The following is a 115,343-nucleotide window of genomic DNA, read 5'->3' as shown; positions in this document are numbered from 1 at the left end:
GTTTTTCCAGCTTCGCGATATCTTTTTCTAACGCTTTTTTGCGTTGTTCAAGCTGTTTTTCTTCGGCGCTATTATCATGGCGGCTGGCAAACTCTAAATCGCGCTTTTCACGCTCTAAATCCCGCAACTTTCGGCCCACATCACGCTCTTGCTCTGCAATTTCGCGCACTTGTTCTGCGCCTTCACGCATTAGTTCCATCGCTTGTTGATAAGCTTCTCGTGATGATTCAACAACATCTTCGGTAATAAACTCTACTTGATCACTGATAATTTCAATATCCATATTAGCAAAATCAATTTCAGGCAGTGGTGGTAACGGCGCATTAGGTGCGTTACTAAAAATAGTCTGCCAGCGGCTAGAGCCTCTTACGTCCAGCTCAAATACCACTCCCTGCTTAACAAAATAGTTGGCTTGAATCGCACGGATCCTTTTATTGGTATCTTGCTTTAACGCGCTGCTTAAAATGTTTTCCATTATTGCTGCTTCACGCTGTATTGATGCCAACTCCGCTGGGGCTTGCGCAGATACATTAGCACTTAAACACCCAAGTATGGCCATTATGGCGCTGCTGATAAGTTTTTTATTCATGCTCTATACTCCTAATTTCTCGCAATCGCGGCTGTTGGCTGCTCTTGTACTTGTTCGGCTAAATCATTTAATTGCATCCGTAGATACGCTTGATCTTGAGCTCGCTGGGTTTTGATGTAAGTAATTAAACTGGCAATATCTTCTTGGCGTTCAACTCGTCCTGTTGCAATGGCCTCTTTTGCTAATTGATACATCTGCTGTTGCTGCAATTGATTTTGCGCAGTAATAATTTTTTGCATTTGGTCAATTTGCTTTTGTTGAGACTGCAATAAATGTGTTTGTTTCGTTACTTGTGCAAGTAACCCCTGCGCATCTGATTGCGGTAAAACTAAAAAGATTAACGAACAAACCAATACTGATGCTGCAACAGCCCACGTTCCAGCGACGCTAAACACACGCACAGCAGAGAACTGCGATATTGTTGATTGGCGATCCCAGATTGGTACAGGTACAGCCTTATAGTCACGGCTATGCTGTTGCCATACTTGCGCTTGGCTCATCAACGCTGCATATTCGGGATCATTTTCGAGCTGCTGCAATTGTTTATCGCTCAAAACTTTACCATCTAACCATTGCTCAAAAAGCGACTCTAAACTAGCCATCTACGGCCTCCAAATGAACTTTTAATTTTCCTAATGCACTGTATAACCGCGACTTAGCAGTATTAGTTGAAATATCTAATTGCTCAGCAATCTCTTCAAAGGTGCAATGCTGGAAAAATTTCAACTCCACCACTAAACGCTGCTCCCACGGTAACTTATTCAACATACTTTTTAATTGCTGATGCTGGGCCTGAGCTACACTATTGCCTTCTAATTCACTGTGTTCACAGGCTTGTTCTGGCACATCATCTAAGCTCTGATAATGCTTGCGACGGCGGTAGTATTCAACGCTACGCCGATGCACAATTTGAAATACCCAAGTATTAAAACTCGACTCACCACGAAAGTTCGGCAGACTTTTATACACCGAAATAAACACCTCTTGCATTAAGTCCATGGCATCATCTGGGTTACTTAGCATCCGCAAACAATAGTTATAAACTTGGCTTTCATGCTGCTTAACCAGCTTAAGCCAGGCGCGCTTATTTCCTTGTTGTGCTTTGGCGATTAATGTTTCTATTGATTGAAAAAACACGATTCTCGATGCTTAGTTATTTTACTTATGAGGTTAGTCGATAGAGTGAAGCAGATATTTTGGAAAAGATAAAAATAAATGAAAATAAATAAAAAAGCTCACCTAAATGAGCTATTCATCTGCCATTAAACGGCATTGCTGCTTTAAAAAGCTTTCTAGCATTTGGCTAAATAAACGAAAATCTCGAATACGACCGGTTGTTTTGCGCCACAGAATGCCAATATCGCGGTAAGCGTCACTTTGTGAGGGAGTGGCAAGCATGTTTTTGTTCGCTAAAATACCCGCGTTAATCGCCATTTGCGGCAAGAAAGTCACACCGAACTGGTGCTCAACCATGCTAAGTAAGGTGTGTAAGCTCGCCGCTTCAAACGGATTGATACAGCTTGAACGATTTAAATGACAAGCACTTAATGCGTGCCCTGTCATACAATGTTCTCGCTCTAATAAGAACACGCTGGCTTCCGGTAACAAGTTAAAATCTTCTATATTCTTAGCAGGTAAATAGTCTTTATGATGTACTAAGCAAAAGTGATCTTGCGCGAGTACTTGAGTATGAAATTTATCAGTATCGTAAGGTAGTGCCAACAGCGCCATATCGATATGGCCATGCTCGAGTTTATCTAACAAGCTATCACTGGTGTCTTCAACCAGTACCAACTCTAAATCGGCAAACTGTTGCTGACAAAGGTGGTAGAGAGGTGCCGCAATAAAACTAGCAATCGTTGGAATAACTCCAAGTGTGAGCGTACCGCTTAGCGGTGTTAAATGGCTTTTAGTCAGCTCTCTAACACTTAGCGTATCGTCAATAATTTTGCGTGCCCGCTCTACTACCTCTTCGCCGATAGCTGTGAACATCAAACTACGATTTTCACGCTCTATGAGTTGGCAACCGAGTGTTTCTTCAAGGGTTTGAATTGCACTGCTGAGTGTTGATTGACCAATAAAACACGCACTTGCGGCGCGGCCAAAATGTTGATGCTGATGAACTGCCAATAAATACTGCAGCTGTTTAATACTTGGTAAGTTCGTCATACTTTTTGTACCCACAAATAAAAAGACCCCAACACCAAGGGCGTTGAGATCTTTTCAAGCTAAAAGTCTGTAATACTTAAAGACTGCTGGATTTAAACTCCAAAGGCAGTTCTCAGTATGTAGAAAATAACAATAGCAAGGGCAGCGCCAACTGGCAATGTAATTACCCAAGAAACTACAATGTTTCTGATCACACCCATATTAAGTGCAGCAATTCCACGTGCCATACCTACCCCTAATACCGCGCCAACTAAGGTTTGTGTAGTAGAAATTGGTAAGCCTGTTCCCGATGCAATTACAACTGTAGAAGCAGCAGCTAATTCAGCAGCAAAACCACGACTTGGTGTTAAATGCGTAATGCCTTCACCAATCGTTTTAATTACTTTTTTGCCTAAAATTGCAAGGCCTGCAACAATACCGAAACCACCCAGTGGTAAAATCCACCATGCGATTGTCGCTTGCTTAGCTATCTCACCGTTATTTTCAACAATGTTTACAACTGCAGCCAACGGACCAATAGCGTTAGCCACGTCATTAGAACCATGAGCAAATGCCATACAACATGCGGTTAATACCATTAAGATAGCAAACACTTTCTCAACGTTATTAAATTGCATTTTCTTATCGGCTTTTGGATCAATCTTTAACCGAGAAATAACGATTTTACCAATAATACCAACAATAACAGCAATACCGATTGCTAATGCATAACCTTCAACAGCACCTAAATTAATACCAATGTGCTTTAAACCTTTCTTGATGGTTACTAAAGACATGATAAAACCGGCTAAACCCATGTAAATAGGCACATAGCGTTTGGCATTATTAAGTGGTGCCTCGGTGTCAAAAATTAACTTTTGCGCACTCATAAATATTAAGTAGGCAATAAACCCTGAAATCGCCGGGGTAACAATCCAACTCCCCACAATACCTGCAACTTTGTCCCATTGAATCGCTTCGCTGCCAACTGCAACTAAAGCAAATCCGATGATAGCACCAATAATTGAATGCGTGGTTGATACCGGCCAACCTAAGAATGAAGCTATTAGCAACCAACTACCCGCTGCAAATAATGCCGAGATCATCCCTAATACCATAAGTTCTGGCAGGTCTAAAAACGGCGTAGAATCGATAATGCCTTTACGAATTGTCGATGTTACTTCGCCGCCAGCTAAGTAGGCGCCTGCAAATTCAAAAATCATCGCTATAAAAATAGCTTGTTTAATAGTTAATGCTTTTGAACCTACCGATGTGCCCATCGCATTAGCAACGTCATTCGCGCCAATACCATAAGCCATAAAAAAACCGACTGCTGCGGCAATTAAAATTAATACCGTGCCATAAGATGCAATGATATCCATTGTGTAACCCTAATCTTTCGTTATTGAACTGAGTGTAAATTACCGAGCTAACATCAGCTCAAGACGCGAACCAACGCGTTCTGCGATATCCGCAAGCTCGCCGACCCATTCGATGATTTTATATAAAAACATTACATCTACAGGATTGAGTTCATCTTCGACGTCACGTAATTGGCGACGTATTATGATTTGCATATCATCCGTGTCTTGTTCAATTGCATCCAATTCAACGAGCATTTTTTCTACTAAGGTCACTTCACGACCTTTAAAACCAGTTTCTAGTAACTCATCTAACTCATTGATTGCGTTTGATGCTTGTTTAGTTGCATCAACACAGCGAGTTACATAGGCTAAAAAGTTAACTTGAATTTCTTTTGGAATGGTCATCTCACGACCAATTACACGACCAGCAATGTCTTTTGCTTTATTAGCAATTTTATCTTGCTGGGTGACGAGTTCAAGCAGATCTGTACGCTCTACCGGCATAAATAAACCGCGCGGTAACTGTAAACGTATATTTCTTTTCATGTCGTCGGCTTCACGTTCTAAAGTACGAATGTTCAAGCGAATCTCTTCTGCTTGTTGCCACTCTTCTTTAAATACATGATTGAAAAAAGGGATCAAAGCTTTACTTGCTTGATGTACCTTCTTGATGTGATCTTCCATTGGCTTTATAGGAGATTTTGCGAATACCCCTAAAAATGCGTTTGTAGGCATAACTGACCCTTAAATCAAATTAGTATGCTTTGCGGCGTGAATTTTACAGCATTCACCGCGATTGTGAATGCTTTTATTACATCACAGCTGCCGCTACAGCATTATAATTATAACGAAAACATGAAAAGCGACCATTGGCCGCTTTAATAAAACAAGACGGTATCAAAAAATCTATAACGATTTTTCTATATCCTCTTGAGATGTATGACGAATATCTTTGCCATTAACAAAGTAAATAATGTATTCAGAGATATTTTGACAACGGTCGCCAATACGTTCCAATGAACGTACCGACCAAACTAAATCCATAATTTTTGGAATTGAACGTGGATCTTCCATCATATAGGTCATAATTTGACGAGTAATTGCTTCATACTCACGGTCAACCTTGGCATCTTCTTTATGTACTTCAAATGCTTTTTGTACATCCATACGTGCAAAAGCATCGAGTACATCATGCAGCATTTTTGAAACTTGGCGACCCATATTTTCGATGTTAACTAATAAATCTTGCTGATCTTTAGTAAATGAATCTAGCGCAACTTTAGCAATACGCTCAGCTTCATCGCCAATACGCTCTAAATCGGCAATGGTTTTAGCAATCGCGACTACTAAGCGTAAATCACTTGCAGCTGGCTGACGACGAGCAATGATACGGGTACATTCCTCATCAATATTTACTTCCATGGCGTTTACTTTATAGTCGTTTTCACGCACTTTACGCGCTAACTCAGCATCGCCATTACTTACCGCATCAAGCGCGCTATTAAGTTGCTGCTCAACTAAGCCACCCATGCTTAATACATGGTTGCGAACGTTTTCTAGCTCTTGGTTAAAGCGGCCAGAAATATGCTTATTAATATTGTGTTCCATTGTTTACCTTCTTATCAAAATCGCTAACGTCACCCAAAAACAGTTTGACTCAGCCTAGCCGTAACGACCGGTGATATAATCTTCCGTTTTCTTTTTCGTTGGGGTAGTAAATAACGTATTGGTATCTGAGTACTCTATTAATTCACCCATGTACATAAAGGCCGTTTGATCAGAAACCCGCGCTGCTTGTTGCATGTTGTGGGTTACGATAACAACGGTAAACTTATTTTTTAAATCGTTGATAAGCTCTTCAATTACCAGTGTTGAAATAGGATCCAATGCTGATGTTGGCTCATCGAGTAATAATACTTCAGGCTCAATGGCGATAGAGCGTGCAATCACTAAACGTTGCTGCTGACCACCTGACAAACCAAATGCACTATCGTGAAGCCGATCTTTTACTTCATCCCACAGTGCCGCGCCTCGCAGTGACTGTTCAACCACCTCGTCTAATTTACGTTTTTCTTTGATACCTTGTAAGCGTAGGCCATAAACCACATTTTCGTAGATTGATTTAGGAAACGGGTTCGGACGCTGGAATACCATACCAACATTACGACGCAGCGCTGCAACATCTACCTTTTTGTCATAGATGTTTTGTCCGTGTAGTAAAATTTCACCTTCAATACGGCAAATATCAACCAGATCATTCATACGGTTAATACAGCGCAACAACGTAGATTTACCACACCCTGATGGTCCGATAAATGCGGTTACTTGGCCTTTTGGAATATTCATATTCACTGAGCTAAGCGCTTGTTTTTCACCATAGTAAAGATCTAAGTTTTTGATCTCGAGTGCCGTTTGCTCGGTGCTTAAATTGTCTAAGTCCAATTTCAAACTCGTGCTTGATTGGTTTACTTGTGGAGCGACTGTAATCATGTTTGTTACCTATAGAATCTTTACTAATTATTGATCAAGCGATCTAAATTTTTCACGTAAATGGTTACGTATGCCTATCGCGGTGATATTCAGTGTAATAATTACTGATACCAATAAGAATGCGGTGGCATACACTAGCGGACGTGCCGCTTCTACATTTGGGCTTTGGAAGCCAACGTCGTATATATGAAAACCTAAATGCATGAACTTTCGATCTAGATGAAAATACGGGAAGTTACCATCGAGCGGTAATGTCGGTGCCATTTTCACCACACCCACTAGCATCAATGGTGCAACTTCGCCAGCAGCACGCGCCACCGCTAATATTAAACCGGTCATAATCGCAGGACTGGCCATTGGCACGATAATACGCCATAACGTTTCAGCTTGCGTTGCGCCCAGTGCTAAAGAGCCATGACGAACCGTACTTGGGATACGTGATAAGCCTTCTTCTGTTGATACAATCACCACAGGCAGCGTTAAAATAGCAAGCGTTAAAGCAGACCAAAGTACCCCTGGAGTACCAAATACTGGACTAGGTGAGGCTTCTGGATAAAACAATTGATCCAAACTGCCACCTAATACATAAACAAAGAATCCTAAACCGAATACACCGTAAACAATTGAAGGAACACCAGCCAAGTTAATGACCGCGATACGGATCATCTTGGTAACCGCATTTTTAGCCGCATATTCATGTAAGTATATAGCTGCTACAACCCCAAACGGCGTTACAATTACAGCCATCAACATTACCATAAAAACAGTACCAAAGATTGCCGGGAATACACCACCTTCAGTATTAGCTTCACGCGGATCATCTGAAACAAATTTACCTAGTTGTACAAAGTAGTGACCTAGCTTTGCAACAAAGCTCATGTCATTAGGAAACCAAAAATCCAAAACCTGATATAAAGGCAAAGTAACAATTTCACCGCGCATATCTTTTACGGTTACCTGATCACGCTTAGCTTGTTTGCGCAGTGCAAACAATTGCTTTTCAAGTACGCCATACTCGGCTCTTAGATCTGCACGCTGTTGCGCAAGCTCAGCCACTCGTTCATCGGTCAGTGCATCATCGAGTAAATACGACTTCTCTTGTAAACGTAAACGCTCTAATTGATAGTTAATATGACCAATGTCACCGTTTTGCAAATCAAGCGCTTGCTCATTAAGCTCAACGGCACGTTCAACTAATTCTTCTAATACTTCAGTTTTATTATCGGTGATCACTTGGCCGTCTTTTATTACTTGTTCGACGTAGCCATAAAAATTACCGTTTTTACTGCGTTCAAACACCGCTATAGCCGCAGGCATGGTATTTGATTTTATGTCAGTTTCTATTACCCAACGAAAATCTAAATCAACGTATTCACGGTTACCGGTTTTAATTAAATAACGCTCTAGTTGCTCTTTATCATAACCAGATAAATCAACACCGGTTGCCTCAAGGCGCGATTTAGGCACCATTTCACGGTCGTATATTTCACCAATTACAGTTTGCTGCGCAACCGAGCCCTGTAGCTCTAATTGCACTACTTGTGATGGCCAGAAAAAGCTTAACCCTTTCCAAGCAATCATTGCTAATAACCCTAAGACAGAAATCAAACTGATACTTACTGCACCACCTGTCATCCATATCCAAGGAGAACCTGACTTAAACCACTGCTTTAACATGTCGTGTCTCCCACTTACATCGAGCTGTATTTATCACGCAACTGCTGACGCACAAACTCAGCAATTGTGTTGAAAATAAAGGTGAATATGAACAATACAAAAGCGGCTAAGAATAAGATCCGATAGTGTGAACTACCCACTTCCGATTCTGGCATTTCTACTGCGATATTAGCGGCTAAGGTACGCATACCTTGGAAAATGCTCCAATCCATTATTGGCGTATTACCTGTTGCCATTAGTACAATCATCGTTTCACCTACGGCGCGGCCTAAGCCCATCATCACAGCAGAGAAAATACCAGGGCTGGCGGTTAATAACACCACACTAACCAAGGTTTGCCATTGTGTTGCGCCTAGCGCCAATGAACCGTTTGATAAATGCTTAGGCACACTAAATACAGCATCTTCTGCGATAGAGAAAATAGTCGGAATAACCGCAAAACCCATCGCAATACCGACTACCAGTGAATTACGTTGATCGAAAGTCAGACCCAATTCGTTAGTCAAATACTGGCGAACATTACCGTCAAACATCCACAACTCAACCACCCCGCTCATCGCAAAGGCTAACCAACCAATCAGTAACAATACTGGTATTAGTAAGATTGAGTGGGCCCCTTCAGGAACTCGGTGACGAAAGCTTTCTGGTAATTTAGTCCACGCAAATGCGGTCGCTAAAATCCCCAGCGGCAGCATAAACAGCAAGCCAACAATCGCAGGTAAATGCTCTTCTATCAACGGCGCAAGCCATAAGCCTGCTAAAAATCCTAAAATTACGGTTGGTAATGCTTCCATAATTTCAACTGTTGGTTTGACTACTTTACGTAATGGACCTGACATAAAATAAGCGGTGTAGATTGCTGCAGAGAGCGCAATCGGCACTGCAAATAGCATCGCATATAAAGCAGCTTTTATAGTACCAAATGAAATTGGCACTAAAGAAAACTTAGCTTCAAAGTCATCACCGGCAGACGTTGATTGCCAAATATAACCCGGCTCTGGATAACCCTCATACCACACTTCTTGCCACAAGGCTGACCATGTCACCTCAGGGTGTTCATTGTGAATTTCAATCACAGTTAATTTGTCATCAGCTAGAATAAGTGCCGCATTTGAGCGTGGTGCAATAGCAAAGTTTTCAATCGGACCTTCACTGATTTTACCTTGCCATAGTTTTGCTTCACTGGTGGTGTAATACACGCCTAACTCACCATTAGAACTGGTGGTAAAGAACGTACGACGATAAAACTCAGTGAATATATCTAGCTTAGGCTGCTTTGAGGTTTCAAACGCACGTATTTTTTGATATTCACGGCCATCGTCAGTATTAATTTCAAACCACTGCGAAACTTCACCATTATCATTCGCTAGCATCAGCGAGTTAGCACCGGCTAATAATTGCGCCGAAACCAAGTTGGCATTTTCTTCATTCGCCGCAAGCATTTGGATCAGCTCAACCTCGCTTGGATTGCGAGTATCGTAAACATAAATTTGATTTGCTGAGCGCACAAAAGTACGGGTGGTATCTGGCGACATTAGTAGTTGGTCTACGCGCCCTTCAACATCAAGTTCAGTGCGTTCAACAACCCATTCAACTTCACCGCTGAACATGTTTTCTTCAGCAACAAAACTGCTAAAAATTACACGCTTATCAGCCGTTTGTGCCACAACAGCGGTTTTATCTTCATAATGGCTAAATGCAAATTGTTTAATGGCAGCACCATTGTCGTCAACCAGCAATGTTTTTTCACCAAGTGGATAACCCAAACGCGGGGTTAATTTACGTTCGTTATTAGGAAAGGTAACTAAGAATTTAGGTGACACTATCATCACCGAACCATTTTCTAGTCCGTATGCGTAATGTCCTTGAAATGGCGCGCTGGATGCAAAACTACTCACTTCGCTGTCAAGTGGCACAACTAAGCTAGCAAGCTTTTTACCAAAGCCCTTTTTCTCAACACTGTAATAATCAACCTTACCTTGTTTGCTCAGTAAAAAAGCAATTTCAGTTTGCTCTTCAATACCTAGGCCAACAATTTGTTCAGCATTACTAAGCGCAAAGCTATCGCGCGTTTCTACTTTCGCTGATTCAAAAATAGGTTGCACAACATACAATAAATAGAAGAATATCAATAGCAAAGCTATCAATACCATAATACCGCCAGCGGTAATGCTAAATTTGGCAAACCGATCTTTAAATAGACGGCTTCTATCCGTATTAAAAGACGGTTTATTCGGATTGGAAGTCATCAAAACACCTATAAATCTTAACGTTGGGTAGATTATATTTCACCAAGATGACAGTATTGTTACAAACGTCATAATTGCTAAGACTTTGTTGTGGTATTCATCATAACAAAACAAACAATGTTTATATTCAATAACTTGAAAAACTTTCAACTTAGTGCTTTATTATTGATAAACAAAAGTTTAGATAATTCAGACTGTAAACTCACACTATTTTACTGTTTTTAAATTGAACTATTGGCAAAAAAATTGGACAAATTTGGGGACTGAGTCAATACTCAATTTGGTTCTTTTTAATCATTCAATAATTTCATGCCTGGGCATTTATTATTTAATTACGGCACTCTTTAGGAATTATCTATATGAAGCAATTGGTTATAACTATTTTGGGACAAGATCGTCCGGGACTTGTAGAAGACATCTCATCTGCAATTTTAAATCATAATGGTAACTGGTTAACCAGTAACTTAAGCCATTTAGCCGGTCACTTTGCTGGCATCATTGAAGTAGCAGTGCCAGCAGAGCATCTGCAAGAATTACAAGATGCATTGCATGGCTTACCACAATTAGAAGTACGGATTGAAACAGGCGCGCATGAATTACCAGACACACCTGCTGAACAGCTTAATTTTGTAATAACTGGCAATGATCGACCAGGTATTATCCAGGAACTAGCCGGAGTATTGCGTCACAAGGGAGCAAATATTACCCACCTAAACTCTAAGCAGCAGAGCGCACCAAACTGGGGGGTACCAATTTTCAGCGCCGTTGCAACAGTTGCTTTGCCAACGGGCATGAATAAAGACGAAGTTGTTGCTGCACTCGAAGCAATTACATCCGACTTAATTGTTGATATTGAAGACGCTTAAGTCACACCTCACAGCCATCTTCTATAGCAAGACAAACATGTCACAAAAGTGACATTTTTGTCATTTTTATGTCATCTAAGTGTTCTATATTTTGTTCAGTTGCTATCCAAGGAATAGAATATGAACGCCTGCGCTGATGTGTCTCAAACGATTAATTATTTTGCCCCAGAGTTAAGTTGGCTGTCTTTTAACGATCGTGTTTTACAAGAAGCTAAAGATAAAAATAACCCGATTATTGAACGTATTCGTTTTTTGGGGATCTTCTCAAACAATTTAGATGAATTCTTCAGAGTTCGGGTTGCCGATGTAAAACGACGCATTCTATTAAATAAACTACCAGATACTAATTTTGATGAAGATGAAATTTTACTGACCCAAATTCAGCAAAAGGTTTTGCAGCTTGGTAAAAAATTTAACGTTATTCATCAGCAAATTCTCCATGATTTAAATACCCACAACATTCATGTTGACCGTCCCGAGCAGCTTAGTGAATTTCATATTAACTGGCTAAAAATATTTTTTCACGACAATGTATTACAGCATATATCGCCAATAATGCTGGATGAAAATAAAGACTTCTCAGATCATATTAACGATACAATGACGTACTTGTTTGTCGAAATGTTTAACGACAAAAGTCATTATGCGATGTTAGAAGTCCCTACCGATCGCGTACCACGCTTTGTAATTTTACCACCCGAAAAAACCCGTCGTCATAAAACTATTGTGATGTTAGATGACATTATTTTGTTTTTTTTAAGTGACGTATTTAGCAGTTTTTTTAGTTTTACTGAGATCCAAGGCTACGCAATCAAGCTGACCCGTGATGCAGAATACAACCTAGATGACGAACTAGAAGAAGGCATTTTAGATAAGATGTCTAAGGGCCTAAAACAGCGTATTTATGCCGAGCCGGTGCGCTTAGTATACGACCAAGCGATGCCCGAGCCAATGCTCAAAGTAATGAAAAAACGCTTAGGTGTTACTCATCACGATGCGTTGATCCCCGGTGGTCGCTATCGTAACTTTAGAGACTTTATTGGTTTTCCCAATGTTGGTCGGCAATATTTAGAAAACAAATCATTACCGGCTTTGCAAAGCACAGCATTTAATAATCATGCCAGTGTGTTTGCTGCAATTAGTCAGCAAGATATTCTACTTTATTATCCATATCATACATTTAATCATCTACTGGAATATGTTCGCCAAGCAGCATTTGACCCTCGAGTAACACAAATTAAAGTAAACATTTATCGTGTTGCGAGTAAATCTCGATTAATTTCATCACTGATCAACGCGGCAAAAAATGGCAAAAAAGTCACCGTTATGGTGGAGCTAAAAGCACGCTTTGATGAACAAAATAATATTGAGTGGGCAAAAGTACTCAGTGGCGCAGGTATTAAAGTTATTTTTGGTATACCAGCTCTCAAAGTACACAGTAAGTTATGTATTATTCATCGTCGTGAAAAAGGTCAAATAGTAAAGTACGCGCACATTGGCACTGGTAATTTTCACGAAAAAACCGCCAAAATCTATACAGACTTTAGTTTATTTACTAAACATCAAGGTATTTGTGACGAAAGTGATAGCGTATTTAAGTTTATTGAAAGCAGTTATAAACCGTTTATGTTCGAACATTTGATGATTTCGCCAGTGAACGCTCGACAGCTGTTGCTTGGTTTAATTCACCAAGAAATAACCCATGTTGAAAATGGTCACACCGGTAAAATAACATTAAAAATAAATAACTTAGTAGATAAAGAACTGGTTGATTGTTTGTACTTGGCCGCTCGTAGCGGTGTTAAAATTCGCATTATTGTCCGTGGTATGTGTTCCTTAGTGCCAGGACTCAATAATTTTAGCGACAACATTCGGGTAATTAGTATCGTCGATCGCTTTTTAGAGCACCCGCGAGTTATGATCTTTGGTAATAATGGGGATGAAAAAGTCTATATTTCATCTGCAGATTGGATGACACGTAATCTTGATCATCGAGTTGAAGTTGGCGTGCCTATTTATGATGAAAAACTAAAACAACTCATTGTTGACGTACTTGAACTGCAATTTAAAGATCGTACCAAAGCGAGAATCATTGATAGCGAACAGAAAAATCATTATGTTAGACGCGGAAATCGTAAAAAAATACGTTCGCAAATAGCTATTTATGATCACTTAAAAAAATGGGAAGGCAATTACAATAATGAATGATTATCCCTCAATTGCTGCGGTTGACTTAGGGTCAAACAGCTTTCATTTAGTGGTCGCAAGAGAAGTGGATGGCTCTTTGCAAATTCTCCACAAAGAAAAACAACGCGTTTACTTAGCCGATGGCTTAGACGACAAAAATCAATTAAGTCAAACTGCCATAGATAGAGCATTAACGATATTAAAGCAGTTTGCTACTACGCTACAAGACTTCCCTGCGAGCAATGTAAAAATTGCTGCAACTTATACATTACGACGAGCTAAAAATATTAATTCATTTTTAACTCAGGCAAATAGAGTTTTTCCTTATCATATTGATGTGATCTCAGGTCAAGAAGAAGCGCGCTTAATCTATCAAGGTGTAGCTCATTATGTTCATCACGATGAAAACCGTTTAGTTATTGATATTGGCGGCGGTAGTACCGAGCTAATTATTGGCAAGCATTTTAAACATAAGCTGCTCTCAAGTCGCAATATGGGCTGCGTAAGCTATACCAAGCAATTTTTTGCCGATGGTATTATTAATGATAAACGCTTTAGCAAAGCACAAATAAAAGCAGAGCAAGAACTTGAGGTTATTTTTGCCAATTACATTAGTGCAGGCTGGCAATCGGTAGTGGGGACGTCAGGCACCATTAAATCAATATTAGCCATGATCAACGCTAATGACCCTGAACAAAAAAATATCACACTGGAGCGATTGCTCGAACTTAAAACTCAGTTTATAGCCGCTAAAACTATCGATAACTTACTTATTGAAGGTTTAAGCCCGGAGCGTCAAGTAAGTATTTGCGGTGGCTTAACTATTTTACTCGCGATTTTTCAGCTGTTTAATATTACCGAAATGGATTACAGCGACTTTTCACTACGTGAAGGTTTACTGCATGAAATGCAGCAAAAGTTAGCGCTTAAAGATATACGCACCAATACCATAGCTAATTTAAGCGAAAGAAACACAATAGATAAAGTACATGCACAACGTGTTGCAAATACTGCCGATTGGTTATTCCTACAAGTACAAAAAGAATGGCAGCTCGACTCATTAGATAATCATCAATTATTAGTGTGGGCAGCGCAATTACACGAAGTGGGTTTAGGTATTAACTCATCAGGCTTACACAAACATAGTGCTTATGTTGTTGAAAATAGTCAGCTGCCAGGATTTACTCAACAACAGCAAACATTATTAAGCTGTATGATACGGTTTTACCGTAAAAAAATTCGTTTAGAAGAATTTCCAACTTTACTCTCGGTGCCGCACTTTCAAATATTACAATTAATTGTATTACTCAGACTAGCTATATTATTAAATCAAAAACGCCTTAACGATCAACATCAAGAGTTAGCAGTATCAGTAAAAGGCAATAGTATGCTATTGCAGTTCCCAGCGGATTGGCTCAATGAACAAACCTTGCTTCATGCTGATTTACAACAAGAGCAAAAATATTTGAAGAAAGTAGGCTTTTTAATCGACTTTGTGTGATTTACAGACATGGCTGAATTTGGATAGCATGCGCTACCCAAATTAGATCTTCTATTACATATCCATATGGCGATTAGTACTTTGCATCATTTGCTTTAATCCTTGATGTTCAAGCTCCAGCAATTGAGATAGTTTCTCTTTACCTGTTGGCGTTTCTGCACGACTAAGTAAGTATTGATAAAGATTGATCACCTTTTGATGCTGATCTGATATATAACCTTGCATGGCTTGCTCATCAACACGCGTATCACGGTTTAAATCTGTAAAATTAATCAGTTCAGAGTTTTCAGCAAAGTACTCGTAACAATAAGTATCTAAGGTATTGATCTCCGTGATGGCTTTAAAACCAACTAAATCCTCAGCCAACTTTTTTTCGTACTTAACAAAATAGTCTGCCAGCATTTGGTTATGCTCTGCTAAATCGTCTCTGAGACTAAAAAAATTTGCCGCCATTTGGGTATGAAATAGTACAGTCCAGTCGTACACTTCTTGTATTGTTTTAACTTGCATGTGCGTTCCTTAATTAACCCTAGTAACCATACTCCTGCGTAAAACGTGCCAATAAAAAGTTAAATTAAAACAGAGAGATATTAAAAAACCATCACCCAAACTCGTATAAGTTACAAGTCATAGGGTAATTTTTATAGAGTGGTGGTACAAAAACGGTGGCTCATATTTAAATTATGACTAATTGATGTGGCATAAAACACTCGCAAATTCTAACCTTAGTAGCCAAGTAGCGCTTCATCTTAAAGCATAAGTAAATGCAAAACATGACATCCCAAGTTTGCTGATAACTTAGCTGACAATGTGAAATCTCTACAACCCTTAGCTGGGAATCATAAATAAATTTTACATCGCTATGCTGGTGTAATTTCTAATGTTTACTAATATTCATTTGTTGATTGATGAAAACAGTAAATTATTTCAGCTTGAGCATATGCTCTTTTTATTGGTGGTTAACGCTTTATGGATAAGTATTCCCTTCGAAAAAAAATATTAATTATTACTTTTTTTTGCTTTTTTATATTTTTTATAGCGATGCTAATACAGAGCTTAAATGCATTACAAAAAAATATAGATTCCGCATTACGAGAAGAAATAAATTTAGTCTCAGATGTATTTACAAATGGGGTTGGTGATTGGATGTATGACAGGCGTCAGGCTGTTATTAAACTGTCTAAAGTTATTGCTGACCATCCTGAAGTAAAACCTTATATTTTGCTTGACCAAGTAAAAGAAAGTTTAGGTTTTTCGCTTGTTTACTATGGTAATGAACAAGGAGAAATGTACCGTAACGACCCTAACCTTAATCCACCAAATTATGATCCCAGAGTACGGAGTTGGTACAAAGGTGCATTAGAAGAAAATGGTAGTTTTTTAGCTGCTCCTTTTGTTTCTGCAAGCACCCAAGAATATGTGGTTACTCTTTCAGAGCCAGTGAGAAAGGAAGGTGAGATAGTTGGTGCAGTTGGCGCTAATTTAACTTTAGCTCAATTAACTAAATATATAAATGCTCTCGATGTACCTGGCGATGGATATGCCATCATTGTTGACAAAAGCGATCAAGTTGTTGCTCATCCTGATACAAAAAAACAAAGTACTAAAGCATCAGATCTCGATAAAAGCTTTACGGGTCAGTTGTTAGAAAAGCTAGTGACTAAGCATACTTTAGAAGAAATGACCTTAGATAATCGCGAGCGACTTATTTTTGCACAGGCTATTCCTAACTCCAGCTGGTCAATTATTTTAGTAATGGACAAAGATACTTTATTTGCACCTGTACGAAGCCAGCTTATTACTCAAGTGATCATCAGCACTGCAATGTTAATATTTGTACTGTTTATCATCTCATTTTTGTTAAAAATCATGCTCAAAAACTTAAGTTCTATCACTCAAAATTTAGATGCTATTGCTAATGGTAATGGCGATTTGACAGTTAGGTTAGAAGTGAATAGTGGCGATGAAATAGGCCAACTTGCATCGAGCTTTAACCGTTTTGTTGAACAATTACATGGCATTATAAGTCGACTGAGTGACGCATCAACAATATTGCTAAGTGAAGCTGGTGATGTATCTACAGCAACAAATAAGCAAAACGATAGATTACAGCGTCATCAAAGTGAAATTCATATGGTTGCAACTGCGGTAACTGAAATGGCTGCGGCAACAAAAGAAATCGCTGCTAATGCAGAACAAACTGCACAATCATCACAAAACTGCGTAAGCGTTACAGAGCAAGGCCGTTTTGGCGTTGAGCAAAGTCAAAAATCTACAAAAGTCCTAGCTGATGAGGTCGAAAAAGCGAGCGAAATTATTCGTGATTTGAATAAACACGCGCAAGAAATAACATCAATTTTATCTACTATCAGCGGTATTTCAGAGCAAACAAATTTACTGGCATTAAATGCAGCAATTGAAGCAGCAAGAGCTGGGGAGCAAGGGCGTGGCTTTGCTGTAGTTGCCGATGAAGTAAGGGTTTTATCACAACGAACTTATACTTCGACTCAAGAAATCCAAGGCATGATTGAGTCACTACAAAGCGCAGCACTAAAAGCGGTAGATGCGACTGATAAAGGTAAAGGAATGGCCAACCAAAGTGTTGAAGATGCTCAAAAAGCGAATCAAAGTCTCGGTAAAATATTAGAATCGGTTAGTGTGATAAATGACATGGCAGCACAAATTGCCACCGCCGCTGAAGAGCAATCAGCTGTCACCTTAGAAATCAGTCGCAATACTGAGACAATCCGAGGGGTCGGTGATGAAATGTTTGAAGCAAGCCAATTAGCTGCTGAACAAGCTCAAAAATTACACGACTTAGGAAGACAGATTAACAATGAAGTGAGTAAGTTTAGACTGTGAAGTGAACCTTTAGATTATCAGTAAAATAAACTTAATTTTGAATGCTTAAAAATTAAATTTTAATAAGCAACTGAATAAAAACAAATTTAGTAACAAAAATAATTAGAGGTTTATATGAAATCAGAACTTAGTCCACTTTTTGTAGGGGTTATTCTAACGTCTTTTCTTACTATTACTAGTAATGTAAAAGCAGCTGAGCCAAGTATCAAGGATATAGATTTTTATGCTTCTATACGTTTAGGTGTAGATAATATTGACGCAGGTACATCTGATGATGGGGCTAATGGCCGCGACTTTTTGAGTCGTATAGGTGCTAAAGCGAGTATCAAAATAGATGACAATTTAACAGCAGTCACGAGAGTTGAATATGGCCTGAGAGAAGAGAATGCAGTTGATTTAACTCAAAATAATGGCCCGACTCTTCGTCAAGCCTACGTTGGTTTGAAAGGTGATTTTGGTGAAGTTTATTTCGGGTCTCAAACTTTATTATGGAATACCTATGTTAGAAGCGCTTATTTTTCAGATGGTATAGATACTATTCGACAAGGTAATGTACGAGACGATGATTTACTACAGTATTTTTATAAACAAGGTAATTGGAACTTTGGTGCAGGGTTACAATTTAAAGGGCAAGATGGAAGCTCTGTTGATCAAATGCAATTAGGTGGAGAATATAAGTCTGGACCTTATAAAGTGCAAGCGGCTTGGTCTAAAGATAACCAAGGCGATAATAAAGGTAACCTTTATGGGCTGCGTGGTTGGTGGGATGTTAATGATGCTGTGACACTGTCAGCTTTTGTACATAAAGCAACCAACACCTACGATATTTATGGGGGAAGTAGTACTGGAACGGTTCGATTGAAAGATGCTGATGTAGAGGGTAATAAGAATGCAATTAACGCATGTAGCTCTGAAGATAGAACAAGTAGTGGTTTATATGCCAGTTACCTATTCGGTAAAAATAAAATCCATACTCGTTATGCTATAGACAGTTGTGATATATCAGGTGATGTAGATTCCGTTAAAATCGAATATATACGTTATTTGAGTAAAGCTTTAAGGGCTTGGGTAGCATACGAAGACTTAAGTAACGATGAACAACGCAAACCTACTACTAGCTCCGGCAAAGACATGTCTCAATTACAAGCTGGCGTTAGATTTGATTTTTAAACAAGCAAATCTACACATTACCTATCTATTACTTTCAAAAGTATATCAACATTGAATCGTCGCAGTACCCGTTTTACGAGGTTCTGCGACTCTGGTCAAACAAAGTTTGATGGGCTCAAAACCGCAATGGTCAGGTCTTTCTTTTTGCCACTATCCTACTTACTCGAGAATAATGCAGCTGAAAATAATCGCCAACCTCTTTCAACGTGTACCCACCGGATGCATAAGCAGCTCTTATGGCATCATCACGATTATTAAACCGTTGAGCGTATTCTGTTAATGGTACCGCTGCTCTGCGCCTTTGTTTTTGGGGTATTTCCGATAAATCGCCTTCCTGCTCTTTAAGTAATTCTAAATGTTCCTTTACAAACTCAGCAGTACCTAAAAATACCTGATTTGAAATATTTCCCCAAGGATCCACCCCTTTTCCTTGCTACTAACTGCGCAAACTTACGTCTGGCTATTGTTTTATACTTTGCAAATTGCAGTAACATTTTATCTACCGCAAGCCATTGGGGAATCGGCTCTTGACCCATTACATAATTCCAGCTACTCCAAGGCCACTCCGATAGGCTATCGGCCATTTTCGCTCTAATTGGGTTTAAAACAATATACCTGTTTAGCTCTAATAAATATGCATCCTTATCAACCAAAATTGCCTTATATCGTCCTTGGAATAAATGCCCCACACGTCGCTGTTTTCTATTAAACCATTGCGTATATACACCATTTAATTGACGCATCCCTTTGCTTAAATTCGCATCCGGCGTTTCGACTAATAAATGGTAATGATTGGTCATTAAGCAAAAAGAATGGATCACCCAGTTATAGCGCTCACATACATCTCCTAGGATTTTTAAAAAACCTTCAAAATCTGATTCATCTAAATAAATAGGTTTTCTTTCATTGCCCCGCGAAGTTATGTGATATAACGCACCCGCAAACTCTAATCTGAGAGGCCTTGCCATCTTCTCACCTATCAATTTGTATAAATTAATATCTAAAGATTAGCCGCAACCAACAAAAAGGCAAAAAGAAAGACCTGACCCCATTCTTTGCATAATTCCAGCTACTCCAAGGCCACTCCGATAGGCTATCGGCCATTTTCGCTCTAATTGGGTTTAAAACAATATACCTGTTTAGCTCTAATAAATATGCATCCTTATCAACCAAAATTGCCTTATATCGTCCTTGGAATAAATGCCCCACACGTCGCTGTTTTCTATTAAACCATTGCGTATATACACCATTTAATTGCCGCATCCCTTTACTTAAATTGGCATCAGGTGTTTCAACGAGCAAGTGATAATGATTAGTCATCAAGCAATATGAATGGATCACCCAGTTATAGCGTTCACATACATCTCCTAGGATTTTTAAAAAATCCTCAAAATCTGATTCATCTAAATAGATAGGCTTTCTTTCATTGCCCCGCGAAGTTATGTGATATAACGCACCCGCAAACTCTAATCGAAGAGGCCTTGCCATCTTTTCACCTATCAATTTGTATAAATTAATATCTAAAGATTAGCCGCAAGCAACAAAAAGGCAAGAAGAAAGACCTGACCCTATTTTTCGGTGACAAAGGGTATTTAAGTAAGGCTTTAGAAGCGGATTTGCTCGATAAAGGGGTAAAGCTGATCACGACGGTTCGCAAAAATATGAAGGCAAAAGCGATGTCATTATGGGATAGAGCGATGCTTTCAAAGCGTTTTATAATCGAAACAATTAATGACCAACTCAAGAACATATCTTTCATTGAACATTCGAGACATCGGAGTATGAACGGCTTTATGTTGAATTTAGTGGCTGGATTGGTGGCTTATTGTTTGAAAGAAAATAAGCCACACCTTAATTTAACTGACGTAGAGCTTAACGCATTAGTTATCGCTTAAGCAGAACTGAGGTTACTTAGTTTTTTATTGCGTGCAAAACAAAGCCCCGCGAGTGCGAGGCTTTGGATTCAAAAGATCGATATTCTATATGTTGAGTATCTTAAACATCCAACGCACAGTTGCTAGAGTTGCCCAAATTACTAAAGCAACAATTGGTAACATTGATATGAATACTAAAGATGCGCTCGACAGGTCAACGTCTCGTATACGAGTTTGAAGTTCAAAACCGTAGAAGCCGACGACCAGACTTCCCAAGAAGTAAATAGTTAAGCTAGCAATAATCAAGCTGCTATATCCAATCATTGCTCTCAATCTGTTAGCTTTCTTTGATTTGCCCTCTGAAACATCTATTTTCATATTTCTCAACTTTAACAAGAATCATCATTACACTGAGTCTGTTGATGTGCTGCTTCTGCGGCAGCTCCTGTTCCGTATGCCCCGCCAAGTTTGACCTCAGCAACTGCCCGATTACCCGGTGTTGTACTCAACGTCTTTGAATCAGCCAATATACGTTGGGAATTAGCTCCCGTCATATTATTAGAAGCCTGTGTAGCAGAGTTATTAGGCAACCCTCTACCTGCGACAGCAACTTTTGCGGCTGTCTTTGCAACTGCTCCACCAACTGCCCCGATAGCCGCTGCTTCGATAACATCCTCAGTGTTAAACTCACCATCCATCGCTTGGTTTGCAACTTCGCCGAGTCCATTAGCCCCAGCACCAACAGCCATTGTTCCTAAAAGGCCACCACCAAACGTAGTAGCAACACCAACCGCAGCGCCAACTCCTCCGGCTTTCATTACTGAACCAAAAGAAGCATTTTCATTTGTTACTGCTTCTGAAATTGCACCTATGGCAAATCCAATTACACCGGCTCCAACTTGGAGAAATGGGAACTCTCCATTCGGATCAGTATATTTATACGGGTTATTGTTTGCGTAAGTATATCGACCAAAACCATGAACTGGGTTACCACGCCCCATATGACCCAACGCATCCACCGGATCATTAGAATAAAACCGCCCGATAACTGGATCATAGTATCGTGCCTGCATATAACTCAACCCTAAATCGGTGTCGAATTTATGCCCTGTGTACCCTACGTCATCTTTGGGTGCTTCTATCGATTCACCAAATGGACGCGTGTGCTGACGGCTTTCACTCACGGTTTGCGGCGTTACATCACCGTACTTGGCAATCAGTTTTTTACCTAAGTAAATATAGTTAGTACCGTTGCCTGTTATGGTGCTTCCTTTTTCTCTATATAGCAGCATACCATCTTGGCTATACATTGAATAACTGGTGCCATTGCCATCAGTTTGTTTTACGCGGCGGTTATGGCCATCGTATAAGTAACTATTACCTTTTGCAGTGGTAAGTTGGTTTGCTTCATTAAAATCTAAACTATATGCCCCATTATTGGTGATATTACCACGGCTATCATACCCTATTGACCCATACCGCCCACTAACACCGGTTACTTTTGATAAACGATTTTTAGCGTAGTCATACGTATAGTTAAGTGTTTTACCCTTATTTTTATAATAAGTGATATTACCAAAACCATCATAGCGTAATGTACTTGAGCCTATACCTGTGCCACCCGTTGTACTGGTTAACCGGTCAAGGTCGTCATACCCGAGGTAAGTTAAGCTGTGTGCACTGTTTTGCCCATCAATGATTGAAGTAATATTCGCGTTGTTGTCGTAATCATACGTCAACGCCATAACGGTACTCGGTAGATTACTGCCTGCGGGACCGGTATCTTTTAGCTGCTTAGGTAACAAACTATCTGAATATAATGTGGTTTTATGCGTTACACCATTGCCATAAGTGAATGAGTCAAGCATGCCATTTGCATAGTATTTAGCGTCTTTGGCAAAACTTAGTTCAACTGCACCGTTTTTATAAGTTTGAACCTCAGTTGGCTCGCCAAAGCCATTGGGCTTGAAGTTAACAATCGTGCCATCTGGATACCCTAATTGCTTACGCTGCTGTAACGCATTGTATTTATAACTAAGCATTAACGGTAATTGATTACCAACAAAAAGCTGCTCTTCTTCTAATAAGTTTTGATTATTATATGTGTAGCGATGGGTAACATCCCCTGCTGTTAAGGTAAGCACATTGCCATTGTTATCACGCTCGTAACTAACATCACCTGAGTTATCTGGGTAATTAACATATTTGAGGCCGCCTAAATTATCATAAGTGTAATTAGTAGCCCCGACAGGTTTAGTCGTTGAACACTGGGTGTTATTAACGCTGGCTTTATGCCAACTAAGTTCACCCAACGCATTGTATTTATATATCGTATTACCAACATCTGGGCGCGTTGTTAAACATAGCTTCTTCGTATTGTCATAATAGCGATGCTCGGTAACACTAACGGTATTTCCGTGTTGATTAGCCGCTGTTTGCGTTATTGAGTGTGTTAAACCAAATATATCAACATCCATTTGTGTTGTTACATCTTCGGGAGATTCTATTTTCACCGCTTGTGAGTAACTTGGTGAGCCAAACGCTTGATAAGTCGTGGTCGTTACGTTGTCTTTAGCATCCGTTACTTCTATACGATTACCAGATAAATAGGCGTAATTAACGGTGCCCAATCCACTTGTTGTTACACTTTGCTGTCTACCCAGTGAATCATAGACGGTTGTAGTGCCTTTATTTTCACTTACATTTGCGCTTGCATAAGATTGGAACGTTGGTTGATTCAAGTAGTTATATTCGAAACGCTGATAACGGGTACTATTTGCTGCTGAGCTATTGACTAAGTCTTGGCTTTTTATCTCTGTCAGTCGCAGTAAGCTGTCATAGTACTCTGTGGTTTTAAATACAGCGTTACCTGCACATGCTGTCCTTGAATTATTTAATGTACACGTTGACGCAGTGCGGGTATTGGTATCGTTGTTCCAAGTATATAACGTGTCGTACCAGTTGCCATTAGCCGCATCATTTGTTAAATCTACGGATTTAATACGACCTATGTCATCATAGGTGTAATTAGTTGATATGCCATTATAATCGGTTGTACGCGTTACCCACCCGTTATTATCAACGACTCTACTCGCACTCATATTTCCTGAAGTTGACCTATTGGGAACAGTGATAAGCTGAGGTAAACCACGCTTGTAGTTGGCATATTCAATGAAACGCTTACCAGTACCATATGTTCGATTTAAGTTATAGCTAACCTTTTTCAATAAGCCTGAAGAAAAATACTCCCTAGCATTTATAAATATTACCCCCCTCTTTTTCTGTAAAGTTGGTAACTTGAAGGTATTATTTTTTCCATTTTTATAGTTACTAAAGTTTTTATATTCAATCTCATAGTTTGCGATTGTGCTACCATCAATTAGTTTATCATCTGTAAACTCAGAAACAGGAAGCCCTAGCACCCATGAATCATTATCATGTAAATAAACCTTCTTATTATAAATTTCGTTGTTACTAAAATTATTTCTCTCCCTTATTTCTGTCACAAAACCATATGTATCAAACTTTTCAAAATCTGTTAAATATTCATCCTTATAGTTATTGTTATATATAATTATTTTTTTATTAACGAGATTAACTCTATTTTTAATTTGTGAGATATTAATTACTTCGCAGGGACTTCCCCTTTGTCCACAGTCAACCCATGAACTACCTACAAAATCACCTTTAGAGTAAGTATACTCCTCTCTTTTTATTAACTGATTACTTAAAGAGAGTGTATCTTCAGCAATAACCATATTCTCACTGATAGATTGGCTTTCTCTATCAATATACAAAATATTTATTTTATCTTGCTTAATTATTTTCACCGTCCTGAAATGCAAAGGAGTCCGAGATGCAATCATAGAAGGAAACTTTTCAATGCCAACTGATTTCGAAATATCGACCGGACCTGATACAAAATCATTGAGATCATTCCGCTCGCCATCATCAAAATAAAACGGTGGACGATTACTTAATCCATAATGACCCGAATTTTCAGAGTAAATATAATTCCAGTCTATATCATCTAGTTTACTGCCAGTTATTCTTTTTCTTACTAAGGATAAAGATAAACTACAGTTTAAGTTATACATGTAGCTAAATTCATCTAACCTTTGGTAGTCATAAACCCTTGGAATTACATTTGAACGATTATGTTTTTTTATTTGAAGTGTGTAACGAATTATTGCACCTTCTGGTGTTTTAACTGTTACCTCTTTAGGTTCAGGGTGCACGATAGCGCACGAAGGTATTTTTTGACCCCCATATGACCTTCCTTTGTTACGGTTATAAAATTGAAGCTGATTGGTATAAAAAAAACTGGGATTCTGCCCCCTATACCCTAAAATGTGTATTCCTCCATATTCCCAAGTTGTCCCATTTGGAAGAATCACTTTATTTAAATAACCATCACTAGTGTTATAATGATACTCCCAGACTCTATTGTTTACAGAAGCTGATACAGGCCTTTTTTTATTGTCAACAACCCCATAGTCTATATCAATTCTTCTACCATCAGATGAAACAATGCTAATTAGGTCGCCATCTTCGTAATTATAAATTACATCATTACCATATTTATCCTCGATCTTTGAAACCATTAGTATTTTCGTATAGGTCCTTGGCATATGAAGATTTGGTATAGCTCCATTATAATAGGTTTTTACCTCATTGAAGGTATAGGTAAAACCATTTGGAGCAGAAACAACGATCCCCTCTTCCCCGTCTGCATTGTAGATACAACCCTTAACTTTATAATTAGATTTAGTAATCTGTTTTTCTGCAGAATGACCGTAAGTATTTAAAAATCTCTGTGATGTAACATTAGGTATATGTAGAAATTTACCACTCCAGAAATTACTTGATGGAATACCATCATCCATAGTCACTTCAAATGCAGTTTCTGCTGAAGCTGTACAATTTTCTCCTTTATACCAACCAGAAAGGCCAAAATCCCATTGCCCTTTCCCACCGGATAAAAAGTTACCTTTAATTAACGGAATATCCCATTTCCAGCCATTTGGTCCACCCGTATCTAGGTCATCAGATGGTATCCACCGTATTAACTCAACTGGAATCTGTGAGTTTCCCTTAAGAGAAACATCTGTAACAGCAAACGTAACTTCCCCTGTTACCGGGTTATAGGAGTCATAATCATTATTAGAAGCTGTATATTTTTTTGGAATAATTTGTGCAACTAAGTTAATTTCGACTTTGTCATCAGTACCACCAGATACACCTAAACAATATGAATTCGAGCAATATATAAGAAATAAAAACAAAACCTTTATGTAACTTTTCATATTTATTATCCTTTGGTTTCTACAACTGGACTACCTAACAAATCCGTATGTATAAATATAATTTGTTTTTTCAAAGCCACGCTATTACTCCATAGCCCACTGTTAGCGCAAGATATATAACTACACGCCATAACTCTAATGCTCGAAATACCAACTGGTAGAGGCGAAAATGTGACTGAATTAGAATCAACGTCCCTTAACAAAACCCAATTACCGTTACTATCTAATCCTTCAACACGATATTTACTTGCATGCTGAATATCATTCCAAGTGATAGTAACGCCATTTGAAAGTTTCACTAAATTCACATTACTCGGTTGGTTATATTTTTCACTTGGAATAAACGGAATTATTATAAAATTACCGCCATTACTAATCGGTATCCATGTGGTTTCTGCTTTTAATGTTCCTGTAAAAAGTAACATTAGCATTAATATTATTTTCATAGTCCCTCACGGATGAATTTTGGGTGTTTCATAGTTAATCCTTAAAACGTTATTCGCGTTATTTTTCTGTAGACATTTGGAGTGGCACCCCAAGCATCACAATTATCTACTTCACTGTATGCTATTGATGCTGGTACACCCGCCATTTTTGCAGCTAATAAAGTGCTATACATTCTATTGCGAGACTCTTCTGTGTATGATGCTGGTATTATAAAGTGTTCTTTATTACTACAGGCAGCTACAGGGGCTCCATTGTTACCTTTTAATTTCACTAAAATTTGGTTTTGGTTATACAAAATCAGCGTTTCAATTTCGCCAGTTGAATTAAGCCATGCAGCTTTAACTGTACTTGGAAGTAAAAAAAGAAAACTTACTAGTAATAATTTATTTAGGGCTATCAGTTTTAATACTGAAGGAGGTAATTGGTAAAAAATTTTTGTTACCGCACCAATTACTTAGTGGGTCACCAGGAAAAAAGTTTCCTGTTTTACTACCTGTGGCCATTGAAAACATCGCCATAGATAAAAAATGATCCTGCTTCTTTTCACCCACGGCCGATTTTAGTACTACATACCAATTTCCTGCATCGGTATGAATTGCAAAATCATCACCACAATAAAATATTTGGTCGACAGTTTGCCCTACTGTTGCTATCGCCTGAGTACTAAAAAAGGTGAATGCCATCAAAATCGCGATTATGTTTTTTATCATTTATTTATCTATCTACCTTATTATTAATTAGCCACCTAGCATGAAGTGATAGAGGCCATGGTTTTTATAAAGATTGACCCAATCACCTTTACTACAACTTTTATCTGTATCGATATCAAACCAAAAGGTTACGCTTTGCTGTGTAGTTTGTGCTAAAAGCAAGCTGCTATATAACGCTTTACAAAATTCAGCATCATTTCCACCATCAGCAGGAGAAAGATCACAAAGAAAAGCATTAGATGCTAAATTATTAATTGTTGCATACACTTCTCCACCACGGTTTAACTGCACATTTTTTATGGTGCCTGCACAATAATGATTTGCCCAAACAGGTGTGCTCAAGGTTAAGGCTACAAGTGGTATAATTACTTTAGGTTTTATTTTTAATTTTCTTTACTATCAATTGCTTACCTTTTAATTCACTAGTGATAATTCTATCTTTTATTCAGGTTTATTTATTGCAAAATAGCTAAAAACTCTCATAATTTTGGCAAGGTAGCATTATTTAGCATATATATTTACCTTAGCCATTAGTATTAACACAGAGCTCCCTATTTAACTTAATATAATTCAAATGTTAAATTCAGGGGTAATTATTATAAGTAATAGTTAGACTATTCATATTATAAAAATTTCACATCAATATATGACACGATAGGCTCAACTGGTGATGCACAGTTTTGGCCACATTCAAACCCAACAGCAACACTTTTATTTACAGCCGCAGCAGTTAAAGCCACTGATAACATTGCTTTATAATAATCATTTGTTAAATATATCTTTGAATATCGACTACACCCTTCAAATAAAACATACGCAACGATAGGTCGCACTCGAATGTTTTTTATTTTTGTATTGGAGTTGCTCTCATAAGAAAAAGCGACCTGACTAAATAACAAGGTAAAGAAACCTATTAAAAAAATTTCATTTCACTTCCTATAATTAATTTATTTAATAGTCACTAATTACTAACCACCAACGATCACCCAGTTAAAATTAGCCGCCCACCCCCAGCTTTTCGCTGATGTACAAGGCGTTGCGGGATTAAATGTAATATTAACAGTCTCATTTTGAGCTTTTGCTGCAAGTAACTGACTATAAATTACTTTACATGCTTCGGTTTCTACATTATTACTTTTGCTATGGACGCTACAAAGATAAGTTGCAGGTAAGCCTCCGGGGCCACTCACATATAGGATCCCTCCTTTCCCCATTCCAAGGCCTTCCACTTTGCCAATACAATGTGTGTCTGCAATTGAAGAAAATGATATTCCACCAAGCAGAATTATTAACATTAATTTATACATAATAACTATTCCGGTTATTATTTTTTATGATTTTCATCATACTTTCCTTTTATATAGTTGAGATTAGATGTTCAATATTTTCTAATATTAATGCATTCGATTCACTTTTTTTAGATTTAAGTAGCATTAGAGGAGTTATATATTTTTCATAGTATGAGATATTAGAAAAGGGTAAAAGCCGCTCATCTTTAAATAGAATGTTACCCTCTATTATAACTGCGGTAGGATCACTGTCGTCTGAGAACGATTGAAACTTCAATGTCGTAATTTCAAAATAGTGGATATGATCATTTTGCAATTGAACACTATTATATTTCGACAGGATGGACTTAATTGATGATTCTAATTGTTGGTGAGTTATATTTTTTTTGATTTCTTTTGCAATACCAATATCAATAGCTACCCCAATAGCTAAACCTGAAGGTCCCATTGCAGAAATAAGTGCGATTCCTGCACCAGCTCCTTTACCGGAAAAAGTAACTTCTTGCGATATATTTACCTCAATTGGTGTTGTGTTAAGGGTTTGACACCCTAAAAGCATTAGAAGAGATAAAATTATTATTTTTTTTAAAAAACTCATCTTTATTCGATCCGTGATCTATATTGGAAATCATCCCTATTGAAAGATGAGCCTAACAAAGGGACGGAATTATAAAGAAAGAAATACGATTTGTAAATATTCCAATTTACAATACAGCATTAAGTACTAGTTCCAAGTCCGCTTTTTCGAACATCGTTTTATATTTAACACTTTCCCCAGCATAAAAATAATAAATTAAAGTATTAGAATAAAGGAGTCAGGTAGTTAGCCCACTCCTTTTTATTATCTGCTTTACAGATCCCGCTTACGCCATAACAAATATACGGCTGGCAGTACCAACAATGTTAATACAATGGCGCTGAACATGCCGCCGACCATAGGTGCGGCTATGCGGCTCATTACTTCACTGCCGGTGCCTGTGCCGTAAAGTACAGGGAGCAAACCGATTATAATAGTGGCGACTGTCATCATCACTGGGCGTACTCGCAGGCCTGCGCCTTCGACTATGGTTTGTTTAAGCTCTACAAAACTAAGCGCTTTACCTGCTTGTTGCGCTTGCGCGCACTTTTCATAATAGGCTTGGTTTAAGTACACCAGCATGATCACGCCAATTTCCACCGCAACCCCAGCAAGGGCAATAAAGCCCACTCCCACTGCGACTGAGAAGTTAAAGCCCTCTAAGTACATTAACCAGATGCCTCCGATCATCGCCAGCGGTAAGGTTGCTATTATAATTGCCACTTCTACAAAGCTTCTAAAGTTGAGGTACAACAACACAATTATAATCGCTAAGGTCAGTGGTAATACATAGGCGAGCTTTTCTTTGGCTCGTTCCATGTATTCATATTGCCCTGCCCAGGTTATTGAATAACCTGCTGGTAGCACTAGTTTTTCGTCAAGCACTTTGCGCGCATTGTCGACATAACTACCAATATCAATGCCATCAATATCAATAAAGCTCCAGCCGTTTAAGCGGGCATTTTCGCTTTTTATTCCCGGCGGACCATCTTCAATAAATACGTCAGCCACATCGGCAAGAGCAATGCGTTGCCCTGCAGGGGTGACTATTGGCAATAGCATCAGTTCTTCGGGCGAATCCCGGTAATCCTGCGGATAACGTAAGTTTACCGGGTAACGCTCTTGCCCTTCGACCGTTTGCGTAACATTCATACCGCCAATGGCAGTGGCGACCACTTGCTGCACATCAGCAATATTTAAACTATAACGGGCAGCTTTTTCACGGTTGATATCGACCTTGATATAACGCCCACCAGCTACTCGCTCAGAGTAAACGGAAGCCGTGCCGGGTACATCTTTAAGTAACACTTCAATCTGCTGGCCAATTTTTTGAATCTCGCTTAAATTTGGCCCCGCAACTTTAATGCCCACAGGGGTTTTAATCCCAGTTGCCAGCATATCAATACGAGTTTTGATCGGCATCACCCATGCATTAGTCAGGCCTGGAAACTTCACTAAGCCGTCGAGTTCTTTTTTCAACTTGTCTAAGGTCATGCCTTCACGCCATTGATCTTTTGGCTTAAGCTGAATAAAGGTTTCAATCATGGTCAGTGGCGCAGGATCGGTTGCTGTTTCTGCCCGGCCGACTTTACCAAACACGGTTAACACCTCTGGCACTGTGGCGATGAGCTTATCGGTTTGTTGTAAAATCTCGCGCGCTTTCCCAATAGATAAACCAGGATAAGTCGTCGGCATATACATTAAATCGCCTTCATCCAGCGGTGGAATAAACTCACTGCCAATTTTATTGACCGGATAAAAGCCAATAACAGCGACCACCACAGCCAGTACTAAAGTCATTTTAGGGAACCGCAAAACCGTGTTCAGCAGCGGCTTGTAAGCATTCACTAGCAAGCGGTTTACTGGGTTGTTTTGCTCAGAAATAACTTTGCCGCGTATAAAGTAACCCATTAATACCGGTACTAAAGTGATTGCCAAGCCCGCAGATGCGGCCATGGCATAGGTTTTAGTGTACGCTAACGGAGCAAACATCCGGCCTTCTTGGGCTTCTAAAATAAACACTGGCATAAAGCTCACGGTAATAATCATTAAGCTAAAAAACAGCGCTGGACCGACTTCACTGGCAGCATCGGTGACAACTTGCCAGCGGTTTTCATCGGTTAGTGGCATTTTTTCCATGTGTTTATGCATGTTTTCGATCATTACAATCGCGCCGTCGGTCATCGCGCCAATGGCGATAGCAATACCACCGAGCGACATTATATTGGCGTTTATGCCTTGCCAATACATGATGATAAATGCCGTTAATATTCCCAGCGGTAAAGTGATAATTGCCACCAAGGACGAGCGTACATGGAACAAAAATACGATGCAGATAAGCGCCACTACCACTAGCTCTTCAAATAGTTTGCTGGTGAGGTTATCCACTGCATTTTTGATCAGATTAGAGCGGTCATACACAGGCACAATTTCTACCCCATCGGGTAAGCCTTTGCTGAGTGATTCAAGTTTTGCTTTCACCAGCTCTATGGTTTTTTGTGCGTTTTCGCCATAGCGCATCACCACTACGCCACCAGCTACTTCGCCCTCGCCGTTTAGCTCAGCAATGCCACGGCGCATTTGTGGCCCAAGGCGAATATCGGCTACATCGCGTAATTGCAGCGGTGTGCCGTTGGCATTCACCCCAAGTGGAATTGCCTCTAAATCAGCGACGCTTTTTATATAACCGGTGCTGGTTACCATGTATTCGGCTTCGGCCATTTCCACCACCGAAGCGCCCATTTCTTGGTTACCTTGCTTAATTGCGGTTTGAATTAAACTCAGTGGTATACCATAAGCACGCAGTTTATCTGGCTCTACATTGACTTGATATTGCTTCACCATACCGCCCACTGAGGCCACTTCTGACACCCCTGGTACGGTTTGCAATTCAAACTTTAAAAACCAATCTTGCAAGCTGCGTAACTGGCTAATGTCGTGCTGATTGGTTTTATCCACCAGCGCGTATAAATAAATCCAACCTACACCGGTAGCATCTGGGCCCAGCTCTGCGGTTGCGCTGTCGGGCAAGCGGCTTGCTACTTGACTTAAATACTCTTGCACTCGACTTCTAGCCCAGTAAAGATCGGTGTTTTCATCAAAGATGACATATACGTAGGAATCACCAAAAAATGAAAAACCACGTACTGTTTGCGCCCCGGGTACTGAGAGCATCGCGGTGGTAAGTGGGAAAGTAACCTGATCTTGCACCACCTGTGGCGCTTGCCCTGGGTATGAGGTTTTTACAATCACCTGCACATCGGATAAATCAGGTAAGGCATCAACTGGGGTATTTTTTACCGCAAATAAACCACTGCCAATGAGTATTGCTGTTAGCAATAATACAAAAAAGCGATTGGTAACGGACCAACGAATAACTGCTGCTATCATAAAGCCTCCTAATGTCCGTCATGCGATGACATGGCGCTATTGTCACTAGTTCGCATGCTTGATTCAGTATCGATACGCTGGATCACGAACTCACCATCTTGCACACTAAAAGTAAATGTCAGCTGTTGCTTCGGCTCAAGGCTACTTAAATCAATATGTTCAGCAAACATAAAGTCCATAGTGGCCGGATCTCGGTGCCATTTCTCAATTGCACCACGGCTAATATTGGCAGTGCGCTGGGCTTTATTAATGCTGTTGATAGTACCGGTTACGGTCGCCATATTTTGCGCTTCGCTCATCATATGGGTGGAATCCATAATATGAATGCCGCTAATCATATAACTGCTATCGGCTTTTTTAGTCAACTCAAAATGCAGTGTTTGCCCAGCTTGCAGCGCTTGAAAATCAACGCTATCGGCAACCGTAAAGTCCATTTTCATACTAGGCCAATCGAGCTCTTCAATAGGGTCATGGCTGATATTCACCATACGGCGATCTGCCATTACACTATTAACGACTCCTTTGCCCCACACGCTAGTGGTAGCTTCTGGTGTTTGCATGCGCTTAAAATCAGAGCTTTTGCTGGATTCTGAATCTAACAAGAATTGCGCTGACGTCACCACTTCATCATCGGCTTTAACGCCCGCTAAAATAACGGCGTTATGGCTATCACTGCGGCCCAGTTCGACTGCCACCGATTTAAAGCGTCCTTCGCCTAAAGCGATAACAACACGGTCTTGGGAACCGGTGCGGATCACCGCTTCTTTAGGTACTATAAGTTGTTGCTCAGCAGCTTTAGCATGGATGCTTACTTGCGCAAACATATTCGGTTTTAGTTGGTGATCTTGATTATTAAAGCGTAAACGCACCCGCAAAGTACGGTTTTTGGCATCCAATGTTGGGTAAATATAATCGACCTTACCGCGCCAGCTTTGTCCGGCAATATAATCTAGAGTCATAGTCACCGGTAAACCGACTTCAATAAGCTGCGCTTGCCGCTCGAATACCTCGGCTTCTACCCAAACTTCATCAAGTTGAGCAATACTCATCATTGAGGTGCCTGGCTTGACATAAAAACCTTCGCGCACATTAAGTTCATCAACCACACCACTTTGGCGAGCATAGAAGGTAATATTTTGCATCACCTTTTTATTAACTTGTAGGCGCTCGACAAAACCATCCGACACATTCAGTGCTTTTAAGCGCGCTTTGGCTGCACGAATAAGCACGGTGTTATTACGATCAACAGCCAGTACAAATTCTTCTTGAGCATTTACCAGTTGCGGAGAGTATAAGGTATACAGCGGTTCCCCTTGTTTTACCTGATCGCCAGCGGCTTTAACGTACAGCGTTTCTATCCAGCCTTCTACACGCGGGTGAATATGCACTAACTGATCTTGATTGTATTGTACGTAGCCCACCGTTTTTACTTCACTTTGCAGTGCCTTGAGCTGTACTTTAGCCGTTCTAACCCCTAAATTATTAATAACAGCAGGGGAAATTGTCACAGCACTGGGACCATCTTGATTGTTGTCAGCTCCTTCACTATACACAGGTACTAAGTCCATCCCCATTGGTGAAAGCCCTGGTGCATCACGGCGATAATTACTATCCATAGGCGCAACCCAATATAATGGTTTTTTCTCTGCGCTGATCACCTCAGGCTCTGTACTATTACCGAAAAAATACAAGCCACTAGCAGATATTCCTGCACCTATAAGTACTGCGATAAGCAATTTTAAATTAGTGTTCACGGTGCTCTCCTGCTAATTGCTCAACCATCACAGCAGCATCTTTGCTACTAGCGTAATAATTCAGGCGAGCAATAATAATTTGTTGATCAATCTCTATGTTTAACGCATCAATTTTGGCATTCAGTTCGCTAATTCGGGCGCGCATTACTTCTGAAAAGTCACCATCATCACGGGTATAAGCATTTAATGTAGCTTGTGCTTGCTCTGCCATTTGTGGCAATAATTTAGTTTGATAAAGTGCATCACGCTTTGCTAATTGGGGCAACTGACTAAACTCTTTAAAATACATCCCTTTTAGCTTTTGTAATGCAATTAGTTTTTGAGTTTTCACCGCCTCAGCCATAGCTATCGCCGCATTAACTTGTTGGTCTTGGCGGTTATCAGTAAATAGTGGTAAATCAACACTCACACCAACTGAAAACAGATCCGCTCGGGAATCCCCCATTTGCGTATCATCGCGATAACCATAGCCCATATTTACCCCAAACTGCGGTTTATAGCCTTGTTTTGCCACCTCAACTTCTGTTTGTTTAGCCGCTACTGTTTTATCAAGCGCGACAATCGCTGGATGCGCCATTAATAATGGCATCAACTGTGCAAATTCAAGTTGTGAAAAATCAACTAAAGGCGCTATATCATGACGTTTTGCGCTGACAGGCTGAGTTAACATGTTGATTGGTAACCATTGCGATAAACGCTTTTTCGCGCTTTCGAACTGCAGCTCTAACATCATTAATTTATCTTCAAGGCGGGTTAACTCTAGCTGCGCTCGAATAATATCTTGTTGGCGGGTGTTACCTACTGAGCTGGCATAACTCGATTCAGTAATATCAATAAGTTGCGAGAACAATGCTTTATCTTGCTCAATTAACGCAATACTTTGCTGGGCACGATACGCATTGAGCCAAGATTCAATAACAATGGTTTTTACTTGAGCGAGTCTGTCGGCTCGTAGCCAAGGATATTGCTGCGCTGACTGCGCTAACGCATGCTGCTTAAGCGCTAAGCTATCGCCACGGCTAAACATTTGGCTCACGCCAACTTTTAATTGGGTCATGCCTTCTTGGTCAAAAGCAAAACCGTCGGTAGGTAAATTCATTAAGCCCACCGTTAATACTGGATCCGGCAGTGTGCCTGCCGCTAAACTTTGTGCTTGTATAGCAGCTTGTTGATATTTGCTGGCGGTTAGCCATGGCTCATTATCAAGTGCATAGCTGAGCGCTTCATCAAGGCTTAATTCATTACTGTGTGCTGGAATTGCAGTTGTTAGCATAAGCGCTAAAAAACTGACTTTAAATACTGCGAAGTGATTCATCACTTACTCCACTAAAATTAAAAGACAACTAAATTTAGGGGCAGAAAAGGTGATTTAGGTAAATTTTAGACGCACCTATCCTGCAATTAAGCAGGCATAGGAGGGCGATACAGTGAACTGGCTATACGATGTTGATTTTGCGGGATATAAAGTTGTACTTTTTCAGACGTCGTCAGTATAACGGTAACTAACACACTCATGTTTAACATTGAGTGAGTACTGCAGGCGCTCATTGGACAACCACACTCTTGATTAGCGGTTGCGTCATCGTCACAACAATCCATGTTCATCATACCCGCAGACATGTCGTGATGCATATCACTACTATCAGCCATAGTTGCTTGCGGTTGACTCATGTGTGGCATATCACAACTCATAGTTACAGACGCAACCGCTTGACCCACTAAAGTGAGCAATAAAACGACTGTGAATAAACTAATATAAATGCGTTGCAAAAAAGTGCCTTTTATAAATTAGGTTCTAGGTTCTAGGTTCTAGGTTCTAGGTTCTAGGTTCTAGGTTCTAGGTTCTAGGTTCTAGGTTCTAGGTTCTAGGTTCTAGCGAAGTTTATGATAACTATTTAGTTAACACAAACGTTTAACTATTTTTTGGCGTAACTTTAATTAAGCTGCTGGCGGCGATGGCAAATAAGCAATAACCGGTAAAGTACCAAAAACCTGCACCAAATTCAGCATGCATGTTGATCAATTCCCCCATCTGGCCATCGGCGTTACCAGCAAGGTAAGCCACAATCAAAGCAATGACAAAAACATCTACCATGCTCCATTTACTCAAGCCTTGTATAACTTGACCGAGTATATGCTTTAATTTGTTCATCGGTATTAAACAATAAACTAATTGCATCAACAGTTTTAAAGCTGGCACCACAATTGAAAACAATGCTACCAATGCTGCGACTAGGTAATTTTTATTATTGGCAAGTTCGTTAACCGTGCCCCAAATGCTCCGTGTTTTTTTATAAGCACTAATTTCACCTTCGAGTTTATCAAGGCCCAACATGCTCGACGCCATCATTAACATATTGCGGGTATGACGGTCACCTTCATCAGCAATCATAGCAATGCCTGTTTTGGCGAGCTTTGATTTATCAATTTTCCCCTCAAGGGTTAGCACAGGCTGAGTAACGCCAGGTAATAACAACGCCAGAGCAATTAAAATAGTCGTGATCGGCAGTAATAAACGCATAGTCGTCTTTTAAAGTATATTGATAATGGCGCATCATACTCAAGGTATTAAGTATCTTCAATAATTGAGGCTAAAACCTCATCGCCGTATTGCCGTGCTACGAGCATGGCATTATAAATAACATCGATGGGAGAAGCTGGCCGAATGGTTTCTAACAATTTAACTGCTAATGGCCAATTATCTTCCTCTACCGCGCGAGCTAACTGCAAAGTAGCACCTAACATACCGTTAAAGTTAAGCAGTGCACTCGATAAATCATCGCCTAAACAAAACTCTTTTGCGATAACATCCAGTTCCATATTTAAAATAGCATCGAGCACTGACATCAAGCCAACTAAGTAACCACGCTGAGACATTTCCTTACCGCCAGGCTCTAGCATTAACTGCATGAAATGCGCACGAGTTAACCCCAACTTAGTTAGTTCACTAGGTTTATCAACCCCTAGTTCACTAAGGGCCAACACTCTTACAAATTGACGAATTGCATCTTCACCTAAATAAATAACCGCTTGTGAAATAGAGGTGATCACTAAATTTTGGTTACCAGAGCGTGCATTCACTAATTTAAGAATACGAGCAGTTAAACCGACGTCTTTAGCTACCCGCTGGTGGACTTCATCAAAATCGAGATCTGGGCGCGACGTACAGCGCAGCAAATCAAAAACAGCAAATTTAGATGGCTCAACATTATGGTAGCTGAGCATTTCTGGACGCGCGAAAAAGAAGCCTTGAAAGTAATCGCAGCCGGCACTTTTTAGCAGCATAAATTGTTCGTGCGTTTCAATTCGTTCAACTATGATTTTTACATCAGGAAAACGGCGTTTAAGCTTTTTTAACAGCATATTGGTTTTAATGATGGGCTCTTCAACTTCAAGCTTTATATAATCAACTAAATGTAATAATGGCTCCCATTTTTCATCTCCATCATAATCATCGAGAGCAAAAGTATAACCCTCTTTTTTTAGAGCCGTAACTCGATTGGTCACTTTATCAATGTTGTCGGCTCGTTCAACAATTTCTATTACTGCGCTATCGGGTTGCAATAATTTAGGGAAATCATCTAGTAGGGCATCTGAAGAAAGGTTTATAAAAGCGCGTTGGTTCGCAGTAAGTTTATTTATACCAATAAGCATTAAAGCGTTAAAAAACAGCCGCCCAGTAGCCTGACCATCTGTTGTGCCAATAGGGAATGCGTTATTTATCGAATCTCGATACAGTAATTCGTATGCATAAATGCCTGTTTCAGCATCAAAAATAGGCTGCCTGGCAATGTATTGTGTAACAAGTTTTGGCACCTCGGCGGTTATCTGCGTATTAAGCATATTATTTCCTGCTAATAACTATAGTGACTCTTGCCAGCTAAATTGTTGTTATTTTATGTACTCAGTATAGTAAGGTTTTTGCGCCTTGCCTAAACTTGTAAGTAATAATGCTCCTTTTATTGAATGTCTGCAAACCATCTGTAAAGTCAAAGTTTTCACTATACCCACACTAAAATAATGGATAAGTTCTAATTTGACTGATGATTGAGTATAATAAGGGCTTACTTTTCTGTTAACCCCCAAAAGAGCCTTGATATGAGCATTGAACAAGCCTTAGTTGAACGCAGTAATAACCAATGTGAGCTATGTACTGCAACTGAAAACCTTTCTGTATACGAAGTGCCACCTGTCACTGAAGCTCATTCAGATAAATGTATTTATACTTGCCAAACGTGTAAAGACCAAGTTGAAGGCACCACTGATATTACCCCTACTCATTGGCATTGTTTAAACGATAGCATGTGGAGCCAAACACCTGCGGTACAAGTGGTGGCGTACCGTATGCTAACCCGTTTAGCTGCTGATAATGGCTGGGCACAAGATGCGCTAGACATGATCTATCTTGAAGAAGATACGTTAGCATGGGCTAAAAAAGTACTTGCTGAAAATGATGATATTAAACATGTTGATAGCAACGGCGTGGTACTGCAAGCCGGCGATACAGTCACACTTATTAAAGATTTAGATGTTAAGGGCAGTAGCTTAACGGCTAAACGTGGTACTGCTGTGCGTAATATCGGCTTAACCAGCAACCCTGAACATATTGAAGGACGTGTGGACGGTCAGCGCATTGTTATTTTGACCAAGTTTGTGAAGAAGTAAATATCTCTGTGCCTACAAAAAGGTGCATTTATGCGCCTTTTTTGTTATTAAATAACAACTTAGAATAATTAAGCTATGATTAAGTAATCGCGCTGTAAACTACCCATAGATTAAAAATCAACCGATTCATTTATTTCAAGGAATAAACCATGCTATCGAACAAACCTTATACAGTTTTAAAATCGATTGCCAGCATTAGTTTATTGGCCAGCAGTGCAATGGTACTTAACGGGTGCAAGAGCCTACCTGATCCACAAACGAAACAAACCACTGAAGATGCAGCCATGGCCACTTTAACAACTCAAGTTAGCTACCTTGATCGCAGCATGTTAGGTCCGGGATCACAACTCACAGTGACTTTAGCTGATGTGTCAAAGATGGATACTGAAGCAGAAATAATTAGTCAACAAACTATTGATATCAATGGCGCACCACCTTATACGGTAGAGCTTAGCTACGACGCGAGCAAAATGGATCAACGTCATCGCTATAGCGTAATTGCACGTATCACTAATCAAGATCAGTTATTGTACGTTAGTACTACACATAACAATCCATTTGAGCAATCACAACAAGCACCTTATGAAGTAGTCGTGTCTAAAGTTGCGCCGCAAAAGCCCAATGTCGATTTAGTAAATACGTATTTTAAAGCTGTTACTATAAATGGCGTGCAAGTCACTGTTGAAACAAAAGAACCCTTTATTCAATTTAGTAAAGATAACAAAAGCCATGGCTTTTTAGGCTGCAATAATTTTGCTGGTAGTTATCAAGTAGATCAACAAGCACTGACATTCAGCCCGCAAGCTAGTACTAGAAAAATGTGCTCTCAAGGTATGGAACAAGAAACTGCAATGTCTGGCGTACTAGAAAATACTGCGACGTGGAATATTAATGGTGAATCACTCACCTTAAAAGATAAGCAAGGTAAAGTACTGGCAACCTTTAAAGCCGTGTATTTTAATTAACTCTAATCACTCTCTGTAATTAAACGCCCAGTGAACTGGGCGTTTCAATGTTTATTCGGCAACTAATTGCTCGCTGCGATAAAAGCCTGATGAATCGCTTAATAAGGTAACTAGTTCAGGTAATACCTTATCCATAGTTTGTTTTAACTTCCACGGTGGATTAATTACTATCATCCCCGATGCAGTCATGCCATGCACGTCAGTATCGGCTTCAGTCGCTAATTCAAATAACTGAATATTACGCATACCTGAAGCAATCAACCCCTCTTCCATACGCTCAATTCTTTCTCTGTCGACCACCGGATACCAAATCATGTAAGTACCAGTAGCAAAGCGTTGATAAGCCTTCGTTAATGTTTTTACCACAGTGTCGTAATCGTCTTTAATTTCATAAGGTGGATCAATGAGTACACATGCTCTGCGCGAAGCGGGGGGTAATAACCCCACTAGACCCGTAAAGCCATCCTCGCCGCGGACACGAATTGAGCGCTTACCGCTCATGTTTTCTTGTAGTAATGCCAAATCTCGCGGATGTAGCTCAAAAAACCAACCTTTGTCTTGGCGACGCAAGAAATGCTCAGCAATTTTCGGCGAGCCCGGATAAAAAGCTAATTGTTCTGTGTCATTAAATGATTTAATTAAATCAATATAATCATTTAGTTCCTGATGCTCACTGCGATGTTGATAAAGCTTAGCAATGCCATTTAGGTATTCTTGCGTTTTTTGTGCATCAGCACTGGCTAATTCAAAAAAGCCAGCTCCTGAGTGAGTATCGATATAGTCCAATGGCTTATCTTTGAGCGTCTGGTAACTTAATACCTGAGCTAATACCAAATGTTTAACGACATCGGCTGGGTTTCCAGCATGAAATGAGTGTCTGTAACTGAGCATAATATAATTTCGCTTAAATAAACTCATTGAAGTTAGTTATATTCTACAACATAAAACGCCAAGGGTCATAAATTGCTGGCCATTAAGTGAACCACTTATGAACAAATTAGTCGCTAGCCTGAACAGCTTATTAACATTAAATAAAAATCAGCCAAAACACACGTAAATGCTGGCATATAAAGCAACTTTGCTTTACATTTGCATGACAATAATCACAGTTTTATGAGCGCCTTTATGAATAACGATACCCTTTCTCAACTAGAACAATTGATCGACCAATTAATTAGCCAAAATTCACAGCTACAAACTCAGGTTAGCGAGCTTAAAGATAAAAATAGTAAGCTAATCGATGAAAATGAAATTCTTCAACTTGAAGTACTTGAAAGTGAAGAAAAACAAAAAGACACCAGCACAACTTTAACGGGTTTACTTGAGAAGCTACAAAGCGCCCAACAGGCTAACTAATGTCTGAGCTGCAAAACCAGCGAGTCACAGTTGAGTTGCTTGGTAAAGAGCAGCAATTTGCTTGCCCAGCTGGGCAAGAGGATGCACTCATTGCATCAGCCAAATACTTAAATGATTTGGTTGATCAAATGAAGCAGCGCTCAACAGTGCGCAATGATCAAAAAGCCTTATTAATGGCAGCCTTGAATATTAGCCATGAGTTACTCGAAGCAAAAACACAGCAAAGCGTTACCCAACAGCAGCAGGATCAACTCATCGATAAGCTCAGTGCTTACTTAGGGCAATCGTCAGCCGAATAAAAAAAGCGCACTCGCGCTTTTTTTATTATCTCGTGGATTCCAGTATCAATTAAAAACAAAATCAGCTAACTTGCCTATTTTATTTTCTCTATTTTGGCAATACTGTTATGACTCACCCTTTTTATATCCCCACTCAGTTAACTGCACTTTTATTGCTAAGCTTTAGTCTTGTTGCACCCCGCTCTGCTGTTGCAGCAACACAGTGGCAAACAATCTCCCCTAACGTACAATTTTTAGAGCAGCAACGAGCCCTACGCTTTTATGACTCAAACCAAGTGCTCATTGAAGGTGATAAATGCGCGCTAATGTTTGATGCTAGTGGCGACTTTGCCGCTGTTGAAGCAACCGTTAAGCAACTAAAAAGCACCTTAAAAACCCCCTTGTGTTACTTAGTTGCTAGTCACTTCCACGACGACCATTTACTGGGCATGGCTATTTTGCAGCATCATTTCCCCGATGCTCAATTAATTGTCCATCAACAGCTTGCTACTGAATTTAGTCAACTCCAACAAACCTATACTAATAAACTTGATAGTTATGAAAAAAGTATCGAATTGAGTTTACAGCGTTTAGCCCAGCAGCCCGAAGCGCAACAACAGCACTGGCAAAACAAACTCAACTTAGCTAAGCAGCGATTATTACGATGGCGCCAATATCAACTACAACCACCACAAACTTACGTTGTTGATAGCTTAACCATTGAACTTGGCAACTACCCAGTCACGATTAACGCACACCAAGCCCATACTAATGGTGATTTAACTCTCAGCGCCGAAAATCATCGCATTTTAGTCGGTGCTGATGTGGTTGATTGGCTACCTTATCCCGGCCATGGTAATTTTAATAACTGGTTGCAAATACTCACACAACTTCACTCAGATCAGCGCATCAAGATAATCCTGCCTGGCCACGGAAGCGTACTAAAACGAGACGATTTACAGCAACCATTAAACTTTTTGCACGCGATACAACAGCATGTAACAAACTATCCAGAGCAAGATTTAGTGCAATTACAGCAAAGCTTTAATCAGCAGTTTGCGAAAGACTACCAAGTTGATGAGATAGCACGAAAAGCTTACCCGCTGTTTCTAGAGGCTGGACTTAAACGAGTTAAACAGTCAAAATAGCGCTCGCACGTGGATGTGCTAGACTTTTAAAAGGATATTAATTTAGTGATGTTTATGCGCAGTTACCTCTTAGCCCTGTTTGTGACTTTAATTTTACTATCCGGTTGCCAAACAACTGAGCCATATTCAGCGCCAAGTGATACTGTGCAAGCTCCGGTTATTTTTAATCACGTTAAACCGTCATCAAATAGCTCAGCACAGCCCACAGATACCAAGCATAAAAAACAAAAAATAACATTAACAGCTCCAGCGCAACAAGCCGCTACATCACCTCAAGCGCACACTCGCAATAAAGATTTATGGCGACATATAGCCGACAACTTAACCATTCAAATTTACCTAAACAAAGCACTAAATAAACGGATTACCTGGTATACCAAGCAACCAAAATACTTACAGGTTGTCAGTGCCCGGGCTGCGCCTTATCTTTATCATATTGTTAGTAAAATAGAGCAACGTAAGTTACCCATGGAATTAGCTTTATTGCCTTTTGTAGAAAGTGACTTTCGCCCGACTATTAGCTCCTCAGAACAAGCTGTTGGGGTATGGCAATTAGTCGGTGCGACGGCTCATCACTTCGGCATAAAATCAGATCAATGGTATGACGGGCGCAAAGATGTTCTCGCTTCAACAGATGCCGCTTTGGCCTATTTAGAGTATTTACATAAGCGCTTTGATGGCGACTGGCTACATGCATTAGCGGCTTATAATAGTGGCGAAGGACGTGTAAAGCGCGCCATCGCAGAAAATAAAAAGCGCGGCAAAAGCACTGATTACTGGTCGTTGAAATTACCCAAAGAAACCTCTGAATACGTGCCAAAGCTAATGGCATTAAGCTACTTAATACAAAACCCTCAGCGCGGATTATACCGCCCTAAACTTGCCAACAAAGCCCTTACAACTGAGCTTAACGTTGGCCAGCAATTTGATTTTTCGGTGATCGCCAATTTATCTGGTATTGGTCGCAGCCAACTACACAAACTCAACCCTGGCTATTTAAAAAACCAAAGCTCACCTAATGGTCCTCATACTTTATTACTACCACTGCAACAGCAAAGCTTATTAAGCAGCCAGTTCTTTAAAAATAATTTCACTGGCGAATATACAGTGAAAAAAAATGATACTTTGTACTCGATTGCTCGTCGTTTTGGATTATCAGTTAACAAACTAAAAGCGATGAATAACAAAACCTCTAATTTAATTGGTATTGGTGAAGCACTGATGGTTGGCCAACCTCGCACCATGCCAGACTCGTTAACTATCAATTATAAAATCAGTCCTTACCTTGAACAAACTGAAATAGCGATCCCCACTATCGCAATCCAATACCAGGTAAAGCCTGGTGATACTATCTGGGGAATCAGCCAACTTTATGATGTGCCGCATAGTGATTTAGCCCGGTGGAATAAACTTAGTGCCTCGAGTATTTTAACGCCTGGCACGCAGCTGGTGCTACATTTGCCGCAAGCAACAAAGGCCGTGTCACAATTGCATGACGAAGGTTTACTTTCAGAGCTTGCAAGAACCTTAAAGCAACCACACTAACCGAACCAGTAGTTTATAATCCGGCTTATTTAGCGTAAAATTAGCTTTTCATTACAGTTAAATTAAAGAGATCGGCATGCAAATTAGCAAAAACTCGGCAGTTGAATTTCACTACACATTAAGTGAAGCGGGCGAGCAACTAGAAACAAGTACTGGCAGTGAGCCGCTAACCTATATTCATGGTTTGGAAGGTATGCTTCCTGGTCTTGAAACAGCTCTTGAAGGCAAGGCTGCTGGCGATAGCTTCAGCGTGACACTTACACCGAGTGAATCTTACGGTGAACGTGTTGATGATCTTATTCAACGCATTCCTCTTAAACACCTTCAAGGTGACACTAAAGTATGGAAGCCAGGTATGACAGCAATGGTTAGCTCTAATCAAGGCCGTCATCAAGTGACGATCGTGAAAGTAGGTCGTTTCAATGCTGATTGTGATTTAAACCACCCATTTGCAGGCAAAACTCTAACGTTTGACGTGCAAGTACTTAGCGTACGTGAAGCAACCAGCGAAGAAGTATCACACGGCCATGTCCATAGCGAAGGCGGTTGTGGTCACAACCACTAAGGAAATTCCATGTCAAAGGTTGCTATCGTTACAGGCGGCAGTAAAGGTATAGGTCTTGCTGTTGTTAAGCGTTTTCTAAATAATGGTTACCAAGTACATAACCTTGATCTAGAACCTGCAGATTTAGGCACTTGGCACCACTGCGATGTGAGTGATGTTAGCGCAGTAAAAACGGTTATTGCAAAGATTGCCAGTAATGGCAAATGTATAGATGTGTTGGTATCGAATGCCGGCCGTCATCTAAGCGCGACAATTGAAGACACTGACGAAGCAACCTTCGATAGCTTGTTTGCACTTAATGTAAAAGGTGCCTACGCGGCAATTCAAAGCGTGTTACCAAGCATGAAAGCGCAACAAAATGGGGTGATTATTTTAATTGCCTCAGATCAAGCCATCATAGCTAAAAACAACTCGTTTGCGTATAACCTGACCAAACATGCGTTAGCCTCAATGGCAAAAACCACCGCATTGGATTATGCCCAGTTTAATATTCGCACCAATGCAGTGTGCCCAGGCACCATAGAAACACCGCTTTTTCATAATGCTATCGACACATATTGTGCTCGTAGTGGCGCCGACAAAGCCACTATAGTTGCCGAAGAAGGCGCATTACAGCCACTCGGACGATTAGGCCAAGCTGATGAAGTCGCAGCATTGGTTACGTTTTTAGCCAGTGATGATGCCAGCTTTATTACCGGCAGTTTACAAACCATTGACGGTGGTTATACCGCGCAATGAGTGAACGCATTATTGACCCTCACGTACACTTTTTTAATTTAGTCCAAGGGCAATATGATTGGCTACAAGGTAAGAATCCTGTGCCTTGGCCAAATTTAGATACGATTAAAGCGCCCATAAGTGTTAACCAATTACAGCATATAAGTCAGTTTGAAATTGCTGGCCTAGTACACATTGAAGCAGGCTTTGATAACCAGCACCCCATCAATGAACTGCACTGGCTAGCTGAGCACTTAAGTGGCCACAATTATAAAGCTATCAGCTTTGCCAATATTAATAGTCATCCCGACGATTTTAATAATGCAATTACCGCTTTATCACACCCAAGCTTAGTGGGCATTAGAGATATCACCGAAGGCGCTGATGCCATGCGCTTAAGCCATGCTACATGCCATGATAACTTAGCGCTATTAGCCAGTAAGCAGCTGATATTTGAAGCTCAATTTGAAGTTGAAAAGCTTACGATTACCCAACAGCTAATCAACTACTGCCAACAACTTCCGCATTTACAATTAATAATAAACCATGCGGGTTTACCCAATAATCTGTCAATTTGGCAGCAGGGGATCAGCCAATTAGCGCAACTACCTAACTGCTGGATTAAATTTTCAGGCTTTGAGCTACTCACCGCGCAGCTGCAAACTCAACAACAGCAGTGTTTTAACTTTATCCTGCAACACTTTGGTCAGCACCGCGTTATGTTTGCTAGTAATTTCCCTGTGTGTCAAATCAACGCGAGTTATCAACAGCGTTGGTCAAACCATTTTGAGCTGTGTAATACTCATAGTGTATGGCAACAACTTAGCTACAAAAATGCGCAGCACTGCTACCAAGTTTAATTAAAAACCGCTATATTGAGTTTATATTGTATAAAAAATAGATCATCACTATGGCTGTTTCCTCTATTCAAAAGCTCACTATTGGGCTTTTCAATGTTTCTTTTCTAGCGCTTCTTTCTGGCTGTGGTGGCGGTAGTACAATGACCGACAACAACAATAACAGCAATGGTGATGGCGACACTGGTAACAGAATCAATTGGACACAAGGTGTATTTCAACCCTCAAGTAATTTTTATCAACAATGCCAAGCATTAAACGAAAAGCACTGGCTGCGCTCATGGAGCAATGAAACCTACCTTTGGTATGACGAAATTATCGATCGTGATCCAGCGCTGACCCCTGCTGTAAATGAATATTTTAAATTACTAAAAACCGAGCAAATTACCGAGTCAGGCGCAAACAAAGACAACTTTCACTCTAGCCTGCCAACTGCACAATGGGAAGCCCAAAGCCAATCAGGAGTGACTTTTGGTTATGGTTTTAAAGTTAAATTAATCAGCTCTACAGCACCACGTCAAGGTGTGATCAGCTATACAGAGCCCAACTCACCTGCAAGTGCGCAAAATATTGCCCGCGGCTTTGAGATTTTAGAAATCGATGGTGTTGATTTTATCAATGCCAGCACGCAAGCAGAGGTCGATATCCTCAACGCGGGTTTATATCCAACTCAAACCGGTAAAAGCACTACCTTCGTATTCAAAGATATTAATACCGATGAAACCCGCGAAGTTATTTTAAACTCACAAACGATTACTTCTAGGCCAGTCACAAACGTGAAGACTTTAGCTGATGGCACTGTTGGTTACTTTCAATTTAATAGCCACAATGCAATTGCTGAAAAACCGCTTTATGATGCCTTTAATAATCTCAAAGCAAGTAATGTCACTGATCTGATTATTGATATTCGTTATAATGGCGGTGGTTTTTTACAAATGGCCAGTCAAGTTGCTTATATGATCGCAGGCCCCGCGAACACCAACGGTAAAGTTTTCGAAAAAACCATTTTTAACGATCAACACCCAACCTTTAACCCTGTTACTGGGCAACGTTTGGAGCCTGTGATGTTCACCGATGAATTTGTTGGCTTTGCCGAGAACCCGGCATTAATACCAGGTACACCATTACCAAGCCTTAACTTAAAACGCGTTTATTTATTAACCACTAGTAGCACTTGCTCTGCCAGCGAAGCGATAATAAATGGCTTACGCGGCGCTGATATTGAAGTTATTCAAATTGGCGCTGGTACTTGCGGCAAACCTTATGGATTTTACGCCACAGATAACTGCGATACGACTTACTTTAGCATTCAATTTACTGGCGAAAACAATAAAGGTTTTGGTGAATATTCAGATGGTTTTGCGCCGCAAAACACCACTGACAATGCCCGCTTACCAGTACGCATAGCCGGTTGCGCCGTTGCTGATGACTTTAGCCACCAGTTAGGCGATCCTGAAGAAGCGGTACTAAAAGCCGCGTTGGGTTATCGTGATAATGGTAGTTGTCCAGCAGCCAGTTCAATAGCCAGTAAGCAAGGTTTTGCACCTGCACGCTTTGGCGATACCCCTGCAGTATTAGATACACGGGCTGGATCTCTTGCTGAGCAAAATAAAATACTGCCTTCGCATTAAGCGTTAGCATTAAACTCAAGGCAGAATTGTTATGCTAAAAGAATGTTCATTATCAATACTAACCGCGCTCTTGATCAGCGGCTGCTCTGTGCAAAGCAGTGAACCAACACCAAAATTACAGCATGCATTACTAACAGAGCCTCAAGGGGAACTGATTGCTCAAGGAATTGCTCGCCTAATGCGCTCAGAGAAGATTGCAGTAGCTAATGATGTGTTTATGAAGCGCAGCTTGATGGTCGTTGATAACGTCACTAAAACCGACGAGCTTGGCAACCCTATTATGGGTAAACAGCTAAACATGCCAGACCGTTTTGAATTACTGATAAAAAACAACCTATGCTTTGTACGTCATCTCGATAGCAAAGCCACCGAGCCGCTACCGGATGTACAATGCAAGGTGAATGATATCTAGGTGCTAGGTGCTAGGTGCTAGGTGCTAGGTGCTAGGTGCTAGGTGCTAGGTGCTAGGAAAATTTTAACGTTTTGAATTAGTAAGAAATAGTTTTAAATTTGCAAAAGCCAAAGTAGATAAACTTAATGAATAGCGAGCTGAAATTAGCTCGCTATTCATAGCTCGTAGCCTATGATTTTATTTGATCTCAACACGCTGAGAGCGCATCACGATTTCGTCGTTAAGTTCAATACCAATACCCGGCTCTTCAGACACTTCAAAGAAACCATTTTTAGGCTGTGGATCTTGCAAGCATAACTCACGGTTCCACTTTTTAATTGCATAAGTGTGATGCTCATGAATTAAGAAATTTGGAATAGCCGTTTCTAAATGTAATGATGCTGCGGTTGCAACGGGGCCGCCACAGACGTGAGCCTGAATACGCACATCAAAAATATCAGCGTAATCACACACTTTTTTAGTTTCAGTAAAACCACCACATAAACCGATATCTGGCTGTAATACATTAATACTTTGATCTTCTAAGTAAGGGCGCACACCCCAACGATTATATAAACGCTCGCCACCGGCAATTGGCACTGATACTTTATCTGCCACTTTGGCATGTAACGAATGATTTAAGTAGTTAACTGGTTCTTCATAAAACATACAGTCAAATTCTTTAGCGATTTCACCGATTTGAATAGCAGAGGTAACACCCGGTAAACTGTGGCATTCAAAAATGATATCCACTTCATCACCAACAGCTTCACGAATTGCCTGCATACGGGCGCGATATAGCTTCATTTCAGCACGTGAAATAATGTTAGTGCGGTCGTAATAAGTATTGCCGTCTTTATCATATTGGATCGGATCAACTTTAACGGCATCGTAGCCTTCAGCCACTGCTTTTAACGCCGCTTCTGCGTATTCTTGTGGATGTACCAGAGCTTTAAACTCAGTGTCCCAATCAAACTGTAATTGCGAAGCATAAGTACGCAGCTTGTCGTTAACTTTACCGCCTAACAACTGATACACAGGTAAACCTAATGCTTTACCCTTAATGTCCCATAAAGCGGTGTCTATCGCGCTCATTGCTGCATAGACTACTGGGCCCCCACCTAAACCCCAAAAGCTTTCACGCAGCATACGCGACCATAACTTTTCGGTTTGAAATGGGTCATGACCAATTAAGAAAGCATCAGCCATTTCTTTGATCATAGCAGCGGCAGCACTGTGTCCTAAATCATAAGCAAGGCCAGCTTCGCCAACCCCGCTAATACCTTCGTCAGTATGAATACGGACAAATACAGGAGTCCAAGCAGGTCTGTCTGGACAATGGATATCAAAAACTTCAACGCGATTAACTTTCATGACAATTCCTTATTAACCAAGGCTTAGGTTATTTTGCAAAACTAGGATCAAGACGATGGGCCTTACGTAACATCGCAGGCCAAGCTAATTGCCCACCGGTACTACCGCTGTGCACTACATTCGCTTGATTATAAATATTATCGATTATGGCTTGAGGTACTGGTGTAACAGCTTGGCCACTGGCTTGTAAAGCCAGCTGTATTTCACAAGCACGCTGTAAATCATAAAAACGCATAAATGCATCACCCACCGTTGGCCCCACAGTTAAACCACCATGGTTTACTAACAACATATGATTAGTATTAGCGAGATCATCTTGTAAACGTTTTTTCTCATCGCTATTAACTGCTAAGCCTTCATAGCCGTGATAAGACAATGACGGCAGTGAAAACATTGAATACTGACTAAGTGGCAGCAGACCATTTTGCTGCGTGGCAACGGCAATCGTTTCTTTAGTATGTAAGTGAATAACACAATGAGCGTCATCACGCACTTCGTGAATCGCGCTGTGAATCGTAAAACCAGCAGGGTTGATTGCAAATGGCGTGTCATCCAAAATATTTCCGGCCAAGTCCACTTTGACTAGGTTAGAAGCTGTTACTTCATCAAATGTGAGGCCAAACGCATTCACTAAATAATGGTCAGTCCCCGGCAAACGCGCCGATAAATGTGTGTAAATCAAATCACCCCAACGAAAATGCTCAACCAACCGATAACAGGCGGCTAAATCAACTCGTAACTGCCATTCTTGTGCAGAGACTTTATTTTTTAAATCAAGTTGTGGTAATTCAAACATTATGGGGCCTTATTTAAACGCGTTAAAAACAAAACACGAAATAGATGGATAGAAGTCTAAAGTAGTGTGCGTGGATGATCAATATTTAAAACAAAACAGCCACACCAAATTGGTGTGGCTGTTTTCGGTGAGCCCATTGATAACTCACACTCAGCAAAAATTATTTTACGTTTGCTAAGTAATCGGCAATAGCGACCATTTCTTCTTCAGTAACAGTCGCAACCATCGCTTTCATCGCTGCAGTCATGCCATTATTGCGCGCACCTGATTTAATGTCTTTCATTTGCGCCACTAAGTAGTCTTTATTCTGACCATTTAGTTTAGGATACATTGCCATGATCGGTGCCTTACCTTCAGGGCCATGACATGTTTGGCACATTTTTGCTGTATAAAGCGCAGCACCATCGGCAGCCATGCTGTTAAATGACATACTAGCAACCATAGAGAGGCTTGCACCTAAGAGTAATTTTGTTATCTTGCTCATTGTATTTTCTCTTCTTTTTGACGGTTTATAAAAATTGTTAGCTTAATTGTAGACCATAATAACGGATCTTTGTACATTACATATGTACGTAATTTATACACCAAGTAGATCACCAAACACACTGTTCAAGTCATCTCTTAGGCTACCATACTAAATCATCTGGTACTTCAAAATCAGCGTATGGGTCATCAGCATCTTTGCCTTTGTCTTCTGGCTCTACATGAAACACGATGTACTTTTCATCAACTTCTGCCACTTTACGGGCTGGCTCATCTTCAAGTACAAAAAACTGCCCTTCCAACACACAAATTGCCAGTCGGCCACCTGATAAGGCTTTTTGCGTTTGTTCATTTACGTCGAGCTCTTTGACTTTATTTTCGTAAGTAAAATTGAAAGTCCGCTCACCACGTATCGAATCTTGATTATGATGTTCTAATATCTGCTTTACGCGGGCAACTTGCTCACGTTGCTTTAACTCACCTTGGCGAGCTTGATTTAATTCTTCTGCTTTTTTCTGCTGTTCTAACTTTGTTTGCTGAATATGCTTTTGCAGATCACTAGGGTTACTGGTCGCCCCTTTTTTTGGTTTTTTTTGTTGCTTACGCTTTTCACTTTTAGCAACTTTAGCTTTATGTGATGTGGTTAATCCTGCTTGTAGCAATTGGTCTTGTAATGAACCCATAGCTTTGTTCCATTAAAAACTGATATTAGCTTTATTTTATACCCAAACCACCCCAAGATGCGAGTTTCAGTTGGAATTAAAAGCGATTTAGGCAAGGCATTGATTGCAAGTAATAGTGGGTCTATTGCTAAAATCAATAACGTAGTATAAATCGCTTTTAAACCAACCCGTTGGGCGTTTCACAGGAACTTACTCTCAGCGTTGTTACTTCTTAAAAGGGACTGCCATTCTTGCAAAGTAACGCCTTGATATTAAGCCCCTGTGAAACGCTGAATTCTGCATCTTGAGGTGGCTTGGGTATAATCACATTAAAACAAATCATAGTGCTGTAACCATTAATCTAGCAAAGTGTTGTGATTGAAAACCTGATTTAGCGCAATAAATACTTATTTCTAGAATAAAAGTAACCACTTAAAGAACGCGTTGAGGTTGAATTTAATATCAATCAGGTTAAGCTGTGGTTTTTGTAGTAGGGCCAATAAAATGCGTTTCGGTCATTTATTAGTTTGCTCGCTGTTTATCTTTTTCGTGCTCTATGCACCGCAGCCATTATTAAGCTTATTTGCAGAGCAATTTTCAGTTAGTCCTGCAACCGCAGGTAGCTTGATGACGGCAACTATGCTCCCTTTGGCGATTGCTCCTTTGGTATACGGCTTATTACTAGCTAAACGTAACCCTTTAACAATTCTTCGCTACGCGATGCTAGTACTAGCTGTTACCTGTGTTGCTTTTGCCTATGCCCCCAGTTTTGAGTTATTACTGTTACTACGATTTTTACAAGGTTTAACCTTGCCTGCCGCACTCACCGCAATGACCACTTACATAGGAAGCACTTATCAAGCTGATAGTTTGCAAAAGAATATGACCTTCTATATTGGCAGTACAATTGCTGGGGGTTACTTTGGCCGAGTGTTAGCGGCTATTTTTGCTGATTTATGGACTTGGCAAAGCTTCTATTTTGTTATTGCCGCAGGTTTAATTAGCTTTGCACTGAGTATTCCACGTAATCAAACAGCCATTGTTAACAGCACTCTTTCCCCATTAAATTATTTAAAACAGCTCGCGAATGCTGCGGTATTAAAATTATATGGTGCGGTGTTTTGTATGTTTTTTTGCTTTGCTGCGTTATTAAATTATTTACCGTTCATTTTACAAGACACTTTTTTAATTACTAATACCCGTGATATTGGCTTAGTTTATAGCGGTTACTTGATTGGCGCCCTCGCCTCTATTGCGACTCCTTGGTTATTAAAAAAGAGTATTTCACCGTGGCATTTATTGTCTGCTATATTTGCTTTTTACAGCACTACACTAGTATTTTTGATGAGCTCACAATTAGTGATTTTTTTACTGGCATTCACTGGTTTTTGCGGCGCGATGTTTATTATTCATTCAACCGCAGCGCCGCTGGTTAATAAAATAAGCAGTGCACCACCGAGTGTCACTAATGGTGCTTATGTGTCGTTTTATTATAGTGGCGGGGCTTTAGGCTCTTTTGTACCTGGCTTGGTATATCAACAACTTGGCCATATCGCATTTATGGCCTCGTTATTATTAGTCTGTATATGCGGATTAATTTTAGTAAGTTCGGCTTATCTAGCGGGTAAAAAAACCACTTTAGGTTGATGCCCTGTGGTGGCAAAAAAAGCGTCTAAATCGGCTTTTTTTAATAACCATGTTTGGGTGTTCTCAAATGGATGACAATGAAATAGATCACCAAACCATATGTCTTGGTCAAGCCATAAAGTGACATCATTTTGCTTATCATTCATCAAAGCAAGCATAGATACACATCCAGGTGCGACTTTTAAAAAGCGTGCTAAGCGCTCATCGGAGGCAAACCCTAAGCGTGACAAGCCTTGATATTTAGCCAGTGATTTTAAGTCTAACTGCTTGTCATGTGCGGTGATCACCAAAAAATGCTTTTTACCTTCGTTATCACGCAAAAATAAGTTTTTTAATCGCGTTCCGGGCCGTTCCACCATTAATTCATCTGCAGCAAGACTACTATGTAATGCAGGGTGTTCGATAACGTCATAATTGATATTTAAATGCGCTAACAGCGCCGCTAATTTACTTTTATCCGCTAACATTTATAAACAACGCCCCATCAAGCGTACACTTAAATCTCGCCACAATACTTCATTTATCTCATATTTATCGTTGCGACAATATTTTTTGTCATGCAGCTCTTGTTTTAATAAGTGCACGGCTTGATCTTCTAATTCTAATTTTAAGCTATTTGATTCTTCAAAATATTCTTGCTCTGCAAAGTTTTTAAATTGCTGGCGTGTCAGTGGTCGATCTAAGTTTAAATTTGCGCGACTATTGGCTTTAACCGATACCACATAAGCAAAAATCTTATTACCTTGCTCATCTAATTTAGTGTGTAACTGTTTATTATTAATTTCAAAAGGCGGCTCATCACTTTGGCTAGCACAACCACAGAGTAAAACGAGTAACATCAACGCGTATTTTTTCATTATTAGTATCATTCCTGTTATCCAGTGACCGTTAGTCTACCAAAAATTCATTGTTTGCGTAAAAATTCAAAAAATATATAAATAATACTTGACCAAATTTAGAAATCTCATTAAAGTTCGTCCCGCTTGAAACGGAACCTCAAGTAGGTTACGAAATTCGTAACTTTAGGAATGTGGGGCTATAGCTCAGCTGGGAGAGCGCCTGCCTTGCACGCAGGAGGTCAGCAGTTCGATCCTGCTTAGCTCCACCACTTTCCTACTCTTCAATTTTTATCACTATGGCTCTCATGCCAAATTCAATTTTTAAATCTTTCTCATTTTAATCAAAAAACTGTTTATTTTATGTTAGTTATTTTTTAGCTATCAGTTGTGCGCTGCATGGTATTTACGATCAAAAATGCCGAGCATAAACTCGGCATTTTAATTTGGTTATTCGACTACCAATTATTCGCGAATTTGACCTACACCATTGACGAGGTATTTCTCCGTCGTTAATGATTCTAAGCCCATTGGGCCGTAAGCGTGTAGTTTTGACGTTGCGATACCAATCTCTGCACCTAAACCTAACTGTGAGCCATCAGAGAAGCGTGATGAGGTATTAACCATCACTACTGAGGCATCAACACTGCGCTGGAACAATTCAGCCGCGGCTTGGTTTTTAGTGCAAATAACTTCCGTATGGTTTGAACCAAATTGCGCAATATGCTCAATTGCACCAGCAAAATCTGGTACTACACGAATCGCGATTTCTAAATCTAAATATTCTTCGCCAAATTCCTCTGGCGCAAGCACTGTTGCATCATCAAAATATTGTGCGGCTTGGCTATCTGCATTTATTTTTACACCTTCTTGGCGTAATACAACAGCACATAAATTTAAAAACTCATCGGCAACATCCTGATGAACGACAAGGCCTTCTAATGCATTACATACGCCAGTACGCTGAGTTTTACCGTTCAGTAGCAAGTTAATCGCCACTTCTAAGTCAGCGTCTTTATCTACGTATAAATGACACACACCTTTAAAATGCTGGATCACAGGAATTGTACTGTTATCTGTTACAAAGTTAATTAGCCCTTCGCCGCCGCGTGGAATAATTAAGTCAATGCTGTCACGTTGCTGCATCAATTCCATTAATAATCCGCGGTCTGGATCTGGAATAACGGAGATTAACGCTGCCGGTAAATTATGCTGCTCTAATACTTGATGCATGACACTCGCAATTGCTTGCGAGCTTTTAAGCGCCTCTTTACCACCACGTAAAATAACCCCATTACCTGATTTGAAGCATAACGCTCCAGCATCAGCGGTTACATTTGGACGCGCTTCATAAATCATACATACCACACCAAGTGGTACGCGCATTTTACGAATTTTAATCCCGTTAGGACGTTCAGTAATATCGCGTAATTGACCCACCGGATCATCAAGGCTTACAATCACTTCAATGCCTTCAGCCATCGCTTCAATACGTTCGTCATTGAGCGTTAAACGGTCAATCATAGCGGCTGCTAGATTGTTATCGCGGGCTGCGGCTAAATCACTTTCGTTCTCTTTAATAATAAATGCTTTTTGTTGGCGTAATGCTGCAGCCATATCCAGTAGCACCTGATTTTTGGTCTCGGTATCGAGTAAGGCTAACTGATGTGCCGCTTTTGCTGCCTGACGTGAAATATCTGTAATTAAACTCATGACTTCTCCAATAATGCGATATCTTTCTCTGAAATAACGGGACCAATCGAATCTTGCATCTTGTCGCTAAATTCGCTTTGTTCGTTATCTGCTATAAAATTCAATAAACAACTACTGTAATTTGCAGTTGCTTTGGCTAATCGAGTGCCGTCGCTGCTACGTACCAAAATGGTATCGCCAATTGCAAACTCACCATGCACTGCGACAATTTCATCGCCACGGATACAGCCAGTTTCACCTTCTAAAGACTCATCGTATGAACCTGCGACAACGACTTCACCTTGCTCACTTGCAGTATGAGTCATCCAGTGAACAGCTTCTTGCATCGGTTTTTCGTACGGTAAGAAAATAGTACCTGGGTTCTCACCTTCCAGCAGTTTTGTAAATGTCTGCTCTTTAAAACCATTAATTATATAAGTAGTAATACCATGTGAAGTCGCTTTTTCAGCTGCTTCAATTTTAGTTTTCATACCACCTGTACCAACCGCACTGGTAGCAGATCCTGCCATAGCATAGATTGATTCATCAATTGATTTAATTTCAGGCAGTAATATTGCATCGTCGTGCAAATTAGGGTTTTTATCATAAAGCCCATCCACATCTGAAAAAATCATCAATGCATCAGCATCTGCTGCTGCAGCGACCATTGCCGATAAGTTATCATTATCACCGACTTTTAAATCATCAGTTGTCACCGTATCATTTTCATTCATGATTGGCAGCACACCATGATCCAACAAAGTGAAAACAGTTTCTCTAATACTCTCATAACGCTCACGGTCACGTAAGTCACCATGAGTTAATAAAATCTGCGCCGATGGGAAATCAAAAAAGCGGTCCCACATAGCCATCATTTCGGTTTGCCCTGCTGCTGCCATGGCCTTTTTCATTGCCACAGTGCGCTCTTGTGTCTTCGGAAATAAATGCGCGCCAGCGGCAACTGAGCCTGACGAAACTAAAATAACTTCAATTCCTTGACTACGACAACGAACAATAAACTGAGCGATGGTTAATAAATAGCGTGAGCGACAACCATCTTGATCAGGTGCAATCAATGCGCTACCTACTTTTAATACGATACGTCGCCAATTTAACTTTTGCATAAATGTTCAACTTTCCATTTTAACTGTGACTTACCCTAGTTTGGATAAATCTGAAAACAACCACCTAGTGTTTACCTAGGTTACGAGTTAACAATTTGCACTTGCTTTTGCTCACTTTCTTTAGCCATCACTTTTTAATACTCAGCCGGAAACGCTCACTTAGTTAATTAACAAAGTGCGTTAGATATAGCATAACTTTGGCTCAATCATTAAGACTGAACAGTTATAAAGTAAATAAAAAGTGTTGTTTATGCATCGCTGTAAAAAGCTGTGTGAAGCTTTTTTATTAACAACATACATAGAGCCTCTAAAGTCTGATACACCAACAGATAGGGTGATGACTCAAGGACCGAGATTTGCTCACCACGATGGGTGTCAAATATTGAGTAAGTAACAGTTCAACTCAAACAATATGAATCACAATAAAATGTAATTTATGTTCAAATTAACTAATTACTAAAAATGAGTAAAATTGTACAAACTGCATTCAAAACAATTAACAAATTGATTTTTAAGCATATAAATATAGTAACCTCAATCTAAATTGTTGTAATTTAAAGCAACTTAAAAATAACTATATGTATTCGCTTAGACCTAACAAGTAACTAATTAGATGACTAATTGTTTGAACACTAACTATATTACGCTACTTTTAGCCTAAAGATCAAGACTATATTTTATTCACTCGGCTTACTATTGCAGCTAATAAATTTTAAAGTCATTAAGATTCAGTCAGTTAAATAGAGTTTAATTTGTTTCAAATATTTTAAAACCAATAAATTATCATTTCTTCTACAAATAAGTTCGTAAACAGCTAAAATTCTATTAGGAAAAATTAACATACACGTGTATACCCCTGTATTATAAGTATCGAAAGGTTTACTCCTAACTGTTGTAATAAATAAGGAATACTTCATCTATGTCAGCTATTTATATCGCAGGGATCGCTCTATGTTCGGTTCTCGCCCAATGGATAGCATGGGGTTTTCGTGTCCCAGCTATTTTATTTTTGTTACTTACCGGCCTGTTACTTGGCCCTGCTACGGGTTTACTTGATCCAGATGCACTGCTTGGTGATCTACTCTTTCCTGTGGTCTCACTCAGTGTTGCGGTGATCTTATTTGAAGGTTCTTTAACTCTGCACTTTAGAGAACTCAAAGGTATTGGCAAGGTAGTCCGTAACTTGTGCTCTATTGGCATGATTACGACTTGTATAGTGATAAGCCTCAGTGCCTATTGGATTTTAGAACTCAACTGGCGTGTAGCAGCGGTGCTCGGTGCAGTATTGGTTGTGACTGGCCCAACAGTTATTGCACCGCTATTAAACTCAATGCGACCAACCCAAGATATTGACCGCATACTACGCTGGGAGGGCATTGTTATTGACCCAATTGGTGCTTTATTTGCGGTTTTAGTATTTGAAGCGGTAATGCTAGTTGGTCAAGGTGAAGTGTTTATTCATACCGTAATCGCCTTGTTTAAAACCTTAGGAGTCGGTTTATCTATTGGCGTGGTCGCAGGTTGGCTTACAACGTTACTGATCCGCCGCGAATGGCTACCATTTGAATTACATAAATTCGGCATCTTAGCTCTGGTACTTATTAGCTTTACAGTCTCAAATCATTTGAGCCATGAGTCAGGTCTATTAGCGGTTACTGTATTTGGTATTTGGTTAGCGAACCAAGACGATTTAGAAATTGATTCTGTTTTAGAGTTTAAAGAAGATCTGTCTATGATCTTAATTTCAACCTTATTCATTTTGCTTGCTGCGCGTTTAGAATTAGCTGATTTAATGATGCTTGATGCCGATGTGTTCATCTTTTTGGCTATCGTATTATTTATCGCTCGCCCATTGTGTATTGCGATCTCCACTTTCGGCACTGAGCTACCAATTAAATCTCGCTTAGTACTCGCGTGGATTGCTCCGCGCGGTATTGTCGCAGCAGCGGTAGGCTCTGTATTTGCTATTAGTATGATGGAAGCTGGTGTTGCTGACGCCGAGAAAATGGTGCCACTGATTTTTACCGTTATCATTATCACAGTAGTTCTGCAAAGCTTAACTGCGATCCCGATTGCGAAGCTATTAGGGGTTCGTCAGCCTTCACCTAATACTATTTTGATCATTGGTGCAAACCATGTCGCTCGTGCCATTGCTTGTGGGCTAAAAGAGCAAAATATTCAAGTACACTTATCAGATCCAGCTTGGGAAAACTGCCGCATGGCACGTATGGATGGGCTGCCTTGTTATTATGGTAACCCGCAATCAGAACATGCTGAACGTTACTTACCCCTGACAACTCTACGCAGCGTAATGGCGCTTTCGCCAAACCGCCATCATAACGCGCTAGGCGTGCAGTATTTTTCACATTTATTGAATGAAAAGAACGTCTTTTCATTGCGTTCTTCGACCTCTCACGCCAAAGCAAACAAAGACAGCGCGACGTTTCTATCTCGGCAAATTTTGTTTGGTGACAGCGGCTCTTATGCACGTTTAAGTAGCTTAATTGCCAAAGGCGGCAAGGTCAGTGTAACGCGAATTTCTGAAGAGTTTAACTGGGGCAAATACCAAGAGATGAACAGCGATGCAATTCCGTTATTCATCCTCAATGGTGACAAAGATAGTGATGATGATAGCCCTATTAAACTGCGTCCGTTTACTATTAATATGGAAAAACCGCCGCAAGAAGGTGAACGTGTCGTCGCGATGCTGCCACCAAAAATGTCGGTATTGAAAGATCCTAATAATGGTAAAAACAAAGAACCGAAAGAAATAAAAGAGTAAAACGAAAAGGGCTAGGTATCGCACCTAGCCCTTTTACTTTCAACTCGCTAGTTTTCTAACTCGCTAACTAATCTACTCAAACCTACAATGGCAATCGTGCACGCGCTACTACACTATCGGGCATTTTTTGCGCCAATTGGGCTAGTGAGCGTTCAATCTTTTTATGGGTTGCTTTATCTGCAACCATGCTATGAAATAACCAACGATACGCGTCTTCGTAATCACGTGGACTACCATAGCCTTGATTAAATAAATTAACTAACCGCAATTGTGCTTTTAAATTTCCTTGTGATGAAGCTTCACGTAGATAAGTCACAGCAAGCGCTTTATCCTTTTGCACCAATCGACCCGTGTCATAGTATCGCCCGAGTTGCTCTAATGCCGCCGCTAAGCCTTGCTGTGCTGCTTGACGCATATAATACACACCAAGTTCTACATTACGATCAACACACACCGCATACGCCAGCATATCGCCATATAAAAATTGATAAGAAGGCAGTGCCATTTTATTGGCTCGTGCTTCGATATCTTGTACTAACTGGCAGTCATCTGCCTTTACTCGCGCAAGATGTGTATTACTATTGATCAAAGCGAGCAGCTCAGTTTCTGTATATAGTGGCACGGCAGCTATGGTCTCTTCAGACTTGGCGTGGCTTGCCAGCAAAAACGATAACGGCACTAATGATAAACAAGTTAACAAACGCATTTAGGTCACTTTAAATTAAAAACCATCTTGCTAAAGTTTATACAAAGATCGTTCCATAATGAAATTTATAAATAGCTTATTTATTATAAACACTATCCCCAGACACAAAAAAAGCTGCACAAGGCAGCTTTTTTAGTACTATTAGTAATTATGCAAACGGACTGCGTAACACCATAGTTTCTACACGGTCAGGACCTGTAGAAATAATATCAACAGGTACACCGGTGATTTCTTCAATGCGTTTGATGTAATCAAGTGCCGCTTTTGGTAGCTGCTCAACAGTAGTAGCACCCACTGTATTTTCAGTCCAACCAGGCATCTCTTCATAAACTGGCGTTACTTTATCATAACCTTCAGCAGCAAGTGGCGTCACATTAGTGATAGTGCCATCTTCTAACTGATAACCAGTACAGATTTTTAGTGTTTCTAGACCATCTAACACGTCTAGTTTAGTTAAACAAAAACCTGAGATAGAGTTAATTTGTACTGCACGGCGCATAGCCACAGCATCTAACCAACCAGTACGACGTAAACGACCAGTCGTTGCACCAAACTCATGACCTACGGTACCTAAGTGCTTACCAACTGGGTCTTGTTTTTCTAAACCGTCGTAAAGCTCGGTAGGGAAAGGACCAGAACCAACACGCGTGGTGTAAGCTTTGATAATACCTAGTACATAATCAAGATTTAACGGACCAAAACCAGCACCTGTAGCAACGCCACCGGCAGTGGTATTTGAAGACGTTACATATGGATAAGTACCGTGATCGATATCAAGTAATGTACCTTGCGCGCCTTCAAACAAGATGTTGTCGCCCGCTAAACGCGTTTGATCAAGTAACTCAGTTACATCAACAACCATTGCTTTAAGGATATCTGCAACAGCCATTGCATCATCAAACGTCTGTTGGAAATCTACCGCATCTACTTTGTAATAATTTACTAAAGTGAAGTTATGGTATTCCAATACTTCTTTAAGCTTCGCAGCGAATAATTCAGGGTTGAATAAGTCACCGATACGCAAACCACGACGGGCTACTTTATCTTCATAAGCAGGACCTATGCCGCGACCTGTTGTACCAATCGCTTTATTACCACGTGCTTTTTCACGAGCTACATCTAATGCGATGTGGAAAGGCAAAATAAGCGGACATGCTTCACTGATCAATAAACGTTCACGTACTGGTACGCCGCGCTCTTCAAGCATGCCAATCTCTTTCATTAGCGCTTCTGGTGAAACAACAACACCATTACCAATCACACACTTAACATTGTCACGTAATACACCCGATGGAATAAGGTGTAAAACTGTCTTTTCACCTTCGATTACCAGTGTATGACCAGCGTTATGGCCACCTTGGTAACGAACTACTAAAGATGCTTTGTCTGTAAGGAGGTCAACTACCTTACCCTTACCTTCGTCACCCCATTGGGTGCCTAATACAACAACGTTTTTACCCATTGTAAATTCACTTAGAAAAAATTAGGACGAGATTTTACCAGATAATGAGGGGAAAGATCACCCCCGTTTAGGTTATTTTTTCTGCGCAGTCGTACAACGACCTTTGCAATAAAAATTAACTGGTTGAATAACATTAAGTTACTCATGAAAATTCATCTTACTAAAAGAAAAACCCTGCATACACAGGGTTTGGATTTGTGCTAGATTTAGAAAAAGATTACTGCGCTGCAGCACCTTTCATATATCTAAAGAAGTCACTGTCTGGTGATAATACCATTACGTCTTGCTTATCTTTAAAGGTCTTTTTATAGGCCTCTAATGAACGTACAAAACCAAAGAATTCAGCATCTTTATTGTACGCATTGGCATAAATAGCCGCAGCTTTTGCATCGCCTTCACCGCGAACGGTACGGGCATTACGCTCAGCATCAGCCAGCATTACTGTGACACGACGGTCAATGTCAGCGCGAATCGTTTCGGCTTTTTCTTGACCTTCAGAGCGATGCTCTTTAGCAACAGCAGTACGCTCTGCACGCATACGTTGGTAAATCGAATTACTCACTTCTGACGGTAAATTGATTTGCTTAACACGTACATCAAGTACTTCAATACCTAGCTCTTGAGCACTTTCAGAAGCTTGAACTAATGCTTCTTCCATTAACTCGCTACGTTCACCGGAAACAATCTCACGGATAGTACGTGAACCAAAGTTAGTACGTAGACCATTATTTACTTTTTGCTTAAGTAGTGCTTCAGCGTATTGCTTATCACCACGGGCACGTAAGTAAAAAGCACTAAAATCACTAACACGCCATTTTACAAACGAATCAACTATTAAGTCTTTTTTCTCGCTAGTAACAAAACGATCCGGTGCACCATCTAATGTCTGAATACGCGCATCAATACGGCGTACTTGACTAAAGAAAGGTACTTTGAATTGTAAGCCAGGACCATAAACAATTGCTTTATCATCACTGTCTTTTTGCACTTTGCTGAATAGCATAACAATTGCTTTTTGCCCTTCAGGTACTACGAACACTGACGAAAAAGACAACACAACGGCCGCTAGTAATATAACTAAACTAAAGTTTTTCATTGCGCTTATCTCCCGTCGTTAAAGCGATCAGCACCAAAGCGGTCTGAACTTGAGTTCACAGTGCTATTGCGCGATGTATTAACTTTATTGCGTAAGTCGTTAATATCACTTGAGCTAGGTAATGCAACACGGGTTGCGTTCCCTTGCTTATCCATGATTTTATCAAGCGGTAAATACATCATATTATTGCCGCCCTTAACATCAACTAGGACTTTTGAACTGTTGCCTAGCACTTCTTCCATGGCATCAATATATAAACGCTCACGGGTTACACGCTTAGCAGCCTGGTATTCAGGTAATAACTTTTCAAAACGCGCGACTTCACCTTGTGCTTCTAAAATAATGCGCTCGCCGTAACCTTCAGCTTCTTGCGTCATACGAGTAACTTGACCACGAGCACGTGGTTCAATTTCACGCGCGTATGCTTCAGCTTCACGAATAAAACGTTGTTCATCTTCTTGTGCGGCAATGGCATCATCAAACGCGTCTTTAACTTCAGCCGGTGGGCGTGAGTCTTTAAAGTTAACGTCAGTTACGATCAAACCTAAGTTATACGGTTCGACGATTTTATTCAGTTCATCCCAGGTATTTTGACGCACAACCTCACGGCCATTCGTTAATACTTGGTCCATTTTTGAATGACCAACAACATAACGCAGTGCACTCTCTAGCGCTTCTTCTAAGCTAGAATCAGCATTAGTTACACTAAATTTGTATAGGAAAGGATCAATAACACGGTATTGCACCTGAAACTCAACGCTTACCACGTTTTCATCTTCAGTGAGCATAAAACCAGATGTCGATAATGAGCGAACGGCTTCAATATCAACCGGAATTACCGTTTCAATAAACGTCATTTTCCAACGCAGACCTGGATCTGCAATGCGGTCAAATTGACCAAAATGTAAAACGATGCCGCGCTCTGCTTCTTTCACGGTATAAATACCGCTCAATGCCCATACAATTGCAGCAATGATCAGTACAAATGAAAGACCAGCTCCACCAAGTCCGCCGCCGCCATTGCCGGATTTTTTACCGCCAAATAAGCCACCAAACTTGCTGCTGAATTTACGAAACACCTCGTCTAAGTCAGGTGGGCCTTGATCACGTCCGCCTTTTTTGTTCCACGGATCTTTGTCATTGCCATTATTACCCGGTTCATTCCAGGCCATAGCTATACTCCATTGTTATCTAAATAATTTAGGTAATTACGTTAAATCTAACAAAAATACCGCAGTTCTCATACTAAAAATGACATTGTGCGGTAGTTTTTTCGAATTACGAAATAAAAGCGTCGATTTCAGGACCAAACTCTTTTCTTAAACGATTCCATTCTACCATAGGCAGTCGAGTAGCAAGTAACCAATGACCCTGTTCATCAAAGTCTTCTTGATGCACGGCATTTAAATTGAACAACGCAGCACGTAAACGACCATATTGCGGAGCTAATTTAAGCGTATGAACAAACATTTTCTTTGCTAACAGCTCGCTGATAGCTTCAGACAATAGTTCACACCCTGCGCCACTGTGTGCCGACAACCATACTCTAATAGGCATGCCTTCATCGTCACGGTCAATACGTGGTTCAATATCTTCAAGCGCATCAATTTTGTTGTAAACCAACAATTGCGGCACTTCATCAGCTTCTATTTCTTTAAGAACCGATTGTACCTGTTCAATATTCTCTTTACGACGATGATCCGCAACATCGACCACATGAAGTTGTAAATCAGCTTCACGAGTTTCGGTTAGCGTCGCTTTAAATGCGGCAACTAAGTCATGGGGTAAATGACGAATAAAGCCAACGGTATCGGCTAAAATTATCGAACCAACATCTTCTATTTCGAGTTTGCGTAAGGTTGGATCAAGCGTCGCGAACAGTTGGTCAGCAGCATACACATTAGAGTTAGTAATGCGATTAAATAGCGTCGACTTACCCGCATTGGTATACCCTACCAACGACACCGTAGGAATTTCATTGCGGTTACGAGCACGTCTACCTTGCTCACGCTGCACTGCCACTTTCTCTAAACGCGCGCGAATACTTTGAATACGAACTCGCAATAAACGTCGATCTGTTTCTAGCTGAGTTTCACCAGGCCCGCGCAAACCGATCCCGCCTTTTTGGCGTTCAAGATGCGTCCAGCCTCGGATCAAACGCGTCGACATATGACGCAATTGTGCTAGCTCAACCTGCAACTTACCTTCATGGGTACGTGCACGTTGCGCAAAAATATCAAGAATAAGCGTCGTTCTATCAAGCACACGACATTGGCAAACGCGTTCTAAATTGCGTTCCTGTGACGGTCTGAGTTGATGATTAAAAATGACGACATCTGCGTTGTGGATTTTGACAATCTCAGCGATTTCTTCAGCCTTTCCGGTACCGACGAATAGTTTCGGATGTGGTGCTTGACGGCTGCCTTGCACAACCGCCAAACTGCTAACACCAGCAGAAGATACCAACATTTCCAATTCATGAAGATCTTCACGATCCCCTTCTTTTGGAAAGTCGATATGAACTAAGACTGCCTGTTCGCCGGCTTCATAACGGTCAAACAAACATTATGCTCCTAATTTAAAAATTTCCAGCTTCAGGCTCTTCACCGTCTTCGCTTCCTTGAATACCTTGGAAGTTAACAGCACGAGCAGGAACTACGGTAGAAATCGCATGTTTATACACCATTTGATTCACGGTGTTTTCTAGTAAAATAACAAATTGATCAAATGACTGGATCTTACCTTGTAGTTTGATGCCATTAACCAAAAAGATTGATACTGGAATACGCTCACGACGTAGCGCATTCAAAAATGGGTCTTGTAACGATTGGCCTTTTGCCATGTTATTTTCCTTCGTTCTAGGTGTTATTATAATTAAGTGGCTGAACTCATTTAACAAAGCTAAAAAATTTCAACTACTACTAGCTTAGCGAACTTACAACACGTTGCAAGTTTTCTTCATCACCCGTTGTTAACCACGTTACATCGGGCCAACCTCTTAGCCACGTCAATTGACGCTTAGCAAGCTGTCGTGTTGCTGCAATACCGCGAAAGACCATTTCATCGTAATCAATCTCGCCAGCAATGTAATCCCACATTTGTCTATAACCCACGCAACGAATGGAAGGTAAGTTAGGGTGTAAATCCTTACGTTGATATAGGGATGAAACTTCATTTTCAAACCCCTGCTCAAGCATTATTTTAAACCTTTGTTCAATTCGCTGGTGTAAATCGGCGCGATCATCAGGCGCAATAGCAAATTGATGAAAAGTATACGGTAAACTCGGCTGCTTACTTTTTTGTAATTCAGTCATTGTTTTACCCGTTAATCGGTAAACTTCAAGGGCGCGGTTAATACGTTGCGAGTCATTCTCGCTCATTTTTTGTGCCGCTTGCGGATCAATTATCTCAAGCTCTTTATAAAGTGCCGGCCAACCATGTTGCTTGGCTTGTTGCTCAAGCTCTGCTCGTACTACCGGGCATGCTTCAGGTAATGGCGATAAACCATCAATTAACGCTTTAAAGTACATCATTGTACCACCAACTAATACAGGCACTTTACCTTGTTGGTGAAATTGGTCAATCTTTTCAATTGCATCACGACGAAAATCAGCTACTGAGTAACTTTCACTAGGGTCGATTAGATCAATTAAATGATGTGGCGCAAGCGCTAACTCATGTTGATCAGGTTTTGCCGTACCTATGTTCATATCTTTATACACTAAGGCTGAATCGACGCTGATTATTTCAGTTTTTAAATGTTGGCATAAGGCGATTGCTAATGCAGTTTTGCCTGCAGCGGTTGGGCCCATTAAAAAAATGACCGGTAAATTACTCAACTCGATAACCTTAATCTAACTGTGCTAAAAAATAACTTAAATCTATTTTAACTGCTTTTGCAGATAAACGCTGGATTGTTTGCGGATTATTTTGCATTCGCGTAACCGCCAAGGCAAAAGCTTGGCTGGCAAAAAAGCGCTCGGGCACTTGGCTAAGCTGCCAGTTTAGCCATTGCTCCACACTATTAAGCTCAGCCTGAGTGGCTTTTAATAGCGCATCTACGGCTTGGCTCACATCAAGCAGATACAAACTCTGTGGCAACTTTTTAACCATCACAAATTGCTTTTCAATCAATAACTCAAAGCCCAGTAAGGTAAACCATGATTGTTGCTGTGTTAAGCTTTGGCTGTCTTCTTTACTGATATTAACTCGCACAGGCAATAGTAAGGCTTTTCCTTCTAAGCTGCCTTGCTCAGCAATAAGCTCAAGCCAATCATTGACTAATAAATATTTAAAGTGTGAGCAATATAATTGCTGTTGCAGGCTAAATACACAACCGCCATCACTTTGTACCAGCAACGGCTGCGCACTTTGCGTCTGTAACAATGGTGCTACTTCTTGAGTAACGCCAATAGGTTGCTCAAAATGGCTGGCGTGTTGCTCATTGACCCCTTGATAAAACGCACTCACATCTTGATGATTTGTCCGGCTCGCTTGCTTGCTTCGCTCGCTTGAACCTGCATATCCACCACCACTAGGTGCTGGATTAGCACCGTAGCGAGCTTGCTCCGCTGGTTGTAAGTGCGACTTAGGATAATCAAACAAACTGCCTGCTGTATTGCTGGAGTGAGCGGGTGTTACTGTATGCGCTGCTTTAGCATCGCTGTGTTGCGAATCAACATGCTGAGTAACACCAGCAAAATCATCTTGAAGCGGCACCACGACTTGTTTAATTGCCTGCAAAATAAAATCATGCACTAAGCGACCTTGATGAAAACGCACTTCGTGTTTCGCAGGATGCACGTTTACATCCACTTGACGCGGATCAATGTCGATATAAATAACAAAGCCCGGTAGCTCTTCTTGGCCTGCGACTTCTTCGAACGCTTGGCGAATGGCATGAGAAATAAGCTTATCGCGCATCATACGATTATTTACATAGGTATATTGCGTGGTATTACTCGATCCGACCGGTAGCACCCAACCATGTAGCTGCAAGCCTGTATCGCCTGACTCAATATATAACCCCTGCTCAGCAAAGGCTTTACCTGCAACCTGAGCGACCCGAGCAATAGCCTGTGCAGGGTCGGTTTTAGCACGATATTGACGCACAACTTTATCGTTATGGGTGAGGGTAATTGACACATCAAAACGGCTCAGGGCAATACGCTTTATTAACTCATCGATGTGAGTAAACTCGGTTTTTTCGGTGCGTAAAAATTTACGTCTAGCGGGCGTATTAAAAAATAAGTCTTTAACTTCAATGGTGGTGCCGTCAGGGTGAGCAGTGGGTTTAATCTGCACCGCCATATCTCGCCCCTGCGCAAATGCTTGCCAAGCTGCCTCTTGCTGTTTGGTTTTTGAGCTAAGCGTCAAACGCGATACCGAACTAATAGACGCCAATGCTTCGCCGCGAAAGCCCAAAGAACAAATATTTTCTAAATCATCAAGGGACTTTAATTTACTAGTAGCATGGCGAGAAAGCGCCAACGTGAGCTCGTCTTTATCAATGCCTGAGCCGTTATCACGAATGCGAATAAGCTTATGACCGCCGCGTTCAATATCAATTTGAATACGTGTTGCGCCTGCATCTAGGCTATTTTCAACGAGTTCTTTGACCACAGATGCGGGTCTCTCAACCACTTCGCCCGCAGCAATTTGGTTAGCTAATCGCGCGGGTAATATTTCAATGCTCATACTGATCCTAACGATTTTAACTTTGCGGAATGTCTAACTCTTGACCAATAAACAAGGTATTAGATTTTAATTGATTGACTTGCTTAAGCTTACCCACCGATACCCCATAGCGACTAGCTAACAAACTTAACGACTCACCAGGACGAACTTTATGTTTAGTGGGATATTGCGATTTTAACGACGCAAACAGCGAATCATCCGGAGGATTTTTCAGATAATAGCTTTTGATAGAAGTAAATATTGCTTTCGCTAAGCGCTCTTGGTGATTAGCACTTTTTAATAGTTTTTCTTCGCGTGGGTTTGAAATAAACCCAGTTTCGACCAAAATAGATGGAATATCTGGTGACTTTAATACCGCTAGGCTAGCCGCTTGCGGCTCTTTTTTATGTAACTTAGCGACCTTTTTAAGCTCTTGAACCATGCCTTCCGCAACGCTGAAACCGGTTTTCATCGAATGATCCATCGACATATCCAACAGCGCCTGCGCCAAGTACTTTTCACTGGCCGTGTCTTTAATCACTCCAGCAGCACCACCGAGTAACTCTGAATGTTTTTCTTTATCTTCTATCCATTTACCAATTTCTGAATTAGCACGACGAAGTGATAACACCCAAACAGAGGCGCCATTTGGTTGTGGGCTAGTAAATGCATCCGCATGAATTGAAACTAAAAAGTCAGCCTTTTTCTGCCTTGCACGGCTAGTGCGGGTATTAAGTTTGACAAAGTAATCTCCACTTCGCACCATTCGCGAAATCATCCCGCGCTCGGCATCAATCATCCGCTCTAAGCGTTTGGCGATTTGTAGTGTGATATCTTTTTCATAAGTACCAGAAGGACCAATTGACCCAGGGTCTTCGCCGCCATGGCCTGCATCAATAGCAATAATAATATCGCGTTGTTGATTAAGCTCACGCTTTTTAACCGCAGTATTATTCGTTGCAGCTACTGGCTCTGCTTGATTTTTGTCATATAAGTCGACCACTAAACGATTTTTATAAGGTCCCGTTGGCGCCAATGCAAAAATCACCGGTTTAACGGCCCCTGTAAGCTCAAAAACAAATCGTACCCCCTGGCTGCTTTTCGCTTTCGAGTAACGTAGTTTACTGACGATTTGATGCTTACTGGGAATAGTTGGTAGGTCTTTTATTTTATCTGTATTTTCTAAATCGACCACTAAGCGCAGTGGATTTTTTAGCATAAAATAACTGAAGTCGGGCTTATCAGTTAAGTCGAATACTACCCGCGTACTATCTGGCGATGGCCACACCCGTACACTATTGATAGTATTTTGTGCATAGAGATTAGCACTGATTGCTAACAGCAAAAAAGCACCCATCCACTTTATGACAACTCGACTCATCGGTATCTTCACACCCTTGTTATTTGTTGTTATTCACTATGGTTTTTGAGTTTATCCACGATACTGTGACCACGCGGGCTAATACTTTGGATCTCAATTGCTCGTGCATCGCCGACATAACGTAAAGTAATATCTAAGTCTGGTGTTGGGATAAACTCGCCGCCTTTTTCAGGCCATTCCACCACACAAATAGCTGTTGGCGAAAAATAATCTCGAATACCCATGTATTCTAATTCTTCTGGGTCGCCTAAACGATATAAATCAAAATGATAAACATTGGCCGTTGCCAACTCATAAGGCTCCACCAGCGTATAAGTTGGACTCTTAACTTTGCCTTGATGACCAAAGCCTTGGATCACACCACGTGTTAAGGTGGTTTTGCCTGCTCCCAAATCACCGTGTAAGTAAATAACTGCCCCTTGCTCCATTAGCATAGCAAGTTGATTGCCCATTTTAACCGTTGCAGCTTCATCAGCGAGTTGAAAACCAACACAGTGCGTCATTCTAACCTCATGGATAGTATTAAAAACGATAACTTGTTAATCATACCAGATTATTTTGCTAAGGCGAGAATCGACACTTATAGACACAAAAAAACCGGCAAAGTTGCCGGTTTTTTTTGTAATTAGGATTATAGACCTAATTTTTTCTCAAGATAGTGGATGTTAGTACCACCATTTTGGAAGTTTTCATCCGCTAAGATGCGCTTATGTAATGACGTATTAGTTTTAATACCGTCAATCACAAGCTCATTCAATGCATTACGTGCACGGGCAATTGCTACATTACGGTTTTCACCGTAAGTAATTAATTTACCGATCATTGAATCATAGTGTGGTGGCACTGTGTAGTCAGCATAAATATGGCTGTCCCAACGAATACCTAAACCACCTGCTGGGTGGAAACGCGTAATTTTACCCGGTGACGGGATAAACGTTTCAGGGTCTTCAGCATTAATACGACACTCAATTGCATGACCACGAATAACGACATCGTCTTGCGTGAATGATAGTGGTTGGCCCGCTGCAATTTTTAACTGCTCTTTGATCAAATCAACACCGGTAACCATTTCTGTCACTGGATGCTCAACCTGAATACGAGTGTTCATTTCAATGAAATAGAACTCACCATTTTCGTATAAGAACTCAAATGTACCCGCACCACGATAACCGATTTCGATACATGCACGCGTACAACGCTCACCGATAAACTTACGCACTTCAGCAGTAATACCTGGTGCTGGCGCTTCTTCGACTACTTTTTGATGACGACGTTGCATAGAACAATCACGTTCACCTAAGTGAACAGCATTACCTTGCCCGTCAGCCAATACTTGAACTTCGATATGACGTGGGTTTTCAAGGAATTTTTCCATGTAAACCATGCTATTACCAAAGAACTGTTTTGCTTCTTGTTGCGTTAAAGCGATTGAGTCAATTAACTCAGCTTCACTGCGAACAACCCGCATACCACGACCACCACCGCCACCAGCGGCTTTGATTATCACTGGGTAACCGATACGTTTAGCGATTTGCATGTTGCGGTCTTTATCATCCGATACCGGACCATCTGAACCTGGTACACATGGTACGCCAGCTTTACGCATTGCTTCGATTGCAGATACTTTATCGCCCATTAGACGAATCGTGTCGCCGCGCGGACCAATAAACACAAAACCACTTTGTTCAACTTGATCAGCAAAATCAGCGTTTTCTGCAAGGAAACCATAACCCGGGTGGATAGCAACTGCATCGGTTACTTCAGCTGCCGCAATAATGCGCGGAATGTCTAAGTAACTTTCAGTGGCAGAAGGTCTACCAATACATATTGTTTCATCTGCAAGCAATACATGCTTAAGATCGCGATCCGCCGTTGAATGCACAGCAACCGTTTTGATCCCAAGCTCTTTGCAGGCGCGCAATATACGAAGTGCAATTTCACCTCGGTTTGCAATGACTACTTTATCTAACATTAGAGTTGGCCTTTTAGGTTGCGCTATTATTCAATGATGAATAAAGGTTGATCAAATTCTACTGGCTCGCCATTTTCAACTAAAATCGCTTTCACTGTGCCCGCTTTATCTGACTCAATTTGGTTCATCATTTTCATCGCTTCGATGATGCAAAGCGTATCACCTACTTTAACTTGTGAACCCACTTCTACATATGAAGGCGCTTCAGGAGAAGCTGCTTTATAGAAAGAACCTACCATTGGCGATAATACTTGATGGCCAGTAGGACCGGCAGGTGCTGCCGCTTCTACGTTTGCAGCAGGTGCAGCTGTAGGGGCTGGAGCCGGTGCTGGAGCGTACTGTGGTGCATAATGTGGAGCGTAAGCAGGACCTGCACTCATATTATTACGATTGATACGTACTGATTCTTCACCTTCGGTGATTTCTAATTCAGCAATACCTGATTCTTCTACTAGTTCAATTAGTTTTTTGATCTTGCGAATATCCATGAACGACCCGCCTGTTAGTTTGTTAGTTTAAAATTAATTCGAGTTTTGCAACCGATTGACAGCAGCTTCAAGTGCTGCGCGATAACCCATTGCGCCTAATCCACATATCACGCCCTGCGCCACATCAGAAAAATATGAATGATGACGAAACGCTTCCCGCGTGTGCACATTAGTTAAGTGCACTTCAAAAAACGGGATATCAACAGCCAGTAACGCATCACGTAAAGCCACGCTTGTATGCGTAAATGCCGCTGGGTTGATAATAATGTAATCAATGACCTGCCATGCACTATGTATGTGCTCAATTAAAGCTTGCTCACTATTACTTTGAAAATGCGTTAGCTCAACATCTAGACCATGCGCAAACTCAGTTAGTTCGCTCATAATCTCACTCAGTGTTTGTAAACCGTATTTTTCTGGTTCACGCTTACCCAGCATGTTTAAGTTAGGGCCATTTATAACTAAAAGTTTAAATTTTGCAGCCATAATACGCGATAATCCTATAAATAATGAGTTAAGCCATTTTGATTAGAAATCCCCGCAAAATGTAGAGGGGAAAAACTAAAATAGCAAGTATTTCTCACGTTAACCACCTATTATAGCCAGTTCGATGTAAATAGCAGCAAAATACTGGTCTAATCACTAGTAGCCACCACAAAAACAAAAACGCCACTCATATAAAGTGGCGTTTAAAATAGCGGTGCGAAAAATGTTTATTTAGCGCTATTTCTCACTTTTGCTAAATGCTCAGCAAAGTCCTTGGCATTTAAAAAGCCCGTCACACGCTGTGCTGCAAGCTCTTCACCTTGTGTATCAAAAAACAAAATACTGGGTAAACCAAATACCGAAAACTCTTCCATTACAGCAATTGTTTTATCATCACTTTCGGTCAAATCAATTTTTAACAACTCAAAGTTTGCAAACTCACCTTGTACTTTAGCGTCAGGAAAAGTGTATTTCTCGAACTCTTTACACGCAACACACCAATCTGCATATAAATCGACCATCACTAAACGACCATCACTGTTTGCATCATTTATTGCTTGTTTGAGCTCAGCTAAGTCAGCAACTAATTTAAAGCCGCGCTCTTGTTGCTCGCCATTTGCGGCACTAACAACTTGCGCTGTTGGCCATATATAGTTTTTAGTTAAGCTCACACCGCTAACAACTAATAACGTTGCAACAAACCACAATGCAGTTTTTAACTTACCTTGTGTTTGAGCGCTCTGCCAATGATGTAAATACAAGGCCGTTGCTAATGCTAATAAGCCCGCCATAAGTAATATGATGTCTGCATCGACAATACGTTCAAGCAAGATCAATGGCACTACCAGCATGATAAAACCAAACAGGGTTTTAACTTGTTCCATCCAGCCGCCTGCTTTTGGCAATAATTTACCGCCGGAGGTGCCTAATAACAGCAGCGGAATACCCATCCCTAAACTCAGCACATACAAAGTTAAGCCGCCAACTAAATAATCGCCGCTTTGCGCAACAAACAATAGCGCAGCTGATAACGGTGCAGTGGTACAAGGTGACGCAATTAAACCCGATAAAACCCCCATTAAAAACACGCCAATGTAGTTGCCGCCTTTTTGATTATTACTTACTTGTGTGAGCTTATTCATCATGCCGCTAGGGAGCTTTATTTCGTACCAACCAAACATCGACATAGCGAGTAAAACGAATAATAAACTAAAACTAATCAATACATATGGGTGCTGCAAATAACCTTGCACTTGACCACCAAGTGATGCAACCACAAGGCCCAGCGCCGCATACGTAACGGCCATACCCTGCACATAAACAAAAGAAAGCGCAAAAGCTTTTTTAGTGGAAAGATTTTTTTGTCCTGCAATTAGGCTCGACAAAATAGGAAACATCGGAAATACACATGGCGTAAATGCCAAGCCAATACCGACCAAAAAGAAAATCGCTAAGTTCGCTAACAAACCTTGCGAGGCCAGTTTTTCAGTAAAGTTTAATTCTTTTTCTAAGTCATCTTCTTGCGTTACAACATCTTCTGTAGCAGCCGCTGATTCAGCGCTAAGCGCAGCTAATGCATTGCCTGCTGTTGCATTATCAGTTGCAGGGATTTCACCGGCAATCATACTCAATGGAATGGTGATGATTTCTGGCGGGTAACATAGCCCTGCTTCAGCACAGCCTTGATAACGTACTTTAATTACGCCACCTTCAGCTATATTACTTAGCTTGCTGATCACACTCAGTGAATCAAAAAACACTGCTGTTTTGCCAAAGAACTCATCTTCAATGATCACGCCTTTACCAAGATCAGGCACTTCAATATCAGCACCTTTACCAATAATTTCTAGCTTCTTTTTATATAGGTAATAACCTGGCGCAATATCCCAACCAATAAAAAGAGTGCTGCCTTGCTGATCAAAATCAAATGAAAATGCCTGATCAACAGGTAAAAATGTTTGCTCTGCGGGCTGCAGCAAATCACTTAATAAATTATTAGTTGCAGCCTGTGCTGGCATTAACGACAGCGCACAAAGCAATAAAAGAAAACAACGCATTAATTAAGTACCTCATCCATCCAATTAAAATAGGCTAAATTGCCAGTGGCCACATCAATAACCTGTATTTCAGGAATTTCATAACTATGTAATTGCTTGATAGTTTGAATCAATTCATTCATTTTTTCTGACTTTGTTTTAATTAATAATTTACACTCGGTTGCATAAGCAACCTCTCCTTGCCACATATAAACAGATTCCACATTTGGAAGAATGTTCACACACGCAGCTAATTTAAGCTTAACTAATTGCTCAGCCATGGAGCGTGCCTCACTTACATCTGCGCAAGTGGTAAAAATAAGTCGAAAATGAGTCGTCATATTGAACCTTTGATTGATTGCTCTGCCCAATGCCATAGTAGCTGATAGCTAAGGCAAAGTGTAGTTAACCTAAACTGCGGATAATAAATCGCTTAATCAGAGTTCAGGCTATTTAGCCAACACAGCTTTACCACTAGCCTTGAAAAAAGACCTGATAACCCACATTTATATTTCATCAACTCAACTGAGTGATCACTATTTAGAGAGCCTTATGTTTAGATTTTTGTTTTTATTATTTATTCTCGTGCCAATTATTGAAATTGCGTTGTTAATTCAAGTAGCTGATGTAATTGGTGGATTCGCCACTATTGCACTGGTTATTGTAACCGCAATATTCGGCGCAAAATTAGTTAGAACACAAGGTATGGGCGCACTGCAAAATGTGCAAACACAAATGGCGCAAGGGCAAATGCCAGCCAAAGAATTATTTACCGGTTTATGTGTGATTATCGCCGGCATATTATTGCTAACTCCAGGCATTATGACCGACGTATTCGGTTTTTTATTATTGACCCCGGCCATTCGCAATAAACTAGCTGCAGGCCTTGCTAGTCAAGCAACGGTGCGTATGAGTGCAGGCATGCAACAAGGTCCAACAGCATTTAATCAGCACACTCATGCAGAGCCAGAACCTCGCAAAATGAGTGAGCCGACCACTATTGATGGTGAGTACGAGAGAAAAGATTAAAAAATTTTAATTTTTATCACTTGGGTTTTGAAGCAATACCCCCATTACTGAGTACAACTAAATCAATTGCCTTGAACCACAGGGTTTAATGCAAACTGGTACATATAAAGCTTTTTTCTGTCCTGTTCAGAAACTGTTAGGAGAACTAAATAAAATGAACATTCGTCCTTTACATGATCGCGTGATCGTTGAGCGCCTAGAAGAAGAAACCAAATCTGCTGGCGGTATTGTATTAACTGGTTCTGCGGCTGAGAAATCAACCCGCGGTAAAGTTATTGCAGTGGGTAATGGCCGTACTCTAGATAACGGTGATGTGAGAGCATTAGAAGTTAAAGTCGGTGACACTGTGTTATTCGGCTCATATGTTGAAAAAGCTGAAAAGATCGAAGGTCAAGAGTACCTGATCATGCGTGAAGACAATATTTTAGGCATTGTAGGCTAAAGCTACTTTTCGTTTAACAAACATTCAGAATTCAGAGGAAATTAATCATGGCAGCAAAAGAAGTACTTTTTGCAGGTGACGCACGCGCTAAAATGCTAGCTGGCGTAAACATCTTAGCAAACGCAGTTCGTGTAACTTTAGGTCCTAAAGGCCGTAACGTAATCCTAGACAAATCATTTGGCTCTCCAGTGATCACTAAAGATGGTGTATCAGTGGCAAAAGAAATCGAACTTGAAGACAAGTTTGAAAATATGGGCGCACAAATGGTTAAAGAAGTTGCATCTAAAGCAAACGATGCAGCCGGTGACGGTACAACTACTGCAACAGTATTAGCACAGTCAATTGTAAACGAAGGCTTAAAAGCGGTTGCTGCGGGCATGAACCCAATGGACCTTAAGCGCGGTATTGATAAAGCAATCATCGCAGCTGTTGCTGAGCTAAAAGAACTTTCAGTACCATGTGCCGATGCAAAAGCAATCGCTCAAGTGGGTACTATTTCAGCTAACTCTGATAAAGAAATTGGCGACATCATTGCAGAAGCAATGGAAAAAGTAGGCCGTAATTCAGGTGTAATCACTGTTGAAGAAGGTCAATCACTTGAAAACGAACTAGATGTTGTTGAAGGCATGCAGTTTGACCGTGGTTACTTATCTCCATACTTCATCAACAACGCAGAAAAAGGCGCTGTTGAATTAGATAACCCATTTATTCTACTTGTAGATAAAAAAATCTCTAATATTCGTGAGTTGCTACCTACATTAGAAGCCGTTGCTAAAGCAAGCAAACCATTACTTATCATTGCTGAAGACCTTGAAGGCGAAGCACTAGCTACTCTAGTTGTTAACAACATGCGCGGTATCGTTAAAGTATCAGCAGTTAAAGCACCTGGTTTTGGCGACCGTCGTAAAGCAATGCTACAAGATATCGCAGTATTAACTGGTGGTACGGTTATCTCTGAAGAAATCGGCCTGGAACTTGAAAAAGCAACAGTTGAAGATTTAGGTACTGCAAAGCGCGTAGTTATCACTAAAGATGATACAACTATCATCGATGGTGCAGGCGAAGAAGCTGGCATCAACGGTCGCGTTGCGCAAATCAAAGCACAAATCGAAGAAGCAACATCAGACTACGATAAAGAGAAACTACAAGAGCGCATGGCTAAACTTGCCGGCGGTGTTGCGGTAATCAAAGTAGGTGCTGCTACTGAAATCGAAATGAAAGAGAAAAAAGACCGCGTTGAAGATGCACTTCATGCAACTCGCGCTGCGGTTGAAGAAGGCGTAGTGCCTGGTGGTGGTGTTGCACTAGTACGTGCAGCAAGCAAACTTGTTGATTTAGTTGGTGACAACGAAGATCAAAGCCACGGTATCAAAGTAGCACTACGTGCTATGGAAGCACCACTTCGTCAAATCGTTACCAACGCAGGTGACGAAGCGTCTGTTGTTATTAACGCAGTTAAAGGCGGCACGGGTAACTTCGGTTACAACGCAGCAACTGGCGAATACAACGACATGATTGAAATGGGTATCCTAGATCCAACAAAAGTAACGCGCTCTGCACTACAATTTGCAGGCTCGATTGCTGGCCTTATGATCACCACTGAAGCAATGGTAGCTGAAATCCCAAAGGATGAAGCTGGCGGCGCTGATATGGGAGGCATGGGCGGCATGGGTGGTATGGGCGGCATGATGTAACCCAAGAAAAAACCTTACAAACCTTACATATCAATAAGTTAAAAAACGATGTAGACAGGAATGTAGACATTTAAAAGGGCTGCTATTGAGTACAATAGCAGCCCTTTTTAGTTATAAACCGTCAAACGTCCTGAGTTGTGACCATGATAACTTGAGATTTACCACCCTATTACCATATTTGCTACCAGTAAACTCATGCTTCTACTATTAAAAAAATCGGTCTGGCGGTGATACTTTTATGTAAACGCACCTGTGACCATGGTTACCACCTTAATTTAATCCTTTTATATAAATAGTATTAAACACTGTAAGCATCTGCAATATTAGAGGTTGTAACATCATTACGAGATGTTTCTAACTCGCTCTGGAGAATGTCATAGCCATCACCACCAGCTAGATTATTTAAAACCCAAGCCCTACTAGAGTGCTGCCGATTTTCAATTCTCTTCACAAGCTTTTTACTGCGAAAGCCCGCTTCTTCTAGCTTGTGTTTAAAACTTTTACCTTTGTGCAAAACTTGCCAAGTATAATCATCTCCCAGCCCATAATTTAAAATATGTGCATCCCAGCAAAACTCTGTTAACGTAACTCTTCCCTTTTCTCTATAAGCTCCTATAAGCTTATCAAGCTCGTCTTCACACATATCTAAATACTCCCGCTTAGCATCGGTCATAGGGCAGGTGTGCGGGTTCCACTTGCTGATATCATAGGTAGATAACCATAGGTAAACATCAGGCCAATACATTACCCAGCACTGAAGGAACTCTTGAATAAATTCTTGAGTTTCAGATTTATCCTCTTCATGCACAACGTATTCGCACACATAGATTCTTCTGTCGTCTTGCTCAATGTTAAATGCTCGACCTTCTGTATTATCGGCAAACATGAATCGCGAATAAAGTTGCTGGGCGTATGGCCTAACAAACTTAGGGTTTATGACCATTTCTTTTGAAGCTAACATGCTTTTCATCTCAAGATATACGTTCATGCCTTTAGCTTTTGATTCATCTACGAAAACAAGTAAATTATTAGCTACACTTTCAGAATGTGCGTTGCGAATTTCTTTCAGGCTGGTTGTGACAGTCTGCTGGCTTAGTAATTTAGATAAAACTTGCTCTACTAAAACATTTTTACCAATCCCATGTTCGGTACGAAATAATGGATGAACGCTAGGCCTTTCCTCAGGTTTTTGTATCATATGAGCCATCCAGCAAGTAAGCCACTCTCTATCTTCTTCATTCGACGTGAGCCGATACATGAACTCATTAAAAAACTCTAATTTTGATGTATCATCGCCGTATTCGTCCTTATCAACACTAGAAACGAAGTCTTGTTGAGATTTAAATGTGTTAAAGTAAGTACACCCATTTTTCATTAAAAACTGTGGCTTTGCAGGCGAAAAAACCTTTCCTTCAACTGCTGGTAGTGTACGCTCTAATGCTAACTTAGCATCGCTGGCATCAACGTTTTCTTTTCGAGCTTTTAGTATCATCGCTTCAATAGCGTTTTTAGCATCAGTATTATAATTCCAGAGGTAAACCCTGTTTTCGTTGCCTGTATACCAGCACCATCCTTCTTCTTTAATTCTATAAGCCCATTCATTTGCATTCTGTTGCTGAAACTCTCTGTCCGTGTTGCTCATTTTCACTTCCTTGTTGGATTATTTTGTGGTCTAAAATTTGATTAATATATGTAGCTAGTGCCATATCGGCTTTATTAGCATTAAGCAGTAACTCCTCATAAGTTGTCTTTTTTAATTTTAAATACATAGCACTTACCTTACCCCTTCTTGCTTCAATACCTTTCCCACGGTATTTCTATGACACCCGACTATCTCCGCTATAGCCATATGGGTTTTGTTTTCATCTCTAAGCGCCACTATTTGCACTCGCTTTACCCTTGTAATCCTATTTGTCAGCATGAATCCTCCTTATTTCTGTTACTAACATAAATATTTTAATCGATTTGAACTTATATGAACTGAAAAGCAACTTTTAGCACACCAAAACCAATATTTGAGCACTTATTAGTTATAAGTAATTTGTGATTAAACAAAGAGATAAAACACAATGAAGCTTAAAGAATTAATATTGAAAATATTTAAAGCAGCTTTAATTTCACTGCTAATTAACTTGCTAAAATATTTAGAACCTAAACATAAATTATAAGGAGATTATCTATGGCTATCGTAGGGTATGCACGTGTAAGTACAACAGGCCAAAATTTAGAAGTACAACTAAACGCATTAAATGACTGTGATATTGTATTTCAAGAGAAGCAAAGTGGAGCCTCTACAGAGCGGCCTGAGCTTAAGCGAATGTTGGAGTATGTAAGAGAAGGGGATAGCATTAAAATCACCAAACTGTGCCGCCTAGCTCGTAATACTAAACATTTACTTGAGGTAGTAGAGTTCTTGGACTCTAAAAAAGTGTCACTTCAAGTTGCTAACTTGGGAATTGATACATCAAGCCCAACAGGTCGTCTTATGGTTACGTTAATTGGCGCTATTGCCACGTTTGAGAGACAGTTAATACTAGAGCGACAAGCCGAGGGGATTGCATTAGCAAAAGAAAAAGGTAAATATAAAGGAAGGAAGCCAACTGCTAGAGCTAAAAAAACTCAAGTAAATGAGCTTGTTGCTAATGGTATGAGTAAATCACAAGTAGCAAAGCATCTAGGTATTAGCCTTTCGAGTGTTTATAGGCTCATTTAATAAGTATTTAAATTCAAAGGATTAGAAATAAAATGTCAATGGAAATTGAGTTGTTAGACGAATTGCAGAATACAAAATTTGATGAAGAGGATTTACGCGAAGAAATTGCATTGCATTTGCAAAAAGCAGATGCAATAAAAATTGAGTACGAAGATAAATCAGCAAATGGCTTAAAAGAAATTGAACTACTTGAGCAAAGGTTACTAGACTTTCCGTCAAAGGAAAAAGAATTAAAGGCTAGAGTAGCTGCAATAATTGACTTGTATCCACATTATACTCATTTACCTGACGAAATTACTGACTTTGAAAATGCTCTTCATAAAGAAGTGTATACAAATAATATTAGATTAAAAAAAATTGAATTTGAAAAAGTAGATATACCTAAAAGAATAACTGAAATAAATTTAGAAGTATCAGAGATAAAGAGAGGCATAAATGAGAAACTAGAGCCTATTGAAGATATAGTAAATGAGGTCAATTTAAAGCTCGAAGCTAATTTAATACACCAAGAAAAATTAAAGAGGGTTTTAAATCATGATTATAACAACAAATCTGAATTCGAAAAGAAGTTAGATAATCAAAACTCTGATTTGTACTTAGTTTTAACTATCATTTTCCTTTTAGTTATAAGTCCTTTCTTCGGCTTCTTGCCGCTCATTGCTATAGGTTTTGCGCTTTATAAACTCAATCAAAATAAAAAGGCTAGAAGTCGAGCGAAAAGCCATAAAGAAAGAGTCTAGAACCTACTGCAACATTAAGGCTATACCTCTGTGACAAATTGAAAAAACACTCTAAAGTATTTCTTTAGGGTGGTTTTATTAATTTGAGAAGCATTTATCGCAAGGTAGGGTCTATTGAGAGTCTCGGTTACTCTATTCATTTTTAAGTTGATTTCTTAGTCTGAATGCAGCCCTACCATATTTAATGTGTGCAATAGATGCGAAACAAAATAGGATGATTTGAACTACCCCTATAAAATAGGTAGGTTTAATTAATGCAATTACATAGATAGCCACACTTATGCAAGACATAAGAATGGTTATGGCCATAAACCAATCTAAACTGATATTGTTAATTTGACCGTTATATTCATTCGTAGCACTTCTTATGTTGACAATAGAGCTTGAATAAATCATCGCACATGCAATAGACCAGTCGCCAGTAAGCAACAACTCTTCATACTTTTCCATAAAAACTTTGACTAGAATAAGAACAAGGAATGGTGTAATGATAAATAAGTAGGAAGTACCAACAGATTTTAATTCATTCTGGTATTTCATTTTGTATACCACCAGAGTTAATAACGTCCTTTATTTCTAATATCTCTGCATTTTTTATTTCATCTTTTCCATTCCATGAAACCACATCATATCTTGAATGAACTCTTAGGTAATCTTGTGCACCAAGTCGTATAATTGAGTTCTGATAGTCTTCCAACCATTTTTTATCAAGAATTTTAGCGCTATATTTTCTACCTGTTTTAACGCTAATCACTTCCCATTGCGAGTCACCTTTATTACACGGACGAAAAACTTCTATAACCTCTTCTCCGTCATGGCATCCCTTATCACTACTAAACATTTTCTTGGGATCCCCAGTAAATCTAAAGCTCGGGTCAAAAGGTACTACATTACTTAGGTCATCTCCCTCTTTGCAAACCTTTAAGTGTTCATCAGGCAATAGTTTTTTGTTGCCCTCAGACCACTCCTCCATAACAAGAGCTAAATCGAGGTCGCTGATATATGGATCTAATTTTTTGTTATTATATAAAGGGGCTTCTGATTTGAGCCTTGATACTTCTTTAGTGTTGACAGAGCGTACCTGTTCCGGTGAAAAGATTTCACCTGTAAAATCATGAATAGGTGAATCTGGCCGAGTCCATTTTTCAGCTTTTAGTAATAATTTGGCGAGAATACAGCCATGAGTAACTTCTTTAAGCTCAAACTCAAAACCAACATCTGAATCTATGGATTCTGAAATTAGCCTCCCAATTTTTTGATAACTAGAAATAAATAACCCCATAGCATAAAATACTTCAGCGGGGTTTTTTCGGCTAATATTATACTCTAAGTGAAACTCAACAATTGTACTTTCCATGTGTTTACCAATTATAATCTAAGTCATCAATAGATTATAAAGAATACATTAAAAGCGACCCTTCACCAAATTATCCTTTCAATACATTGGTCATAAGCTTCCTTAAGTTGTAGTAGTGTGTAACCATCAGAATAATAACCATAAGTCATTGTAATACCTCTTTTATGACCAAGAATAGCGGCAGCTTTTAACTCAGAAACCTCGGCTCGTTGCATTGCTGTAGAGAACATAACGCGAAATGAATGGAAACTTTTAGCTGTATCTTTTGATATATGAGCAGTCTTAATTCGAGAAAACCAGCGACTCATAGACCTCCCATCCAACTCAAGTAAAAGTTCATCGCCATCTTTAGAACCTGCTATTTCTCTTACTCGTTCGCCTAACTCCGTTGTTAATGGAACTATCCGTGTTGCTGCATCTGTTTTACCTTTTTCGATGTAAATAGCGTCAATATCACCTTCATTAATCAAGTGCTTTACTTGCAAGTTACATAACTCAGATATTCGACAGCCAGTAAAAGCCGCAAGCTTAACTAACAGTTGCTTTGTTGATTCTTCTTCTGATATATGCTCTTTTATTAAGTTGATTTCTTGAAGCGTAAAAGATTTCTTTTTAATCGTTTCAGTACCACCAGCGAACGAGTGATTATCAAAAGGGCAAGCTGTTGTTACTTGGCTTAATTGCTCGCAATAATTCCAAATTGAGCGTAAACGACTGATATAACCCCTTGTCGTCGAAGTCGAATATTTAGTTAACAGCACCTCTATATAACCATTGACGTGCCTTTTTGTAATATCCTCAAGTTGAATATCATATAGACCAAGATGCTTAAGAAACCCATCAACAGACTTCTTCGCTTTGTTAATACTATCTAGTGAAATATCTTTTCGCCTTTGATTACCCCAATTAACTAAAGACTCTTTGAGCTGTATTCCATACCTATGCCTCTGGTCTTTACGTCCATTAACCGTTGTATAAGCATGAATTAACTCTATATTACCGTCAGTTTCTGCTTTATCAACATCGTATGGCTCATCCCAGTAAACAGGGTCAATCTCCTTTCTATCATTCATTTCTTGAACATACTCAAGAAACTTCTGCCTCCCAATGTCTGGGGAGTTAAACATACGCTCTTGGAGCTTTCCGTTAAGAATATCTCGCCTTAATCTTGCCTCTCTAATATCACCCGTTTTGAGGCTTTCAGATATGGTGGTAGCACCGCAATATTGCTCTAGAAGGTCTTTTGGGGTGCGTCTTTGATACCACCAGATATTTCCGCGAAGCTTAAGGTATTTTTTATCAATTGAAGCCATGTAGTCAGTTTTGTAGCCATAAATGTAGACAGTAATGATGCCACAATGTCTTGTATAACGCTACGTATAGAGTTAACATGCTGCATGGGCGGCATGATGTAATTCATCTCCTAACCATCTAGCTAAAATAAAAACCCAGCTTCGGCTGGGTTTTTAGCTTTAAGAGCAACGATAAAGTAGCAAATAAAATGACTCCAGCGTATTGCAGTGCTTTTTAACTGTATGCCAAAACCATACTCAGAGTTAATTTTATTTATAAGACATAATTAAGGATATTAAGATGAATAAAAAGCCTGAACTGATCATCTCGTCACTCGATGCTGATAGATTGTATGATTTAATGGAATCATTACCAGCAGGAAGCTTTGCTGGCGAAAAAGAACTTGAAGCTGAACTTGGCCGCGCAACAATCGTTGAGCCAAAAGATGTGCCTTCGACAGTGGTTACTATGAACTCAACGGTAAACTTTATTGTTGAATCGACCCAAGAAGAATTCACTAAGACCTTAGTGTATCCAAAAAATGCTGATGCCAGTGCTGATAAAATATCAATTTTAGCACCAGTAGGTAGCGCCCTACTTGGTCTATCACAAGGCGATGAAATTGAATGGCCAAAACCAAGTGGCGGTCTCATAAAAGTAAAAATAAAAGCAATCACTTATCAGCCAGAACGAGCCGGTGAGTTACATCGATAATATTTATGTTATTAAAAACCCAGTGAAAGCTGGGTTTTGTTTTTAAAGATAATAAGTTTAAAACCTAGCGCCAGCCACACGTAAGTCCAGATTTATCGGGAAAAGCTTTCTGACTGAAGTCAGATCTACTGATAAATCTAGCACCGCACTTAACGTACCAGTCTTTTGTCCTCGGGTTATATTTTCTTATATGCTAAAAAGCATCTTTAAGCACTGCATTATTTCAAGTTAGGACAATGACAAACATAAAACAGCATATAGGTAGCATGGCATTAGTTGTAGGGAATTATGATGATGCGATTGCATTTTACACTCAAAAACTGGGGTTTGATTTAATCGAAGATACTGATCAGGGTAATGGTAAACGCTGGGTATTAGTATCACCACCGAACTCTAATGGCACTAATTTATTACTCGCACAAGCAAGTACTCAACAGCAGTTAGAGGCTGTGGGCAACCAAACTGGCGGCCGAGTGTTTTTATTTTTACATACCAATGACTTTTGGCGAGATTATGAATTAATGCAAAAAAATGGCGTTAACTTTAATGAACAGCCCCGCGTAGAAGAATACGGCACCGTTGTGGTATTTGAAGATTTGTATGGTAATAAATGGGACTTACTACAATTAAATTAAAAGCAGTCAGTGAGAGGTCACTAATCGCGATAAATCACAACCTACTGGCTTAATATGGAACCTCTGGTTGACTTGATATTGCTCAATTAACCCTCATTAACTAACTATTAGTAACCATATTAAACACAAATGGATTTATTAGATAAGGTCAGTCTTGGAACATTACTGCTGCATTGGCTTGTAGTGAGCATATTATTGCTGATTGTGTTTTGGGCCATGATGAAAATTATTGCTGATTGTGTTTTGGGCCATGATGAAAATTATTGCTGATTGTGTTTTGGGCCATGATGAAAATTGTCGCTTGGGGTAAAACCATGTCACGAGGGGCTTTTTTATTTTTGTCGTTCTTTGCGCTTATTTCGTTATTCCCTATTCCACCCCCGCAACTTGAGAATGTACAAAAAGCCAAACAAGAGCAACGTAAACGCAAAGAAGACTCCGGCGATCCACCAGAAGAGGACGAAGGTGAAGCATCGCGCTGAGATTCTCAGCTAACGATGCTTGAAAAACACTATCAATGAATCACATTATTGCTGACTAATTTGATATAAACGCTGTGCTTGGCTATTTGAATCTTTGCTGACGCTACGAAATTCTTCAGCATCACTGGCATTTTGCACAGAGATCTCACGAATTCGCTCTGCCAAGTTTTTCACATTTTCGGTTACCTGTGATTGCTCTTCAGTCGCTACGGCAATGCTTGATGAACGCTCTTTAATATCATTAAACGCGGTAACAATACTTTCATACTGTGCACGTGTTGTTGCTGAGCGCTCGTTCACTACTTCAGAGTATTCACGGCATTGCCCAATAACGTTAACCCCTCGACTAGCGGCTTCTTGCAATTGGCTGATCATGGTTTCAATCTCGCCAGCCGATTGCTGAGTACGATGTGCCAAGGTTCTAACTTCATCAGCCACTACCGCGAAACCACGTCCTGATTCACCTGCTCGAGCGGCTTCAATGGCAGCATTAAGCGCAAGTAGATTAGTTTGTTCTGAAATATTCATGATCACATCAAGCACCGAGCCCACTTGTTTTGAGTCTTGTGCAATCCGTGAAATGGCATCTGATGATTCCGTTAATTTATCAAATAATAACTGGATTGATTCGGCATTCTTCTCAATAACATCAAAACCAGAATTCACTAAATCAGCTGATTGCGTAGTAATATCTGCAACGCTCAAAACATCTTGTGAGGCTGATGAGGCTGCTATCGACATTTCATGAATTGCCTCAGCCAACATGTTGTTTTCTTCCATCAACTCTTGGGTACGAATTTGGCTGTTATTACTTAAGGTATCCATCGCTTCAGCGTTGTTTTTAACCGCAGCGGCTTCTGCTTGGATCTGTTCTAAAATCTTAATCAGATGATCGCCATAATCATTAATCGCTTCGCATAAGTGGCTCATTTCATCACTTCCGCGCACCGCCAGTTTTGAATTCGTGCGACCTTGCACCAACATTCTAACTTGCTCTGTGGTGGTGTTAATTTGCTGCACCAGGCGATTACCAAAAATCAGTAATACTGATACAAAAGCGAGAATAAGGGCGATAAATGAACTGTATAAATAATAAGTGAGGGTGTTAACGGTTTTCTTGGCAATTGCGGCAGGAATAATAACCCCGGAGCGCCAATTTTGCTCTGCCAATGAGTAAGTTACTAAAATAGATTGGTCATTATTAACCACACCACTGGCAAATTCAGCAACAGTTGTATTACTGTTTTGCAAGGCGCTGACCAACGGCTTTAAGCTACTGTCTTTACTGGCAACCTGAGTAAGGCTCATCATTGCTAAATTAGTATTGCGTATCGATGGAATCGATACCAGTTGCTCGGCGCTATCTAAAATAAAGTTATAGGTGCCCGTAGCATTGTTCTCTGCGATCAATGAGCTTTCGATAGATGCCAGTTCAACGTCTAAAGTGGCAACCCCCCAAAATTGGTTATCACGGATTATTTTCACGGAACAGGTAACCATCGGTACATTCGATACCGTGTCTACATAAGCTTCGGACCAAACGCACTCACCCCGATTAGCGTTAATGGCATTTTTATACCAGGTTTCTTGTTGATACGCGCTGCTGTCGGGCTGGTTATAATCATCTAAAAGTTTATATTGGCCATTACCTGTTTTCGCCCAGAAAAGAGATGCCTTTGCTGCTGAAGGCAGCATTTTATTCGGCTCAGGCCAAATACCACCACCCGCAATACCTTTGCCACTTGCAATCAAAGGAGCAATATTTTCAATAAAGGCCGCTTGCTGCAATGGCAAAGTCTCGGCTACCACGGCTAAGCTTTGCGTTAAGGTGGCACTTTTAGCTAAATCTTTTGCTAACGATTCGCCGATCACCTTTGCTTGTAATTTTGCGCTGGATATAGCGTCATTTTTAATGATTGGCGTAACAACTAGCTGCATTATTCCTGACAGAATAATTAAAGCAAACAACAGCAGCAGAAAACTCCCTAGGTACATTTTTTTTTGTATCAACATCTTCTTTTTACCTCAGTAGTAAATAATAGCCGCGCAAATTAGAGTATAGGGACTGTGCTGTATTTAGCAAAACGAGTTCCTAAAAATAGTGACCAAAAAGTATATTTAACCGCTATTTACCATTAATGAGCTGCCTGACAATCGCAAATAAATCACTTGGCAACATGCCGCGCTCCCCTTCGCGTTCTGCCAAAATATCGGCTGCTTTAGCGTGCAATGTCACACCGTAACATGCGGCTTGATCAACAGCGAAACCTTGAGCAAGTAACGCACCTATGATGCCGGTAAGCACATCACCACTGCCACCAACGGCAAGCGCTGGATTACCATTTTCGCACAACCAAGTTTGCTGCCCGTTGGCGATCAGGCTACCCGCGCCTTTCAGCACACTGGTACTGGTATAACGTTTAGCTAAATCCGTAGCAGATTGAAAGCGATTTGCTTCAATCTCAGCAATTGAAACTTTCATTAGCCGTGAGGCTTCACCAGCATGCGGGGTTATTATGCAATTTTTAAGGCGATACTCTAAAACATGCTTAGCCAACAAATTTAAGCCATCAGCATCAATAACTAATGGTAAATTATTTGCTAAGCAATATTGTATAACCTGCTCAAATGCGATTTGCGCCCAACTATCCTGACCAAGACCTGGACCAATAATGACACAATTTGCCCATGCAAGGGCTGCGGATAAACTGTCGCAACTGACCATTAATTCAGGGCGACCACTACTAACGACTTGTACACTGCTTTGATGAGTATAAACACGCACCATTGCAGCACCTGTACGAAGTGCTGCTTCACTTGATAAACGAATGGCCCCGCTAGTACCTTGATTCCCACCGACGCATAACAGCTTGCCGTGGTTCCCTTTATGGCTATTGCGACTTCGTGCAGCAAGTGGTTTGAAACTAGTGATATTGATAAGTGTTGCGCTAGCATCCACTAACTTGGTAAATGATTCTGCGATCCCTAAATCATTAAAAATGATTTTTCCTGCAGCACTTCGCCCGGCACCGGTTACTAAGCCTTGTTTAATCCCCACAAAAGTAACGGTAATAGTAGCCTGAATAGCGATGCCAAGTGGCTGCCCGGTGTCGGCGTCTATGCCTGAAGGTAAATCAATTGCCACTATTGCGCTAGGTTGCGCGTTGGCATCTTCAATCATCGTTAAAAATGGCCGACGAACTTGACTATTAATTCCGGTACCTAACAAACCATCAATAATAATATCGGCATTATTGAGGCGACCTTGCGTGTAACTTTCAACTTCGCCCCCCAATGCTTGCCAACGTTGCTGAGCTGTAAGCGCATCCCCGGTGAGATGTCTACTGGTATCGGCTGCAAGTACAATGACTTCTTTACCGGCTTGCTTGGCAAGGCTTGCCACAATATAGCCATCGCCCGCATTATTACCATAACCGACCAGAATAAAGTAGCGCTGAGCATTCGGAAAATGCTCGATACACTGCGAGAATACCGCATGCCCTGCGCGCTCCATCAAAGTGAACATGCTAACGCCTGCCAAGGTCGCTGCTTTTGCTTCGTGCTCCCTCACCTGCTTTGCCAAAAATAGTTGCTGTGCTAGGCCTTGATTCTGCATATTGATCCATAATAGAAGACGGGCTGTTTACTTAGACTATTAGCCACAGCTGCTAGCGTCAAGGAATGTCGTCACCAACATTTTCAGGCTAATTTAGGAGGTATACTTAGGAAGGATGGTCTTTTCGTTTGCTTTTGTTGCTGCATTTAGCAACTTTAATAAAAAACGGCGCGCAATTTACATTGCGCGCCGTTTTTTAAAACTTACTAATTAAGTGAGTTTATTCTGCTTCCGGCAGGTTACGGCCGTAAAAGATTTCTTGCATTTCACGTGTTAATTTAGAACGAATTGCTTCTTCTTCGTCTTCAGATAAATCACTCGTAGTAACACCAAATAAATAAGTATTTAGGTCTGTTTCTTTTAGCATCATCTTAGTGTGGAACAAGTTTTCTTGATACACATTCACGTCCATCATTTGGTACGCTTCTTTGGTATCTTCGGTCATGTAGTTTTGAATTGAGTTGATCGCGTGATCGATATAGTGCTTAACACCATCTACGTCACGGGTAAAACCACGCACTCGGTAGTCAATTGTTACAACATCTGACTCTAAGCTATGAATTAGGAAGTTTAACGCTTTTAATGGCGAAATAATGCCACAGGTTGATACTTCGATATCGGCACGGAAAGTACAAATACCATCATCAGGGTGAGCTTCAGGATAGGTATGAACGCAGATGTGGCTTTTATCTAAATGAGCAACAACTGTTTCAGGTAATGGTCCTGGTGCTTCATCAACTTCATAAGTTTGCTGCTGCTCAATTGGCTCTTCTGAGATCAGAATTGTTACACTAGCACCTTGAGGGTCGTAATCTTGACGCGAAACATTTAAAATATTCGCACCGATAATGTCTACTACTTCACCTAAAATATCGGTTAGTCGATCAGCACTGTACTGTTCGTCGATATATTCAATATATTCTTTACGTTGTTGCTCAGTCTTTGCATAGCAAATATCGTAAATACTAAAGCTTAAACTTTTGGTTAAGTTATTAAAGCCATGAAGTTTAATTTTATCGAAGGGTTTGTTCATGATAAACCAACCTATAAACAAGTGAAATCTGCCAGAGCAGAATGAAAAGTTCGCGGATTTTATACGAATTTCACCTCAGGAAAAAGCGTTATTTTCCCTGTTCTTGTATAACTTCGTGTGTGTGGGTAATTTCTACTGTTTTATCAAGCATTAATGCTACTGAACAATACTTCTCTGCAGATAGTTGAACGGCACGCGCAAGGTGCTTTTCTGAAACGTTGTCGCCAGTCACAACAAAGTGTAAGTTAATCTTAGTGAATACTCGCGGAGCTGATTCTGCGCGTTCAGCACTCAATTGCACTTGCACATCTGAAAACTGTTGTTTAGCTTTTTTTAGAATACTGACTACATCAACCGATGAACAGCAGCCAACTGACATTAATACCATTTCCATTGGGCTTGGTGCGGCGCTATCGCTACCAGCATCAAACACAACATTGTGACCAGAATTAGAACGCCCTAAAAAAGTATCGCCTTCAACCCATTTCACATTCGCTTGCATTTTATTACTCTCAAAGAAGTTATTTCCTTGATTGTAAGGAAGTCACACGCAGTTGCAAATTAAAAACGATAATTGGAATGATCAGGCACTTTCGACAACTGCGCTATCAAAGAGGTTTTTTACCAATGCGGCAAATTCATCGATAAATGCATGTTGCTCTATTGTCACTTGATTACTGGTGACGCTGCTGAGGACTTCTTGTAAGTCGTATACAATGCCATCTACTTCACGCACGATTTGACTACGTTGTTCAGTAGAAAGCTCTGTGTGTTGCTGGCATAACAACATAACATTTTCAGCAATATCATCTTCTATTAGCTCCATAATAGTAGGAGCGCCTGGTTTTATTTCGCCGGACTTCTCAAATAATGCTAAATTTTGAGTAAGATACATGATGAGGTCATCATATCCTTGCCTATCTAAAACCATAATTATCCACACCTAATTAAAACGACTGTATTGATTTAAGCAGAAAGCGCTTTTAATTGCTACCTTTGAGCATTAACCAATACAAAAAAAGCAGCCTTGGCTGCTTTTTTAGTTATTTATTACTATTTGACCAAAATCGATTAATCGATTTTTAAGCCAGGGCTTAATGTTGCTGGCATTGCTACTTTTTCAAGTTCAACAGAGGCAACTGGGTATGCGCAATAATCAGCTGCATAGTAAGCACTTGCACGATGATTACCTGATGCACCAATACCACCAAAAGGAGCTGCACTTGAGGCACCGGTGATTGGGCGGTTCCAGTTAACAATACCAGCACGGATACGACGTAAAAAATGGTCGTAATCTGCCGCATTATCACTGAGTAAACCCGCAGACAAACCAAAGCTGGTATCGTTGGCTTTATCAATCGCACTATCAAAATCTGTAAAGCGGAATACTTTTAATAGTGGACCAAAGTGCTCTTCATCTGGGAAGTTAGCAACATCTGTACACTCAATAATACCAGGCGTTACAAAACCTGTATTTTCAGTATGCTTAAGCTCAACCAATACTTCAGCACCAAGCTCAACGAGTTGTTGCTGTGCTTTTACCATACCAGCGGCCGCAGCTGATGAGATCATCGAGCCCATAAACGGTTGCTCTACATCATCGTAGTTGCCCACTTTGATGGCTTTAGTCGCGGTAATTAAACCGGCTAAAATAGCATCGCCTTGCTCACCTGCTGGTAAAAACAGCTTGCGTGCACAGGTACATCGTTGGCCACTTGAGATAAATGCTGATTGAATAATATCGTGAATAACGGCTTTAGTATCAGCAACATCAGTAATAATCAGTGGATTGTTACCACCCATTTCTAATGCTAAGATTTTACCTGGTTGACCGGCAAACTGCTCATGCAGAATATGGCCTGTGCGTGATGAACCGGTAAAGAATAAGCCATCAATACCTTTGTGAGCAGCAAGAGCCTTACCTGTGGCTACTTCGCCTTGTACTAGGTTAATAACCCCTGCTGGTAAACCTGCTTTTTCCCATAACTTAAGCGTTAGCTCAGCAACAGCTGGAGTTAGCTCCGATGGTTTAAACACCACGGTATTGCCCGCCAAAAGTGCAGGCACAATATGGCCATTAGGTAAATGACCAGGGAAGTTATAAGGGCCAAATACCGCCACTACACCATGTGGTTTATGGCGGATCATTGCACGACCTTGCGGCATTGGGTTTTCTACGTCGCCAGTGCGCTCTAAAAATGCTTTTTCAGAGATAGCTATTTTACCGACCATAGCACCCGCTTCAGTGCGAGTTTCCCATAACGGCTTACCCGTTTCTTGGGCTATTACAACAGCAAGCTCTTCGCTGTGCTCTTTTAGGGTTTCGGCAAAAGTTTTTACAATCGCTAAACGTTCTGCAAATGATTTATCAGCCCAGCTATAAAATGCTGCACGCGCAGAGTTAACAGCGGTGTCTACTTGCTCACTGGTGGCTGAGTTTGCTTGCCAAATAATTTCGTTATTGGCTGGGTTTACTGAATTAAATGCATCGCCTAGGCCTTGCGACCATTGACCATTAATAAATTGTGCAGGATGAGTCATGTACTTTCTCCTAAATTATATACGTGTTGCGGTAACTATATCGCCAGCTTGTAAGTGCAGTGCATCGGCCATTGCCTGTGGCAAAGTCAACTCAGAGCTTGTTTCATCAAGGTTTAGTTGTGCAACGGTTGCTCTAAAATCATTGAGTTTGTCATTCGCTAGCATGATAGCCGTCTCGCCGCTGTTTTCACCGATTTTTACGGTAAAGTTTTTGGCATTACGAATAGTTGCAATATTATCTACTTTTGCTTCTACCGTTGGGCCAGCATCAAAAATGTCAACGTAGCCATTAAAGGTGAAGCCTTCTTTTTTCAGTAGTTCAATCGCAGGGCGCGTATTATTGTGCACCTTGCCGATCACGGCTTGCGCCTCTTTACTTAATAAGTTGACGTAAATTGGGTACTTTGGCATTAGTTCAGCAATAAACACTTTTTGGCCGATACCGGTTAAGTAATCAGCTGTTGGAAAATCCATCGAGAAAAAGTGTTCTTCTAACCATTGCCAAAATGGACTACTGCCGTGTTCGTTAGAAACACCGCGCATTTCTGCAATTACGGTTTCAGCAAAGCGTTCTTGGTGCTGCTTGATAAACATAAAACGTGCTTTTGAAAGCAGCTTACCGTTATTATTTTTACGGTAACCATCTTTTAAAAACAGCGTACAAAGCTCAGTTGCTCCAGTGTAATCATTACACAAGGTTAAAATATCAACCGCTTTATAAACATTCAATGTACGAGATGAATGAATAGCTTTACTTAAATGATAGTGATAAAACGCATCATCTAAACCAACCGCAGCTTCAATTGCTGAGGTACCGACTACTTCACCTGTTTCGCTATCTTCAAGAACAAACAAGTAACCTTCATCACCCGGATGAGATGCACTTTTTGCGAATGAGCTTATTGAATGAGCTATCTTCTTTTGTAATAACTCTTCGTTATTAGGTAAAGAGGTAAAACCATGTCCTGATTCGTGGGCAATTTTCAATAAAGCTGGGTAATCACATTGCTGGATTGGGCGAAGGATCATCATGAGTCCGCTTGCTCCCTTATAAATAACGGTAAATTAAGAATATTAGGGCAAGCTTGCTACTTGCCCTTATTATGATTAGAGGTGTTGATTAACCGTTCACAACGTTGGCTACGGCTTTTTCAAAGCGCGCCATCCCTTCACGGATATCCGCTTCAGGGATCACTAAAGATGGAGTAAAACGCACCACATCGGCACCCGCGACTAACGACATCACACCCTCAGCGGTTCCTGCTACTAAAAACTCTTTAGCACGACCTTTAAACTGCTCATTAACCACAGCACCAATTAATAAACCTTGACCACGAATTTCCGAGAAAACGTTGTACTTATCGTTAATTGCAGTTAGTAATTCATTAAACAATGCTGACTTTGCTTTTACGCCAGCTAATACTTCTGGTGTATTCACAGTATCAAAGGCTGCTTCACCAACAGCACATGCCAACGGATTGCCGCCATAAGTAGAACCATGAGTACCGACTTTAAGGTGCTTAGCAATCTCTGTCGTGGTGATCATTGCACCAATTGGAAAACCGCCGCCAAGTGCTTTTGCAGTAGTTAAAATATCAGGTACTACATTTAACCCTTGGTATGCATAAAGATCGCCAGTACGACCGACACCAGTTTGTACTTCATCAAAAATAAGTAATGCGTTATGTTTAGTACATAACTGGCGTACACCTTGAGCAAACTCGTCAGTAGCAGAGATAATGCCGCCTTCACCTTGTAATGGCTCCATCATTACCGCACATGTGTTATCAGAGATTAGTGCTTCAAATGCGGCTAAATCGTTATAGTCACAATGTACGATATCTCCCGGCTTAGGACCAAAACCATCAGAGTAAGCAGCTTGACCGCCCACGGTTACAGTAAAGAATGTACGGCCATGGAAACCTTTATTGAAAGCGATGATTTGCGATTTTTGCTCACCAAAATTTTCAAGCGCAACACGACGCGCTAATTTTAGTGCGCCTTCATTTGCTTCTGCGCCTGAGTTGGCGAAATATACTTTTTCAGCAAATGTAGCATCTACCAATTTTTTAGCTAAACGAAGTGCTGGCTCATTAGTCATTACATTTGATAGGTGCCAGATTTTTTCGCCTTGCTCTTTTAATGCTTTAACCAATGCTGGATGACAATGACCTAGACAGTTAACAGCGATACCACCGGCAAAATCGATATATTCACGACCTTGCTGATCCCATACACGTGAGCCTTCGCCACGAACAGGAATAACGCTTGAAGGTGCGTAGTTAGGAACCATTACTTGATCAAATAATTCGCGATTGACTGTCATTTTATATCCTCTTAATTGTGATCCTACAGAAAGTTTAAAAAATAGGCTTGATGATAGACTGTTGTACCATCTCCTTTGGCGTAAATCAGCATAGCTCACATCGCCAAAAAATACTCTCTGGTTCAATTTTCAGATAATCATTATTTCAGAGTTTTTCGTTATTGTCTCTTATAAAACTTTCATGTAGCCCTTGTTATTAAAGGCTTTGAGATATAATTTCAGAGATAGTGAATAACTATCTGAATAACGAATTATGGGGTTGTTTATTCTATATCGCTGCCCCACCACCCACCAGGCAGAGCTTTGCAAGATAAAATATGGGTAAGAGTAGATATTAATGATGAATGAATAGTCGTAAAAAAATTAACAAAAAATTTATGAAATAAGGGCGTGTTGACCTTTCAGGATTAAAATTTGTTCAAATTAGGGGCGATTTAATCACGGCGCGAGATTTGTAACCTAGTGGGCTAAGTAAAAATTGAGCAAAGCTTCCGCGTCCTGCTCACGCCCCTTACTTACATCCATGTAAGTAACAAAGAGTTAATCGCCCCTAGGAAGAACCCTTCGGGCAGCGCGTGTTTGGCATTGATGCTGCGTTATCGCCTATTTATGGGGAACAACCACACTACATAGGCTCTGCCTTGCCTAAATACCAAACACACTGCTGCAAATTCAACCTCGAAAGATAAACACGCCCTAGTCAATTTTAATATGAAAGTGCTGCAAATTGGTTTTTTCAAGCTGCTCTAGTTCCTGTTTTGATAACCCAACGTAATCAAACCAGAGTGATTTTTCATCACTTTCCACCAGCTGATGTTCGCTCAAAGTAACACATTGACTATAACAACGTGCCTTTTGCATTAACATCGCTAATGGCAATAGTGAATCCCCTTTGGACACACCATTAATCAACTGCGATAACACAGCATTAAAAGGTAAATACCGAAACGCCATTTTATCAATCACCGTCGCCGTGACTTTTAGCGCATGCTGATTAAGTAAAGTACTTAAAAATAACGGATCAGGTTTTAACTCTAACAATGCGGTGTGAAGATCTTTATGTTGGTCTTCTCGGGCAAGGGTTACTTTGCGCTGCCACACTCGTTCGAATGTACGTAAATAGAGTCGAATCAAAGCTATCTTGCCAACATCGAGTAACATACCCAAAGTAAATGCATGTACTTCATTAATACCATTGAGCTTAGCCAACTCTTGCGCCGCAATCGCGCAAGCCATTGAGTTATCGCGTAGGCGACGCTTCAATAATGGAAATGGTTCGGTGCTGTGTGGCATCCAATGACGTACCGCAAAGGTAGGCACTACAAACTGTAAGTTGTCTAAACCAATATAACGCAGAGCTAAAGAGGGATTATCAACTTTTACCGAAGTATATTTATTGCGCTGCGCGCGATAATAAGGCAAATTCACAAAAGCAACTAACTCACGTCCTAACCAAGTTAAATCTTTAACTAATGGCTCAAGGCGCCCTACCGATGCTGATTTTACCGCAAGTATGTCTAAAATCGCGGGGACATTATCTTCAATACCAATGGTTTCATGTAGTACCGTATCAATATCGGCTAACTGCTTGTTCATGGCGGTATCAATAACTTGATGTAACTGCTGGCTGGCTTGAGCGCGGTACTTATGATGCGAAGTACTGGAGAGTTTACGTATTTTTTGCGCAGCAACTTCAACCTCAAGTAAGGTGCGCTGCTTCATCGCCTCACCATAATTTATATCTAGAGTATGAATATAGCCAATTTGACGTTGCGCAAAGCTATGTCCAAGCAACAAATCATGGGCTCGTTGCTCTAATGCCTTAGCTGTCCTTTGTTGGCGTATTTCATCTGTCATTAATAGTTATCTTTTATAAATAAATTAAGGGAAGCTACTACGTTTGTTAGCATAAGCCTAGAACCGAGTTAAAAAGTTAGCAAGTAATTCAAGTCCTCGCTGCGTTAAAATTGCCTCTGGGTGAAATTGTACCCCCTCTAACGCTAAGCTATTATGAACTAAGCCCATTATTTCATCTAACTGGCCACTTTCAGTTTCGGTCCAAGCGGTGATCTGCAACTCATCAGGAATGCTATCTTGTTCAACAACCAACGAATGATAACGGCAAACTGTTAATGGATTTGGTAAGCCGGCAAATACACCTTGATTAGCATGATAAATTGGCGATGTTTTGCCATGCATCACTTGCTTTGCCCTAACAATGTTCGCACCTAATGCTTGTGCTATTGTTTGATGACCTAAACAAATACCTAAAATTGGAAATTGACCTTTTAGTTGCTCAATAAGCTCCAAAGATATACCCGCTTCATTTGGTGAGCATGGGCCGGGAGATATCACGATATGCTGAGGGTTTAACTGGGCAATTTGACTAACCGAGATCTCATCATTGCGCTTTACTAGCACCTCTTGATCTAAACGTTGAAAATACTGTACCAAATTGTAGGTAAACGAGTCGTAGTTATCGATCATTAAAAGCATGTAATAAAGCACTCAAAATAGAAATTGTTTGCAGGCAACTGCCTGCGTTCATATTCTAACTTAAGCCCGCACGAGTGTCAGTGTTTTGTATTCAGGCAAAGGGAAATTACTTTAATAACGATAATACTGAGATTGATGTTGATTTATTTTAAATCAGCCCAAGCTCTATTGTATTGGCAAAACGCCTCAGAGCATTTAATTTGACTAAAACCCATGCGTGTTTATCTATCGAGATTAATATGTAACACGCTTTAATAAGGAGCGACCTATGTTAGGCGAAGATCATTCATTAACTAAAGATTTCCCTGAATACCAAAGCACAATCACTAAGCTCAACACTGATAATGAAGAGTTCGCGGCAAGGGCAAAGCAATACAATGCAATTGATAAAGAAATCCGTGTCCTGGAGTTACAAGATGCCCCTATTGATGATGAAGCAATGCATCAATTAAAACACGATAGAATGGCATTAAAAGATTGGCTCCATCAGCAATTAGCTGATGCTGCCAACTAATAATTATATTATATATATCTGGCGCTTATTTAAAACTAAGCGCCCGCACTGAGCCTTAACTCCCTTTCACTCATCCTATTTGCCTAAAATTACATCCATTATGGTGCAAAAGCATTGCTATTCGTTTAGCTTAGAGACAAGCTATCTTTATCTAAGTTAAATAACATTATATTTTATGTGCAAATACATACTCTCGATTGACCAAGGAACGACGAGCTCTCGCGCCATCTTATACACCAAAGATGCCGAGGTTTTTGGCACAGCCCAACAAACTTTCCCGCAGCACTTTGTGCAAAATGGTTGGGTTGAACACGATCCTGTAGATATTTGGCAAACCGTATTCGCGAGCGTTAAAAACGTATTGGCGCAGCAACGGGTAACGGCTGCCGACATTATTGCCATAGGCATTGCTAATCAACGAGAAACCACCTTAGTGTGGAGTAAAAAAACTGGGCAACCTATTTACAACGCGATTGTGTGGCAAGACCGACGCACTAGCCAGTACTGTGATAGTTTGCGCGATGCTGGGCACAGTAAAATCGTCAATGATAAAACCGGCTTATTACTCGATCCGTACTTTTCTGCCACCAAAATTCGTTGGATCTTAGATAACGTCACTGGCGCTAAAGAGCAAGCACACGCAGGTGAGCTGGCGTTTGGTACGGTAGACACCTACTTACTATGGCAATTAACCGATGGTAAAGTACACACAACCGATGCAACCAATGCCTCTCGCACATTACTGTTTAACATTCACCAGCAATGCTGGGATGAAGACTTACTCGCCTTATTTGATATTCCAGCCTCGATGCTACCTGAAGTAATGGACTCAGCGGCTGACTTTGGTGTTACTAGCAGCGAGTTATTTGGTGGTGAAATTCCAATTAGCGGCATAGCGGGTGATCAGCAAGCCGCTTTAATTGGCCAAGCTTGTTTTGAAGAAGGTATGGCAAAAAGCACCTACGGAACAGGCTGTTTTTTAATGCTTAACACCGGCGATAAAGCACTAAAGTCAAACAATCGCTTATTAACCACCATCGCATATAGACTTAACGGCAAACCTACGTATGCCATTGAAGGCAGTATTTTTATGGCAGGTGCCACCATGCAGTGGATTGTAGAGGGCTTGAAATTATTAGAAAGCGCGGGAGAAAGTGAAGCCCTCGTCAAAGGTGTTCCCTTAGATCATGGGGTATTTTTAGTGCCCTCTTTTACAGGTTTAGGCGCTCCCTATTGGGATGCCAATGCCCGAGGTGCTATTTTAGGGCTTACTCGAGATTCAGGTATTAGTACGATTGTCGCTGCAGCTTTGCAATCAGTGGGTTATCAAACTAAAGATTTACAAAAAGCGATGGAAGGGGATGGCTTGCGCCCCAGCATATTGCGCGTTGACGGCGGTATGGCTAATAATAATTGGGCTATGGAGTTTTTAGCTAATATTTTAGGTGCGAGTGTTGAGCGGCCCACCTTAACCGAAACCACCTCGCTTGGCGTCGCCTATTTAGCAGGCCTGCAAAGTGGTGTTTATGAATCAACAGCGCAACTGGCAACTATGTGGCGATGTGACCGCCGCTTTGAGCCAACTATGAGTAGCTTTGAGCGTAACGATTTATATGCAAAATGGCTACATTGTATTGCGCAAGTGACGCTTGCTAATAATCCGCAGAATGACGGCTAATCGCGTTAATATAATCTGGCATTAACAACTAACTTTAAGGTTCACCCGTGCAGTTACTCGATAACGAATATGATTTACTTGTCATTGGCGGTGGCATTAATGGTGCTGGTATTGCAGCAGATGCAAGTGGTAGAGGCTTGAAAGTATTATTGTGTGAGCAAGACGATTTAGCCTCAGCCACCTCATCAAACAGCAGTAAGCTTATTCATGGCGGGCTGCGCTATTTAGAGCACTATCAATTTAGGTTAGTAAAAGAAGCATTGCTAGAGCGTGAAGTGTTATTAAAAAAAGCACCGCATATTATTTGGCCGCTCTCGTTTAGGCTTCCTCATCAGTCACATTTGCGGCCGCCATGGATGATCCGCCTAGGATTATTTATTTACGACCATCTAGGAAAACGAGACACGCTACCCGCTTCCAAGTCGATTATTTTCACAAAAGACAGTGTGCTAAATGCATCAATTACACAAGGGTTTGAATATGCTGATGGCTGGGTAGATGACGCGCGTTTAGTGATCTTAAACGCCCTTGCCGCCGAACAACACGGAGCAACCATAGCAACGCGTACTCGTTGTATCAAGGCACAGCGCAATATTGAACATTGGGATGTAACTCTAGCGCAACAAACGACCCAGCAGCAACTACAAATCAAAGCCAAATGCATTGTTAATGCCGCAGGCCCTTGGGTTGCTTCATTGTTTGATAATGTATTTATTCAGCCATCACCACAGCATATTCGCTTAGTCAAAGGCAGCCATATCGTGGTGCCACGTATTCATCACGAGCCATGTGCCTATATTCTCCAAAATGAAGATCAACGTATTGTTTTTGTCATTCCTTTTGAAGATGACTATTCCTTGATTGGTACTACGGATGAAGAATATACCGGCACCATTAAAGATGTAAAAATTAGCGAACAAGAGATTAGTTACTTAATCAATATTACTAATCATTACTTTAAAACCCCGATTGAAGCGACTGATATAGTACATACATTCAGTGGCGTACGGCCATTACTCGATGACCACTCAGCAGATGCTCAAGCTGTAACCCGCGATTATAAGCTGATATTAAATAATGATGATAATCAGGCTGCTTTGTTAAGTGTGTTTGGCGGAAAAATAACTACTTATCGAAAACTGGCAGAAAATGCTGTGGACAAACTCGCGCTATTTTATCCTCATATGACTGAAGCGTGGACAAAAAGCGCGCCGTTACCAGGCGGAGATTTTAGTGAAAAAGCGACGTTAATAACGCAACTACAAGTAAAATACAATTGGTTGCCTGAGTTATTATTAAATAGGCTGGTACGCTCCTATGGCACGCTAACTAATGCACTGCTAGGTAATTGCAGTGCATTGGCTGACTTAGGTTGTCATTTTGGCCATGGTCTATACGCTCAAGAAGTCGATTACCTAATTGCCAAAGAGTGGGCAAAAACCAGCGATGACATATTGTGGCGTAGAACAAAGCTCGGGCTACGCTTTAGTAAAGCGCAAGTCACCGCTTTAGATAACTACTTGCGCACCTTAAATTACTAACTACACATTAAGAAGCTGCAATAAAATGCTCATTTAAGGCTGCTTTTTCAATACTAGATAAAGCTTGCTTAGCTTTAGCGGCAAAGTCGTAACGTACCAGCACTGTTTTACCGATTGCGCAGCATTTATCTTGCTGCCACGCCTCTTGGCGAAGCACAAATGAGCTGCTGCCAATATGCTCTACCGATGTTTTAATACTTACTTCATGCGAGTAAAACAACTCACCTACAAACGACACCTCAATTTTAGCAATAATAAGCTTCCAATCGTGAGGATTTAAATCGGGGGTAAAAAATTTAAAAATAGGTGCACGTGCGGCTTCAAACCAAACAGGGAGTACGGTATTGTTGATGTGTCCGAGTGCATCCGTTTCGCTAAAGCGCGGCATCACTTTTTCAGTAAACATAATAATCCAATAATAATTAAACAGGTAACTCATGACGGACTTTATCCGCGTGTATGACAACGCGCTCAGTAATGACTTTTGCGATAACTTTATCACCACCTTTTCGCAAAGCCCGCATATAAAACAAGGGATGACATCAGGCGGCATAGATCTTAATAAAAAAGATAGCCACGACTTACACTTAAACAATCATCCTGAATACGCTGAGCAATTAAAACATATTCAACAAACTACTGCACAATATGTTTTTAACTACATTGAAGAACATATTTTTATAATGATTGGGGCGTTTGGTTTAAAAGTGTACCACCCCCAAACAGGACAACCTGTTGATTTAACGCAAGCTAATTTTGACGAGGTAGGTAAACCGCAATTACCTTTATTGGTACAGCAAATTTTTCGACTCGGTAATATCCAAGCGCAAAAATACGAAGTTAACAAAGGCGGCTACCCGTATTGGCATAGTGAAGTGTACCCACAGTTACACCATAACGAAGCACTGCATCGAGTATTGTTATTTATGTTTTATTTAAACGATGTTGAAGAAGGCGGTGAAACCGAGTTTTATTATCAAAATCGTAAGATAGCTCCGAAAAAAGGCACTATGGTGATTGCCCCAGGCTACTTTACTCATACTCATCGCGGTAATAAACCTGTGTCGAATGATAAATATATTTTAACGTCGTGGGTGCTGTTTAACCGCGCAGAACAAATATACGGGCAGCCACAGGCCTAAGCGGTAAGCGGTAAGCGGTAAGCGGTAAGCGGTAAGCGGTAAGCGGTAAGCGGTAAGCGGTAAGCGGTAAGCGGTAAGCGGTAAGCGGTAAGCGGTAAGCCAAAAATCTACTCAATTCAGATTTTATGTCAAGGCTTACCAAGCGCTCTGGTCGCTTAAAACTTACAGCTTATGACTTATAGCTCTAATTATAACTTATAGCTTTAAATCAGTTCATCAAACAAATCAAATAACTTATCTAGCTCTTCGATGGTGTTGTAATGCATGCAACCAATACGTACAACGCCACCTTTATCCAACACACCTAATTGCTCACATAAGCCCTGAGCGTAAAAGTTACCGTCCCACACACATATATGTTGTTTGCCTAAAAACTCAGACACCTGACGTGGCTCAAGCCCTGCAAAAGTTAAAGCAAAGGTCGGTGTACGCTCTGATAAACGCTCTAAATCATCAATACCAAATAGCTTAATTTTAGGGTAGTTAACTAAACGTGTGAGAAAGTACTCACTTAATGCCATTTCATGCTGTTTGGTTTTGGCAAAAGCCGCAGCTAATTTATCACGGCGCGAATGACTATCATCAAGCTCACTAATATCACCAATGTAGTCAACCGCAGCAATTAGACCTGCAAGTGCTTCAAAGCTTTGCGTACCGGTTTCCCAGCGCCCAGGAATAACGTCCTTGGCAGGCTCAACTTTATAAGGCGTAAATCCTTCAAGGTGTTCACGCTTGCCGTAGACCATACCTAAGTGCGGGCCAAAAAACTTATACGCAGAGCAGGCTAAAAAATCACAATCAAGGGCTTGTACATCAACCAGCTCATGAGGTGCGTAATGGACTGCGTCAACATAAACCAATGCACCCACTTCATGAGCCATCGCAACAATACGCTGAATATCGTTAATAGACCCAGTAGTGTTTGATGCATACGTCACTGCAACAAGCTTAGTATTGCTATTAAGTAAGCTGGCAAAATGTGCTAAATCTAAGCTGCAATCAGCTTCATTGATACGTGCAGCGTTAACCTTCACGCCTTTATCTTCAGCTGCTTGCTGCCAAGAGGATACATTTGAGAAGTGATCAGCATTAGTCACGATGATTTCGTCGCCCGCCTGCCAGTCGCGAGAAATCGCACGGCTAAAGCTAAACGTAAGGCTGGTCATATTCGCGCCAAATACAATTTGCTCGCGCGATGGTGAATTAAGTAAATCAGCCGCTGCTTGACGCGCATTGGCCATTAACTCAACGGTTTTATCGCTTGAAAAAAACGCGCCGCCTAAGTTAGAGTTGTAATAACCTAAGTAAGCTGACATTGCACTAAGCACTGATTGTGGTACTTGCGAACCACCCGGGCCATCTAAAAATATTGGCGATTTACCCGCAACTTGTTGCATAAGTGCCGGAAACTGACGACGAAGTTTAGTTAAATTCATTATCATTCCTTAAGCCGTTAGTACGAAACAATCTAGGTAACCGTCTTTACTTGCATCAATCTTATTCATCGGCGTGGCGTTGTGCCATACTTCACGGTCGTTGATTAATGCAAACATACCGTCTTTAATTTCCATTTTAAAACACGGCTCAGCTTGTTTGTTTTCATAAACAAGTAATTCACCACCTTCTAGATTTTCATGTGATACACCACAAATACATACATGATCAAAGCCGTCTTGGTGAATACCTTCTGGCGCAGGCGGCGTATCACTTTCAATAGCAAGCATACGAAATTGATGAATTTCAATATCACGCTCTTCGCTAATACCGGTAATGGCACGAAACTCATTGACGATACTTTTCATCCCTTCGCTTGCCAATAAACTCGGCTCTAAATTTTCGTAAGTGCGCTCAACATTACCTTGGAAAGTATTGATTGAATCATCTTGCACAAATGCTTTTGTGGCTTGTAAAACAAGTTCATCATTTTGCACTTTAATTACTGAATAGCGGCGTTTACGAAACGCACCATCGGCGTACGGATTAGCAGGTAGATTAGCAAATGATGGCTTGACTGCCTCGATATGAGCTTGGTTTACAAAACGAAGTTGTAATAGGTTCTGGTTGTTTAATGCTGTCATAAAATATCACCTAAAAAATAAGAGACTAACTCATAAATATTGAAGGGGATTTTAATGCAAGTAGAGAGGATTTTTTGCGTCTTTATTTAATAAAAGGAGTTTAAAAGTATAAAATTAAGATCCAAATGAGGGTTTTATTGAATTTTTAATTTAAAAATAAAAACGACCCCGTGGCGTGGTCGTTTTATCAACTACAAAAAGTATTCAATAAACTTAAGGTGTTGTTTCTACAAACTCAACATTTACTTCGCACGACTCTGTGATTGGACCTACCTCATAATAGTCAGTTGAGTCCCAAGTACCATCACAGCCTGTTACGCTTACAACTTCATAACCACTATCAGTGGTATAAATTTATCCCGCGGCTTTCACCATCTGATTATAGAAAGTTAGATTCACTAACACTACCGTTGCCAGTAACGTTCACAGTAACACTGTAGTTTACTGAATACGAAATATTGTAATAACCTTGGTTATCACGTAAATCATCTAAATAACTAACAGTACCACTGCTTAGCGGATTATAATCAAAGTCCAACCTTGCTGATTTATCAGCAATAGCTTCTATTCCACTAATAGTCTCTAATGCATTCTGTCTAGAATAGACGTCTGTTAAATTGCTATTATTACTAAAATCTAGAGTCGTAATTGGAGAGTTATTCACCTGCAGCCAGTATAAAGACGTCATCTCACTTATATTTAGCTGTTCAAGCTGATAATTACCAAACAAATCCAGTGATAAAATTAGCTCAGGATTAGCAATTGACGATAAGTCACTAATACCTGATTGATATATTCCTAGTCTTGATAAATTAGTAAAAGACGAAAAATCAAAACTTGTATAATTAGCTCCACCTATCGTTAAACTTGATATGTGATAGACCTGTGACCATGGCACAAGTGATTGCTCAATACCTTCGATACTTAATGAAGTCAAGCTTTGTAAAGCTGAAAAATCTAGATTATTTATTGAGGTATACGAAATGCTAAGGCTTTCTAAATTAACGAGATTTGTTAGGTTAAGCACTGAAACCCCCATTTTACCAATATCAAGGCGAGTTAATTTCGTTAAATTGGTGACATCAAGCTCTGTTACCCCCGTTTGCCCCCATAAAAACGCATTTCTTAGCTCTGTTAAATGCCCAATATTGAGTTCAGTTAAGCTACCACTATTAATTGCTAAGTACTCTAACTGAGTGTTAAAGATTAGGTCTAGCTGATTTAACTCTATGCCTTGTAAGTCTAAATGCACTAATTGTGTTTGATTAGATAAATCAATCTGAGTCAATGGCATATCATGCAAAGTTAAATACTGCAGTGAGGTATATGCAGATAAGTCAATATCTGAAAGATTTTGTCCACTCAACTCTAGGCGAGTAATTAGACTAGAGTCGTAAAATTGAATAGATTCTATTTTTTTTTGCTGCTCAGAACCATAGTTATAACCATTAGAAAACTCTGTTAATTGCTCAAAAGCAGATAAATCAAGATGGGGACCCAAGTTTAAGTCTGAGAGTTCAAGAATCTGTAAATTAGGCAAGGCCTCTAGACCGGCTAAAGACGTAATCTCACCATAGTTGTTCCACAGGCAATTTAATTCAATCACACTCTCTAAGCTTGTTTCACCTGAATTATCAACACACATTGCAAGCGCAGGATCTGTAATATTCGCTTGGGTAGATAACGGAATAAGCTCTTTAAACGTTACATCAATTTGACAACTTTCTTTCACATAAGGGATTCTATAATCACTGCCATCTTCATAGCCGTCACAACCTGAAATACTATTAAGCTCATAACCTGAATTTGGCTCAATAGATGTCGACCAATTTGAGCCATGAGCAACATTACTATCATCTCCTACAGCTAATGAGCCATTACCATCACCATTAACTGTGATTGTATGCATAGGTAAATCAAACGATAAGTAAACTTTATCTTGCTCTAAGCAGCTATTACCTTTTAAGTACTTACAGAAAGTAACATTACGGCGGTTGTTATCAATTAATTCAATAACAGTATCTTGACCGTCGAGGGTTAACTCTAACTTTCCATCAACTAGCTCAACATATACAGGTTCAGTGTCGTCAATCTGGAAAATATAGTGTTGCTTATTTAGCACTTCATCATAGTAACCATAGGTAACAGCCCAGCGAGCAATACCATTACTATCATTTTGATAAAGGCTAAAAACTAAGTTATGTTCTTCAAACTGAGCGACATCTGTTGAAGGTGTGTAATCATGTATATATAAATGTGCTGTAGTGTCTCCACCATTTACGGCACCGCCAAGCGTCCGTTCTATAAAATAACGCTGACCATCAACAGCGACTAGGGTATATATAAACTCCCCCTCAAGTGTGCATGTATCTAAAGAAACATCGCACCAATCAACTCTCTGATAGATGCCATCAACGTATTCAGAATATCGATCACGTTTTAAATGTCCACCTTCAAACCCTCCTTGAAAAGAGCTTGTGTCAAAAGTAAAGAAAACCTCTCCATCATCATAAACTTGTATTTCCCCCCAATGGGTGTCTAGGTCATGACCATCTCTAAACTGGTGACGACCAGCAAAGTTATCTGCACTAATTGGTTGTTCATTACGACGCACCATGATGCCTGAATCTGTATAATGCTCACCGTCAAAAATACCTTGAGTAACAAGCTGGTAACCAACATTTAAACCTTTAGTGATATAAAATGATTCAGTTCCGTTATCTTCAGGAAAGAAAAGCGCTATAGAGTTATCAACTATTTGCCAAGTGAAATTCTCTTCGGATAAGTCACTTATATTATGAGATACACCAGACCCATCAAGATTAAAATTTACTTTATAAACAGTCTTTTCCCCGACCAAGTCAACTGACCATTGTCCTGCGATATCATCGGTTGTAATAGCTAAACGTTGATCGAGTGATGTTTGACTCACTTCATAAGAAGTTGTGTATTCATCAACTAACACATCATCTTTATATTGTTCGATTACTCGATCTAACTCATACCAGTTAATGCCTTTCTCTGGTAATGGTTTTAATCTCAGGCTTGTAGCAATATCTTTAAAATTAACTTCAAGTGGAAAACCCTCTGGATATTCTATATTTTGATATTCATTAAGAATAAACGCTTGCTGTGGGGTGATTTCAATCACACCTTGCTCATCCTCTTGCCAAGTAATATCAACTTTACCGTTGTAGGTTAAATAGCCGGTATTATCTTCATTAAGATCTACAGTATAAGCACTTGCATAATACAGATCTTGATTACCAATAATGAAGCTACCAACTGTTTGCTGTTGCTCTTTAAAGGTTGCTGTAATTTCACAATCAGTGTTACTTGCAAATGCAATGTAGTGATTACCTTCAATATAGCCATCGCAGCCTTCAATTACGTCTAAAACGAAACCGTCGTCAGGAATGATTTCAAACCCAACTTTTTGATACAAAAATGACGCTTGTGATGCGGGTGAAATTTCACCATTGCCACTTGAGTTAGCGCTAAGGGTAACTTTAGGGCGCTTTGGTAAGTAAGTAATTTGTGACGCAGCATTACACGTGCCACCATCTTGATAATGGCAAACTACAATGCTGCCGGTATCTGATGAAACAAGCTCAAGATGCCACGTTTCACCATTTCGGTCATAACTTAATACACCGTCATTAAAGGTTGCGCCGGTGTAAGTCTGCCCCTCTAATTCAACAACGTATATTACGTTACCGTTTTCGTCATATTCAGTATAAATTCTATCTGTTTGGCCATCTGCTGAATAAAACTCTGTGTAATTCTCTAATAGCTCTTCGGTGAATGCGCTGTAGGTTAAGTCTTTGCTGTATTCATAAACTAATATTGCACCGCTTTGAGACCTAATCTCACCATTTGGTAAATAGTAATTTAGAGTGCGCTTAATGTAATACAGGTTACCAACAATACTGATGAACTCATGAATCATTTCACTTTCAAGGTAGCAACTTGCACCAAAGCCTTCACATGACGTAACAATTTCATTGTTATAAATAAAACGCTTACGTGTAAACTGACCATCATTTAAATGCCCCTGCCAATCAGTGATGCCTAGGCCGATCATCATTGTGCCATCGCTAAAAATATTTAAATCATACGATTGAGATGTGCCGATAAAGCCATGCCAACGACCAATTAAATCATCATTCGTAGTCGATACCGCTTGTTTTTTGATTAATAGCCCCGTTAGGGTGTCACTCGGCTTATCAAAGCTCGTATCAAGACCAACTAATTGATAGCCGCCACTTAATGCTTTTGTAAACCAAAGCTCTAGCTGCCCTGTTTCGCCGCCGTCATCATAGTTAACAATTAAGCTATGGCTGTTTAGCTGCCAAGTAAACGCTTCGCTACTATCAACAACGCCTGTACCGTCAGCATAAAATTGCAGGGTTTCAGGTAGGTTGGGATCGTAGCTAGTATAAAAATCATTATCTTGTACATGAAGTGCCCACTCACCTACCAGCTGTTCAGCTAATAATGAAATGGTTTTATTTTTATATATTAGATTCGTCGTATATGTTTCATCATCTTCAGTCGTCATTGTAACTGAACCGCTGTTGCTATTAACAACCGTTCGCTCTGTTGAACGCGTCACTTCGATGGTTCTAAACACATCGTTTTCAGCCAATACAGTAAAGCTGAATCCAGTTAAAACTACAGACTCTGAACTTTCTGCATCTGAATTTTGATAAATCGTAACTTTTTCAGCAAAGTCTAATGTATAAACGCCTGCATTTTCAGCCCAAGAGATCGCACTACTGGTATTAGAGCTAAACTGCCCGCTTCCATCAGCCCTTAAGCTAAGGTGGAATGCTGTATTGGTATGATAACGAGGTGAGTTAATAATATAATTACCCTCGAGCGTACCTGTTGCGCCGGTTACGAGAGCATCATCTTCTTTAATTTCTTTTTTGGTTTTTTCGATGATTTCAGGATCTTTCTCTATCACTTCTTCTTCAAACTGCTTCGCGACTTGTTCATTCGCAACAAGCTCCAGCGTGCTATTAATACCTTCAGGTAATTGATAATCTGGATTATCAACAACAATCTTAATAAGTGTTGCTAGCTGAATCTTCTCATCCGCATCAACATTTAACAGTGCGCTATTAAGCTCTTCTTCACTCGCAGGCTCTGTACCATCACGTGTTAAAAGTGCAAATTCAGCAGTGGTAACATTAGTGATATTGACACTAAAATTATCATTACTATCAAGCGTATTATCCTCGCCCGCTTGTGCTAAAAGCTTTTCAACTGAACTTAGCTGCGATACAAACTCAACACCTGGGTTTAAGGCATCTAGTCCTTTCGCTTTTACTCTTACCAACTTTTTAGTTGATGACTCATCGATATTTAAAACCGCTGTATAACGACCACTATCATTTGCTTGAACCTGGAACGATTCACCACCAACAACAATTTCAAGTTCAGCATTTGCAATTGGCTCATCAGTAACAAGCCCTGTTATGGTTACATTGGATACTTTACGCTTGATGAGCACCGCTTGAGAGGATGATGCTGAAGCACCATCATTATCAGTAACCGTTACAGTAAAATTAACCGTAATGTCTTCACTGATATCGGGGGAAGTAAAGCTCACTTCAGCACTGGAAAGACCATCACTGATAAAGTCAAAGCTCGCATCGTGGCTCCAACTATATGACGAAATTTCACCATCAGTATCATTTGCTGTCGCTTTAAGAGTGAATGTTTCTTGTTCTATTTGTTCATCTGCAGCCGTTAGTGTAACTATTGGGCCTTGGTTAACTGGGTCAACAGGTTTTGGCGTTGTACTACCGCTATCATCACCTCCGCCTCCACAGCCAGTTAAAAATAGCGCACTGGCTAGTAAGCCTATGCGTAGCTTTATTTCAAAAAAACCCATTTTATTCCCCTTTTAAATGGATGCTATTGAGGGAGCTGTGTTTAAATCATTTCCCTTTAATAATTTAAAAAAGCCTTAGCTTAATGTGGCTTTAAAATTTTGTTTTCGGTTCTTATAACTTTTTATATTTATACTTTAAGAATTACACCTCAGAAGCCTCAAGCTCGAATCATCATTCTCAAGTTATTAAATCTCCCAATCCCCTGATTCTCATAGGCTAATTATTCTTTCGTACACTAAAGATATTGATGCTGCGTAATTTGATGTGGTAAATGAAATTGAAATTAGCTAAGGAGTTTACGATGGTGCCTTTCATTGCTGATTAATTATTTTAATAGCATGAAGGAAGTTATCGCCTTTTCCATGGCAACTAATAACATATGTTAATTTTTTATTGGTAAGATTCTAGACTAAGAAAACTTTTCGTCAAGTGGAAATGAACAAAGGCTTAACAAAAACCCACATATTGTGGGTTTTTTTGCAACAAGTAGACTTTTAAACAGCTTGTTGAATAATCACGTTGTCTGCTTTTTTAGTGTAAGCAGGCATCCGATGGAAGTTCAAGTAACGGTATGTATCTGATGCTGTTGCATTGATCTTCGCAGCATATTCTTGATACTCAGGAGATGTTGGTAACCTACCTAAAATTGCAGCGATTGCAGCAAGTTCAGATGAAGCTAAAAATACGTTTGCGCCATTACCTAAACGGTTCGGGAAATTACGTGTAGAGGTAGACACAACTGTTGCTTGATCTGCAACACGTGCTTGGTTACCCATACATAGTGAACAACCTGGAGTTTCGATACGTGCGCCAACACGACCAAAAATACCGTAATAACCTTCTTCTGTAAGTTGGTCTTTATCCATCTTAGTTGGTGGAGCAACCCAAAGCTGAGTCGGTAATTGACCTTTAAAGCCATCAAGCAACTTACCAGCAGCACGGAAGTGACCAATGTTAGTCATACAAGAGCCGATGAATACTTCATCAATTTTCTCGCCTGCAACATCAGAAAGAAGACGCGCATCATCTGGATCATTTGGTGCACAAAGAACTGGCTCTTTAATTTCGGCTAAATCGATATCAACTATATGAGCGTACTCAGCGTCTTTATCAGCTTCCATAAGTTCTGGGTTAGCTAACCACTCTTGCATTGCTGTAACACGACGTTCAATCGTACGTACATCACCGTAACCTTCAGAGATCATCCACTTCAGCATCACAATGTTTGATTCTAGGTATTCAGAAATAGATTCTTTAGATAACTTAACAGTACAACCTGCCGCCGAACGCTCTGCAGATGCATCAGATAATTCAAATGCTTGCTCAACAGTTAGGTGCTCAACGCCTTCAATTTCTAGTACACGACCAGAGAATTCGTTAATTTTTCCTTTTTTCTCAACGGTTAATAAGCCTTGCTTAATACCGTAGTAAGGGATTGCATGTACTAGGTCACGTAATGTGATACCAGGCTGCATTTCGCCTTTAAAACGGACTAAAATTGATTCAGGCATATCAAGTGGCATTACACCAGTTGCTGCTGCGAATGCTACTGCACCCGACCCAGCTGGGAATGAAATACCTAATGGGAAACGTGTATGTGAATCACCACCAGTACCGACGGTATCTGGTAATAACATGCGGTTTAACCATGAGTGGATAATACCGTCACCTGGGCGAAGTGAAACACCGCCACGGTTCATGATGAAATCAGGAAGCGTATGGTGAGTATTTACATCAATAGGTTTAGGGTAAGCTGATGTATGACAGAAAGACTGCATTGTTAAATCTGCAGAGAAACCTAAACAGGCTAAATCTTTAAGTTCATCACGCGTCATAGGACCGGTTGTATCTTGCGAACCAACAGTTGTCATTTTAGGCTCACAGTATTGACCTGGGCGAATACCAGCAACGTTACATGCTTTACCAACCATTTTTTGCGCTAGTGTGAAGCCTTTATCAGAAACTTCTGTTGCTGTTGGTACTTTAAATACATCAGTTGCACCCAAGCCAAGAGATGTACGCGCTTTGTCAGTTAAACCACGACCAATGATTAGTGGGATACGACCACCAGCACGAACTTCATCTAAAATTACCTCAGATTTAAGTTCAAAAGTAGAAATAATTTCATCAGTACCGTGACGCTTAACAACACCTTCGTAAGGGAAGATATCGATTTGCTCACCCATGTTAAGTTCATCAACATTTAATTCGATTGGTAATGCGCCTGAATCTTCCATTGTGTTGAAGAAGATTGGCGCAATTTTATTACCTAAACATACACCGCCAACACGCTTGTTTGGTACAAACGGGATATCATCGCCCATAAACCAAAGTACAGAGTTAGTTGCTGACTTACGAGAAGAGCCAGTACCAACAACATCACCTACGTAGGCAAGTGGTAAGCCTTTCGTTTTTAGTTCTTCAAGTTGTGTAATTGGACCAACTTCACCAGCTTTATCAGGTGTAATACCGTCACGTTCAATTTTTAGCATTGCTAAAGCATGCAATGGAATATCAGGACGTGACCAGGCGTCTGGCGCTGGTGATAAATCATCAGTATTTGTTTCGCCTGTTACTTTGAATACCGTAACTGAGATTTTTTCAGCAACCGCAGGTTTATTGGTAAACCATTCTGCAGCAGCCCAAGATTCAATAATTTGCTTAGCGTATTCATTACCCGCTTTTGCTTTTTCTTCAACGTCATAAAATGCATCAAACATTAATAACGTATTTGCAAGACCTTTAACAACGATTGGCGCAAGCGCTTCTTCGTCAAGTAGCTCAATCATGGGGGCGATGTTGTAACCGCCAAGCATTGTGCCTAATAGTTCAGCTGCTTTTTCTTTTGAAATTAGTGGTGAAGTTGCCTCACCTTTAGCAACTGCGGCTAAAAAGCCAGCTTTGATGTAAGCTGCGTCATCCACACCTGGCGGCACGCGATTTACTAATAAGTCTAAAATAAACTCTTCTTCACCTGCAGGTGGTGTTTTAACTAGCTCGATAAGATCAGCCGTTTGCTGAGCATCCAATGGCGCTGGTACGATACCTAACGCGGCACGTTCTTCTACGTGTTTACGATAATCTTCTAGCACAATATTGCCCTCTTGGTGACGTGAAAGTATTCAGTAATACACATTCTCGCGAAAAATTACTCAATACTTATAGTATTCTGACGATTAATTATAAAGCTTTTAAATATAGATGAAAATCCGTGCAATCAAGCAAAATTCTATACTCATTATAAATACTGTGAATAACCAATTAGGAAAAAACCATTCACATGAATGTTAATTAACTGCGAATCATTGCTATTTTTTAGGCATAAAAAAACCCAGCATCTTGCTGGGTTTTTAATAAATCAAATGCTATTAACGCTTAACTTTCACGCGCTCAATTGACTTAAGGTGTGCTTCTACACGACGGTTTTCCGCGTGTGCAGCAGGTGTGTTGTCTGTATTTTTAAGACGCTCTTCGCCTAGACCAACAGTAGTAATACGATCTTCAGCAATGCCATCAGCAATTAGCTTAGCAGCAACTGCATCAGCACGCTTTTTCGATAACCACTTGTTATACTCAGCTTTACCAACAGCTGAAGAATGACCTTCAAGTAATACTGTTGTGTCTGTATGCTCTTTTAAGAAGCTAGCAACTTGGTCAATACCGCTGTCATATTTACCAGCAACTTTTGAGGCGTTGTTAGGGAATGTTACTAACAAGCTTTTAGTTACTTCACGGTCTTCATATAAAGTACAACCTGTACCATCAACAGCATCTGTCATTGGTGTGTTTGCACATTGGTCATCTGCATCAGGGATGTTATCACCATCGCTATCTACCGGGGCAACTGCTACAGGTACTACTGTAGCTGGAGCTGGAGCAGCTTTAACTGGCTCAGCAGCTGAACTTTGCTTGCCAAATAAATAGCTAAGACCAAGTTTAGCACCTACATCTGTGTAACCACGGTCAAGGCCTTGGTAAATAGATGTTTCAGCATTAAATGCGAAATTATCAGTGAAATAATGTTGGTAACCAGCACCTAGATTAGCAAAAGTTAGGTTTTCTGTAATATCGATTTTCTTAAGACCGAAAATACCATAGAAAGGGCCGCC

General features: G+C 40.3%; 102 protein-coding genes, 1 tRNA gene and 1 pseudogene (2 of these 104 running past the window's edge). 32 read left to right on the top strand and 72 right to left on the bottom strand.

Annotation, left to right across the window (positions count from 1 at the left end; translation table 11 throughout):
- From FW757_RS05045 to FW757_RS05000, 10 genes are all read right to left on the bottom strand, one after another.
- Positions 1-589 carry the 5' portion of a hypothetical protein gene (locus FW757_RS05045; protein WP_446440929.1) on the bottom strand. 323 nt of this gene lie to the left of the window's left edge, so 589 of the gene's 912 nt are visible here — the first part of the coding sequence; it begins with the start codon at positions 587-589; the stop codon falls past the left edge of the window.
- Positions 590-600: 11 nt separating this feature from the next.
- The gene (locus tag FW757_RS05040) at positions 601-1,191 is read right to left on the bottom strand and encodes a hypothetical protein (protein ID WP_446440928.1); all 591 of its coding nucleotides are present in this window, start codon (positions 1,189-1,191) and stop codon (positions 601-603) included.
- On the bottom strand, positions 1,184-1,726 hold the full coding sequence (locus FW757_RS05035; RefSeq protein ID WP_182719203.1) for an RNA polymerase sigma factor: 543 nt from the start codon (positions 1,724-1,726) through the stop codon (positions 1,184-1,186). Before FW757_RS05035 ends, FW757_RS05040 begins: the two co-directional genes overlap by 8 nt.
- A 111-nt stretch (positions 1,727-1,837) precedes the next feature.
- The gene (locus tag FW757_RS05030; protein WP_149980528.1) at positions 1,838-2,758 is read right to left on the bottom strand and encodes a hydrogen peroxide-inducible genes activator; all 921 of its coding nucleotides are present in this window, start codon (positions 2,756-2,758) and stop codon (positions 1,838-1,840) included.
- 92 nt (positions 2,759-2,850) lie between these two features.
- Positions 2,851-4,119 (bottom strand): inorganic phosphate transporter, encoded by a 1,269-nt coding sequence (locus tag FW757_RS05025; protein ID WP_182719201.1) that lies wholly within the window; start codon positions 4,117-4,119, stop codon positions 2,851-2,853.
- 39 nt (positions 4,120-4,158) lie between these two features.
- The gene (locus FW757_RS05020; protein ID WP_145238222.1) at positions 4,159-4,836 is read right to left on the bottom strand and encodes a TIGR00153 family protein; all 678 of its coding nucleotides are present in this window, start codon (positions 4,834-4,836) and stop codon (positions 4,159-4,161) included.
- Between the two features lie 171 nt (positions 4,837-5,007).
- Positions 5,008-5,709, bottom strand: a complete 702-nt coding sequence (phoU, locus tag FW757_RS05015; protein WP_064668157.1) for a phosphate signaling complex protein PhoU — start codon at positions 5,707-5,709, stop codon at positions 5,008-5,010.
- A 54-nt stretch (positions 5,710-5,763) separates the two neighbouring features.
- Positions 5,764-6,591, bottom strand: a complete 828-nt coding sequence (pstB, locus tag FW757_RS05010) for a phosphate ABC transporter ATP-binding protein PstB (protein ID WP_145238219.1) — start codon at positions 6,589-6,591, stop codon at positions 5,764-5,766.
- 27 nt (positions 6,592-6,618) lie between these two features.
- Positions 6,619-8,268 (bottom strand): phosphate ABC transporter permease PstA, encoded by a 1,650-nt coding sequence (gene pstA / locus FW757_RS05005; RefSeq protein WP_149980527.1) that lies wholly within the window; start codon positions 8,266-8,268, stop codon positions 6,619-6,621.
- A gap of 14 nt (positions 8,269-8,282) precedes the next feature.
- Positions 8,283-10,517, bottom strand: coding sequence for an ABC transporter permease subunit (locus tag FW757_RS05000; protein WP_149980526.1), 2,235 nt, complete (start codon positions 10,515-10,517; stop codon positions 8,283-8,285).
- A 359-nt stretch (positions 10,518-10,876) separates the two neighbouring features.
- Here FW757_RS05000 and FW757_RS04995 point away from each other — a divergent pair, with 359 nt between their 5' ends.
- The 3 genes from FW757_RS04995 (at position 10,877) to FW757_RS04985 (ending at position 15,071) form a co-directional block, all read left to right on the top strand.
- Positions 10,877-11,383 carry a glycine cleavage system protein R gene (locus FW757_RS04995; RefSeq protein ID WP_149980525.1) on the top strand — a complete coding sequence of 169 codons (507 nt, stop codon included), beginning with the start codon at positions 10,877-10,879 and terminating at the stop codon, positions 11,381-11,383.
- 120 nt (positions 11,384-11,503) lie between these two features.
- Positions 11,504-13,591: a polyphosphate kinase 1 gene (gene ppk1, locus FW757_RS04990; RefSeq protein WP_182740448.1), complete on the top strand. Its 2,088-nt coding sequence runs from the start codon at positions 11,504-11,506 to the stop codon at positions 13,589-13,591.
- Complete coding sequence (locus tag FW757_RS04985) at positions 13,584-15,071, top strand: Ppx/GppA phosphatase family protein (RefSeq protein WP_182719198.1); 1,488 nt, start codon at positions 13,584-13,586, stop codon at positions 15,069-15,071. Before ppk1 ends, FW757_RS04985 begins: the two co-directional genes overlap by 8 nt.
- A gap of 54 nt (positions 15,072-15,125) precedes the next feature.
- On the opposite strand, the gene FW757_RS04980 is transcribed toward FW757_RS04985, so the two are convergent.
- Complete coding sequence (locus FW757_RS04980; protein WP_182740449.1) at positions 15,126-15,581, bottom strand: hypothetical protein; 456 nt, start codon at positions 15,579-15,581, stop codon at positions 15,126-15,128.
- Positions 15,582-16,040: 459 nt separating this feature from the next.
- Between FW757_RS04980 and FW757_RS04975 the strand changes: the two genes are divergently transcribed.
- Positions 16,041-17,933, top strand: a complete 1,893-nt coding sequence (locus tag FW757_RS04975) for a methyl-accepting chemotaxis protein (protein WP_182719197.1) — start codon at positions 16,041-16,043, stop codon at positions 17,931-17,933.
- Positions 17,934-18,047: 114 nt separating this feature from the next.
- Positions 18,048-19,103 (top strand): porin, encoded by a 1,056-nt coding sequence (locus tag FW757_RS04970; RefSeq protein ID WP_182761343.1) that lies wholly within the window; start codon positions 18,048-18,050, stop codon positions 19,101-19,103.
- A 130-nt stretch (positions 19,104-19,233) separates the two neighbouring features.
- On the opposite strand, the gene FW757_RS04965 is transcribed toward FW757_RS04970, so the two are convergent.
- Genes FW757_RS04965 through FW757_RS04955 form a run of 3 tightly spaced genes read right to left on the bottom strand, consistent with a single transcriptional unit; the run spans position 19,234 to position 20,591 of the window.
- Positions 19,234-19,524 carry a hypothetical protein gene (locus FW757_RS04965; RefSeq protein ID WP_446440927.1) on the bottom strand — a complete coding sequence of 97 codons (291 nt, stop codon included), beginning with the start codon at positions 19,522-19,524 and terminating at the stop codon, positions 19,234-19,236.
- Positions 19,475-20,071, bottom strand: a complete 597-nt coding sequence (locus FW757_RS04960) for a transposase (RefSeq protein WP_446440926.1) — start codon at positions 20,069-20,071, stop codon at positions 19,475-19,477. Before FW757_RS04960 ends, FW757_RS04965 begins: the two co-directional genes overlap by 50 nt.
- 25 nt (positions 20,072-20,096) lie before the next feature.
- Positions 20,097-20,591, bottom strand: coding sequence for a transposase (locus tag FW757_RS04955; RefSeq protein ID WP_446440925.1), 495 nt, complete (start codon positions 20,589-20,591; stop codon positions 20,097-20,099).
- 71 nt (positions 20,592-20,662) lie between these two features.
- On the opposite strand from FW757_RS04955, the pseudogene FW757_RS04950 reads away from it, so the two are divergent.
- Positions 20,663-20,998, top strand: a pseudogene (locus tag FW757_RS04950) (transposase); the annotation flags it as partial.
- Between the two features lie 368 nt (positions 20,999-21,366).
- Here the strand turns inward: FW757_RS04950 and FW757_RS04945 are convergent.
- From FW757_RS04945 to FW757_RS04890, 12 genes are all read right to left on the bottom strand, one after another.
- Positions 21,367-26,283: an RHS repeat domain-containing protein gene (locus FW757_RS04945; RefSeq protein WP_446440924.1), complete on the bottom strand. Its 4,917-nt coding sequence runs from the start codon at positions 26,281-26,283 to the stop codon at positions 21,367-21,369.
- A 5-nt stretch (positions 26,284-26,288) separates the two neighbouring features.
- The gene (locus FW757_RS04940) at positions 26,289-26,729 is read right to left on the bottom strand and encodes a hypothetical protein (protein WP_446440923.1); all 441 of its coding nucleotides are present in this window, start codon (positions 26,727-26,729) and stop codon (positions 26,289-26,291) included.
- 384 nt (positions 26,730-27,113) lie between these two features.
- Positions 27,114-27,440 (bottom strand): hypothetical protein, encoded by a 327-nt coding sequence (locus FW757_RS04935; RefSeq protein ID WP_446440922.1) that lies wholly within the window; start codon positions 27,438-27,440, stop codon positions 27,114-27,116.
- A gap of 27 nt (positions 27,441-27,467) precedes the next feature.
- Entirely contained in the window at positions 27,468-27,782 is a 315-nt protein-coding gene (locus FW757_RS04930; protein ID WP_446440921.1) for a hypothetical protein, read from the bottom strand.
- A 626-nt stretch (positions 27,783-28,408) separates the two neighbouring features.
- Complete coding sequence (locus FW757_RS04925) at positions 28,409-28,735, bottom strand: hypothetical protein (protein WP_182761350.1); 327 nt, start codon at positions 28,733-28,735, stop codon at positions 28,409-28,411.
- A gap of 61 nt (positions 28,736-28,796) precedes the next feature.
- Positions 28,797-29,327, bottom strand: a complete 531-nt coding sequence (locus FW757_RS04920) for a hypothetical protein (RefSeq protein ID WP_446440920.1) — start codon at positions 29,325-29,327, stop codon at positions 28,797-28,799.
- Positions 29,328-29,579: 252 nt separating this feature from the next.
- The gene (locus FW757_RS04915) at positions 29,580-32,696 is read right to left on the bottom strand and encodes an efflux RND transporter permease subunit (RefSeq protein ID WP_446440919.1); all 3,117 of its coding nucleotides are present in this window, start codon (positions 32,694-32,696) and stop codon (positions 29,580-29,582) included.
- Between the two features lie 8 nt (positions 32,697-32,704).
- Positions 32,705-34,450 (bottom strand): efflux RND transporter periplasmic adaptor subunit, encoded by a 1,746-nt coding sequence (locus FW757_RS04910; protein WP_182719194.1) that lies wholly within the window; start codon positions 34,448-34,450, stop codon positions 32,705-32,707.
- Positions 34,440-35,765, bottom strand: a complete 1,326-nt coding sequence (locus tag FW757_RS04905) for a TolC family protein (RefSeq protein WP_446440918.1) — start codon at positions 35,763-35,765, stop codon at positions 34,440-34,442. Before FW757_RS04905 ends, FW757_RS04910 begins: the two co-directional genes overlap by 11 nt.
- An 86-nt stretch (positions 35,766-35,851) precedes the next feature.
- Entirely contained in the window at positions 35,852-36,220 is a 369-nt protein-coding gene (locus FW757_RS04900) for a hypothetical protein (protein ID WP_182719192.1), read from the bottom strand.
- Between the two features lie 142 nt (positions 36,221-36,362).
- Positions 36,363-36,971 (bottom strand): paraquat-inducible protein A, encoded by a 609-nt coding sequence (locus tag FW757_RS04895; protein ID WP_182719585.1) that lies wholly within the window; start codon positions 36,969-36,971, stop codon positions 36,363-36,365.
- A gap of 47 nt (positions 36,972-37,018) precedes the next feature.
- A complete protein-coding gene (locus tag FW757_RS04890) occupies positions 37,019-38,293 on the bottom strand; it encodes an EAL and HDOD domain-containing protein (protein ID WP_182719584.1) in 1,275 nt (424 codons plus the stop codon).
- A gap of 255 nt (positions 38,294-38,548) precedes the next feature.
- Here FW757_RS04890 and FW757_RS04885 point away from each other — a divergent pair, with 255 nt between their 5' ends.
- A complete protein-coding gene (locus tag FW757_RS04885; RefSeq protein ID WP_145238171.1) occupies positions 38,549-39,115 on the top strand; it encodes a PhnA domain-containing protein in 567 nt (188 codons plus the stop codon).
- Between the two features lie 149 nt (positions 39,116-39,264).
- Positions 39,265-40,080 (top strand): META domain-containing protein, encoded by an 816-nt coding sequence (locus tag FW757_RS04880; RefSeq protein ID WP_182719583.1) that lies wholly within the window; start codon positions 39,265-39,267, stop codon positions 40,078-40,080.
- Between the two features lie 51 nt (positions 40,081-40,131).
- Here the strand turns inward: FW757_RS04880 and FW757_RS04875 are convergent, their stop codons facing one another.
- Positions 40,132-40,971 carry a 23S rRNA (adenine(2030)-N(6))-methyltransferase RlmJ gene (locus FW757_RS04875; protein ID WP_149980512.1) on the bottom strand — a complete coding sequence of 280 codons (840 nt, stop codon included), beginning with the start codon at positions 40,969-40,971 and terminating at the stop codon, positions 40,132-40,134.
- A 234-nt stretch (positions 40,972-41,205) separates the two neighbouring features.
- Here FW757_RS04875 and zapB point away from each other — a divergent pair, with 234 nt between their 5' ends.
- The 9 genes from zapB (at position 41,206) to FW757_RS04830 (ending at position 48,589) form a co-directional block, all read left to right on the top strand.
- A complete protein-coding gene (gene zapB / locus FW757_RS04870; RefSeq protein ID WP_145238165.1) occupies positions 41,206-41,436 on the top strand; it encodes a cell division protein ZapB in 231 nt (76 codons plus the stop codon).
- Positions 41,436-41,735, top strand: a complete 300-nt coding sequence (locus tag FW757_RS04865; protein ID WP_149980511.1) for a cell division protein ZapA — start codon at positions 41,436-41,438, stop codon at positions 41,733-41,735. Before zapB ends, FW757_RS04865 begins: the two co-directional genes overlap by 1 nt.
- Positions 41,736-41,842: 107 nt before the next feature.
- The gene (locus FW757_RS04860) at positions 41,843-42,862 is read left to right on the top strand and encodes an MBL fold metallo-hydrolase (protein WP_149980510.1); all 1,020 of its coding nucleotides are present in this window, start codon (positions 41,843-41,845) and stop codon (positions 42,860-42,862) included.
- Between the two features lie 54 nt (positions 42,863-42,916).
- Complete coding sequence (locus FW757_RS04855) at positions 42,917-44,407, top strand: LysM peptidoglycan-binding domain-containing protein (protein WP_182740855.1); 1,491 nt, start codon at positions 42,917-42,919, stop codon at positions 44,405-44,407.
- A 76-nt stretch (positions 44,408-44,483) separates the two neighbouring features.
- Positions 44,484-44,972, top strand: a complete 489-nt coding sequence (locus FW757_RS04850) for an FKBP-type peptidyl-prolyl cis-trans isomerase (protein WP_182732172.1) — start codon at positions 44,484-44,486, stop codon at positions 44,970-44,972.
- A 9-nt stretch (positions 44,973-44,981) separates the two neighbouring features.
- A complete protein-coding gene (locus FW757_RS04845) occupies positions 44,982-45,710 on the top strand; it encodes an SDR family NAD(P)-dependent oxidoreductase (protein ID WP_182785340.1) in 729 nt (242 codons plus the stop codon).
- The gene (locus FW757_RS04840) at positions 45,707-46,549 is read left to right on the top strand and encodes an amidohydrolase family protein (RefSeq protein ID WP_182785339.1); all 843 of its coding nucleotides are present in this window, start codon (positions 45,707-45,709) and stop codon (positions 46,547-46,549) included. The genes FW757_RS04845 and FW757_RS04840 overlap by 4 nt, the downstream gene beginning before the upstream one ends.
- 50 nt (positions 46,550-46,599) lie before the next feature.
- Positions 46,600-48,177: a S41 family peptidase gene (locus FW757_RS04835; RefSeq protein WP_182785338.1), complete on the top strand. Its 1,578-nt coding sequence runs from the start codon at positions 46,600-46,602 to the stop codon at positions 48,175-48,177.
- 31 nt (positions 48,178-48,208) lie between these two features.
- Positions 48,209-48,589: a hypothetical protein gene (locus FW757_RS04830; protein ID WP_149980504.1), complete on the top strand. Its 381-nt coding sequence runs from the start codon at positions 48,209-48,211 to the stop codon at positions 48,587-48,589.
- Positions 48,590-48,766: 177 nt separating this feature from the next.
- On the opposite strand, the gene FW757_RS04825 is transcribed toward FW757_RS04830, so the two are convergent.
- From FW757_RS04825 to FW757_RS04810, 4 genes are all read right to left on the bottom strand, one after another.
- Positions 48,767-49,942, bottom strand: coding sequence for a mandelate racemase/muconate lactonizing enzyme family protein (locus FW757_RS04825; RefSeq protein WP_064668182.1), 1,176 nt, complete (start codon positions 49,940-49,942; stop codon positions 48,767-48,769).
- Positions 49,943-49,970: 28 nt separating this feature from the next.
- On the bottom strand, positions 49,971-50,738 hold the full coding sequence (locus FW757_RS04820) for a class II aldolase/adducin family protein (RefSeq protein ID WP_182735552.1): 768 nt from the start codon (positions 50,736-50,738) through the stop codon (positions 49,971-49,973).
- 160 nt (positions 50,739-50,898) lie between these two features.
- Positions 50,899-51,222, bottom strand: a complete 324-nt coding sequence (locus FW757_RS04815) for a c-type cytochrome (RefSeq protein ID WP_145238134.1) — start codon at positions 51,220-51,222, stop codon at positions 50,899-50,901.
- Positions 51,223-51,364: 142 nt separating this feature from the next.
- Positions 51,365-51,904 carry a DUF2058 domain-containing protein gene (locus tag FW757_RS04810; protein WP_149980503.1) on the bottom strand — a complete coding sequence of 180 codons (540 nt, stop codon included), beginning with the start codon at positions 51,902-51,904 and terminating at the stop codon, positions 51,365-51,367.
- Between the two features lie 483 nt (positions 51,905-52,387).
- On the opposite strand from FW757_RS04810, the gene FW757_RS04805 reads away from it, so the two are divergent.
- Positions 52,388-53,530 (top strand): MFS transporter, encoded by a 1,143-nt coding sequence (locus tag FW757_RS04805; RefSeq protein WP_145238127.1) that lies wholly within the window; start codon positions 52,388-52,390, stop codon positions 53,528-53,530.
- On the opposite strand, the gene FW757_RS04800 is transcribed toward FW757_RS04805, so the two are convergent.
- Positions 53,497-53,997 carry a prolyl-tRNA synthetase associated domain-containing protein gene (locus FW757_RS04800; RefSeq protein ID WP_145238125.1) on the bottom strand — a complete coding sequence of 167 codons (501 nt, stop codon included), beginning with the start codon at positions 53,995-53,997 and terminating at the stop codon, positions 53,497-53,499. The two genes, FW757_RS04805 and FW757_RS04800, sit on opposite strands and share 34 nt — an antisense overlap.
- Positions 53,998-54,387, bottom strand: coding sequence for a hypothetical protein (locus FW757_RS04795; RefSeq protein WP_145238122.1), 390 nt, complete (start codon positions 54,385-54,387; stop codon positions 53,998-54,000).
- 175 nt (positions 54,388-54,562) lie between these two features.
- Between FW757_RS04795 and FW757_RS04790 the strand changes: the two genes are divergently transcribed.
- A tRNA-Ala gene (locus FW757_RS04790) sits at positions 54,563-54,638 on the top strand.
- A 193-nt stretch (positions 54,639-54,831) separates the two neighbouring features.
- On the opposite strand, the gene FW757_RS04785 is transcribed toward FW757_RS04790, so the two are convergent.
- Together FW757_RS04785 and proB are read right to left on the bottom strand one after the other, a co-directional pair.
- Entirely contained in the window at positions 54,832-56,079 is a 1,248-nt protein-coding gene (locus FW757_RS04785; protein ID WP_145238119.1) for a glutamate-5-semialdehyde dehydrogenase, read from the bottom strand.
- Positions 56,076-57,182 carry a glutamate 5-kinase gene (gene proB, locus FW757_RS04780; RefSeq protein WP_145238116.1) on the bottom strand — a complete coding sequence of 369 codons (1,107 nt, stop codon included), beginning with the start codon at positions 57,180-57,182 and terminating at the stop codon, positions 56,076-56,078. Before proB ends, FW757_RS04785 begins: the two co-directional genes overlap by 4 nt.
- 919 nt (positions 57,183-58,101) lie before the next feature.
- On the opposite strand from proB, the gene FW757_RS04775 reads away from it, so the two are divergent.
- Positions 58,102-59,964: a cation:proton antiporter gene (locus FW757_RS04775; protein ID WP_145238113.1), complete on the top strand. Its 1,863-nt coding sequence runs from the start codon at positions 58,102-58,104 to the stop codon at positions 59,962-59,964.
- An 82-nt stretch (positions 59,965-60,046) separates the two neighbouring features.
- On the opposite strand, the gene FW757_RS04770 is transcribed toward FW757_RS04775, so the two are convergent.
- The 15 genes from FW757_RS04770 to cutA all read right to left on the bottom strand — a co-directional run bounded on the left by FW757_RS04770 (position 60,047) and on the right by cutA (position 75,608).
- A complete protein-coding gene (locus FW757_RS04770) occupies positions 60,047-60,670 on the bottom strand; it encodes a tetratricopeptide repeat protein (protein ID WP_149980501.1) in 624 nt (207 codons plus the stop codon).
- A gap of 148 nt (positions 60,671-60,818) precedes the next feature.
- A complete protein-coding gene (locus tag FW757_RS04765; RefSeq protein WP_145238109.1) occupies positions 60,819-62,132 on the bottom strand; it encodes an adenylosuccinate synthase in 1,314 nt (437 codons plus the stop codon).
- A gap of 217 nt (positions 62,133-62,349) precedes the next feature.
- On the bottom strand, positions 62,350-63,228 hold the full coding sequence (gene hflC, locus FW757_RS04760; RefSeq protein ID WP_145238107.1) for a protease modulator HflC: 879 nt from the start codon (positions 63,226-63,228) through the stop codon (positions 62,350-62,352).
- Between the two features lie 5 nt (positions 63,229-63,233).
- Positions 63,234-64,400 carry an FtsH protease activity modulator HflK gene (gene hflK, locus FW757_RS04755; RefSeq protein ID WP_149980499.1) on the bottom strand — a complete coding sequence of 389 codons (1,167 nt, stop codon included), beginning with the start codon at positions 64,398-64,400 and terminating at the stop codon, positions 63,234-63,236.
- A gap of 106 nt (positions 64,401-64,506) precedes the next feature.
- Positions 64,507-65,790, bottom strand: coding sequence for a ribosome rescue GTPase HflX (hflX, locus tag FW757_RS04750; RefSeq protein WP_149980498.1), 1,284 nt, complete (start codon positions 65,788-65,790; stop codon positions 64,507-64,509).
- Between the two features lie 16 nt (positions 65,791-65,806).
- Positions 65,807-66,070, bottom strand: coding sequence for an RNA chaperone Hfq (gene hfq, locus FW757_RS04745; protein WP_064668197.1), 264 nt, complete (start codon positions 66,068-66,070; stop codon positions 65,807-65,809).
- Positions 66,071-66,149: 79 nt separating this feature from the next.
- Complete coding sequence (gene miaA / locus FW757_RS04740) at positions 66,150-67,067, bottom strand: tRNA (adenosine(37)-N6)-dimethylallyltransferase MiaA (protein ID WP_149980497.1); 918 nt, start codon at positions 67,065-67,067, stop codon at positions 66,150-66,152.
- A 10-nt stretch (positions 67,068-67,077) separates the two neighbouring features.
- Positions 67,078-68,925 (bottom strand): DNA mismatch repair endonuclease MutL, encoded by a 1,848-nt coding sequence (gene mutL, locus FW757_RS04735; protein WP_446440917.1) that lies wholly within the window; start codon positions 68,923-68,925, stop codon positions 67,078-67,080.
- A 16-nt stretch (positions 68,926-68,941) separates the two neighbouring features.
- The gene (locus FW757_RS04730) at positions 68,942-70,285 is read right to left on the bottom strand and encodes an N-acetylmuramoyl-L-alanine amidase (protein ID WP_446440916.1); all 1,344 of its coding nucleotides are present in this window, start codon (positions 70,283-70,285) and stop codon (positions 68,942-68,944) included.
- Between the two features lie 29 nt (positions 70,286-70,314).
- Positions 70,315-70,788, bottom strand: a complete 474-nt coding sequence (gene tsaE / locus FW757_RS04725; protein WP_145238089.1) for a tRNA (adenosine(37)-N6)-threonylcarbamoyltransferase complex ATPase subunit type 1 TsaE — start codon at positions 70,786-70,788, stop codon at positions 70,315-70,317.
- A gap of 128 nt (positions 70,789-70,916) precedes the next feature.
- Positions 70,917-72,257: an acetyl-CoA carboxylase biotin carboxylase subunit gene (accC, locus tag FW757_RS04720; RefSeq protein WP_145238085.1), complete on the bottom strand. Its 1,341-nt coding sequence runs from the start codon at positions 72,255-72,257 to the stop codon at positions 70,917-70,919.
- A 26-nt stretch (positions 72,258-72,283) separates the two neighbouring features.
- Entirely contained in the window at positions 72,284-72,745 is a 462-nt protein-coding gene (accB, locus tag FW757_RS04715) for an acetyl-CoA carboxylase biotin carboxyl carrier protein (protein ID WP_182718926.1), read from the bottom strand.
- A gap of 33 nt (positions 72,746-72,778) precedes the next feature.
- A complete protein-coding gene (gene aroQ, locus FW757_RS04710) occupies positions 72,779-73,231 on the bottom strand; it encodes a type II 3-dehydroquinate dehydratase (protein ID WP_145238079.1) in 453 nt (150 codons plus the stop codon).
- A 227-nt stretch (positions 73,232-73,458) separates the two neighbouring features.
- Entirely contained in the window at positions 73,459-75,288 is a 1,830-nt protein-coding gene (locus FW757_RS04705; RefSeq protein ID WP_182718925.1) for a protein-disulfide reductase DsbD, read from the bottom strand.
- Positions 75,288-75,608, bottom strand: a complete 321-nt coding sequence (gene cutA / locus FW757_RS04700; protein WP_145238073.1) for a divalent-cation tolerance protein CutA — start codon at positions 75,606-75,608, stop codon at positions 75,288-75,290. Before cutA ends, FW757_RS04705 begins: the two co-directional genes overlap by 1 nt.
- Positions 75,609-75,819: 211 nt before the next feature.
- Here cutA and FW757_RS04695 point away from each other — a divergent pair, with 211 nt between their 5' ends.
- From FW757_RS04695 to groL, 3 genes are all read left to right on the top strand, one after another.
- Positions 75,820-76,296, top strand: a complete 477-nt coding sequence (locus FW757_RS04695; RefSeq protein ID WP_182718924.1) for an FxsA family protein — start codon at positions 75,820-75,822, stop codon at positions 76,294-76,296.
- Between the two features lie 154 nt (positions 76,297-76,450).
- A complete protein-coding gene (locus FW757_RS04690) occupies positions 76,451-76,738 on the top strand; it encodes a co-chaperone GroES (RefSeq protein WP_145238066.1) in 288 nt (95 codons plus the stop codon).
- Between the two features lie 47 nt (positions 76,739-76,785).
- Positions 76,786-78,432, top strand: coding sequence for a chaperonin GroEL (gene groL / locus FW757_RS04685; protein WP_145238063.1), 1,647 nt, complete (start codon positions 76,786-76,788; stop codon positions 78,430-78,432).
- A gap of 298 nt (positions 78,433-78,730) precedes the next feature.
- On the opposite strand, the gene FW757_RS04680 is transcribed toward groL, so the two are convergent.
- From FW757_RS04680 to FW757_RS04670, 3 genes are read right to left on the bottom strand one after another with little or no spacing between them, the layout of a single operon-like run.
- On the bottom strand, positions 78,731-80,074 hold the full coding sequence (locus FW757_RS04680; RefSeq protein WP_446440915.1) for a primase-helicase family protein: 1,344 nt from the start codon (positions 80,072-80,074) through the stop codon (positions 78,731-78,733).
- Entirely contained in the window at positions 80,031-80,201 is a 171-nt protein-coding gene (locus FW757_RS04675) for a hypothetical protein (protein ID WP_446440914.1), read from the bottom strand. Before FW757_RS04675 ends, FW757_RS04680 begins: the two co-directional genes overlap by 44 nt.
- Before the next feature lie 5 nt (positions 80,202-80,206).
- A complete protein-coding gene (locus tag FW757_RS04670; RefSeq protein WP_442452986.1) occupies positions 80,207-80,353 on the bottom strand; it encodes a helix-turn-helix domain-containing protein in 147 nt (48 codons plus the stop codon).
- A 258-nt stretch (positions 80,354-80,611) separates the two neighbouring features.
- Between FW757_RS04670 and FW757_RS04665 the strand changes: the two genes are divergently transcribed.
- Together FW757_RS04665 and FW757_RS04660 are read left to right on the top strand one after the other, a co-directional pair.
- Complete coding sequence (locus FW757_RS04665; RefSeq protein ID WP_446440913.1) at positions 80,612-81,145, top strand: recombinase family protein; 534 nt, start codon at positions 80,612-80,614, stop codon at positions 81,143-81,145.
- A 32-nt stretch (positions 81,146-81,177) separates the two neighbouring features.
- The gene (locus FW757_RS04660) at positions 81,178-81,885 is read left to right on the top strand and encodes a hypothetical protein (RefSeq protein ID WP_446440912.1); all 708 of its coding nucleotides are present in this window, start codon (positions 81,178-81,180) and stop codon (positions 81,883-81,885) included.
- 132 nt (positions 81,886-82,017) lie between these two features.
- Here FW757_RS04660 and FW757_RS04655 read toward each other — a convergent pair whose 3' ends face one another.
- The 3 genes from FW757_RS04655 to FW757_RS04645 form a co-directional block, all read right to left on the bottom strand.
- Positions 82,018-82,425 (bottom strand): hypothetical protein, encoded by a 408-nt coding sequence (locus FW757_RS04655; protein ID WP_446440911.1) that lies wholly within the window; start codon positions 82,423-82,425, stop codon positions 82,018-82,020.
- A complete protein-coding gene (locus FW757_RS04650) occupies positions 82,409-83,242 on the bottom strand; it encodes a hypothetical protein (RefSeq protein ID WP_446440910.1) in 834 nt (277 codons plus the stop codon). Before FW757_RS04650 ends, FW757_RS04655 begins: the two co-directional genes overlap by 17 nt.
- 62 nt (positions 83,243-83,304) lie before the next feature.
- Positions 83,305-84,555, bottom strand: coding sequence for a tyrosine-type recombinase/integrase (locus FW757_RS04645; protein WP_446440909.1), 1,251 nt, complete (start codon positions 84,553-84,555; stop codon positions 83,305-83,307).
- Between the two features lie 280 nt (positions 84,556-84,835).
- Between FW757_RS04645 and rnk the strand changes: the two genes are divergently transcribed.
- From rnk to FW757_RS04630, 3 genes are all read left to right on the top strand, one after another.
- Positions 84,836-85,249, top strand: coding sequence for a nucleoside diphosphate kinase regulator (rnk, locus tag FW757_RS04640; RefSeq protein ID WP_145238060.1), 414 nt, complete (start codon positions 84,836-84,838; stop codon positions 85,247-85,249).
- Between the two features lie 236 nt (positions 85,250-85,485).
- On the top strand, positions 85,486-85,884 hold the full coding sequence (locus FW757_RS04635; RefSeq protein WP_149980488.1) for a VOC family protein: 399 nt from the start codon (positions 85,486-85,488) through the stop codon (positions 85,882-85,884).
- Positions 85,885-86,168: 284 nt separating this feature from the next.
- Positions 86,169-86,366 carry a hypothetical protein gene (locus FW757_RS04630; RefSeq protein ID WP_182740568.1) on the top strand — a complete coding sequence of 66 codons (198 nt, stop codon included), beginning with the start codon at positions 86,169-86,171 and terminating at the stop codon, positions 86,364-86,366.
- A gap of 45 nt (positions 86,367-86,411) precedes the next feature.
- On the opposite strand, the gene FW757_RS04625 is transcribed toward FW757_RS04630, so the two are convergent.
- The 10 genes from FW757_RS04625 to FW757_RS04580 all read right to left on the bottom strand — a co-directional run bounded on the left by FW757_RS04625 (position 86,412) and on the right by FW757_RS04580 (position 98,378).
- Positions 86,412-88,304 carry a methyl-accepting chemotaxis protein gene (locus FW757_RS04625; protein WP_259398528.1) on the bottom strand — a complete coding sequence of 631 codons (1,893 nt, stop codon included), beginning with the start codon at positions 88,302-88,304 and terminating at the stop codon, positions 86,412-86,414.
- A 187-nt stretch (positions 88,305-88,491) separates the two neighbouring features.
- A complete protein-coding gene (locus tag FW757_RS04620) occupies positions 88,492-89,982 on the bottom strand; it encodes an NAD(P)H-hydrate dehydratase (RefSeq protein WP_182740567.1) in 1,491 nt (496 codons plus the stop codon).
- Between the two features lie 220 nt (positions 89,983-90,202).
- The gene (gene speD / locus FW757_RS04615; protein WP_145238045.1) at positions 90,203-91,015 is read right to left on the bottom strand and encodes an adenosylmethionine decarboxylase; all 813 of its coding nucleotides are present in this window, start codon (positions 91,013-91,015) and stop codon (positions 90,203-90,205) included.
- A gap of 88 nt (positions 91,016-91,103) precedes the next feature.
- A complete protein-coding gene (locus FW757_RS04610) occupies positions 91,104-91,517 on the bottom strand; it encodes an OsmC family protein (RefSeq protein WP_145238042.1) in 414 nt (137 codons plus the stop codon).
- An 81-nt stretch (positions 91,518-91,598) separates the two neighbouring features.
- Positions 91,599-91,946: a DUF3802 family protein gene (locus tag FW757_RS04605; protein WP_149980484.1), complete on the bottom strand. Its 348-nt coding sequence runs from the start codon at positions 91,944-91,946 to the stop codon at positions 91,599-91,601.
- A gap of 140 nt (positions 91,947-92,086) precedes the next feature.
- A complete protein-coding gene (gene astD / locus FW757_RS04600; protein WP_145238036.1) occupies positions 92,087-93,556 on the bottom strand; it encodes a succinylglutamate-semialdehyde dehydrogenase in 1,470 nt (489 codons plus the stop codon).
- Between the two features lie 15 nt (positions 93,557-93,571).
- Positions 93,572-94,588, bottom strand: a complete 1,017-nt coding sequence (gene astA / locus FW757_RS04595; RefSeq protein ID WP_145238033.1) for an arginine N-succinyltransferase — start codon at positions 94,586-94,588, stop codon at positions 93,572-93,574.
- A gap of 88 nt (positions 94,589-94,676) precedes the next feature.
- Positions 94,677-95,882: an aspartate aminotransferase family protein gene (locus FW757_RS04590; RefSeq protein ID WP_149980483.1), complete on the bottom strand. Its 1,206-nt coding sequence runs from the start codon at positions 95,880-95,882 to the stop codon at positions 94,677-94,679.
- A gap of 696 nt (positions 95,883-96,578) precedes the next feature.
- The gene (locus FW757_RS04585) at positions 96,579-97,739 is read right to left on the bottom strand and encodes an HDOD domain-containing protein (protein WP_446440908.1); all 1,161 of its coding nucleotides are present in this window, start codon (positions 97,737-97,739) and stop codon (positions 96,579-96,581) included.
- Positions 97,740-97,796: 57 nt separating this feature from the next.
- Positions 97,797-98,378: an anthranilate synthase component II gene (locus FW757_RS04580; RefSeq protein WP_182718914.1), complete on the bottom strand. Its 582-nt coding sequence runs from the start codon at positions 98,376-98,378 to the stop codon at positions 97,797-97,799.
- 268 nt (positions 98,379-98,646) lie between these two features.
- Here FW757_RS04580 and FW757_RS04575 point away from each other — a divergent pair, with 268 nt between their 5' ends.
- From FW757_RS04575 to glpD, 3 genes are all read left to right on the top strand, one after another.
- Positions 98,647-98,892 (top strand): YdcH family protein, encoded by a 246-nt coding sequence (locus FW757_RS04575; protein WP_145238021.1) that lies wholly within the window; start codon positions 98,647-98,649, stop codon positions 98,890-98,892.
- Positions 98,893-99,067: 175 nt separating this feature from the next.
- Positions 99,068-100,570, top strand: a complete 1,503-nt coding sequence (gene glpK / locus FW757_RS04570; RefSeq protein WP_182740845.1) for a glycerol kinase GlpK — start codon at positions 99,068-99,070, stop codon at positions 100,568-100,570.
- Between the two features lie 47 nt (positions 100,571-100,617).
- Positions 100,618-102,111, top strand: coding sequence for a glycerol-3-phosphate dehydrogenase (gene glpD / locus FW757_RS04565; RefSeq protein ID WP_446440907.1), 1,494 nt, complete (start codon positions 100,618-100,620; stop codon positions 102,109-102,111).
- A gap of 7 nt (positions 102,112-102,118) precedes the next feature.
- Here glpD and FW757_RS04560 read toward each other — a convergent pair whose 3' ends face one another.
- The gene (locus tag FW757_RS04560) at positions 102,119-102,517 is read right to left on the bottom strand and encodes an acyl-CoA thioesterase (protein ID WP_182718911.1); all 399 of its coding nucleotides are present in this window, start codon (positions 102,515-102,517) and stop codon (positions 102,119-102,121) included.
- 31 nt (positions 102,518-102,548) lie between these two features.
- Here FW757_RS04560 and FW757_RS04555 point away from each other — a divergent pair, with 31 nt between their 5' ends.
- Positions 102,549-103,253 (top strand): 2OG-Fe(II) oxygenase, encoded by a 705-nt coding sequence (locus FW757_RS04555; RefSeq protein WP_145238009.1) that lies wholly within the window; start codon positions 102,549-102,551, stop codon positions 103,251-103,253.
- A 203-nt stretch (positions 103,254-103,456) separates the two neighbouring features.
- Here FW757_RS04555 and FW757_RS04550 read toward each other — a convergent pair whose 3' ends face one another.
- From FW757_RS04550 to FW757_RS04530, 5 genes are all read right to left on the bottom strand, one after another.
- The gene (locus FW757_RS04550) at positions 103,457-104,689 is read right to left on the bottom strand and encodes a cysteine desulfurase-like protein (RefSeq protein ID WP_446440906.1); all 1,233 of its coding nucleotides are present in this window, start codon (positions 104,687-104,689) and stop codon (positions 103,457-103,459) included.
- A gap of 9 nt (positions 104,690-104,698) precedes the next feature.
- Positions 104,699-105,331 carry a 2OG-Fe dioxygenase family protein gene (locus tag FW757_RS04545; RefSeq protein ID WP_182740945.1) on the bottom strand — a complete coding sequence of 211 codons (633 nt, stop codon included), beginning with the start codon at positions 105,329-105,331 and terminating at the stop codon, positions 104,699-104,701.
- Positions 105,332-105,710: 379 nt separating this feature from the next.
- The gene (locus FW757_RS04540; RefSeq protein ID WP_446440905.1) at positions 105,711-111,233 is read right to left on the bottom strand and encodes a PKD domain-containing protein; all 5,523 of its coding nucleotides are present in this window, start codon (positions 111,231-111,233) and stop codon (positions 105,711-105,713) included.
- Between the two features lie 495 nt (positions 111,234-111,728).
- Entirely contained in the window at positions 111,729-114,326 is a 2,598-nt protein-coding gene (gene acnB / locus FW757_RS04535) for a bifunctional aconitate hydratase 2/2-methylisocitrate dehydratase (protein ID WP_182740388.1), read from the bottom strand.
- A gap of 276 nt (positions 114,327-114,602) precedes the next feature.
- A protein-coding gene (locus FW757_RS04530; protein WP_149980472.1) for an OmpA family protein crosses the window boundary here: on the bottom strand, positions 114,603-115,343 show its 3' portion. The gene runs 324 nt beyond the window's last position; 741 of the gene's 1,065 nt are visible here — the last part of the coding sequence; its start codon lies off the right edge, out of view; its stop codon occupies positions 114,603-114,605.

This window comes from Pseudoalteromonas sp. 1181_04 (genome assembly GCF_052850545.1).
This window is presented reverse-complemented; position numbering and strand designations above follow the sequence as displayed.

Bases quoted from the DNA above. Each gene is read 5' to 3' on its own strand.
- FW757_RS04690 (WP_145238066.1), top strand. From the start codon at position 76,451: ATGAACATTCGTCCTTTACATGATCGCGTGATCGTTGAGCGCCTAGAA.
- FW757_RS04940 (WP_446440923.1), bottom strand. From the start codon at position 26,729: ATGAAAATAATATTAATGCTAATGTTACTTTTTACAGGAACATTAAAA.
- FW757_RS04875 (WP_149980512.1), bottom strand. From the start codon at position 40,971: ATGCTCAGTTACAGACACTCATTTCATGCTGGAAACCCAGCCGATGTC.
- FW757_RS04545 (WP_182740945.1), bottom strand. From the start codon at position 105,331: ATGACAGCATTAAACAACCAGAACCTATTACAACTTCGTTTTGTAAAC.
- FW757_RS04890 (WP_182719584.1), bottom strand. From the start codon at position 38,293: ATGCTTAATACGCAGATAACCGCCGAGGTGCCAAAACTTGTTACACAA.
- FW757_RS04835 (WP_182785338.1), top strand. From the start codon at position 46,600: ATGGCTGTTTCCTCTATTCAAAAGCTCACTATTGGGCTTTTCAATGTT.
- pstB (WP_145238219.1), bottom strand. From the start codon at position 6,591: ATGATTACAGTCGCTCCACAAGTAAACCAATCAAGCACGAGTTTGAAA.
- FW757_RS04785 (WP_145238119.1), bottom strand. From the start codon at position 56,079: ATGAGTTTAATTACAGATATTTCACGTCAGGCAGCAAAAGCGGCACAT.
- FW757_RS04800 (WP_145238125.1), bottom strand. From the start codon at position 53,997: ATGTTAGCGGATAAAAGTAAATTAGCGGCGCTGTTAGCGCATTTAAAT.
- glpK (WP_182740845.1), top strand. From the start codon at position 99,068: ATGTGCAAATACATACTCTCGATTGACCAAGGAACGACGAGCTCTCGC.
- FW757_RS04820 (WP_182735552.1), bottom strand. From the start codon at position 50,738: ATGTTTGAATTACCACAACTTGATTTAAAAAATAAAGTCTCTGCACAA.
- aroQ (WP_145238079.1), bottom strand. From the start codon at position 73,231: ATGGCTGCAAAATTTAAACTTTTAGTTATAAATGGCCCTAACTTAAAC.
- FW757_RS04585 (WP_446440908.1), bottom strand. From the start codon at position 97,739: ATGACAGATGAAATACGCCAACAAAGGACAGCTAAGGCATTAGAGCAA.
- FW757_RS04655 (WP_446440911.1), bottom strand. From the start codon at position 82,425: ATGAAATACCAGAATGAATTAAAATCTGTTGGTACTTCCTACTTATTT.
- FW757_RS04880 (WP_182719583.1), top strand. From the start codon at position 39,265: ATGCTATCGAACAAACCTTATACAGTTTTAAAATCGATTGCCAGCATT.
- FW757_RS04635 (WP_149980488.1), top strand. From the start codon at position 85,486: ATGACAAACATAAAACAGCATATAGGTAGCATGGCATTAGTTGTAGGG.
- FW757_RS04610 (WP_145238042.1), bottom strand. From the start codon at position 91,517: ATGCAAGCGAATGTGAAATGGGTTGAAGGCGATACTTTTTTAGGGCGT.
- FW757_RS05030 (WP_149980528.1), bottom strand. From the start codon at position 2,758: ATGACGAACTTACCAAGTATTAAACAGCTGCAGTATTTATTGGCAGTT.
- FW757_RS04665 (WP_446440913.1), top strand. From the start codon at position 80,612: ATGGCTATCGTAGGGTATGCACGTGTAAGTACAACAGGCCAAAATTTA.
- ppk1 (WP_182740448.1), top strand. From the start codon at position 11,504: ATGAACGCCTGCGCTGATGTGTCTCAAACGATTAATTATTTTGCCCCA.
- astD (WP_145238036.1), bottom strand. From the start codon at position 93,556: ATGACTCATCCTGCACAATTTATTAATGGTCAATGGTCGCAAGGCCTA.
- FW757_RS04955 (WP_446440925.1), bottom strand. From the start codon at position 20,591: ATGGCAAGGCCTCTTCGATTAGAGTTTGCGGGTGCGTTATATCACATA.
- FW757_RS04840 (WP_182785339.1), top strand. From the start codon at position 45,707: ATGAGTGAACGCATTATTGACCCTCACGTACACTTTTTTAATTTAGTC.
- FW757_RS04825 (WP_064668182.1), bottom strand. From the start codon at position 49,942: ATGAAAGTTAATCGCGTTGAAGTTTTTGATATCCATTGTCCAGACAGA.
- pstA (WP_149980527.1), bottom strand. From the start codon at position 8,268: ATGTTAAAGCAGTGGTTTAAGTCAGGTTCTCCTTGGATATGGATGACA.
- FW757_RS04775 (WP_145238113.1), top strand. From the start codon at position 58,102: ATGTCAGCTATTTATATCGCAGGGATCGCTCTATGTTCGGTTCTCGCC.
- FW757_RS04560 (WP_182718911.1), bottom strand. From the start codon at position 102,517: ATGTTTACTGAAAAAGTGATGCCGCGCTTTAGCGAAACGGATGCACTC.
- FW757_RS05025 (WP_182719201.1), bottom strand. From the start codon at position 4,119: ATGGATATCATTGCATCTTATGGCACGGTATTAATTTTAATTGCCGCA.
- FW757_RS04590 (WP_149980483.1), bottom strand. From the start codon at position 95,882: ATGACAGTCAATCGCGAATTATTTGATCAAGTAATGGTTCCTAACTAC.
- proB (WP_145238116.1), bottom strand. From the start codon at position 57,182: ATGCAAAAGTTAAATTGGCGACGTATCGTATTAAAAGTAGGTAGCGCA.
- FW757_RS04960 (WP_446440926.1), bottom strand. From the start codon at position 20,071: ATGGCAAGGCCTCTCAGATTAGAGTTTGCGGGTGCGTTATATCACATA.
- FW757_RS05040 (WP_446440928.1), bottom strand. From the start codon at position 1,191: ATGGCTAGTTTAGAGTCGCTTTTTGAGCAATGGTTAGATGGTAAAGTT.
- accC (WP_145238085.1), bottom strand. From the start codon at position 72,257: ATGTTAGATAAAGTAGTCATTGCAAACCGAGGTGAAATTGCACTTCGT.
- FW757_RS04995 (WP_149980525.1), top strand. From the start codon at position 10,877: ATGAAGCAATTGGTTATAACTATTTTGGGACAAGATCGTCCGGGACTT.
- FW757_RS04765 (WP_145238109.1), bottom strand. From the start codon at position 62,132: ATGGGTAAAAACGTTGTTGTATTAGGCACCCAATGGGGTGACGAAGGT.
- FW757_RS04860 (WP_149980510.1), top strand. From the start codon at position 41,843: ATGACTCACCCTTTTTATATCCCCACTCAGTTAACTGCACTTTTATTG.
- FW757_RS04830 (WP_149980504.1), top strand. From the start codon at position 48,209: ATGCTAAAAGAATGTTCATTATCAATACTAACCGCGCTCTTGATCAGC.
- FW757_RS04855 (WP_182740855.1), top strand. From the start codon at position 42,917: ATGCGCAGTTACCTCTTAGCCCTGTTTGTGACTTTAATTTTACTATCC.
- zapB (WP_145238165.1), top strand. From the start codon at position 41,206: ATGAATAACGATACCCTTTCTCAACTAGAACAATTGATCGACCAATTA.
- astA (WP_145238033.1), bottom strand. From the start codon at position 94,588: ATGATGATCCTTCGCCCAATCCAGCAATGTGATTACCCAGCTTTATTG.
- FW757_RS05020 (WP_145238222.1), bottom strand. From the start codon at position 4,836: ATGCCTACAAACGCATTTTTAGGGGTATTCGCAAAATCTCCTATAAAG.
- FW757_RS04730 (WP_446440916.1), bottom strand. From the start codon at position 70,285: ATGAGTCGAGTTGTCATAAAGTGGATGGGTGCTTTTTTGCTGTTAGCA.
- accB (WP_182718926.1), bottom strand. From the start codon at position 72,745: ATGGATATTCGCAAGATCAAAAAACTAATTGAACTAGTAGAAGAATCA.
- FW757_RS04810 (WP_149980503.1), bottom strand. From the start codon at position 51,904: ATGGGTTCATTACAAGACCAATTGCTACAAGCAGGATTAACCACATCA.
- hflK (WP_149980499.1), bottom strand. From the start codon at position 64,400: ATGGCCTGGAATGAACCGGGTAATAATGGCAATGACAAAGATCCGTGG.
- FW757_RS04770 (WP_149980501.1), bottom strand. From the start codon at position 60,670: ATGCGTTTGTTAACTTGTTTATCATTAGTGCCGTTATCGTTTTTGCTG.
- FW757_RS04915 (WP_446440919.1), bottom strand. From the start codon at position 32,696: ATGATAGCAGCAGTTATTCGTTGGTCCGTTACCAATCGCTTTTTTGTA.
- FW757_RS04970 (WP_182761343.1), top strand. From the start codon at position 18,048: ATGAAATCAGAACTTAGTCCACTTTTTGTAGGGGTTATTCTAACGTCT.
- cutA (WP_145238073.1), bottom strand. From the start codon at position 75,608: ATGACGACTCATTTTCGACTTATTTTTACCACTTGCGCAGATGTAAGT.
- FW757_RS04815 (WP_145238134.1), bottom strand. From the start codon at position 51,222: ATGAGCAAGATAACAAAATTACTCTTAGGTGCAAGCCTCTCTATGGTT.
- FW757_RS04985 (WP_182719198.1), top strand. From the start codon at position 13,584: ATGAATGATTATCCCTCAATTGCTGCGGTTGACTTAGGGTCAAACAGC.
- FW757_RS04845 (WP_182785340.1), top strand. From the start codon at position 44,982: ATGTCAAAGGTTGCTATCGTTACAGGCGGCAGTAAAGGTATAGGTCTT.
- FW757_RS04850 (WP_182732172.1), top strand. From the start codon at position 44,484: ATGCAAATTAGCAAAAACTCGGCAGTTGAATTTCACTACACATTAAGT.
- phoU (WP_064668157.1), bottom strand. From the start codon at position 5,709: ATGGAACACAATATTAATAAGCATATTTCTGGCCGCTTTAACCAAGAG.
- FW757_RS04630 (WP_182740568.1), top strand. From the start codon at position 86,169: ATGATGAAAATTGTCGCTTGGGGTAAAACCATGTCACGAGGGGCTTTT.
- FW757_RS04580 (WP_182718914.1), bottom strand. From the start codon at position 98,378: ATGCTTTTAATGATCGATAACTACGACTCGTTTACCTACAATTTGGTA.
- speD (WP_145238045.1), bottom strand. From the start codon at position 91,015: ATGAACAAACCCTTCGATAAAATTAAACTTCATGGCTTTAATAACTTA.
- FW757_RS04680 (WP_446440915.1), bottom strand. From the start codon at position 80,074: ATGAGCAACACGGACAGAGAGTTTCAGCAACAGAATGCAAATGAATGG.
- hflC (WP_145238107.1), bottom strand. From the start codon at position 63,228: ATGAAAAACTTTAGTTTAGTTATATTACTAGCGGCCGTTGTGTTGTCT.
- FW757_RS04885 (WP_145238171.1), top strand. From the start codon at position 38,549: ATGAGCATTGAACAAGCCTTAGTTGAACGCAGTAATAACCAATGTGAG.
- FW757_RS04555 (WP_145238009.1), top strand. From the start codon at position 102,549: ATGACGGACTTTATCCGCGTGTATGACAACGCGCTCAGTAATGACTTT.
- FW757_RS04925 (WP_182761350.1), bottom strand. From the start codon at position 28,735: ATGTTAATAATTCTGCTTGGTGGAATATCATTTTCTTCAATTGCAGAC.
- FW757_RS04575 (WP_145238021.1), top strand. From the start codon at position 98,647: ATGTTAGGCGAAGATCATTCATTAACTAAAGATTTCCCTGAATACCAA.
- FW757_RS04550 (WP_446440906.1), bottom strand. From the start codon at position 104,689: ATGAATTTAACTAAACTTCGTCGTCAGTTTCCGGCACTTATGCAACAA.
- FW757_RS04660 (WP_446440912.1), top strand. From the start codon at position 81,178: ATGTCAATGGAAATTGAGTTGTTAGACGAATTGCAGAATACAAAATTT.
- FW757_RS04865 (WP_149980511.1), top strand. From the start codon at position 41,436: ATGTCTGAGCTGCAAAACCAGCGAGTCACAGTTGAGTTGCTTGGTAAA.
- FW757_RS04540 (WP_446440905.1), bottom strand. From the start codon at position 111,233: ATGGGTTTTTTTGAAATAAAGCTACGCATAGGCTTACTAGCCAGTGCG.
- FW757_RS04805 (WP_145238127.1), top strand. From the start codon at position 52,388: ATGCGTTTCGGTCATTTATTAGTTTGCTCGCTGTTTATCTTTTTCGTG.
- FW757_RS04605 (WP_149980484.1), bottom strand. From the start codon at position 91,946: ATGGTTTTAGATAGGCAAGGATATGATGACCTCATCATGTATCTTACT.
- mutL (WP_446440917.1), bottom strand. From the start codon at position 68,925: ATGAGCATTGAAATATTACCCGCGCGATTAGCTAACCAAATTGCTGCG.
- tsaE (WP_145238089.1), bottom strand. From the start codon at position 70,788: ATGACGCACTGTGTTGGTTTTCAACTCGCTGATGAAGCTGCAACGGTT.
- FW757_RS04945 (WP_446440924.1), bottom strand. From the start codon at position 26,283: ATGAAAAGTTACATAAAGGTTTTGTTTTTATTTCTTATATATTGCTCG.
- rnk (WP_145238060.1), top strand. From the start codon at position 84,836: ATGAATAAAAAGCCTGAACTGATCATCTCGTCACTCGATGCTGATAGA.
- FW757_RS04645 (WP_446440909.1), bottom strand. From the start codon at position 84,555: ATGGCTTCAATTGATAAAAAATACCTTAAGCTTCGCGGAAATATCTGG.
- FW757_RS04675 (WP_446440914.1), bottom strand. From the start codon at position 80,201: ATGTATTTAAAATTAAAAAAGACAACTTATGAGGAGTTACTGCTTAAT.
- FW757_RS04980 (WP_182740449.1), bottom strand. From the start codon at position 15,581: ATGCAAGTTAAAACAATACAAGAAGTGTACGACTGGACTGTACTATTT.
- FW757_RS04650 (WP_446440910.1), bottom strand. From the start codon at position 83,242: ATGGAAAGTACAATTGTTGAGTTTCACTTAGAGTATAATATTAGCCGA.
- FW757_RS04905 (WP_446440918.1), bottom strand. From the start codon at position 35,765: ATGAATCACTTCGCAGTATTTAAAGTCAGTTTTTTAGCGCTTATGCTA.
- FW757_RS04625 (WP_259398528.1), bottom strand. From the start codon at position 88,304: ATGCAGCTAGTTGTTACGCCAATCATTAAAAATGACGCTATATCCAGC.
- FW757_RS05000 (WP_149980526.1), bottom strand. From the start codon at position 10,517: ATGACTTCCAATCCGAATAAACCGTCTTTTAATACGGATAGAAGCCGT.
- groL (WP_145238063.1), top strand. From the start codon at position 76,786: ATGGCAGCAAAAGAAGTACTTTTTGCAGGTGACGCACGCGCTAAAATG.
- FW757_RS04705 (WP_182718925.1), bottom strand. From the start codon at position 75,288: ATGCGTTGTTTTCTTTTATTGCTTTGTGCGCTGTCGTTAATGCCAGCA.
- FW757_RS04895 (WP_182719585.1), bottom strand. From the start codon at position 36,971: ATGCGTTTATTACTGCCGATCACGACTATTTTAATTGCTCTGGCGTTG.
- FW757_RS04920 (WP_446440920.1), bottom strand. From the start codon at position 29,327: ATGAGTTTTTTAAAAAAAATAATAATTTTATCTCTTCTAATGCTTTTA.
- FW757_RS04795 (WP_145238122.1), bottom strand. From the start codon at position 54,387: ATGAAAAAATACGCGTTGATGTTACTCGTTTTACTCTGTGGTTGTGCT.
- FW757_RS04670 (WP_442452986.1), bottom strand. From the start codon at position 80,353: ATGCTGACAAATAGGATTACAAGGGTAAAGCGAGTGCAAATAGTGGCG.
- FW757_RS04935 (WP_446440922.1), bottom strand. From the start codon at position 27,440: ATGATAAAAAACATAATCGCGATTTTGATGGCATTCACCTTTTTTAGT.
- hfq (WP_064668197.1), bottom strand. From the start codon at position 66,070: ATGGCAAAAGGCCAATCGTTACAAGACCCATTTTTGAATGCGCTACGT.
- FW757_RS04975 (WP_182719197.1), top strand. From the start codon at position 16,041: ATGGATAAGTATTCCCTTCGAAAAAAAATATTAATTATTACTTTTTTT.
- FW757_RS04695 (WP_182718924.1), top strand. From the start codon at position 75,820: ATGTTTAGATTTTTGTTTTTATTATTTATTCTCGTGCCAATTATTGAA.
- FW757_RS04620 (WP_182740567.1), bottom strand. From the start codon at position 89,982: ATGCAGAATCAAGGCCTAGCACAGCAACTATTTTTGGCAAAGCAGGTG.